Source organism: Paraferrimonas sp. SM1919 (assembly GCF_010993985.1).
Classification (GTDB): domain Bacteria; phylum Pseudomonadota; class Gammaproteobacteria; order Enterobacterales; family Shewanellaceae; genus SM1919.
In genome coordinates, this window is sequence record NZ_WINH01000019.1 from 1 (window position 1) to 90,347 (window position 90,347).

General features: G+C 42.6%; 75 protein-coding genes, 1 pseudogene and 1 riboswitch. Of the genes and pseudogenes, 41 read left to right on the forward strand and 35 right to left on the reverse strand.

The genetic code is table 11. The features are described 5' to 3' along the window. Positions 1 to 143 precede the first annotated feature (143 nt). The 4 genes from pyrF to GFB48_RS12260 form a co-directional block, all read right to left on the reverse strand. Positions 144 to 497 carry an orotidine-5'-phosphate decarboxylase gene (gene pyrF, locus GFB48_RS12245; protein WP_163936029.1) on the reverse strand — a complete coding sequence of 118 codons (354 nt, stop codon included), beginning with the start codon at positions 495 to 497 and terminating at the stop codon, positions 144 to 146. 54 nt (positions 498 to 551) lie between these two features. Continuing rightward, positions 552 to 854 carry a hypothetical protein gene (locus GFB48_RS12250; RefSeq protein ID WP_163936235.1) on the reverse strand — a complete coding sequence of 101 codons (303 nt, stop codon included), beginning with the start codon at positions 852 to 854 and terminating at the stop codon, positions 552 to 554. A 269-nt stretch (positions 855 to 1,123) separates the two neighbouring features. Continuing rightward, positions 1,124 to 1,984 (reverse strand): SDR family NAD(P)-dependent oxidoreductase, encoded by an 861-nt coding sequence (locus tag GFB48_RS12255; RefSeq protein WP_163936032.1) that lies wholly within the window; start codon positions 1,982 to 1,984, stop codon positions 1,124 to 1,126. A gap of 710 nt (positions 1,985 to 2,694) precedes the next feature. Beyond that, entirely contained in the window at positions 2,695 to 3,054 is a 360-nt protein-coding gene (locus GFB48_RS12260; RefSeq protein ID WP_163936034.1) for a glutathione S-transferase N-terminal domain-containing protein, read from the reverse strand. Positions 3,055 to 3,189: 135 nt separating this feature from the next. On the opposite strand from GFB48_RS12260, the gene GFB48_RS12265 reads away from it, so the two are divergent. From GFB48_RS12265 to GFB48_RS12310, 10 genes are all read left to right on the forward strand, one after another. Further along, positions 3,190 to 4,653, forward strand: a complete 1,464-nt coding sequence (locus GFB48_RS12265; RefSeq protein WP_163936036.1) for an MATE family efflux transporter — start codon at positions 3,190 to 3,192, stop codon at positions 4,651 to 4,653. Between the two features lie 106 nt (positions 4,654 to 4,759). Beyond that, positions 4,760 to 5,548, forward strand: a complete 789-nt coding sequence (locus GFB48_RS12270) for a putative hydro-lyase (protein WP_163936039.1) — start codon at positions 4,760 to 4,762, stop codon at positions 5,546 to 5,548. Position 5,549: 1 nt separating this feature from the next. Then, positions 5,550 to 6,272, forward strand: a complete 723-nt coding sequence (locus GFB48_RS12275; RefSeq protein ID WP_163936042.1) for a 5-oxoprolinase subunit PxpA — start codon at positions 5,550 to 5,552, stop codon at positions 6,270 to 6,272. Further along, positions 6,263 to 6,967 (forward strand): 5-oxoprolinase subunit PxpB, encoded by a 705-nt coding sequence (pxpB, locus tag GFB48_RS12280; RefSeq protein WP_163936045.1) that lies wholly within the window; start codon positions 6,263 to 6,265, stop codon positions 6,965 to 6,967. The genes GFB48_RS12275 and pxpB overlap by 10 nt, the downstream gene beginning before the upstream one ends. Beyond that, positions 6,957 to 7,895 (forward strand): biotin-dependent carboxyltransferase family protein, encoded by a 939-nt coding sequence (locus GFB48_RS12285; protein WP_163936048.1) that lies wholly within the window; start codon positions 6,957 to 6,959, stop codon positions 7,893 to 7,895. The genes pxpB and GFB48_RS12285 overlap by 11 nt, the downstream gene beginning before the upstream one ends. Next, on the forward strand, positions 7,896 to 8,744 hold the full coding sequence (locus GFB48_RS12290) for a DUF4392 domain-containing protein (RefSeq protein WP_163936051.1): 849 nt from the start codon (positions 7,896 to 7,898) through the stop codon (positions 8,742 to 8,744). It begins immediately after the preceding gene. A gap of 8 nt (positions 8,745 to 8,752) precedes the next feature. Further along, complete coding sequence (locus tag GFB48_RS12295) at positions 8,753 to 9,610, forward strand: D-amino acid aminotransferase (protein WP_163936054.1); 858 nt, start codon at positions 8,753 to 8,755, stop codon at positions 9,608 to 9,610. Positions 9,611 to 9,623: 13 nt separating this feature from the next. Continuing rightward, positions 9,624 to 10,139 (forward strand): NlpC/P60 family protein, encoded by a 516-nt coding sequence (locus GFB48_RS12300; protein WP_163936057.1) that lies wholly within the window; start codon positions 9,624 to 9,626, stop codon positions 10,137 to 10,139. 188 nt (positions 10,140 to 10,327) lie between these two features. Beyond that, positions 10,328 to 11,752 (forward strand): amidase, encoded by a 1,425-nt coding sequence (locus tag GFB48_RS12305; protein WP_163936060.1) that lies wholly within the window; start codon positions 10,328 to 10,330, stop codon positions 11,750 to 11,752. A gap of 8 nt (positions 11,753 to 11,760) precedes the next feature. Further along, on the forward strand, positions 11,761 to 12,372 hold the full coding sequence (locus GFB48_RS12310; RefSeq protein WP_163936063.1) for a C39 family peptidase: 612 nt from the start codon (positions 11,761 to 11,763) through the stop codon (positions 12,370 to 12,372). On the opposite strand, the gene GFB48_RS12315 is transcribed toward GFB48_RS12310, so the two are convergent. From GFB48_RS12315 to GFB48_RS12330, 4 genes are all read right to left on the reverse strand, one after another. Further along, positions 12,360 to 13,253, reverse strand: a complete 894-nt coding sequence (locus tag GFB48_RS12315; RefSeq protein WP_163936066.1) for a LysR family transcriptional regulator — start codon at positions 13,251 to 13,253, stop codon at positions 12,360 to 12,362. The two genes, GFB48_RS12310 and GFB48_RS12315, sit on opposite strands and share 13 nt — an antisense overlap. A gap of 96 nt (positions 13,254 to 13,349) precedes the next feature. Next, a complete protein-coding gene (gene aguA / locus GFB48_RS12320; protein ID WP_205597734.1) occupies positions 13,350 to 14,438 on the reverse strand; it encodes an agmatine deiminase in 1,089 nt (362 codons plus the stop codon). A 5-nt stretch (positions 14,439 to 14,443) separates the two neighbouring features. Next, positions 14,444 to 15,613, reverse strand: a complete 1,170-nt coding sequence (locus tag GFB48_RS12325; RefSeq protein WP_163936069.1) for an MFS transporter — start codon at positions 15,611 to 15,613, stop codon at positions 14,444 to 14,446. 94 nt (positions 15,614 to 15,707) lie between these two features. Further along, positions 15,708 to 18,146 (reverse strand): TonB-dependent receptor, encoded by a 2,439-nt coding sequence (locus GFB48_RS12330; RefSeq protein WP_163936073.1) that lies wholly within the window; start codon positions 18,144 to 18,146, stop codon positions 15,708 to 15,710. Positions 18,147 to 18,708: 562 nt separating this feature from the next. Here GFB48_RS12330 and GFB48_RS12335 point away from each other — a divergent pair. From GFB48_RS12335 to glnS, 3 genes are all read left to right on the forward strand, one after another. Further along, positions 18,709 to 18,936 (forward strand): FeoA family protein, encoded by a 228-nt coding sequence (locus tag GFB48_RS12335; protein ID WP_163936075.1) that lies wholly within the window; start codon positions 18,709 to 18,711, stop codon positions 18,934 to 18,936. After that, positions 18,936 to 21,137, forward strand: coding sequence for a ferrous iron transport protein B (gene feoB, locus GFB48_RS12340; RefSeq protein WP_163936078.1), 2,202 nt, complete (start codon positions 18,936 to 18,938; stop codon positions 21,135 to 21,137). Before GFB48_RS12335 ends, feoB begins: the two co-directional genes overlap by 1 nt. Before the next feature lie 195 nt (positions 21,138 to 21,332). Then, on the forward strand, positions 21,333 to 22,985 hold the full coding sequence (glnS, locus tag GFB48_RS12345; protein ID WP_163936081.1) for a glutamine--tRNA ligase: 1,653 nt from the start codon (positions 21,333 to 21,335) through the stop codon (positions 22,983 to 22,985). 117 nt (positions 22,986 to 23,102) lie between these two features. Here the strand turns inward: glnS and GFB48_RS12350 are convergent, their stop codons facing one another. Beyond that, entirely contained in the window at positions 23,103 to 24,668 is a 1,566-nt protein-coding gene (locus GFB48_RS12350; protein ID WP_163936083.1) for a Na+/H+ antiporter NhaC family protein, read from the reverse strand. 76 nt (positions 24,669 to 24,744) lie between these two features. Further along, a riboswitch (Lysine riboswitch) is annotated at positions 24,745 to 24,923 on the reverse strand. 205 nt (positions 24,924 to 25,128) lie between these two features. Between GFB48_RS12350 and GFB48_RS12355 the strand changes: the two genes are divergently transcribed. Next, positions 25,129 to 26,295: an MFS transporter gene (locus GFB48_RS12355; RefSeq protein WP_163936086.1), complete on the forward strand. Its 1,167-nt coding sequence runs from the start codon at positions 25,129 to 25,131 to the stop codon at positions 26,293 to 26,295. Here GFB48_RS12355 and GFB48_RS12360 read toward each other — a convergent pair. From GFB48_RS12360 to purM, 6 genes are all read right to left on the reverse strand, one after another. After that, on the reverse strand, positions 26,286 to 26,858 hold the full coding sequence (locus GFB48_RS12360) for an alpha-ketoglutarate-dependent dioxygenase AlkB (protein WP_163936089.1): 573 nt from the start codon (positions 26,856 to 26,858) through the stop codon (positions 26,286 to 26,288). The genes GFB48_RS12355 and GFB48_RS12360 overlap by 10 nt on opposite strands. Next, on the reverse strand, positions 26,858 to 27,388 hold the full coding sequence (locus GFB48_RS12365) for an outer membrane beta-barrel protein (protein WP_163936092.1): 531 nt from the start codon (positions 27,386 to 27,388) through the stop codon (positions 26,858 to 26,860). Before GFB48_RS12365 ends, GFB48_RS12360 begins: the two co-directional genes overlap by 1 nt. Before the next feature lie 103 nt (positions 27,389 to 27,491). Then, complete coding sequence (locus GFB48_RS12370; protein ID WP_240464870.1) at positions 27,492 to 28,697, reverse strand: cystathionine beta-lyase; 1,206 nt, start codon at positions 28,695 to 28,697, stop codon at positions 27,492 to 27,494. A 339-nt stretch (positions 28,698 to 29,036) separates the two neighbouring features. Beyond that, positions 29,037 to 30,701, reverse strand: a complete 1,665-nt coding sequence (asnB, locus tag GFB48_RS12375; protein WP_163936095.1) for an asparagine synthase B — start codon at positions 30,699 to 30,701, stop codon at positions 29,037 to 29,039. 191 nt (positions 30,702 to 30,892) lie between these two features. Beyond that, positions 30,893 to 31,534, reverse strand: a complete 642-nt coding sequence (gene purN, locus GFB48_RS12380; protein ID WP_163936098.1) for a phosphoribosylglycinamide formyltransferase — start codon at positions 31,532 to 31,534, stop codon at positions 30,893 to 30,895. A gap of 1 nt (position 31,535) precedes the next feature. Next, a complete protein-coding gene (gene purM, locus GFB48_RS12385) occupies positions 31,536 to 32,573 on the reverse strand; it encodes a phosphoribosylformylglycinamidine cyclo-ligase (RefSeq protein ID WP_163936100.1) in 1,038 nt (345 codons plus the stop codon). A 308-nt stretch (positions 32,574 to 32,881) separates the two neighbouring features. Between purM and upp the strand changes: the two genes are divergently transcribed. The 3 genes from upp to hda all read left to right on the forward strand — a co-directional run bounded on the left by upp (position 32,882) and on the right by hda (position 35,460). After that, positions 32,882 to 33,514, forward strand: a complete 633-nt coding sequence (gene upp / locus GFB48_RS12390) for a uracil phosphoribosyltransferase (RefSeq protein ID WP_163936103.1) — start codon at positions 32,882 to 32,884, stop codon at positions 33,512 to 33,514. Between the two features lie 158 nt (positions 33,515 to 33,672). Next, entirely contained in the window at positions 33,673 to 34,674 is a 1,002-nt protein-coding gene (locus GFB48_RS12395) for a DUF2066 domain-containing protein (RefSeq protein WP_163936106.1), read from the forward strand. Positions 34,675 to 34,752: 78 nt separating this feature from the next. Further along, complete coding sequence (gene hda / locus GFB48_RS12400; protein WP_163936108.1) at positions 34,753 to 35,460, forward strand: DnaA inactivator Hda; 708 nt, start codon at positions 34,753 to 34,755, stop codon at positions 35,458 to 35,460. On the opposite strand, the gene GFB48_RS12405 is transcribed toward hda, so the two are convergent. Then, positions 35,457 to 35,843: a VOC family protein gene (locus GFB48_RS12405; RefSeq protein ID WP_163936111.1), complete on the reverse strand. Its 387-nt coding sequence runs from the start codon at positions 35,841 to 35,843 to the stop codon at positions 35,457 to 35,459. The genes hda and GFB48_RS12405 overlap by 4 nt on opposite strands. 76 nt (positions 35,844 to 35,919) lie before the next feature. Here GFB48_RS12405 and GFB48_RS12410 point away from each other — a divergent pair, with 76 nt between their 5' ends. Then, positions 35,920 to 36,162, forward strand: coding sequence for a DUF1059 domain-containing protein (locus GFB48_RS12410; RefSeq protein ID WP_163936114.1), 243 nt, complete (start codon positions 35,920 to 35,922; stop codon positions 36,160 to 36,162). Here GFB48_RS12410 and bioA read toward each other — a convergent pair. After that, a complete protein-coding gene (bioA, locus tag GFB48_RS12415) occupies positions 36,159 to 37,427 on the reverse strand; it encodes an adenosylmethionine--8-amino-7-oxononanoate transaminase (protein WP_163936119.1) in 1,269 nt (422 codons plus the stop codon). The two genes, GFB48_RS12410 and bioA, sit on opposite strands and share 4 nt — an antisense overlap. 117 nt (positions 37,428 to 37,544) lie before the next feature. Here bioA and bioB point away from each other — a divergent pair. The 6 genes and pseudogenes from bioB to GFB48_RS12445 form a co-directional block, all read left to right on the forward strand. Further along, positions 37,545 to 38,483: pseudogene (gene bioB / locus GFB48_RS12420) on the forward strand (biotin synthase BioB); the annotation flags it as partial. A 96-nt stretch (positions 38,484 to 38,579) separates the two neighbouring features. Next, complete coding sequence (locus tag GFB48_RS12425; protein ID WP_163936124.1) at positions 38,580 to 39,695, forward strand: 8-amino-7-oxononanoate synthase; 1,116 nt, start codon at positions 38,580 to 38,582, stop codon at positions 39,693 to 39,695. Then, the gene (locus GFB48_RS12430; RefSeq protein WP_163936127.1) at positions 39,695 to 40,417 is read left to right on the forward strand and encodes a methyltransferase domain-containing protein; all 723 of its coding nucleotides are present in this window, start codon (positions 39,695 to 39,697) and stop codon (positions 40,415 to 40,417) included. The genes GFB48_RS12425 and GFB48_RS12430 overlap by 1 nt, the downstream gene beginning before the upstream one ends. Before the next feature lie 37 nt (positions 40,418 to 40,454). Then, positions 40,455 to 41,114, forward strand: a complete 660-nt coding sequence (gene bioD, locus GFB48_RS12435) for a dethiobiotin synthase (protein WP_163936244.1) — start codon at positions 40,455 to 40,457, stop codon at positions 41,112 to 41,114. A 143-nt stretch (positions 41,115 to 41,257) separates the two neighbouring features. Then, positions 41,258 to 42,391, forward strand: coding sequence for a hypothetical protein (locus tag GFB48_RS12440; RefSeq protein ID WP_163936130.1), 1,134 nt, complete (start codon positions 41,258 to 41,260; stop codon positions 42,389 to 42,391). 10 nt (positions 42,392 to 42,401) lie between these two features. Beyond that, on the forward strand, positions 42,402 to 42,629 hold the full coding sequence (locus GFB48_RS12445) for a DUF350 domain-containing protein (RefSeq protein WP_163936134.1): 228 nt from the start codon (positions 42,402 to 42,404) through the stop codon (positions 42,627 to 42,629). 34 nt (positions 42,630 to 42,663) lie between these two features. Here the strand turns inward: GFB48_RS12445 and GFB48_RS12450 are convergent, their stop codons facing one another. The 7 genes from GFB48_RS12450 to rnb form a co-directional block, all read right to left on the reverse strand. Beyond that, on the reverse strand, positions 42,664 to 43,389 hold the full coding sequence (locus GFB48_RS12450; protein ID WP_163936137.1) for a YdiY family protein: 726 nt from the start codon (positions 43,387 to 43,389) through the stop codon (positions 42,664 to 42,666). A gap of 49 nt (positions 43,390 to 43,438) precedes the next feature. Next, positions 43,439 to 44,677 carry a hypothetical protein gene (locus tag GFB48_RS12455; protein WP_163936140.1) on the reverse strand — a complete coding sequence of 413 codons (1,239 nt, stop codon included), beginning with the start codon at positions 44,675 to 44,677 and terminating at the stop codon, positions 43,439 to 43,441. Further along, positions 44,677 to 45,381 (reverse strand): ABC transporter ATP-binding protein, encoded by a 705-nt coding sequence (locus GFB48_RS12460; protein ID WP_163936143.1) that lies wholly within the window; start codon positions 45,379 to 45,381, stop codon positions 44,677 to 44,679. The genes GFB48_RS12455 and GFB48_RS12460 overlap by 1 nt, the downstream gene beginning before the upstream one ends. A 13-nt stretch (positions 45,382 to 45,394) precedes the next feature. Continuing rightward, entirely contained in the window at positions 45,395 to 46,621 is a 1,227-nt protein-coding gene (locus GFB48_RS12465) for an ABC transporter permease (protein WP_163936146.1), read from the reverse strand. Next, positions 46,621 to 47,856 carry an FtsX-like permease family protein gene (locus tag GFB48_RS12470; RefSeq protein ID WP_163936149.1) on the reverse strand — a complete coding sequence of 412 codons (1,236 nt, stop codon included), beginning with the start codon at positions 47,854 to 47,856 and terminating at the stop codon, positions 46,621 to 46,623. The genes GFB48_RS12465 and GFB48_RS12470 overlap by 1 nt, the downstream gene beginning before the upstream one ends. Then, complete coding sequence (locus tag GFB48_RS12475; protein ID WP_205597735.1) at positions 47,853 to 48,617, reverse strand: outer membrane lipoprotein-sorting protein; 765 nt, start codon at positions 48,615 to 48,617, stop codon at positions 47,853 to 47,855. Before GFB48_RS12475 ends, GFB48_RS12470 begins: the two co-directional genes overlap by 4 nt. A gap of 165 nt (positions 48,618 to 48,782) precedes the next feature. Further along, positions 48,783 to 50,750: an exoribonuclease II gene (gene rnb, locus GFB48_RS12480; protein WP_163936152.1), complete on the reverse strand. Its 1,968-nt coding sequence runs from the start codon at positions 50,748 to 50,750 to the stop codon at positions 48,783 to 48,785. A gap of 131 nt (positions 50,751 to 50,881) precedes the next feature. On the opposite strand from rnb, the gene GFB48_RS12485 reads away from it, so the two are divergent. The 6 genes from GFB48_RS12485 to GFB48_RS12510 all read left to right on the forward strand — a co-directional run bounded on the left by GFB48_RS12485 (position 50,882) and on the right by GFB48_RS12510 (position 59,365). Next, a complete protein-coding gene (locus tag GFB48_RS12485) occupies positions 50,882 to 51,907 on the forward strand; it encodes an isoaspartyl peptidase/L-asparaginase family protein (protein WP_163936155.1) in 1,026 nt (341 codons plus the stop codon). Positions 51,908 to 52,106: 199 nt separating this feature from the next. Further along, a complete protein-coding gene (locus GFB48_RS12490; RefSeq protein WP_163936158.1) occupies positions 52,107 to 53,930 on the forward strand; it encodes a DUF3413 domain-containing protein in 1,824 nt (607 codons plus the stop codon). A gap of 67 nt (positions 53,931 to 53,997) precedes the next feature. Then, the gene (locus GFB48_RS12495) at positions 53,998 to 54,606 is read left to right on the forward strand and encodes a DUF1080 domain-containing protein (protein WP_163936161.1); all 609 of its coding nucleotides are present in this window, start codon (positions 53,998 to 54,000) and stop codon (positions 54,604 to 54,606) included. 8 nt (positions 54,607 to 54,614) lie between these two features. Then, the gene (locus GFB48_RS12500) at positions 54,615 to 56,594 is read left to right on the forward strand and encodes an alkyl/aryl-sulfatase (protein WP_163936164.1); all 1,980 of its coding nucleotides are present in this window, start codon (positions 54,615 to 54,617) and stop codon (positions 56,592 to 56,594) included. Then, positions 56,594 to 57,409: an SDR family oxidoreductase gene (locus tag GFB48_RS12505; RefSeq protein ID WP_163936167.1), complete on the forward strand. Its 816-nt coding sequence runs from the start codon at positions 56,594 to 56,596 to the stop codon at positions 57,407 to 57,409. The genes GFB48_RS12500 and GFB48_RS12505 overlap by 1 nt, the downstream gene beginning before the upstream one ends. Before the next feature lie 282 nt (positions 57,410 to 57,691). Continuing rightward, positions 57,692 to 59,365 (forward strand): AMP-binding protein, encoded by a 1,674-nt coding sequence (locus GFB48_RS12510; protein WP_163936169.1) that lies wholly within the window; start codon positions 57,692 to 57,694, stop codon positions 59,363 to 59,365. 65 nt (positions 59,366 to 59,430) lie between these two features. Here the strand turns inward: GFB48_RS12510 and GFB48_RS12515 are convergent, their stop codons facing one another. The 6 genes from GFB48_RS12515 to GFB48_RS12540 all read right to left on the reverse strand — a co-directional run bounded on the left by GFB48_RS12515 (position 59,431) and on the right by GFB48_RS12540 (position 64,781). Further along, positions 59,431 to 59,682 (reverse strand): DUF1145 domain-containing protein, encoded by a 252-nt coding sequence (locus GFB48_RS12515; RefSeq protein WP_163936171.1) that lies wholly within the window; start codon positions 59,680 to 59,682, stop codon positions 59,431 to 59,433. Then, positions 59,679 to 60,980, reverse strand: coding sequence for a DsbA family protein (locus GFB48_RS12520; RefSeq protein WP_163936174.1), 1,302 nt, complete (start codon positions 60,978 to 60,980; stop codon positions 59,679 to 59,681). The genes GFB48_RS12515 and GFB48_RS12520 overlap by 4 nt, the downstream gene beginning before the upstream one ends. Positions 60,981 to 61,021: 41 nt before the next feature. Continuing rightward, positions 61,022 to 62,158: a glutathione S-transferase family protein gene (locus GFB48_RS12525; protein ID WP_163936177.1), complete on the reverse strand. Its 1,137-nt coding sequence runs from the start codon at positions 62,156 to 62,158 to the stop codon at positions 61,022 to 61,024. Positions 62,159 to 62,263: 105 nt separating this feature from the next. Then, positions 62,264 to 63,091 (reverse strand): SDR family oxidoreductase, encoded by an 828-nt coding sequence (locus GFB48_RS12530; protein ID WP_163936180.1) that lies wholly within the window; start codon positions 63,089 to 63,091, stop codon positions 62,264 to 62,266. A gap of 8 nt (positions 63,092 to 63,099) precedes the next feature. Further along, positions 63,100 to 64,161, reverse strand: coding sequence for an MBL fold metallo-hydrolase (locus tag GFB48_RS12535; RefSeq protein WP_163936183.1), 1,062 nt, complete (start codon positions 64,159 to 64,161; stop codon positions 63,100 to 63,102). Between the two features lie 11 nt (positions 64,162 to 64,172). After that, complete coding sequence (locus tag GFB48_RS12540) at positions 64,173 to 64,781, reverse strand: glutathione S-transferase family protein (RefSeq protein WP_163936186.1); 609 nt, start codon at positions 64,779 to 64,781, stop codon at positions 64,173 to 64,175. A gap of 173 nt (positions 64,782 to 64,954) precedes the next feature. On the opposite strand from GFB48_RS12540, the gene GFB48_RS12545 reads away from it, so the two are divergent. The 3 genes from GFB48_RS12545 to GFB48_RS12555 all read left to right on the forward strand — a co-directional run bounded on the left by GFB48_RS12545 (position 64,955) and on the right by GFB48_RS12555 (position 69,602). After that, complete coding sequence (locus GFB48_RS12545; protein ID WP_163936188.1) at positions 64,955 to 66,301, forward strand: glycosyltransferase family 2 protein; 1,347 nt, start codon at positions 64,955 to 64,957, stop codon at positions 66,299 to 66,301. 85 nt (positions 66,302 to 66,386) lie between these two features. Then, on the forward strand, positions 66,387 to 67,448 hold the full coding sequence (locus GFB48_RS12550; RefSeq protein WP_163936191.1) for a hypothetical protein: 1,062 nt from the start codon (positions 66,387 to 66,389) through the stop codon (positions 67,446 to 67,448). A 129-nt stretch (positions 67,449 to 67,577) separates the two neighbouring features. Beyond that, positions 67,578 to 69,602: a methyl-accepting chemotaxis protein gene (locus GFB48_RS12555; protein WP_163936194.1), complete on the forward strand. Its 2,025-nt coding sequence runs from the start codon at positions 67,578 to 67,580 to the stop codon at positions 69,600 to 69,602. A gap of 66 nt (positions 69,603 to 69,668) precedes the next feature. Here GFB48_RS12555 and GFB48_RS12560 read toward each other — a convergent pair whose 3' ends face one another. Continuing rightward, on the reverse strand, positions 69,669 to 70,985 hold the full coding sequence (locus GFB48_RS12560) for a DEAD/DEAH box helicase (RefSeq protein WP_163936197.1): 1,317 nt from the start codon (positions 70,983 to 70,985) through the stop codon (positions 69,669 to 69,671). A 258-nt stretch (positions 70,986 to 71,243) separates the two neighbouring features. Between GFB48_RS12560 and GFB48_RS12565 the strand changes: the two genes are divergently transcribed. The 3 genes from GFB48_RS12565 (at position 71,244) to GFB48_RS12575 (ending at position 76,057) form a co-directional block, all read left to right on the forward strand. Then, the gene (locus GFB48_RS12565) at positions 71,244 to 71,918 is read left to right on the forward strand and encodes a hypothetical protein (RefSeq protein WP_163936200.1); all 675 of its coding nucleotides are present in this window, start codon (positions 71,244 to 71,246) and stop codon (positions 71,916 to 71,918) included. A gap of 395 nt (positions 71,919 to 72,313) precedes the next feature. Beyond that, complete coding sequence (locus tag GFB48_RS12570; RefSeq protein WP_163936203.1) at positions 72,314 to 73,825, forward strand: sulfatase; 1,512 nt, start codon at positions 72,314 to 72,316, stop codon at positions 73,823 to 73,825. Between the two features lie 495 nt (positions 73,826 to 74,320). Continuing rightward, positions 74,321 to 76,057, forward strand: coding sequence for an aldehyde dehydrogenase family protein (locus GFB48_RS12575; protein WP_163936206.1), 1,737 nt, complete (start codon positions 74,321 to 74,323; stop codon positions 76,055 to 76,057). A 579-nt stretch (positions 76,058 to 76,636) separates the two neighbouring features. Here GFB48_RS12575 and GFB48_RS12580 read toward each other — a convergent pair. Then, positions 76,637 to 77,131: a hypothetical protein gene (locus GFB48_RS12580; RefSeq protein ID WP_163936209.1), complete on the reverse strand. Its 495-nt coding sequence runs from the start codon at positions 77,129 to 77,131 to the stop codon at positions 76,637 to 76,639. A gap of 259 nt (positions 77,132 to 77,390) precedes the next feature. Here GFB48_RS12580 and GFB48_RS12585 point away from each other — a divergent pair, with 259 nt between their 5' ends. Then, positions 77,391 to 77,873: a hypothetical protein gene (locus GFB48_RS12585; RefSeq protein WP_163936212.1), complete on the forward strand. Its 483-nt coding sequence runs from the start codon at positions 77,391 to 77,393 to the stop codon at positions 77,871 to 77,873. Between the two features lie 38 nt (positions 77,874 to 77,911). On the opposite strand, the gene GFB48_RS12590 is transcribed toward GFB48_RS12585, so the two are convergent. After that, positions 77,912 to 79,261: a DNA recombination protein RmuC gene (locus GFB48_RS12590; protein WP_163936215.1), complete on the reverse strand. Its 1,350-nt coding sequence runs from the start codon at positions 79,259 to 79,261 to the stop codon at positions 77,912 to 77,914. A gap of 172 nt (positions 79,262 to 79,433) precedes the next feature. On the opposite strand from GFB48_RS12590, the gene GFB48_RS12595 reads away from it, so the two are divergent. The 4 genes from GFB48_RS12595 (at position 79,434) to GFB48_RS12610 (ending at position 86,744) form a co-directional block, all read left to right on the forward strand. After that, positions 79,434 to 80,390 carry a dimethylarginine dimethylaminohydrolase family protein gene (locus GFB48_RS12595; RefSeq protein WP_163936218.1) on the forward strand — a complete coding sequence of 319 codons (957 nt, stop codon included), beginning with the start codon at positions 79,434 to 79,436 and terminating at the stop codon, positions 80,388 to 80,390. 2 nt (positions 80,391 to 80,392) lie between these two features. Further along, complete coding sequence (locus tag GFB48_RS12600; RefSeq protein WP_163936221.1) at positions 80,393 to 81,538, forward strand: MFS transporter; 1,146 nt, start codon at positions 80,393 to 80,395, stop codon at positions 81,536 to 81,538. Positions 81,539 to 81,661: 123 nt separating this feature from the next. Then, the gene (locus GFB48_RS12605; RefSeq protein WP_163936223.1) at positions 81,662 to 85,378 is read left to right on the forward strand and encodes an immunoglobulin-like domain-containing protein; all 3,717 of its coding nucleotides are present in this window, start codon (positions 81,662 to 81,664) and stop codon (positions 85,376 to 85,378) included. Positions 85,379 to 85,994: 616 nt separating this feature from the next. Further along, positions 85,995 to 86,744 (forward strand): Ig-like domain-containing protein, encoded by a 750-nt coding sequence (locus GFB48_RS12610; protein ID WP_163936226.1) that lies wholly within the window; start codon positions 85,995 to 85,997, stop codon positions 86,742 to 86,744. A gap of 134 nt (positions 86,745 to 86,878) precedes the next feature. Here the strand turns inward: GFB48_RS12610 and GFB48_RS12615 are convergent, their stop codons facing one another. Then, positions 86,879 to 89,689 (reverse strand): 3'-5' exonuclease, encoded by a 2,811-nt coding sequence (locus tag GFB48_RS12615; RefSeq protein ID WP_163936229.1) that lies wholly within the window; start codon positions 89,687 to 89,689, stop codon positions 86,879 to 86,881. A 16-nt stretch (positions 89,690 to 89,705) separates the two neighbouring features. Further along, a complete protein-coding gene (locus GFB48_RS12620) occupies positions 89,706 to 89,909 on the reverse strand; it encodes a hypothetical protein (RefSeq protein ID WP_163936233.1) in 204 nt (67 codons plus the stop codon). Between the last annotated feature and the right edge of the window lie 438 nt (positions 89,910 to 90,347).

Genomic DNA, 90,347 nt, shown 5'->3' on the forward strand with positions numbered 1-90,347 from the left:
GTGATAATAAGGAGTATCTTCAACTGAAATTAACGTACTACGGGGTCTAGGCATAACAACCTCCTACAACTCGCTATAAAACAAGTTTAGTAGGAGGCTGAAAAAACAACAATTAACTATGCCTGTCCATATGTATCATTCCATTAACTATGCCTGTCCATATGTATCAAAGCTAACACTTTCATGTGTGGAAATGCTGAAGCGGCCTTTACAGCAGCCTCCATCATTTTTTGGCCACCAGACGCATGCACAGTGACCATATCGACTCCATGCTTACCGGCAGATTTTATTGCTGAAGCAACGGAATTAGATATTTCATGTAGTTTTATATCAAGGAATACTATTTTTTTAAGGGATTTAAGATAAGCAATGATTTCTGGCCCTTCCGAGGTGAGTAATTGTAGACCCACCTTGTATGTATTAACCTCTGTCGAGGTTGACTCGACAATTGCTTTCGCTTCCTCAAGGGTAAAAACATCTAGTGCAACAATTAGCATTTCCGATAACTCTCCGATGAAAAAACCAATAGGGTCAGGGTTATTGATTTTGGTTTATTGGGCGAGGCGTTTTTGAGTGAGGCTTAGCCGTTTGTGTGAGCTGTATACGGGTTGCTTTTGACCATCTTTGATTAGGAAGGCATCCATTTCTACAGTTATTGCTTTGGATAATGGGTTAATCTCAAGAATGCCAGCTTCACCTAAATTAGCAGATAATAGTGGCTTGCTTTGCAGTGCAAGAAAGGTTCTGTCTGTGTCACGTAAATCGCCGTCGACATAGAGTTTGGCACCGGAAAACCATGAGTTGGTGATTTTGACGCTGTGGCCCTTCACGTTAAATTCAAAAGTTTTTCTCATCATAACCTCCATGTTCTAAGAAACTGTTGCCAAATCATTAAGTGAGAGTCGACAACATTTAGATAACAAAGAATACGCCACTTTAGCTAACGAAATAAAGCTCAAATTTTTATTGTTGAAAATCAATTGGGTCAGTCGCTGGCCCCATTGATTTTTTCCAGTATCAGCAAGATTATGGAGATACCAAATCCAATGCTTAGAGATGGTAAAAAGTGGGAAGTGCCAATATGCCTAAATTAACTATTGATCCGTAGTCTCTTGTTAGGCGATTACAGTCTGTCAGGGTATGAATACCCTGACAAAACTTCACACTCTTTCCAAAGCCATTCTGCCAATGACTTGTCATCAGCCAATGTACTTATTTTTTTAACCTTTTTATCTTTGAAATACTGCCCAGAAACCTTTTCATTAGAAAACATATTTGACAAGAAAACCCCCGTTTCAGCGCCTTTTTTAGGGCTGCGGGCAATAAACCTTCGAACAAATGGGTATAGAAATAGTAATTTTTTGGGAAAGCTTTGCTTCAGCATAGGAGTATCCACGATACCCGGATCAAAACAATTTACTGAAATCGTAGTACCTTCGAGTTTTTCTGAAAGCTCTTGGGTGAATAAGATAGAGAATAGCTTACTATTACAATATGCTAATTCCGCATTAAACTTATTTTTAAGCTCTATATCGTTTTTATCAATTTTTGCATCTGAATGTCGGAACGAAGAGGTATTAACAATTCTTGAGTTTTCTGATTTTAGCAATAAAGGAAGTAATTTCCCTGTTAGAAAATATGGCGCTAGCTGATTAACTGCAAATGTGACTTCAATAGAGTTTGGGGTTAATTGAAGTTCATCACCTGCCCACACGCCAGCATTGTTAACCAAAACACTTAAGGTAGATGTAAGAGAGGAAATCTTTTCTGCTGCTGCCTCAATTGACTCTAGAGAGCTAAAGTCACATTGAATGAAGTGAACTAGGTTTTTTAATGGCCGCTCATTAACTAAAGAATCAAATTTTTCCTTGTTTCTAGCCAATACGAAAAATTCTACTTGATCTTTTTTATCTAGTTCGTAAAGCCACTCTATACCAAAACCCGATGTTACACCTGATATTGCGATTTTTTCCATTTTTTCCATTTTTTCAGCCTTTCCTTGATTTTTTAACGGCTAAAAGCTTATTAATCAGAAGCTCGATAATCTTTCGCACAAAATTTAACTTACAAACAATATGCCACTTTCGCTAAAGAAATAAAGCTGTAATTTATAATTTGCACCTAAACATTGGAAATCATACTAGGCAGTAGCGTGCCTGTATCTATCCGACATAGGGGGTCTTTGGGTGAAAAATTTAATTAGGAAATTCCGCAATTGTTAACGTAGCGCTACTCAATTTCCCCTTCTGTCTGCGCTTAATTTGATTGAGTTAATAGAGCTCTAGGCATGGATGCCTAGTAAGAACTGTTTGAGGCAGGACGCCGAATCAGTTCGCGCTCGTGTATTAACGAATGAAAAATTAAGGTTAAGCAGACTGCGGGGGCTGCGGAGGGGATCCAAGGGGAGGGCGCAGCCCGCTTTCCCCTTGGGTGCTGTCGGTACCCCGACGAGAATAACGTGTGTAGATTCAAACAGCCAAGCGCAGCTTACAACGAGGCGAGTATCGGCACCCCGACAAGTCAGTGGATATACTAGAACAGCCAAGCGCAGCTTAAAGGAACAAGCAAACTTTGAGTATGGATAAAACTGGTTGATAGATTAAGTGTGGGGATTAAAGGGAATATTGAGGGAGAGAATAAAACCTACAAGGAGCGAAGCCCGTATTCGAACCTCGCTCCTCATATCATAATATTTTACGCGTAATTTTTCTCAAGGTACGCATTGATATCACTGGATTCTAGCATCCACTCGCTACTGCCGTCGGCTTTGTTGATGCGCAGGCATGGCACCATGGCTTTGCCAGCGTTGGCGATTAAGTCGCTTCTGTGTTGATCTTGTTTGGCATCAACTAGTTCAATGTTTAAGCCTAAGCGGCGTATTTGGCGGCGTACCTTTACGCAAAATGGGCAGGCGGCGTATTGATACAGCTGGTATTGGGCGGTTTTCGCGTCTAACTCAGCTTGTTGTTGTTCAGTACGCTTAGGCAAACTTGGGCGTGTTAAAAAGTCACCGACAAGAATAACTTTACCTAAAAACCAGCGAATCAATTTCATTTCTTATACTCCAATATTTATTTAGGGCATTGTACCACTGCAGTTGCGTGCTTTTCACTATGGAGACGAGAAAAACTAGGCTAAACTGAATGTTCCTCTTTATTTTAAGCTAATCATCTGATTTTAAGGCTATTCATGGCAGAAGCTAAGTTTGTTTCCGGATCAACAATGCGTCATATCGTTATTATGAGTGCGACTAGTGCGGTGGGCATTTCCGCGCTGTTTTTGGTTGATTTGTTAGATCTGTTTTTCCTAAGTTTATTAGGGGAAGAAGAGTTAGCCGCAGCGGTGGGTTATGCTGGCACCATTTCGTTTTTTACTACTTCTGTGGGCATTGGCTTATTAATTGCTGCAGGCGCTTTAGTATCTAGGGCCATTGGTGCCAAAGATGTGGAAGGTGCCAGGCGTTTGTTTGTTAACAATACCGTGCTGGCGATTGCTATTGCTATCGTGGTGGCTGCGCTAGTCTATTACTTTATTCCCGATTTACTGACCTTAATGGGGGCTAAAGGTCGCACCCATGAATTGGCCGTCAGTTACCTTGAAATCCTGATTCCTTCGTTACCCCTAATTTGTTTAGGCATGATGTTTGGTGGCGCATTAAGGGCGTTGGGAGATGCCAAAACCTCGATGAATTCCACCTTACTGGGTGGATTAGTGAATGCCGTATTTGACCCTATTTTTATTTTTGCTTTGTCTATGGGCATTGAAGGGGCGGCAGTCGCTTCGGTAATGGCGCGTTTTACAGTAATGGCCTACGCCTTACATGGCATCGTAATTAAACATAAGCTCTATACCAAGTTTAACTGGCCGCATTTTGTTGAAGACTTAAGACCCATTTTCGCCATAGCGGGCCCGGCTATTTTTACTAACATTGCTACCCCAGTAGGTAATGCCTTTGTGACTCGCGAAATGGCGCAATTCGGTGACGGTTATGTGGCTGGATGGGCGATTGTGGGGCGCTTGATTCCCGTAGCCTTTGGGATGATTTTTGCCTTAAGCGGTGCCATCGGCCCTATTATTGGCCAGAACTTTGGGGCGGAACGTTTTGATAGGGTCAGTAAAACCTTTAACGATGCTTTAAAATTCGCCCTTTATTATGTGATGGCTATGAGCTTAATTATTTACTTCTTAATTGATGCGATTATTTTAGGGTTTGATGCTAAGGGCGATTCTGCCTCGTTAATTCAGTTCTTTGGGCATTTTATTGCGGTGACCTTCTTTTTCAGCGGGGCTTTGTTTGTGGCCAACGCTTCGTTCAATAATTTGGGTAAACCTAAGTATTCCATGTTCTTTAATGTGGGTAAGGCCACCGTGGGTACGGTGCCATTTGTGATTGTTGGGGCGCAGTTATGGGGTGCCTATGGCGTGCTGATAGGGCAGGCTGTGGGAACCTTTGTGTTTGCTTTGTTTGCGGTTATTACGGCCAAACGCTTGGTGTTTAAGCTCGAAAGTCGCCATGCCGTGCAAACCAATTCGGAATCAGAGGTGATTTCTAGAAGTACCTCTTCCCAAGCAGGTTTTTCTTCGGCGCAGTCAATGATGGCCTGTCAAACCGAAGAAGAGGACTGTGAAGGGGCAACCCGCACCAATAAATAGCAGGGGAGCCTGTTGTTAGTCATATAGGTTTAACCGATAGTTTCTGATTTACACCTATCATTTAACAGGGGTAATCTGCAATTAACCTTCACAAGGGATGAGAATAATGGATAACCTTTCCCCTTATCAGTTAAGAAAACGAATTAAGACTGAGCAATTTACAGGGACAACTTCCGGCCTGGCCAATGGTTATGTGCAATGTAACCTAGTCATTTTACCCCAAGCTTTTGCAGATAGCTTTGAGCTGTTTTGCAGGCAAAATGCCCAAGCTTGCCCTTTGATAAGTAAAAGCCAAACCCCTGGTGAATTTCTGTTTCCTGATTTAGGTCATAAGCTCGATATTCGTACCGATATTCCTAAGTATCGTATTTATCAACACGGTCAGCTCATTAGTGAGACCGCCAACATTACTGATTATTGGCGAGAGGATTCCGTTGCTTTCCTGCTGGGCTGCTCTTTTTCCTTTGAAGAGGCTTTAATTGCCGCTGGGATTGAAATTCGGAATATTACTGAAAATAAAAACGTCCCCATGTATACCACCAATATCGCCAATAAAGCGGTAACACCTTTTGCGGGGAATATGGTGGTGAGTATGCGACCTATGAGCATGGAAGATGCACTTAAGGCTGTAGAGATATGCAGTCATTACCCTAGGGTGCATGGCGCACCCGTCCATATAGGCGACCCAGCCGCAATTGGCATTAACGATATCTCCAATCCCGATTTTGGTGATGCAGTGACCATTAATGAAGGCGAAGTCTGTGTGTTTTGGGCCTGTGGGGTAACCCCTCAAGTAGCCCTAATGCAGGCTAAGTTGCCAGAGGCTATCACCCATTCTCCTGGATATATGTTGGTGACCGACATTCTTAATACTAGTTTGCAGCAAGAGGCTTAAAATGAAACTTAATTGTGATTTAGGTGAAAGTTACGGTCCTTGGAAAATGGGCCAGGATGAGGCGGTAATGCCGTTAATTGATATGGCTAATATCGCTTGCGGTTTTCATGCTGGTGATCCCCATGTAATTAACCATACCCTTGAGCTTGCAAAAGCCGCTAAGGTTGAGATTGGCGCTCACCCAAGTTACCCAGATACTTTGGGGTTTGGCCGCCGTTCCATGAATTGCTCTTACGATGAAATTGTTGATCTTATTTTGTATCAGGTTGCAGCCATCGATGGTATGGCAACAACTAAAGGGATGTCATTAAGCTACGTTAAGCCCCATGGTGCCCTTTACAACGATATGATGGCCAATGAAGCGGTTTTTAAGGCGGTTGTTGATGCAATTAACAGTTACCACAAGCCATTAAAGCTGATGGTATTAGCTACCAATAGCCCAGCTTTACTTGATTATGCCGCCAGTCAATCAGTTGCCCTTATTTTTGAAGCCTTCGCCGACAGACGCTACACCCCGCAAGGTGAGTTGATGCCAAGACGAGAGCCAGGGGCGGTGCTCACTAAAGCTGAAGCGTTAGCCCAAGTAAAACAATTAATTACCGATTCAACTGTGCAAGCCAGTAATGGCCAAATGATCAATATTCAAGCAGATACGCTCTGTGTCCATGGTGATAATGAACAGGCATTAGCATTGGTAAAAGAGATCCGCGCGCTATGTCAGTAACCAAGGCTTTTCCCTATATTGAGATAGCAGCGGAGGACGCATTAATCGTTTACTTTGGTGATAACCTTGATGATGCAATTGGTTCTAAAATTGCTGCATTAAATCAGAGTATTAGGCACAAACTAGGACCTAATCTTATCGATACCATTCCATCTTATGTGTCGTTATTGGTGAGCTACGATCCCCAGCAAACCGACCACTTCTATGTTAAGCAGCTGATTAAAGCCTGTTTAGATGAAGTTGATACTGCCGCTCAATTCGCAGCAGCGGTGATTGAAATTCCCGTTTGGTACAGTGAACAGTCTGGTCCAGATCTTCAGCGTATTGCCCAGCACAATGGTCTTACTGGCGAACAAGTTATTGAACTGCATCAGCAGCAGGAGTATCAGGTTTACGCATTGGGCTTTGCTCCCGGCTTCGCTTTTTTAGGTGAGGTGGATAAACGTATTGCCATGCCAAGGTTAGCCACGCCTCGCACTAAAGTGCCTAAGGGTGCGGTTGCTATCGCCGATAGGCAAACTGCGGTTTATCCTGCCGAGTCCCCTGGTGGTTGGAATATTATTGGTCTGTGCCCACTTGATTTGTTTGACAGTAAACAAGCTCCCCATGTGCCTTTTAATGTTGGTGATACGGTGAAATTTACATCCATTAGTGAGCAAGAATATTACCGCTTAGGGGGGCAGTGTGAGTTTTAAAGTTAAAAATGCTGGTCCACTTGCGAGTATTCAGGATCTCGGTCGCACCAATCATGCCAATATCGGCTTAACGACTTCAGGTGCGGCCGATCCAGAAGCCTTTTATTGGGCCAATAAACTCCTTGGCAATGGGCCCAACAGCAGTGCGATTGAAGTGACCTTTGGGGGCTTAGCATTAATTGCCACTGCCGATTGTGCAATAGCCATTACTGGTGCTCAGGCGGAGATCAAGCTTAATAATACTTTGCTGCCAATGTGGCGCAGCGTTAACGTAAAAGCGGGCGACAGCATTGACATTAGCTACGCCAAGCATGGTTGTCGACTATACCTAGCCGTGGTCGGTGGTTTTCAACTACCAGCAGAATTTGGCAGTCAGTCGACCACCATTCGTGAGGGCGTGGGGCCATTTAATGGTAAAGCACTGCAAAAGAATGACGATTTACCAAGTCTCAATCGCACCGCCTTGCAGCATTTCCAATTACCAGTTGCAGCTGTACCAAGTTACTCAAATGAGCTCACCCTAAGGGTGATAACGGGTTATCAATTTAGTGATATTCCTAAATTAGAGCGACTGAAATTTTTTAATAGCCAATATCAAGTGTCTCCCCAGTGCGATCGCATGGGTTACCGCTTAAAAGGTGAAGCGATCAGCACTGGTATCAGTAATTTGTATTCTGAAGGGATCACTAAGGGGGCGATTCAAATCCCAGCAGATGGTCAACCCATTGTGTTGGCAAATGATAGGCAGACCATTGGTGGTTATCCCAAAATAGGCAGTGTGCTGTCATTAGACTTAGCGAAATTAATGCAAACCAGTGCTGGGGCTAAAATTCGATTTAGTGCGATAACGATTGAGCATGCCCACAATTTGTTACACCTAGAAAAAATAAAACGACAAGGCGTTAAACTGGTTAAGGCAGGCAACTAAATGGATTTTCAAAATTCACTATTAAAGTTGAGTAAACAAGTCGAAAACTTACTGGTAGAACGTAACCTAAGGGGCATGCGCGATGTCCAGCCCGCCTTAAATGAGGGCTATTACTTAAGGGCTGCCCAGCGATTATTTAGTGTTAAAGGGACGGTGCTCATAGGTACTGGATTTCCCGTTGCTGGCACATTTGAAACCGATGGTCCAGTTGGGGCTATTGCACTTTACCATTGTCTAAAGAAATTAAATAAAACGCCAGTTATTGTTTGTGGGGAGCCATTATACAGCGCCCTTTACAAAGACTTTGACTGCTATCCTCTGCCGTTAAACGACATTGAAAATGCACAATGTTTTGCCCAGCAATTATTATCAGAGTTAAAGCCCGAATTAGTCATATCGATTGAGAGACCGGGTTTAGCTGCTAATAATCGTTATCACAATATGCGTGGCGAAAATATTTCCCAATATTGTGGTTGTTTTGATGCGGTAATTGAATTGGCGGATTGCCCAACCATTGCTATTGGAGATGGTGGCAATGAAATAGGTATGGGGAACATCACTCATGCTCTTGCTAAGCTGGCGATTACGCCTGCTAAAACCTGTTGTGATGAACTATTAATTGCCGATGTGTCGAATTGGGGGGCGTATGGACTTATGGCTTTTTTATCTATATGGCAAAACCGTAATTTACTCGAAGAAATAGACCTAGAGGCAATTTTCAAGTATTTGTCTGGGTTAGGCAGTGTCGATGGGGTGACCCGCGAAAATAGTTTAACTGAAGACAGTTTATGTTTCAGCGAAGGCCTGCAATTACTGGGGCGCTTGCAACAATTATGTGGATTTAAATAGGCGAATTAATGAGTATTGTTTTTTTAAATGGAGATTTCTTAGCTGCAGAAGAAGCGAAAATCTCGCCAATGGATAGGGGCTTTTTATTTGGTGAAGGCATTTATGAGGTGCTCCCAAGTTACCAAGGAAAGTTTATTGGTTTAGCGCCGCACCTTAAACGTATGCAAAACGGCCTGAACGAACTTGATATTGCTAACCCCATGAATGACGGTCAATGGCAACAAGTTATTCTTGATTTAATTGCCAAGAATGAAGGGGATAATTTAGGGGTGTATCTGCAGGTAACCCGCGGAGCGAGTGAAGTTCGTCAGCACGGCTACCCACAACAATCACAGCCAACTGTGTTTGCTTTTACTTTTACAATTGACGCTGTTAAAGATGCCACTATCGAGTCAGCCAAGACCTATGAGGTATCAGCAACCCAGGATCTTCGCTGGCAACGCTGCCATATTAAATCGACGTCTTTATTGGGTAATGTGATGCATTACCAGCAGGCTAAGGTGCAGGGCTGCCAAGAAATGTTGCTTGTTAACGGCAAGGGTGAAGTCACCGAAGCCAGCTCAAGTAATGTGTTTATGGTTAAAGATGACGTGATTTATACGGCCCCGCTTGATAACCAGATTTTACCTGGGGTTACCCGCGCCATTGTGTTGGATATATTGCGCAGCCATGGCCAATATAAAGTGCTAGAAACGCCTTTTACCCTTGAGCAAGCTGCGGCGGCGGATGAATTATGGCTGACCAGTTCAACAAAAGAAATTGCACCAATTGTCATGCTTAATGGTAAGCCCATTGCCGATGGCAAAGCGGGGCCGGTTTGGTTACAGGCACAAACACTGTTTAATCAGTACAAGTTTTTATACTAAAGGAATAATAATAATGAAAAGAATAGTTATCGCCGCTATGGCGGCACTGTCTGTCAGTGCTTGTGGTCCGAGCCAAACCGCCACCGACAAAATTTTAGATGTGGCTTATAGTTGGAAAGATCAAGGCTTTGAAGTGGGTAAGGCTGAGCAATGTATGAATTGGACTAGGCAGGTGTTAGTGGCTGCCTGTGGTGATAAGTTTAAAGACATGCAAACCCTAGAGCCTTGGGATAAAGCCTTCTTAGGCGAAAATGACATGCTGCGTCCAGAGCATGCCGATTCCTTGGCCGGTGACATGTTTGGCAACAAAATTGAAACCCTAGAACAAGTTCAAAAAGGCGATCTTGTTTTTCTTAAAAACACCTATGGTAATTGGAACCCAGGGGTGATCACCCATGTGGGCATTGCCACCGGTGATGGCCAATATATCCACCGCATGACTTCTAATGAAGGCATAGTCAAAGTGCAAGATATTCCAGCCCATGAGTTTGCTAGTGCGCTAAGAATGGACAGCAGTTTGTGTGAATAATCACTGAGAAGCGAGAAGCGAGAAGCGAGAAGCGAGAAGCGAGAAGCTAGAAGCTAGAAGCTAAGAAATTCGATTTCGGGGCTGCATGGATGCAGCCCTTTTTCTATCGTTTCAGCCGATAGATGCCAATTGTTATTGAGTTGCTCAAATAGCCATACTGCAAATGTCTAAATTTGAGTGAAATTAACATGTCTGCACATAACTTTTCTGCCACCAAGCTTTTGTCATTATACCGCAACCAAAAGCTTTCCCCTGTTGAAGTGGCCCAAGACTATCAAAATCAATTTAATCGAATTAACTCGAAAGTGAATGCGTTTAGTTTTCCCTTTTTTGAGCGCGCCATCGAGCAAGCTAAAGTTGCCGAACAAAGGTATAGCGACGCAAGCTACAGAGCTTTAGAAGGTCTGCAAGTCGCTTTTAAAGATGAAACCTATATTGAAGGTGAGCCCATGACCAATGGCTCATGGGCCAATAGGAACACCATTGCCACCTCGACCGATCCCGTGCCTGAATTATTATTTGATCAAGGGGTGATTAATATTGGTCGCACCACCACTCCAGAATTCTCAGTCGCTTCGGTCACCTGGTCAAATTTATGGGGTATCAGCCGTAGTCCTTGGAATACGGCAATGACCTGTGGTGGCTCTTCGGGCGGTTCAGCGATCGCGGTGGCCACGGGTATGGCCAGCTTTGCTAATGGCACAGATATTGGTGGTTCTCTCCGCATTCCTGCGGCCATGTGTGGCGTTTATGGCTATAAGCCGCCCCATGGGCGCGTGGCGGAAATTGCGCCATATAACATTGATTTATATTGCCACCATGGTTTGATCACCCGTACTTTAGATGACATGTTATTAGCCTATCCGCACATTCGAGGCAGTAACTGGATAGATTCCCATTCCTTTGTGCCTGATAGCAATCCTAGTTTGGCGCCGACTAAGCCGCTGTCACAGTTAAAAGTGGCGGTATCAGTGGACTTAGGTTTTTATCAAGTGGATAAGGATATTCAGGATAACCTATTAAACACCGCCAAGGTGTTGGCTGCCACGGGGGCAGAGGTCGAGCTGGTAGAGTTAGATTGGGACAGTCAGGTGATTCAAACCGCTAAGGTGCATCAAAGGGCAATGATGGGGCAAAAGCTTAAAAAAGAACATTTAAATGCCCCTCACTTTGACAAGCTAACGCCCTATGTACAGCAATACCTACAAGCTGCAGCTAAGACCACATTAGATGATGTACTTGAGGCGAATATGCATCTTTGTAAAATGTGGGATGAGTTAGCTAAAGTCTTTAAAGATTATGACTTGTTATTGTGCCCAACGGTAGCGACCACTAATGTTGCTGCGGACTTTGATTATTCAAAAGATACTCTGCAGATAAATGGGGTAGAGGTTGACGCCAATAAAGGCTGGTTTATGACTTATCCTTTTAATACTTTTGGCCAGTGCCCAGTCCTCTCTATGCCAAATGGTTTTTGTGAAAATGGTATGCCAAGCTCGCTGCAGCTAGTGGGCAGACCCTACCAAGAAGAGCATATATTTGTGGCCGCCAAAGAAATCGAACGTCAACAACTCGAAGGTTGGTACAGTAAAATTTTACCGCAATTTAAGTAGGAAAAAGCATGCTCAACAAAGTAATAATGGCGCTAATGGTGACTATCTCGAGTATAAGTTTTGCTGCAGAGAAAGTGCCATTTTACAATCAAATGGATAATAAGCATGAAGGTTGGCGTGCTTGCAATATTACCTCACTGGCTATGGTCTTAGATTATTTTGGGGTGCAGCCCAAAAACCAGATTGAATTAAGAATGCCCGATCATATTTATCAGCGCTTTGGCATTAAGCAAGATCCTTTCGAGTTGCAAGCGGTGTTTAATATGATAGCTAGAGATGCTGGCTCACCGATGAGGGATGTGTTTTATGAGCGTGGCACCGTTAAGCAATTACAAGCCCTTGCACAAAAGGGTATTCCAACTATTGTCCATGGTTGGTTTACCAAAGATGGTCATATTGTGGTCGTCACCGGTTATGATGGTGACTATTACACAGTGAACGATCCCTATGGTAAATGGTTAGGTAAAAAGTGGCTGGATTCCAAGGTTAACTACGACACCAGTGTGTCAGGCTTCGGGGTACGCTATAAAGCCTCTGAATTTGAACATGCCATTAATGATAATGGCACGGGTGATGACCTTTGGTTGCATACCTTTGTAAATATAGATCAACTTGATTGAGCGCCCAATTGTGTCAGGCGTTTGATTAGCCATTGTAAACATTTGCCATTGGCGCTTTGTGAATGCCAAATGATGTCGACACAATGGGGATAAGTGACACTTTGATGGCAAGTCGGTAAGCGGACTAATTCACCACTTTTTAACTGTGTTTCGATTAAAGTTAATGGTAGGTCTGCCCAACCTAAGCCTGCCTGTACAGAATGTAATAGCATAGCGGCAGAGTTGCTATACCAAATTTTACTGGACAGTTGTGAATCGAATCGCCTGAAACCGGTATCACTATCGGTGACCCTGATATGGCGGTACTGGCTTAAATCAGTAGGTGACACACTGTTGAGTTTTGCCAATGGGTGATTTTTACTAACGACCGTGCAATAGTGGCTGTGGGCCACACCTTTAAAAGCAAATTCTTCCGGGTAATCATCTTTTGATAAGGATAAAGCGATATCGACTTTACCCTGTTTTAAAAGAGTACTGGCCTGATTATGACTGCTACATAATAGCAATAAAGAGGTGTTTTCAAACTCTTGGTCAAATTCTTCGAGCAACTTTAATAAATACGCTTCTGGCAGAGCAAACTCATCATATGCGAAGCTTATTTCAGTCTCTACATCCTCAATCATGTTATCAATGCGTCTGAGCAAGTTGTTGTGGCTTTTGGTGACACTTTTGATGTCATTAAGCAAGGCCAGACCTTCTTTGGTTAGGGTAGGAGAGCGTTTTGAGCGATCAAATAACTCAAAGCCAGTATCGATTTCTAAATTATTAATCAGGCCACTGACGGAAGATTGTGCTTTACCTAATTTACGGGCGGCAGCAGAGAAACTGCCTGTTTCAACCGCGGTAACAAAAGCTTCTAATTGTTCAAGAGATAACTGCATAAAGGATAAAAGATAGTTTTTAAAGCCGTTATACTTGGATTTACTCTTTAAGTAAATATCAAGCCAGTACAGAACTGGCTTGGATTGCAGAGCGAGTTAGCTTTTAGGAACTTGCTGGGTAATACAGTGGATGTTGCCGCCCCCAAGAACAATTTCGCGCGCTTCTACACCAGTAACAAGATAATCTGGATACAGGTTTTGTAATATTTCTTGAGCTTGGTCGTCATATTGGCTATCAAGTAATGGAAACACAATCTGCTTATTGGTGATCAAGTAATTGGCGTAGGAGGCCGCCAAGCGTTCCCCCGCTTCACGCTTCATGCCCTGTGATGGCGCAATACCGGCGGCTTCGGCTTCGGTTAAGTACAGTGGCCCAGGCATTGGCAGAGTGTGCACCTTGATACTGCGGCCTTTGGCGTCAGTTTGTGACTCTAGGAAAGCTTTTGCCTGTTTGGAGATCGGGTACTGTGGATCTTCAGGATCATTGCAATCTGTGATCACCACTTCAGCGGGTTTTACCACATGTAAAATATTATCGATATGGCCATTAGTTTCATCGTTATACAGGCCTTGGGGCAGCCAAATGACTTTCTCAGCCCCAAGGTATTGCTTTAGATAAGCTTCAATTTGGCTTTTAGATAAATCAGGATTGCGACTTGGGTGCAGCAAGCATTCTTCGGTGGTGTAGACCGTGCCTTCACCATCGACATGGATGGAACCACCTTCTAAGATAAAGGGCGCTTGATAATGGTCTTTATTATCAATTTGGCAGACTTTAGCGGCGATAGCGTCGTCATTATCCCATGGGCTGTATAGGCCATCAAGCTCTCCCCCCCAAGCGTTGAATTGCCAACTTATGCCTCGGCTTTGACCTTGTTGATTGATAACATAGCTTGGCCCCACATCTCGCATCCATGCATCATTATTGTCTATTCGCACCACGTCAATGTGCGCGGGCAGTTGCGCTCTAGCTTGTTCAAATTGCGCTTCAGATACCGCCATGGTAACAGGCGTAGTTTGGCTGATGGCCTCGGCGACTTTGGTAAATGCAAGCTGAGCAGGTTGGCTTTGATGGCGCCAGTTGTCAGGGCGCTCTGGCCATATCATCCATACCTTTTGCTGTGGTGCAGACTCTGCGGGCATAAAAAATCCGTCTTGTTTAGGAGTAGAATTTATTGGATTCATGATGGTTATTCCTTTGATTTAACCATGGTGTTAGCACCAATAGTCAGTAGACCAGAAATTAAAATAGCAATGCCACCAACCACGATTACATGGTTTAAGCTGTAATGCTCGACTAACATTCCAGCTATTGGTGTACCTAAAACTAAGCCGACTTTAAATGCGGCTACGCATAAAACAATTAATCGCCCAGATTTATCCACTTCATTAAAAATGGCCATCATGATAGGGATGATATAACTCCAAAAAATTTGATAAATAATGGTGGCAATGGCGTAAATTAGCCAAGCATTATCTTGATTCATCAGCAGCAGCGCTATCAAACATGGCATTTGAATGATTACCGTTAACCAAATGGCGCCAGCACGGCCGATAAATTGAGTCGACCAGCCCGATAACCAAGAGCCGATAGCACTAATGGCAAAACCAAGGCCAAGCAAATAACCCACCTCACTGCCCGTTAGCCCGGCATTCACACCAATGCGTTCTAAATAAGCCCAAATCGTACCTTGAGCGAAGTAGTAACTGACTACCCCTAAAAAAATCAAGGTGGTCGGCTTCCAAATCGGTTTGATATCAAAGCGCGATTGATTATGTTGTGTCTTGTGGTTACAAGGAAAAGAAACCAAGGCAAAGGCGAGGGCAATAACTAAGGCAACATTAAAAAAATGAAATATGCCAGCGTAGCCCCATTCATTAATCACCATCGGCAATAGGGCAAAGCCTATGGTGCCATAAATAACCTGTAGGGTGACCATGATGCTAAAGGCTTTGTCGGCATTATCGCGGTCTCCCAATGCCGCTAAGGCTATGGAATAACTCACGCCACAGGCAATACCTGCGATAAAGCGAATCAATACCAAGCTGTTGAAGTCGTTGATCAGGCCAGTAATCACATTGGCAGCAATAAATACGGCTAAAGAGGCGATAACCATTTTTTGCCAATGACAGCGTCTCACCCAGAAAAAGGCAGAGCTGCTGGTGATCAATATACCGGCAACATCGGCGGCGGTTAGCCAACCTATCTGTTGCGCGCTGAAATGGTTGGAATCAGTGAACGCCCCGACCATTAACGGCATTAAGGTGGTCACCGCAGCGCCCATCATGGCGGCGCTTAGCACAGCCCAAAAGCCTAGGGTTTGCTTGATATCCATGTTGTTTTTCATTGTTATTATCATGACTACTTCCTTTTGATAATAAAAAGGGCCATCACTGGCCCTTGTCTAAGGCCTTTGTAACAGACCCGTTTTCTTCGAACAACTGTGCTTTAAATTAATTCACAAAGTTGTAGCTGAAGTTTAAGCCAATGGTACGTGGCTGAGCATAAATGCTGGTGTAGCCAAATGGTGCGCCTTGGTCTTGGTAAGATACCTCAGCGGCTTCATTGGTTAGGTTATTAATCCAAAGCGATGCAGTCCAAGCGTCAATAGAGTAACTTACCTGAGCATTTAATAAAGTGTAAGCATCGTATTTGTATGGCTCATCAATACTGCCATCAGCATTGGCATCGGCACGGTCGCTTAGCATCTCACCCACGTATTTAGCGCGTATATTGGCATCTAATACACCATCGCCTAGCTCTTGGGTGTAGTTAAACGCTAGATTGTGACGCCAAGTTGGTGTACCGCCGAGCTCACCACCTTTGTACCAGGTACGACATTGGTTCCCTTCAGCCGCTTCGCCACCTTCAAAGATACACAGCGATTTGTTTTCAACAAACTCAGCTTTAGCAGTGGCGGTTTCCCACTTAACGCTAAAGTTATCAGTTAAGTTGTAACGTACTTGCGCTTCAATACCTTGGGATTTAGCTGCTGGACCATTATTGGTACCGTTTAGCGGGAAGATCTCAATGTACTGGGCGTTATAGGTTTGAGTATTATCCCAATCGATATGGAACGCGTTCAGCTGAACATACAAATCGTTATCTAGACTGGTGCCTTTATAACCAAACTCATAGTTAGTGGTGGTATCTGGATCGTAAATTTGGGCCTCTTTACTGACTTTTAGGTCACCCATGTCACGGTAGCTGTTGGTACCGCCACGACGGAAGCCTTGGGAAGCAGTAAAGTATAACAATTGACTGTCTGCAACATTGTAAGAGGTATTAAACTTGAAGATAGAATCGCCAGTGCCTTCTTGTACAGTTTCATTGGTTACAGTGCCAATATAGCCGGTGTAATCTTCAATAGAGCGCAGGTTGGTATCCTTCCAGTTGAAGAAACGGGCCCCAAGGGTTACATTCCAAGCATCGGTTACTTGGTAGCCAAGTTCACCATAGATAGCAAATTCTTGATACTTAGAATCAGCATCTTCAAAGTAGCCAGTATCGGCTTCAGGGCGTACATAATAATCATCAGGGTTATAGCCACCCCAATCATCGCTCATCGCTTTATCTAAGCCTTTAAACACTTCCCAGAATTTGAGCGTGCTTTGTCTGTCTGAATAGTAAAAGCCAGCAATCCAGCTTAACGGGCTATCAATGGTCGAGGTTAAGCGGGTTTCATGCTCAATACCTTGGTAGTCGTTATCGGTTTTTAATAGCGCCGACTCTTTAGTCTCGCTAAAGCCCATACCTGGGATCCAGCCATAATACTCATCACCGTAGTTTAGGTAGTCGGCTTGACCGGCACTGTCATCTTTATAACCAGAAGTTGAGCTCATTAGATTGGCAAAACCAAGATCCCAGTTAATTTCAACACTGCCCATTTCAAACAAGCGATCGGTAAATTCTTCATGCACACGTTGAATGGTATAACGGTCGTATTGGTATGGCGATTCTTGGGCTTCAAGGTTACAGTTTTGACCGGCATATAGGCTCTCACAAGCCGCGGTTTCGTCCCAGCGGCTGGCACCTGAGGTACCATGGGCTTTTTGCTTTTGGCGGGTATAAGCAAAGTTGATATCAAAAGTATCTGTCGGTGCCCACTTTAATTGTAAGCGAGCGCCTGTGCTGTCTTGCCAGTCGTCATCTTCAAATACTTCACCAGCAGGCGACCCAAGCTTATGGTTTGACTCATCCCACCATACGGCTTGCTTAACACGGTCGGTATAGCCGTTGTCATCTAGATGAGAAACATTAGCACGGAAAGCTAGCGTATCGGTTAATGGCAGGTTTAAGGTAACGTCAGTATCGTTACTGAGGCTGCCATTTTGTACATGGTAAATGCTGGTATTAACGTCAACCGTTAGCTCTTCAGTATCTGGTTTATTGGTAATGTAACGTATGGTACCGCCTAGGGAACCGCCACCGTATAGGGTACCTTGTGGACCTAGTAGAGTTTCTACCCTTGAAATATCTTTTAAACGATAAGTCATTCGTGGTAGAGCAGTGTTATCTAAGTAATAAGCAAGGGTGGTACGCTCAAATGACGCTAGGTTGTTGGCACTAGCGGCAGAGACGTTCAGGCCACGAACCGTGACTGATTCGCCTAAACGGGCCGAGTTAAGTGGTGCACTGATCACGACCGAATCAGCAATTAATGCCTTGGCATCGGTAATGTTTTTGCTACGCAGTTCGTCAGCGCCCATGGCGGTAACATTCATTGGCACTTCACTGGCTAGACCAAGGCGGCCGCTGGAAGTAATTTGTAGCACTTCAATGTCTTGTAAGTCTTGTTGTTCTGATGCTTCTTCAGCTAAAACATAACTTGAATTAAGCAATACAGCTGTAGCAATAAACTTAGCTATTTTGCTCGTTTTGAACCTTGGCATAGCGTTCCCTCTTGTTGTTTTTATTTGCTTTTATTGAGCTCAGAACAACATTCAATTCCTTGAATATCAGGCAGCAATAAAAATCACATAGGGTTAGCATTATTGACTATGGTGTAGAGACCAAGTTGATTTCTATAGGTTGAAGCTATGGGTTGAAGGTTGCAGCAAAAATTATCTGTCATGACAGGTTTTATATACCAGCAGGCGGATTTAACCTGATACTTTTCACTAATTTTGGCGCATAACGGCGAGCATTGTTTGTATGATATATGTTTGAATTAATTTAAATCATTAACACCAGTAAAAGACAATGCTCATCTGGCAGCAAAATACCTACCCCAAATAACCAAGTCGCATTGAGCAAACTGATGCATCTAAGTTGGCCAAATGGCAGAAGTGATCAAGCTAATACTGTCATGTTGATGGTTTAGTAGACAAATAAAAGGACTAAGTTAACTAATTTACAATTAATACTTTGCTATGCGCATTGGATTAGTTGATAATGGTTCTCATTTAGAAAGAATAGATAACGATAATTATTGTGCTCAAAGGAGAGCCTTGAATGAATATCAGCCAAATGACCATTGGCAGTGACGCCCAAGTGCTGAGCTTTAATGAACAAATAAGCCCTGTTAACAAGCGTAAGCTGTTAGCTATGGGAGTTACCCCGAACGCAACAATGACTTTGGTGCGTTTTGCACCGTTAGGTCACAGTGTTGAAATTGAAATTCGTGGTAGCCTTTTATGTCTTCGCAATGAATTAGCGCAGATGATTGAGGTGAGCCAATAATGACGACGAATAAGTGCTTCCACTTTGTCACGGTGGGTAATCCCAATGCCGGCAAATCCACCCTTTTTAATGGCCTAACTGGGCGCTCCCAACAAGTGGGTAACTGGTCAGGAGTTACCGTTGCGACCACTTCTGCAAAAATAGCGAATGTGGCATACGACGCTAAGCTTACAGATTTACCAGGTATTTACGACATAACGCCTGCGGTTAATCGCAGTGAATGCTCCCTTGATGAGCAATTAGCGCAAAACTTTTTGTTGGAAACTGAGCTCGATGGCATTGTAAATTTAATTGACGCTACCAATATTGAGCGCCATTTATATTTAACTGCCCAGTTACTTGAACTTGGTTTACCAATGTTAGTGGTCGTTAATAAAATCGATGCTGCCAAACGCCGTGGCATTAGTGTTGATTTGGATGCGCTGGCGCAGCATTTAGGCTGTGCAGTGATAGCGGTAAATGCTAAAAACAGTAAAGATCTAGCTAAAGTGAGCCAAGCCATAGCGGCTTTAGCTACGCAACCTGCACCTCAGGGAAGGGTGATTTACTCGCCTCAAATTGAAACCCTATTAAATGATCAAAGCAGTCGTTATCAGCAATTTAATCAGTTGGTAAAACAACCTAGTATTGATTGGATGACAGAGCTTGCCAGCAGTCGTTACCAATGGGCTGACGATGTGTATGAAGCAGCGATTAGTAAAACCTTGACGAAAACCCTGACTGATAAAATCGATCAATTGGTCTTACACCCAGTATTAGGGGTGCCGATTTTCCTATTTATGATGTACCTAATGTTTATGTTCTCAATCAATGTCGGCAGTGCCTTTATTGATTTTTTTGATATTTTAGCGGGTGCGATTTTTGTTGAGCAGGGTGAGTATTGGCTAACCCAAATTGGCTTACCAGAATGGATGGTGACTATTTTGGCGGGTGGTATTGGTTCTGGCATTCAAACCGTGGCCACCTTTATTCCTGTGATTGCCGCGCTTTATATCGCCTTATCGGTACTTGAAGCTTCAGGCTATCTATCCCGCGCAGCCTTTGTGGTTGATGGCTTCATGCGTAAAATAGGCCTGCCTGGTAAGGCTTTCGTGCCTATGATTGTTGGCTTTGGTTGCAGTGTACCGGCAATTATGGCGACCCGTACCTTAGGGGATGAACGTGAACGTGTGATCACCGGTATGATGGCACCGTTTATGTCCTGTGGTGCCCGTTTACCTGTGTACGCCTTATTTGCCGCGGCATTCTTTCCTGAGAGTGGTCAGAACTTAGTATTCCTATTGTACTTTATTGGTATTTTAGCAGCGGTAGGCACTGGCTTATTGCTTAAGCATACGGTACTGCCGGGGGAATCAACCTCAGGCATTATGGAGCTGCCAGCCTATGAAATGCCAAGTCTTGCCATGGTTGCCCAAAAGACCTACCGCCGTACCAAAAGCTTTGTGACAGGGGCTGGTGTTACCATTATCACTGTGGTGGCGATTTTACACTTTGTGAATTCTATTGGTACCGATGGTTCGTTTGGGCACCAAGACAAAGGTGATTCAGTATTGGCAAAAGTAAGTCAAACCGTCACGCCAGTATTTAACCCTATGGGCATTAGCAATGATAACTGGCCTGCCACGGTCGGCATTGTGACGGGTTTGTTTGCTAAAGAAGCGGTAGTGGGCACCCTAAACAATCTATACAGTCAAGCGGATGAAGACGAGGTTATGCAACCAATGGCAGTACGCTTTGATGAAGCGCTTGAATCTATTGGAGCTAACCTCGGCGATATTGCCCCTGAGGACCCATTATCTCTAAACTTGGGGAATATCGAAGATCGCTCCACTGCTGCCGAAGAGCAAGAGGTGGATACTTCGACCTTTGACAGCCTTGAAAATGGCTTTGGTTCCCGCGCAGCCGCCTTTGCTTTTTTATTATTTGTGCTGCTTTACACCCCTTGTGCGGCGGCTATGGGCGCATTGGTCAATGAGTTTGGCAAACAATGGGCATTGTTCAGCGCCGGTTGGACCTTCTTCTTAGCCTACGGCGTTGGCGTGACCTTTTACCAACTCAGTATTTTTGCAATAAACCCTATCGCTTCGGTAATGTGGATTGTCGCTTTTGTGGCAGGGCTTACAGGCTTGTACCTGTGGTTAAAGCAACAGGGCCTGAAGCGTGGCGATAGCGATAGGATTGATATTAAGTTAATCGGATAATCACTTACTGGATTGGGTCAATGGGAGGCTTTGCCTCCCATTTTTGTATGCTAATTGCACAAATAGACGGTGGAAATAAAAAACCTTGCAATTGGCAGTACAATAATCGGGCTTTGGGATTGTACTTAACTAGAATATATAGGATTATACGCGGCTATATGCTTTTAGAAATCTTTGTTTGAATAGAGGGGCTCCATGAGTGACCTAGAGAAAGAAGTACGCCCAAGTAACTTCATTCGTAATATCATCGATACCGATCTTGAGAGTGGCAAGCACACCCAAGTGCAAACTCGTTTCCCGCCTGAGCCAAATGGGTACTTACACATTGGCCACGCTAAATCTATCTGCCTTAATTTTGGTATCGCCCAGGATTATAAAGGCCTTTGTAACTTACGATTTGATGATACCAACCCTGAAAAAGAAGACATCGATTTCGTAAATTCAATTCAAGAAGACGTTAAATGGCTTGGTTTTGAGTGGGCTGGAGAGGTTCGCTACTCATCAAACTACTTTGACGCCCTTTATGGTTATGCGATTGAACTCATCAACAAAGGTTTAGCTTATGTTGATTTTTTAAGTCCAGACGAAATGCGTGAATACCGTGGCACTCTAACTGAGCCAGGTAAAGAGAGTCCATACCGAAATACTACGCCGGAAGAAAACTTAGCCCTGTTCGAAAAAATGAAGAACGGCGAGTTTAAAGAAGGCGAGTGTTGTTTACGTGCTAAAATCGACATGGCTTCTAGCTTTATGGTGATGCGCGACCCGGTCATTTACCGTGTTAAATTCGCTCACCATCACCAAACGGGTGACAAGTGGTGCATATACCCAATGTACGACTTTACCCATTGTATTTCGGATGCGATTGAGAACATCACCCACTCACTGTGTACCCTAGAGTTCCAAGACAACCGTCGTCTGTACGACTGGGTGCTGGATAACATCTCTATTGAAGCGCGTCCACATCAGTATGAATTTTCTCGTCTAAACCTTGAATACACCATGATGTCTAAGCGTAAGCTAAGCGCATTAGTGACTGAAGGTCATGTGGACGGTTGGGATGATCCTCGCATGCCAACGATTGCCGGTTTACGTCGTCGTGGTTATACCCCTGGCTCTATTGTTGAGTTCTGTAAGCGTATTGGCGTAACCAAGATGGAAAACATGGTAGAAATGCCAATGTTAGAAGCTTGTATTCGTGAAGACCTAAACGAAAATGCACCTCGTGCCATGGCCGTGCTTGATCCAATTAAACTGGTTATCGAAAACTTTGACGGTGATACAGAAATTCTTAATGTTAAGAATCACCCGAATAAGGAAGAAATGGGCACTCGCGAAATGCCATTTGGCCGCGAAATCCTAATCGATGCTGCCGACTTCCGTGAAGAAGGTAACAAGAAGTACAAGCGTTTAGTGCTGGGTAAAGAAGTTCGTCTACGTGGTGCTTACGTGATTAAAGCTGAGCGTTGTGACAAAGACGCCGATGGCAATGTGACCACTATCTACTGTACTTATGACAAAGAAACATTAGGTAAGAACCCAAGTGATGGCCGTAAGGTTAAAGGTGTAATCCACTGGGTTGCAGCAGAAACGGCGGTTGCGGCTGAGTTCCGTGTTTACAACAAGCTATTTAATGTGGCCAACCCCAACGGTCTAGAGCTTACAGAGGCCCTAAACCCAGAATCACTAGTGGTTAAGCATGGTGTGATTGAACCTTCATTGGTTAACGCTGAAGCGTCAAAAGCTTACCAGTTCGAGCGTGAAGGCTATTATTGTGCCGACAGCAAAGACTTCACTAAAGATAAACCCGTGTTTAACTTAACGGTGGCATTACGCGAGTCGTTTTAATTTATCAACTAAAAATAAGCTGATACTAAAAAGCCCTCAACAATAGTTGAGGGCTTTTTTATTGCAAGAACTTGATGGCAGCTAGCCATCATGGGCTAGGCTGCGGCGGTTAAACAGCTAACTGTACTTGCGTTTATTTAAAACAATAAAGATGACTGCTAGAAGTGCGCTACCTGTCGCAAGTGCAAAAAGCAATGATCCCGTAAAGCCAAGTACCAAATAACCGGCAATACTTGCAATAGCCGCAAGTAGCGCATAAGGAAGCTGGGTAGCAACATGGTCAATATGGTGACAGGCTGAACCCGTCGACGATAAAATAGTGGTATCTGAAATTGGCGAACAATGGTCGCCAAATACGCCTCCAGCTAATACCGCTGCCATACTGGCCATCATTAGACTTGGTTCCATGGCGCCAGCTAGGTTAGCGGCAATAGGCAACATGATTGCAAAAGTACCATAACTGGTGCCTGTGGCTAATGCGGTTAATGCACTCAATAAGAATACAAGCATAGGGATCATTGCTGCCGATAAATTACCTTGGGCAAGGGAGGCTAAAAATTTACCCGTTTGTAAGTCACTGATGACACCAGCGATCGTCCAAGCAAGCACCAAAATATAAACGGCTGGAAGCATGGATTTGATACCAGAAATGATACCTTGAGTGAGGTAGCTTGTAGGCTCACCTTTGACTTTTAACCAAATAATATTAACCGCGATGGTGATCATACCTGCGAAGCACATTGACTGTGAGCCTGCCGCATTTTCTAATGCACCAATTAAACTGAAACTTTGGCCATTTTGACTTAATACTGCAGCACCCGATTGCAGCATAAAAAACACCACCAATAGAATAAGCATCACCAGCGGCACGACTAAGTTGGCAACCGTGCCTTTCTCCGATTCTGGTAGGCCAATATCTTCACCTGCTGGGTTGCCTTTGGCGTGATCCCAAAGCTCCGCTTTTTTGGCGCGCATTTCAGCTTTTGCCATTGGCCCAATATTGATATCAAACAGCACCACACAAAGCAAAATAGCTAAGGCAAAAACCGCATAAAAATTCAAGGGGATCATTTGTACGAATACCGCCAGAGTACTGCTGTCGATACCATGTAAGACTAGAATACTGGCCAGTAGCGACATAATGTAAGCACCCCAAGTAGAAATGGGTGAAATCACACATACAGGCGCTGAAGTTGAGTCAATACAATAGGCAAGTTTCTCACGTGATATTTGATATCTATCCGTTACAGGGCGAGCGACGTTACCGACTAAGAGAGTATTAAAATAATCATCAATAAAAATAATGACCCCAAGAGCTAAGGTCATTAACTGGGAATCCTTGCCACTACGAACTTTAGATCTGGCCCAATTGCCAAATGCCGCAGTCCCACCGGATACTGAAATGATCGCCATCAGTGCTCCCATGCTAAGCAGAAAGCCTATGGTGTATAAATTCCAGCTGCTCCAGCTACCATCTTGCCAAACTAGCGCTATCGCTCGTGATATGGTTTCATCCGCAATAGCGGCAACTGAAAAGTCAGTCAGTAAAGCGATACCTGTTAAGATCCCAAGCCCTAATGAAAGTAAAACTTTACGGGTAATAATCGCCAAGCCAATCGCGATCACAGGGGGTAAAATTGAAAGTGCCGAATCGGCATAGTTAATATAATTATCTTGAACCATTGCGTACTACTTTTTTTGAATATAGTAACGGAGGCTTCTGAAAGGAATAATGTTGTGCCGTGAGGCAGTAAGACCTTTTTACAGTAGCGCTCCATAGTGTAAAAATTTACTATGGCAGTGCTGTACTTACTTCAGTACAGCCCCAGTTATTGGGGATGACGCCCCTTTAACTTCGGCATAGACTCCTTTCACTTAGGTTCATAGGTTGTCACCCTCAACTAAGCTACTGATAGCGTATGCGCCTCTACATTAATGCTTGTTTACAGATAATAATTATCTGTATTTAAGTCGAGCTAAAATGTTACCTTAAAGCACTTTATAAAAACAGCGTTACTACGATAACGAGGCCTAATTGTTAGGTTTTTGTGCTGAATTGGTTTGTATCAGCACTATGTCATTAACAATTTTGCAGCTTTTAAAGCCTTGCAGCTAACAGATGTAAGCGAATATAGGGATAAGTATGTCTAAAAATGTATGGCTATTGATGTTGAGCCAGGGAATGATCAGCGCTGGAGCACCGATCATGATGTTGTTTGGTGCTTTAGCAGGCTCTGAAATGGCACCCAATAGTATGTTTGCCACTTTACCGGTCGCACTCATGGTGATTGGTTTGTTTATTTCCGTTATGCCAGCCACTAAATTAATGGCGCGCTTTGGCCGTAAGCCTATTTTTATTTTGGCTATTTTATTAACCAGTAGCAGTGGTTTATTAGGATCGTTTGCCGTCTCTATAGGCCACTTCGAATTGTTGTGTTTAGCTAGTATCTTATTGGGTATGAGTGGTGCCATTAATGCCCAATACCGCTTTGCCGCTATGGAATCGGTTGCCCCTGAACTTGCCGCCAGTGCCGCCTCTAAAATATTGCTCGGTGGTCTGATTGCGGCCATCGTTGGCCCAGACTTGGCCTTGTATATGAATGGCTTATTCGAGGTGAACTATGTGGGAGCCTTCCTCGCCATGAGTGTGCTAGCCATTACCGGCTTAGTGTTTATCTCAGGCTATCAGCCTGTCGAAGTTAAAGACAATCAGCAAGTCCAAACTCTAAATATTCGTAAAAGACGTGAAGTGCTGGCCAATCCATTGATTTGGGTCGCTATATTAGGGGCAGCCGTTGCCTTTGCCATGATGAGCTTTATTATGACGGCCACGCCTTTGCACATGCACCACCACGAGCATTATTCACTCGCCGATACCAAATGGGTCATTCAAAGCCATATTATGGCGATGTATTTGCCTTCATTAGTCAGTGGTTGGTTATTTGCCAAGTTTGGTATTCGCAACATGATGTTAGCTGGTTTGTTCATATATGCGCTCACCTTAGTCATGGGCTTTTATTCAGAGGTATTTAGCCATTATTGGCTGACCCTAGTGCTATTGGGTATCGGCTGGAACTTTTTATTTGTGGGGGCGACGGCATTGCTGCCTAAATGCTATAACGAAGGGGAAGGTTTTAAGGTGCAGGGCATAAACGACACCCTAGTATTCGGCGTACAAGCCAGTGTTACCCTTGGGGCAGGTTGGGTGTTAGCCGTACTAGGCTGGCAAAGCTTGCTACTTAGCTGTATTCCATTACTTATTATTATGCTAATGGCCTTTGCTGTGGCTAGAAAAAGCAGTTATTCATAAAAGTTAGGGATTATCTCCCTAAAGGTCAGTGAAAACCTAGGCTCGAGCACTTTTAAACGTTTAGGAAGGGCATGCAAATAATCATTTTGCATGCCCTTTTTCATGTGTAAAAGAGAGCCAGATTTTAGCTGCAGTGACCATTTTTGCTGTGTTTGCCTGTGCTTGATATGTAAATCGCGGCTGGCTCCAAGTGATAAGATAAAGATGTCACTGTTAGGCACGATTTCAGGCTCGTTGTCTCGGTGCCACCCCATATGTTCTGTGCCATTACGGTAATGATTGACTAAACAGGCATTAAGCTGAGTGCTGAATGTTTCATTGAGTTTTAGACGGATGCCATCAATAGCTTTTGGGAAAGGGGTGGGGTCTAATAGTAGGCCCGAGTACTTATATTGGCAGCCAACAAGCGCTAACCATGCCTGTTGCCTAGGGATGAGGTGCTGCTTGCCGAATACGGTTACACTCGGTCTTGTCAATTCAAGCTGTTGTAGGGCCTGTAGCAGCAAATAAGATTGATCATCATTAAGCCAATGTTGGTCTATTTGCCATAAACAGTTTGCCATTAAAAGCGATAAACAACAGATAAGCTCAACAGTCTGAGCTGCTGTTTATTAAGGTCGGGGTAGACTTGATACTCTAATCTGGTAGAGACATCTGCGGTGATGATATAGGCGCCACCAAAGCCCCAAACATCCCCCCACCCCTTATCGTTGAGGTTAAATTCTGTGCCGTTAGATTGCCACTCATAGTGAATTTGACCTAGCCGGGCAAAGACATGGTGCTCATTAATATTAGGATAATGCAACATGGCGGCCATTTCGATACCACCAACCTTATAATTGCCCGCAGCGCCATCATTTAGCAGGGCTTTCGCCAACGAGTTATAGCCGCCTTCAAGACTCAACCAGTCTAGCAATTGGTACCCAGCAAAGACCCCATAGGCACCATTCGCATCGAAAATATCATGGGTATTGAGTGGAATTTGTTTTTGTAAGTCAGGTAATCGACTGTCACCCACTTTTACCCCTAAATAAATATCCTTCGCGACGGCTAATGATGGCAGCAATAAAAGCAATAAAATGACTGTACGCACTGTTTTTTCCTTTTCTTTGTAATCATTGTAAATATAGAAAAGAATTTTATAAGGTGCTGATAATTTGTAAAAAGCCCAAACTTAATTTGGGCTTTCGAGGGGATCAGTCTGCCAATGCTTGATTAAAGCGTTCAAAACCAGCTGCAAGGTCGGCAATCAAATCTTCTACATCTTCAAGGCCGATATGCAAACGTATGAGGGGACCATCGGCTTGCCAGTTTTTGATAGAACGAATGGCGTTGACATCATGGGTAGGCATGATCAGTGATTCAAATCCTCCCCAAGAGTAGCCCATTTTAAAATACTTCATACCATTGACCATGGCATTGACGGCGGCACGGTTACCACAGTTCAATACGAATGAAAACAAACCATTAGAACCATTAAAATCACGTTTAAAGAATTCATGACCAGGGTTGCTTGGAAAGGCGGGATGACGAAGATGATCGACCTCTGGGCGTGCTTCAATCCACTTCGCTATCTTTAATGCTGCCTGCTGGTGTTGCTTAAGACGAACTGACATAGTACGTAGGCCACGGGCGGCTAGATAAATGTCATCTGGTGAAACACAATAGCCCAGTAAGTAACTTTGTTCGCGTAGAGTCGGCCAAAGTGCTTCGGTGGTAGACGCGGTACCAAGCATCACATCGGAATGGCCAACCACATACTTGGTGGCGGCTTGCACGCAAACATCAATGCCAAAGCCTGAAGCATCAAAATTAACTGCGGTGCCCCAAGTGTTATCGAGCATGGTGATAATATTGTGTTTTTTAGCGACAGCGACAATGCTTGGAATATCTTGCACTTCCATAGTGATAGAGCCTGGGCTTTCGGTAAAGATCACCTTAGTGTTCTGTTGCACCAACTCTTCAATCCCAGCACCAATTAATGGATCGTAATAGGTGGTGGTTACCCCAAGGTTGGCCAGCATCTTGTCACAAAAATCACGGGTGGGTTCATACACAGTATCCACCATAAGTAAGTGGTCACCGGCTTTTAAAAATGACAATAAGGCACCGGTAATCGCGGCGGTACCACAGGGGTAAACGGCAGTACCCGCGTAGCCTTCAATCTCACTTATGGCTTCTTGAAAAGCAAAGGTGGTGTCTGTGCCGCGGCGGCCGTAAAACATAACTTTATCGCCACGATTTTGGGTGGCATGTTTTAATTCATCGGTATTGTGAAATACCACAGTTGAGGCGCGGGTAACACCTGGGTTTACGGTATTAGGGGCCCACTTTTTTGAGCGTCCTGCGCTAATGATCTGAGTATCTTTTTTCATTGTACTTAGGGTCTGTTGACCTTTCATGTTTACTTTATGTGCGAATTAAAGGGCAAGATAGCAAGGCACTCGAATTGAAGCATAGTTATTCTATGTAAAATGAGAGTAACACAGCTAGGCTGACCTTTAAACGCATCCTGCGGACAGCGTTTGTTAGCCATTTCAACTGCGTTGGCGCTCATTGGTGTGGAACAACCACACGTCAATCGCGCCGCCTTATTCCTTTTAAATAAAGAGCAAAGACTAACAAATTGCTGCAGAAACAAACAGCAAAGGTCAACAGACCCTAATTAGTATTTGTTTTAACAAAGAATAACATAACCAAAAGGAGCCGAAAGGCTCCTTTTAATAATTAACACTTATGGATTAGTAACTATCGTTATGAACCGCTTTCATTGCTCGTCCAGATGGATCGGCATTATTCATAAAGCTTTCATCCCAAGCCAATGCCTCAGGTGTAGAACACGCTACAGATTTACCACCTGGAACACATTGCGCGGCAGATTCCTGTGGGAACAGCTCAGTAAAGATAGAGCGGTACAGGTAGCCTTCTTTGGTATCCGGCGTATTGTGTGGGAACTTAAAGTGTGCGTTTTCCAACTCTTGGGCAGAAACTAGCTTTTCAGCTTGTTCTTTTAAGCCATCAATCCAAGAGTAACCTACGCCGTCACTGAATTGTTCTTTTTGACGCCATGCTACTGACTCTGGTAAATCGTCGGCAAAGGCTTCACGCAGGGCGTGCTTCTCAATGCGCTCACCAGTGATCATTTTCGCTTCTGGGTTAAAGTTCATGGCGATGTCAATGAACTCTTTATCTAAGAAAGGCACTCGAGCTTCAATCCCCCAAGCGGCCATGGCTTTATTCGCTCGGGCACAGTCAAACATATGCAGTTTGTCTAGTTTACGCACCGTTTCTTCGTGAAACTCTTTGGCGTTAGGGGCTTTGTGGAAGTATAAGTAGCCACCAAATAGCTCATCTGAACCTTCACCTGAAAGGACCATCTTAATACCCATGGCTTTAATTTTACGCGCCATTAGATACATTGGTGTTGAAGCACGAATCGTGGTCACATCATAAGTTTCAAGATGATAAATGACGTCTTTGAGGGCATCCAACCCTTCTTGGAAAGTAAAATTGATTTCGTGATGAATGGTTCCCAAATGGTCTGCTACTTTTTGTGCCGCAATAAGATCTGGAGCCCCTTTAAGACCGACAGCAAATGAGTGCAGTTGTGGCCACCAAGCATCAGACTGATCATTGTCTTCAATGCGTTTGTTGGCAAACTGTTTAGTAATGGCTGAAATCACCGATGAATCAAGACCACCAGATAGCAACACACCATAAGGCACGTCAGACATTAGCTGGCGTTTTACGGCATCTTGTAGACCCTTACGCAAGTCTTGAACATTTGCAGGGTTGTCTTTGACTTCATCAAAATTGCGCCATTGACGATGGTAGTACTGCGTTAGCTCACCGATTTGTGAATCTAAGAAGTGACGGGGTTGAAATTCTTCTATGGTGCGGCACACAGGGCTAAGGGCTTTCATTTCTGAGGCGACATAAAAGTTTCCTGATTCGTCAAAACCCGTGTATAGCGGGATAATGCCCATATGGTCACGACCAATTAGGTAGCGGTCATTTTTAATGTCATAGAGTACGAAGGCAAAAATACCATTGATCTTATCTAGAAAATCATTTCCGTATTCTTGGTAAAGAGCCAAAATAACTTCACAATCGGATTCAGTTTGGTAAGTGTATTTATCACCAAGTTCTGCTTTTAGTTCTTTGTGATTATAAATCTCACCATTGACTGCAAGCACAATCGATTTATCTTCGCTGTAAAGAGGTTGGGCACCACTGTTTACACCGACAATTGATAGACGTTCATGGGCAAGGATAGCCTTGTCTGAGGCATAAATACCTGACCAATCTGGGCCACGGTGGCGAAGCTTTTTAGACATTTCTAAAGCAACGCTGCGTAGCTTAGATGGATCAGATTTGATATCAAGGATGGAAAATACTGAACACATACTGCTAACTCCGGCAAAAATAAAGTTTACTTAACTGTAATGCACTCATAAGTACCATAGTGACAGCCGTTAGCACAGTGAAAAAATCTTAACTTTGTGTTGCAGTTGTTAACATCTGCTTGTTGAAATGTCGTGGCGCACAAAAAAACCGCATTTAATGCGGTTTTTTGTATGATAATCAAACGCAACGCTTATTCGCTGGCATAACCATTTTCAGGTAAAACTTGGCCATCCAGGATGGCTTTATCAGCTTGCATAATTAAACGACCATCAATAAACCATTGCACGACCATAGGATAGATGCGATGTTCTTGATCGTGAACACGCTCTTGCAAGGTGGCGATATCGTCATCGGCAAATACTGGCACCTTGCCCTGTAAAATCACTGGACCACCGTCAACTTCTGCAGTCACAAAATGCACCGAAGCCCCATGGGTGTCATCGTTATTTTCAATGGCACGGGCATGGGTATTTAACCCTGGGTATTTGGGTAGTAATGAAGGGTGGATGTTAATCATCTTGCCTTGGTACTTAGCCACGAACTCCGGGGTTAAAATACGCATAAAGCCAGCTAAGATAATTAAATCTGGATTTAACTTATCAATTTCAGCGGCTAAGCGTTTGTCGTAATCACTGCGGGTTTCATCGGCAATGGCTGGTAGACTAATGGCATCAATCTCATCAGATTTGGCACGCTCGAGGCCGTAAGCATCCGCTCGGTTGCTGATCACCCCGACAATACGTCCTGCTACGTCATCATTACAGCTAGAATCTATGATGGCCTGTAGGTTAGAGCCATTACCTGAAATTAAAACCACCAGTCGTTTGGTCATGTTAGCGGATCTCCACTTGTGCTTCTTCACCTTGGCGCGGTGCAATTTCACCAATTACCCAGGCGTTTTCTCCGTTAGCGGTCAGGATCTCAACGGCTTTGTCGGCGTTATCTTGATCAACCACTAAAATTAAGCCTACACCACAGTTAAAGGTGCGGTACATTTCTTCGGTGGCAATATTACCGTTTTCCTGCAACCAGTTAAATACGGTTGGCCACTGCCAGCTGTCTTTTTGGCAAATTGCCTTGGCACTTTGGGGTAATACCCTAGGAATATTTTCCCAGAAGCCACCGCCGGTAATATGGGAAATGGCATGCACTGGCATTTGCTCGATTAAGTTTAGCGTTGATTTCACATAAATCTTGGTTGGTTCTAATAAATGTTCAATCAGTGGCTTACCCTCTAGGTCTTGCTGAGGGTCAGCAGCAGAGACTTCTAGTACCTTACGGATCAAAGAATAACCATTGGAGTGAGGGCCTGATGACCCCAGTGCCACCAAGGCTTGACCAGGGGCCACGTTGCTACCATCAATTACGTTTTCTTTTTCAACTACACCAACACAAAAGCCTGCAAGATCGTAATCTTCACCTTCATACATACCTGGCATTTCAGCGGTTTCACCACCGATTAGAGCGCAACCGGATTGGCTACAACCTTCACCAATACCGCTGACAACATCAGTAGCGACATCAACATCCAATTTACCTGTTGCGTAATAATCTAAGAAAAACAGAGGTTCAGCACCTTGTACAATTAAATCATTAACACACATCGCAACAAGATCGATACCCACTGTATCGTGCTTTTTGTGATCGATAGCAAGGCGCAACTTAGTGCCAACACCATCGGTGCCAGATACCAAGACGGGATGCTTGTATTTTGTTGGAAGCTCACACAGGGCGCCAAAACCACCAATGTTACCCATAACTTCAGGTCTGTGGGTCTTTTTAACGACCGATTTAATGTTATCAACTAGTTTGTTACCGGCATCAATATCGACGCCAGCATCTTTATAGCTTAATTGTTGTTTTGCGCTCACAATAATTCCTTACAAGCTTTGGTCAGCCTAAATTTTAAGCTGTGGTGTAAATTGCGCAACATTCTAACAGGTTGCATAGCGGGTCTAAAGCAGCAGTTTGCTAACATTAATTTTATTGAAGTAGATGAAACTTATCATTGCTTTTTTAGGAAATTCGCTATCCCTCAATTTTTGCGGGTTTTGCGAACAGTTAAATACATCATTAAGCAAAACTTTGAAGGAGCTCAAAGGGATAAAAAATTCACTCTGTTATTCTAAAAAGGTTTACAATTACATTAGTTTAAAAATTGTTCAGCTAAGGAGCGCCCATGGCCGTTATTGAGTTATCTAACCCACTTGTTCAACATAAAGTATCTTTATTGCGCCGTGGCGATATTAGCTGTAAAGAGTTCAGGGAGTTAGTTGCGGAAATTTCTATTTTACTGACCTATGAAGCCTGTCGTGATTTACCCCTAGAAAATAGAAAAATTCAAGGTTGGGATGGCGAGATTGAGCAACCCATTTTAGCAGGCAAAAAACCTACGGTGGTACCGATTTTAAGAGCGGGAGTTGGGATGTTAGAAGGGGTATTACAAATGCTGCCTTCTGCCCGGGTGTCGGTAGTGGGAATGGAAAGAAATGAACAAACATTAGAGCCAGTATGGTATTTCCAAAAAATTGTTCAAGAAGTGGATCAACGCCCCGCGATCGTGATTGACCCTATGTTGGCAACCGGTGGTTCTATGATAGAAACCATCAACCTACTCAAGAGTAAGGGATGTAAGCAAATTAAGGCGCTGGTGTTGGTAGCCGCTCCTGAAGGAATAAAAGCAATGCAAAATGCTCACCCTGATGTCGTTATTTATGCGGGTAAGGTAGATTCACACTTAAATGAAAATGGCTATATTATCCCTGGCTTGGGAGATGCAGGGGATAAGATTTTTGGCACGATCATGAAATAAGTCGGCTAAAAAATAAGCGCTTGTTAAGCTCCTATCTGAATAGGAGCTTTTTTTTGTTTGATAATAAACTGTGAGTTTAAAAAGTTATGTTACACTCTTGAAAAAACAAACAGAAATTGTGAATTATGGTCAGATTTTTTACGGCTTTATTATTTCTAATGAGCTGCAACCTTTTCGCGGTTGAAGTCCAAAGGCTCAACCAAACTCAAATAGATGTCCCCGATCGTTCTCGTGCAGAATTAAATAAAGCAATCGAGCTCGGTATGCAGAACATTATTTTAAAAATTTCTACCGAGGAGTCCCTTGCGCACCCGTTGGTTCAAGCCAGAGTTAAAGTTGCAAATCAGTTTTTAAGAAAGTATTCCTACGAACAAGGTTCGGGATTAATACTTGAGCTTGAATATGATTTAGATGCGATTGAAAAAGTTTTAAGAACCGCGCAACTGCCAGTTTGGGGCAAGCAAAGACCAATGACCTTAGTTTGGTTAAATGACCAAACGACTGATTCGATTATCTCAGAATCCAACTTAACTCAGTCAGAATTACCATTGGCAAGCATTGCCGATAAATTGGGATTACCTGGCATTTTACCGACCATGGATCTAGATGATTTGTCACAGGTTAATGCAAATGATATCAAAGGTTGGTTTATCGCTAATATAGCGACTGCATCAAAGCGTTATCCTACGGATTTTTTTGTGGTTGCTAATTTGAGTCGTCGAGCAGGATTTTTTGAATTGGAGATGCAGTTGTTTAACAGTACAGTGCAAGAGGCCAGCTTTTATCAACCAATATTCAGTCGCAAATCCCAACTCGATGATAAAAATCAGTCGGCTAGCAAATTAGTGAATTGGCTGAAAGATTTTTATATCAACCGTTATGCTCGAGTGAGTACAGATGGGCAACAATCGCTGTTATTAACACTGAATAATATTGATGGTATTGAAGCATTAACTGCCGCAGAAAAGCACATAAGTTCAATGAGTCAAGTTAAGGCCATTCAAATTAATCAAGTCAATCACCATGGCGTTGAACTTATGGTTGAACTGTATACCACAGAAGCGGACTTTTTGAATGCCCTCAAGCTAGATCCTAAAATAGAGTCACTGTTACAAGAGCAACAGCAAACCTATGAACATCAGTATATTTGGCGCAATTAATAGTACGAATGGGGAGTTGATTTGTTTAAAGCTCGCTGAGTTTGTATAATCACTCCTTAATTTATAGAGACTTTACTGTTGAAACCGGTGTTTTCTTCCCAATTATCCTTACAAGTGCATTTACCTGACGATGAAACTTTTGAAAGTTACTATTCAGCGGGTAATGACCAACTTATCTCAAGCCTGCGCCTGAGCGCGAAAGGTCAAGGAGAGGCGTGCACTTATTTATGGGGAGCAGGACAATCAGGACGGACCCATCTGTTGCATGCTGCATGTGCTGAGGCAACAGAACAGGGAAGACAAACTTTCTACTTGCCTTTTAGTATTCAAGCCAGTATGTCACCGGCAATTCTAGAAGGATTAGAGAATCTGGATTTGATTTGCATTGATGATGTTGATCAAATAGCGGGCAACCCTATTTGGGAAGAAGCTTTATTCCATTTTTATAACCGCGTGTTAGAGACGGGTAAGGCTTCGTTGGTGTTAACCGCCACCGCGCCAGTAAAAGAAGCGGGTTTTTTATTACCGGATCTAAAATCTCGCTTACAATGGGGAGTGTCATATCAGTTACAACCCATAGCGGATGAGCAGAAGCTGCAAGCATTGCAGCATCGAGCCGAATTAAGGGGGTTGCAGCTCCCCGAAGATGCAGGCCGATTTTTGATAAACCGACTGACTCGTGATATGCGTACCCTTTATGATGTGCTTGATAGGTTAGATAAAGCCTCATTGGTGCATAAACGCCGTTTGACCATACCTTTTATTAAAGAAACCTTACACCTTTAGTTTTCATAAAGCTCTAGGGGTAAATCATCGGGATCGGCAAAAAAGGTAAAGCGCTTGCCGGTTAATTCATCCAGCCTAATTGGCTCCACTTCGATACCTTTACTTTTTAATTCTGCTGCACAGGCATCAATATCTTCCACGCTAAAAGCAAGGTGCCTTAAGCCTTGGGCTTCGGGTCTGCTTGGTCTTGTAGGAGGATTAGGAAACGAAAATAATTCAATTTGACTGCCGTCGGGCAGCGCTAAATCCAATTTATAAGAGTCTCTTTGCTGTCTATAGGTTTCTTTGATTATGGTTAACCCTAAAACGTCAGTATAAAAAGCCTTGGACTCGCGGTAGTCAGAACAAATAATGGCGAGGTGGTGGATTTTTTGTAAGTGCATAAGTTAATTTGTTTTTGGTATCGGTACTAGGCTAAATTAACACAGACTTAAACGAATAAGAAAGGAAGCGATGCCAATGAAAAAGATGACCTGTAAACAGCTTGGCGGTGCCTGTGATGTTGAATTTACTGCCGCCACCTTCGAAGAAATGGCCGAGCAAAGTAAGCAACATGGTATGTTAATGCATCAACAGCAAGATAAAGCCCACCTTGCAGCAATGCTGAAAATGGGCGAATTAATGCAAGACAAGCAGGCAATGCAGCAATGGTTCGAGTTTAAAAAACAAGAGTTTGATGCATTGCCGGATGTAAGTACTTAGCTCTCCCTTGCTACTGTAATTAGTGCATCAATTAAGGTATTAAGCTCTGCTTCATTGATGCAATAGGGGGGCATAATGTAAATCAACTTGCCGAATGGGCGTACCCATACTCCCAGTTCTATAAAGCGTTTTTGCAAACTGGCCATATCGACTGGCTTGACCATTTCTAATACCCCAATTGAGCCTAAGACTCGTACTTCGGCGACAGCATCAAACTCGGCTGCAGGGGCTAAGCCCAGCTTTAATTGGCTTTCAATGGCAGCCACTTGGTTTTGCCAGTGGCCTTCCATAATAAGCTCTAGGGACGCATTGGCGACACTGCAGGCCAACGGGTTGCCCATAAAAGTCGGGCCATGCATAAACACCCCGGCTGGGCTGTCGCTGATGCCTGAGGCAACTTCGCTGGTGGATAGGGTCGCGGCCAAGGTCATATAGCCGCCAGTAAGGGTTTTGCCCACACACATAATATCTGGGCAGATCCCGGCATGGTCGGCACCAAATAACTTACCTGTACGGCCAAAGCCGGTGGCAATTTCATCAAGAATAAGTAGCACATTGTGCTTATCACAAAGTTGACGAATAAGTGTCAGGTATTCAGGGCTATAAATGCGCATACCGCCAGCCCCTTGAACTACAGGTTCGATGATCATCGCCGCTAGCTCATTATGGTGCTCGTTAAAGGCCTGGGTAATATTGTCGATGTCCTGCTGGCATAATGGTTGATTGTAAGGGGTTATCGGCGCTGGGGCGAAAATTTGCTTATTAAGGCTACCTTCAAACATAGAATGCATGCCATTTTCAGGGTCACACACCGCCATCGCCCCAAAGGTATCACCATGGTAACCATTAAGTACCGTCAGGATTTTGGTTTTTTGTGGTTGCTGGCGCCCTTGCCAATATTGAATGGCCATTTTTAAGGCCACCTCAACGGCAACCGACCCTGAGTCCGCCAAGAAGACTTTATCCAGGCCCTTTGGACTTAAACTAACCAGCTTTTTACCCAGTTCGATGGCTGGCTCATGGGTGAGGCCGCCAAACATCACATGGCTGACCTTGTCCACCTGATCTTTAATGGCTTGATTGAGCCTAGGATGGTTATAACCATGCAGGACTGACCACCAAGAACTCATGCCATCAATTACTTGAAGACCATTCTCTAATTCAAGCTGAACGCCCTTTGCTGAAACCACGCCGTAGCAGGGCAGCGGGTTATTCATAGAGGTATAAGGGTGCCAGAGGTGATCTTTATCGAACTGAATATCCATAGCTTATTTTTTAACCATTAGTAACGCTAATTCTTGTTTGTATGTTGACAGTGTAATGCTGGCCAGTATCCTTGCCAATAACTAAAAATAATTAATTTTAAATGCTGGATTTTTCACATGGATTCCCTAACACCGCGTCACGACTGGACCAATGAACAGATCGAACAGTTATTTGCACTGCCAATGAATGACTTATTGTTTCGTGCTCATAGTGTGCATCGCCAAGTATTCAACCCAAATGAAGTACAGGTAAGCCGCCTACTTTCAATTAAAACCGGTGCTTGCCCAGAAGACTGTAAGTATTGCCCACAGTCTGCCCGATATAATACTGGCCTTGAAAAAGAGCGCTTGATGGAAGTTGAGCGTGTGTTAGAAGAAGCCAATAAAGCCAAACAATCGGGCGCGACTCGTTTTTGTATGGGTGCCGCTTGGCGTAACCCAAACGCCCGTGATATGCCTTATATCCTAGATATGATTAAAGGTGTTAAGGGCATGGGCATGGAAACCTGTATGACCCTGGGTATGCTCGATGGCGAGCAAGCGAAAGAGTTAGCCGAAGCGGGCTTAGATTATTACAACCACAACCTAGATACGGGGCCAGAATTTTATGGTGACATTATTACTACCCGTACCTATGGCGACCGCATGGATACCTTGCAAAACGTTCGTGATGCCGGCATGAAAGTGTGCTCTGGCGGTATTGTGGGTATGGGTGAGCAGCCTAAAGATCGCGTGGGCTTACTGCAAGCTCTCGCCAATATGGAGCGTCAGCCAGAATCCGTGCCAATTAACATGTTGGTTAAAGTAGCTGGTACGCCACTCGATAGTGTTGATGACTTAGACCCATTGGAGTTTGTGCGTACTATTGCTGTTGCTCGCATTGTGATGCCTCGTTCACGGGTACGTTTATCTGCTGGTCGTGAGGGCATGACCGATGAAATGCAAGCCATGTGTTTCTTTGCTGGTGCTAACTCTATTTTCTACGGTTGTAAGCTATTAACCACTGAAAACCCGGAAGAAAGTGATGATATGCAGCTGTTTAAACGTTTAGGGTTAACTCCGGCTGCGGGCGATCCTGTGCCCCTTGAGAATGTTGCCCGACAACTGGCCGATGCAACCCCTGATCCTCGTTTTTATAACGCTGGATAAATTATGTGGCAGGCCAAGCTTGATGCCCAGTTAAGCGCGCAGCAATCTAAGCAATTGTTGCGCTCTCGGGTGGGCATAAATAACCAAGCGAGTATGGGCATAGTACGTGCAGGAAAGTCTGTCATTAACTTTGCCAGTAATGATTACCTTGGCTTGGCCGCTCGTTCGCCAACAAGTTTTAGCGGGTGGGTAGGGTCGGGCGCCTCGCCACTGGTTAGCGGTTACACTATTGAACAGCAACGTCTAGAGCAAAGCCTATGTGAATTATTGGGTTTTGAATCGGCGCTGCTGTTTTGCTCTGGCTTTAGTGCCAATTACGCCTTGCTAAAAACCCTATCGGTTAATTTTGAGCAAGTAGTGGCAGATAAACTGATCCATGCTTCTATGGTCGATGGCATTGTTGCCAGTGGCGCTAAGTTAAGACGCTTTGGCCATAATGATCACAAGCGTGCCGAAGCGTTAATGGCGAAAGCGCAAGCATCGTTATTAGTGACCGAGAGTGTGTTTAGCATGGATGGCGATATCGCACCAATGACTCAGTTACAAGCATTGTGTAACAGTGACAGTGCCATGCTAATCGATGATGCCCACGGTTTTGGGGTTATTGGCCAGCATGGTTTAGGGGCGTGTGAATACGCTAAGCCAGACATTTTAGTGATCACCTTTGGTAAAGCCATGGGCTGCCAAGGGGCGGCGGTATTGGCCTCTAAAAGTGTGACTGATTATATGCAGAATTTTGCCAGACATTACGTGTATTCAACGGCCCTTAGCCCTGTGATGTGTAATATTGCCTTAGATGCGGTTGAGCAAATCAAAGCGGGCGAGCAAAAGCAAAAACTTGACAGTAATTTGGACTACTTTAACCAGCAAGCCCGCCATTATGGTGTCAATGCGGTGGCACAAACCCCGATTGTACCGGTCAATATGGCATCAAATGATTCACTGCTTGCTACCCAGCAGAGTTTGCTTGATGCAGGCTTTTTTGTCGGAGCCATGCGTACTCCTACGGTTGCCAGTCCAAGACTTAGGCTCACCATCACCAGTGAGCATTCAAAACTGCAAATACAAGGCCTCTGTCAAGCCTTGGCGGATGACGTTAGTAAAGAACAGGAGGGCTGATGAGTACTTTAAAAGCCCAGGTGGCGAAAAGTTTTGGTAATGCCGCTAAGCTCTATCATTCAAGGGCTAAGGTGCAAAGCTTAAGTGCTCAAGCGCTACTACAGGGCCATACCCTAAAAGGGCAGGTGCTTGATTTAGGCTGTGGCCCCGGTGGTTATTTATTTGAGGCTTTAGCCCCGCAGTCACAGTGTCAGTACTTTGGCTTAGATCTGAGCTTAGATATGCTTAAAACCCATCAGGGCGAGCGTAAAATTCAAGGGGATGCCGAGCAGCTTCCGTTACAGAATGCTGCAATAGATGCGATTGTCTCCAATATGGCGATGCAATGGTGCCAATTAGATGCTTTAGCACAGGAATGCTATCGGGTGCTAAAGCCCAAAGGCAGGCTCCTAAGTGCCATTGTTTGTCAGGGTTCGTTATCTGAGTTAAGCCGTATCGGCATGAGCGTCAATACCCTACCAAGCCGAGCCAAAGTGGAATCAGCCTTTACCCAAGCGGGTTTTCAGCTGAGCATTGAAATGCAAACCTTGACTGTCGAGTTTGATAGCCCTAAGGCATTATTTCAATCGATTAAGGGCATTGGTGCCAGCAGTACCCAGTCAAACTGTCAGGGCCTCAAAGGTAAACGTTGGTGGCAACAGAGCTGTGCAGCGCTTGAGCAACAGGGATTAACCCTGAGTTACCAAGTGGCACTGCTGTATGCTGAGAAGCTACCTCAGTAAGTTCTGAACATGACAATGATTAAGAAAAACTAACATGATTTATTTTGTGACCGGTACCGATACCGATGCCGGAAAAACCCTAGTTTCCAGTGGCTTATTACACTTAGCCAAACAGCAGGGCAGCACCCTTGGCATTAAGCCCATCGCCTCTGGTTGTGAGTGGATTGACAATAGACTGTCCAATGCCGATGCCCGCTCGTTAATCAACGAGTCGACCATTGCACTGGATTATCAGCAACATAACCCGTTTAGTTTCGAGCCTGCAATTGCGCCGCATATTGCTGCAATAGAAGCAGGGGTTGATTTAACTTTAGCGTCGATTGATGCTGCCCTACCCAAAGCAGCCATGGGCCAAGCGGATTTTTGTTTGGTTGAGGGCGCGGGGGGGTGGCAGCTGCCGATTAATGGGACTGAATATTTACCTACGCTGGTGCTTGATAATCAGTGGCCCATTATTTTAGTCGTCGGTATGAAACTGGGCTGTTTAAATCATGCTTTATTAACTCAGCAAGTCATTGAGGCCCAAGGGGGTAAAGTGGTGGGCTGGGTGGCGAATCGGGTTGATAAAAACATGAGCCGCTTTGAAGATAATCTCAAGCATTTACAACAAGCTATTAATGCGCCGTGTTTAGGTGTCGTACCCTATTTAGATGAGATCAGCACGGCTAGGGTTGCCAATTATTTAGCATTACCCTGATGTCCATTTAAAACAGACAAAAGCGACCTATTGGTCGCTTTTTTTTATGGCGTAATGGTGTTTGTAACTAGGATTAATGTTGCCTGAATGTTTTCGCTAAGGTAAAGTGCTAGCAACGGAGAACGTGATAATGGAATATAATTTTGTCTTCTTTCAACCAGATATTTATTGGGCTGTGTTTAATTGTTATTAGCCTAAGTCTCTTTCAAGATAAAAACGACCCTAAAACCATAAAACCAACCGTTCCAAAGGAATGTGTTGAGTGTATCGCTCAAATAGAGGCTGTAGTTGCAGGAGAACCAATACGTTTTAATCTTCTGAAATCTCTTATTTCTAAAAGCTATGATGAAGATAAAATCGAGAGATTAATTCTGTCTTTAATAAATATGCCTGAATTTAATCATAAGCAAAAAGGGGTGTTGATTAGTCAACTAGCGGATATTTATAAAAGTCGGTATCATTTTTATAAAGCAATGACACTGCTAAGTAAGTATGAAAGCAGTTATCCCGAATTTTCTTCAAAAATTAAGGGTATTAATTCTCAATTTGAGAGTTGGCAGTCTGAGAGAAATACTAATTTAGGATATAGGTCTGGCAGAGGCAATGGCACCACTGGCCATATGAAGGGTAAAGTAAACGTTGTTTATGTGCATATATCGGATAGAAAATCTAAAAATAAGCTCTGGAACACCCAATTAATTAACCGTAATAAGGGTAACCTTAGCAGTGTAAAAGATTGGCTATTACAACAGGCGCATCTTTATAATGTGTCTAATTTTGATATTAATTTTCACATCCATGCTGTCGCTTTACATAAGGGAATAACATCAAAATGGTTTAGAACTCAGGGTTTTGAATTCTATTTTAAGTCTGTTTTTGCTAAAGATATTGGCTTTGAAAATTCACAGCAAATGTTGAAGCATTATAGTAATAATGGCCGCAATGAAGTCGCTTTTGTTTTTCATTTAAATTATTCTGAGCGCTCATGGGCATATAGATGTGGAGCTGAAACTGGCTATTGTAATTTTCTAGAATTTGCGATGATTACTGAAAAACCAGAGGATAAATATACCCCACAAGTGATTGCCCATGAAATATTACACTTGTTTGGTTCCCCAGATTTATATCTGATCCCTTATGCTAAACACTTTGCAACGACAGATGTTATGAATTACTACAGTTCAGATTTGAAATGGTCGGCAATTTCACCCGTAACAGCATGGGTAATAGGTTGGTCAGAAGAACACGGAAAAGTTCCATTTAAAATAATAAGGTGAGGTAACTAAAATGCATGGAAATGTCTTTAATCAAAGCTTAGAGTTTATGTTGATTAATCTAGGTTATGCAGTGGTATGTTTATTTGTCAGTGTGATTGCTTTAATCGTTATCGATAAAGTTATCTTTAAAGAGATTGATTTTATAAAAGAAATAAAGAATGGTAATATCGCTGCTTCTTTATTTCAGTCGGTGTTATTATTTTTCATAGGTTATGTGGTCTCATCGTCATTAAATTAAAAGCCAACTGAGAAGCCGCTTTAAAGCGGCTTTATTAAAACTTATAAAGCAGGGTTGCAGTGGTTTCAGTATCAAGTGTTTTTAAGGTCGAATTTTGTTGGGAAGTGTATTTAGCGATTACCGCGAGTTTCATTGCTAAAGAACCAATAAGATTTGCTGATACTGAGGTTTCTGAGCGGCCATCAATTTGACTGCCCGCATCAATAATTAATTGTTGGGAGAAATCTGCGGTTTCACTGATGTTCCATTTATAGGTTAAGGCAGCATGAGCTAGAAATTGATGTTGATTGGCTTGGTTTTGCTCGAGGGTATATTGAGTATACTGATAACCTGGACCAATTTCTGCAAATAAACTGTGCCGTGATGCTTCGATCAATTCAGAGCCCCATCCAGCAGACACTAAAGTTTTCGATTCATATCCTGCAAAATCATCACTGCGATAAGTCAAATTAGCAAATAAATATTTTTGGTCATCTGTCAATTTACGGTTGGTTTGCAAAAGCGTTCGAAAGTTTCTTGCTTTAGTGACGCCAGCATCGCGGCTATATAAGCCTTCAATTAAGTATTCATTTTTCCAATCATCAAATTCTTGAAACAGGTTAAATTTGCCTTTAAAAGATGCCGTTTCAGTATTGCCTGTGGTCAGGGTTCCCCCTAGTTCCGCCTCACCGCTAAACTCAGGAATAATGCTAGTATCAAAAAGCTGGGCCCATAAAATTTGACTGTGAAATGTTAGTAATACAAAAACAATTATTCGCATGATGCTATTTCAATCCTTTTTTGAATTAGTATGAGTAACTGATTTTAGACTAAAAATACCAAGCGAGTTGTAATTGTATGGACGCTTCATATGATAAAAAAGGGCCATTAGTGGTAATGGGAATGCCACGATATTCACTGCCTTTAGAGCCAATCGGTGCGTTGCTGGCAAATAACAGCTGGCTGTTTTGAGTCAAACTGTAATGACTGGCAAATTGCAACAGGGCAGAACGGTCGTTAATGTTATAAAACAGGGCTGGAGTAATATTCCAAAGTGGACTGGCTTCAATCATTAATGAGCTGGCGAGATAGTTTTTACCCAGTGTAAATACTTCACCTGCTTGAATACGGCGTAATAAATCAGGGTTCAGCTGCAGCTGGGAGAAACTATAGCGACTACCGGATAAGCCAAAACCGTTATGGTAAAACTCCACACTGGCACTGATGTTTTTTGTCAGCATATTAAAGCTATAGAGCCAATTTAGCACGGCACTGACTGAATGGGTGCTGGCTTGGGTGTACACAACATCTGCTTTAACAACAGACTCGCCTAAAGCGGATATTAGACCGACACCAAAGACATTATCTTGGTAATGCTTAGCAGCCAGTAGGTCAAATTCAAAGTTGTTCCAGAAGCCATGGTATTTAATCGCCAAAGAGGCCACCTCAGCGGTTAATTTACCATTATCATCACGGCGAAAAACATACAGGCTCTGGATATCATCGCCATCATCATAAAGATATTGACCATATAAGAGGTCGTCACCGGTTTTATATTCTTTATCGACAGCGCTTGGGGAAAATGGGTTAAATAAGTCCATAGGGTTGAACATTAAACCGTTACCCCATGACACCACCTGACGACCGAATTTAACCACGGTATTATTACTGCGGTAACTGATGCTTGCTCTATCTAACCTGTGCTGTATGGAGTACCGCTGACCAGACATTAAGCTGGCGCTAAGGTCAAACAGTCGATGCTGATCACTAATGGGCGTTGCCGCAATGGTGTTGTTGGCGTTCTGATGTTGATAGCTGTCACCCACTTGAGTGATCAACTGATAAGCCCCCTCAAACCCAAAACTGCCCTGAAAGTGATCAATATTGACCCTAGAAACAGTATTAAAATCAAGGCTTTTACCCTGGTTAATAGGGTAATAGATACTGTCTTGGGCATAACTGCTGTATAGTCCCAATGCTTTAATGTGACCATTAATTTGGGCGGTTACTAAATGGGGACTCAGCAGTAAAATAACCAAGGCGACCAATTGACGATAATGACATTTCATCAGGCTATGTCACTTAGATTTTCAGTAGGTAAATCACTGACTATTTGGCCATCTTGCATATGTACTTGGCGTCTAGCAATATTCATGATCCTGTTATCATGAGTGGCTAATACGACAGTAATATTATGTTTTTGATTGAGTGTACTGATCAGCTTCATTAGGCTCAGTGCGCTGGCAGAATCAAGGTTTGCTGTCGGCTCATCGGCTAATATTAACGCTGGTTTCGATACAATAGCTCGGGCGACGGCCACGCGCTGTTGTTGACCACCCGAGAGTTCACTGGATAAGCGCTTTTCTAGCCCTTGTAAGCCGACTTCTTTGAGAATTTGCTGTGCTCTTTGGCTTCTCTCAACAGCATTAACGCCCTGTGCTTGCATAATAAATTCGACATTTTCTTGAGCGCTTAAAACGGGAATTAAATTATAAGACTGAAAAATAAAGCCAATATCGTGCAGTCTAATGTTCGCGAGTTGATCTTTGTTGAGCTTAATAATGTCTTTGCCATTGATTTCCAGTTTGCCTGAATCCGGAGTCAACAGCCCGCCAAGCGCATTGAGTAAGGTTGTTTTCCCCGAACCTGAAGGGCCACTTAAACAGAGAAACTCACCTTTTTTGATTTCAAGGTTGACCTTATCTAGGCCTTTTATTTTGACACCACCTTGCTCGAAGGTTTTGGTTAAGTTTTGGCAGCGGATGCTGGACATAAAGACTTCCTTGTTAATGTTTATTAAGTGCCACGATAGGGTCAAGTTTAGCAGCGCGAATAGCGGGCAATAGGGCAGCTAACATCCCCATAATAATGACAATGGCATTAGCTGTATTTTGATCAGACTGCTTAAGTGTAGGGATAATAGTAGTTTGTAGACCGGCCATTTCCATCCCTTCACTAAAGGCACTAAAGTCAATACCAGTGGCTAAATAGTCAAGGTGAGCCAGTCCAATTAAGTTGCCTAATGATAATCCTATAATCAGTAATAACAGTGATTCAATCAGCAGGATATGCCTGATAAAGGCTGATTTTAGTCCCAGTGCCTGAAGTAATCCGATTTCTCTGGTACGTTCAAATATTGCCATCACTAAGGTGTTGGCTAAACCAAATGAGAGGGCAATAAAGATTATGATGATCATGACTAAAACCATCCCATCCATCATCGCGAGCATAGAATAGAGGTACGCTTGTAAAGTCTGCCAAGATTGCACATCAGCTTCTAGGTTAAGACTGTTTACATAATTATGTAGAGTTTCGGTGTGGGCGATGCTATGGCCAGCAATCGCAATTTCAGTGACTTGCTGGGTTAACCCCAACATTTTTTGCAAGACTCGCTTATCCACATAAATAATGGCTTCTTCTTCAGCTTTAGGACTGGTTTGATAAATGCCGCTGATCTTAAAGCCTCGTTCGCTGATGTCATTATCAGTACTCTGGGTCATTAACACGACACGTTTGCCTAGTTTGGTTTCAAGTAGCTGGGCGAGTCTCTGGCCGATGATGATGCCATGGTAATTTTGCTCATCAAAATATTGCCCTTGAGTAATACTGTTAGGGTTGAAACCAATTAAGGGTTCGCGCTGGTGATCGATAGCAACGATCATCACCCCGCGATTATCTCGCTCACTAGCAATAATGCCATTGACTTCTATGCGAGTACTCCAGCTTTTAATCAAGGGATGACTTAACTTATTAATTAAGTCTAAGTCTGGTTCCATTATGGTGTGATTGATGACCGGATCCGCTAGGTATTGGCGATGATGAATTTGAACATGGCCAGGCAGTTTGTTGATCCCTTGAGTCAGCATAGAATCGACCATACCGCGCATGAAAGCGGTCATAAATAACATCGCCCATACACCGATTATGATGGCGCTGAGCATAATTAAGGTGCGCCGTTTATTTCGCCATAGGTTACGCCAGGCCATGGTTAAGGCAATGGTGAATGTTTTCATTATGATATCGCCTTCATTGCTTGTAACGGTTCAAGTTTTAAAATTTTCAGCGCAGGATAAAGGGTCGCCACTACTGTTCCCAAACAAACCAATATTGGACCAGTTAAAATTGAAATGATATTGAGTGTCGGGTAAATGGTGTCATCCATATGAAATTTTTGGGCCATTTCTTCCATTCCGCTAAATTGTAAACCATTGATCACGAAGTAGTAAGTTACAAGAGCGCCAATAGTAACGCTTATCACAAGACCAAGCAGTGCCATCAAGATGGATTCCAACATCACTAGCTTAGATAATCTTAATGGTTTAAAACCGAGTGCTATTACCGTGCCAAACTCTCGAGTACGCTCCAGCACCGACATAAGCTGAGTATTCATCACGGAAAAACATACCAAGATCACTAACACAAAATAGATCACCGCATTAGAGGCCAAATCGGCTTGAATGGATTGCTTAACTCCCGGTTGCAATTGATCCCAATTGAGGGCGACAACATCAGCATGTGGTACAACTCGTTGCTGCAGTTGCTGTTGAATGCGCTCGGCTTGGGAGGCATTGGCTCCGGTGACGACAATCGCATTGCTCAAGCTTTGTTGATTGAAAAACGTCTCCCTAAAATATTCCAGCGGCAGTTGCGCCAGATTACGATCGATGTCATTGACGTTGGTTTGAAAAATGCCAATAACGGTTGTTACACCGGCGGCAAAAGAACCATCATCAGCATTACCAAGTAGGGTGATTTCATCACCAATAGCGACGTTGAGATTATCGGCAAGTACCGATCCAAGAATGATTTCTGCTCGATCAGGAGCACTGAAATATCGACCACTATGTAAACTTTGTTTCAGACTTGATACGGCGCCATCATATTGAGGTTCGATGCCGATAATTTTAACGCCTAAGGAGCGTTGTTCACTGGAGACTAAAGCAAAAGTTTCTGCACGTTGGGAAATATTTAACTCGGGCAAGGCTTGTCTCAAGCGTTGACTTAAGCGTTCGCTATCAGTAATGGCATTTCTTAGTTTCGGCTGTTGTAGATAATCAGGGTGTTGCAATTGTACATGCCCCGTGAATAGCTTTAATGAGCCCTCTATCATCATTTGGTAACTGCCCAATTGTAATGACAGCATAAAAATCAACAGTACATTTGAAAATACCATCGCGCCTACTGTAAGCCACGTCCGTTTGCGGTGACGCCAAAGATTACGCCACGCCATGTTTAGTTCAATATTCATGGGCGAGGATTTCTTAGATTAGAGAGAGTAAAAAGATGACTGTGTAATTCTATATCAAACTCTATGTCGAGGGTCTCTATCTCTGTCCACTGTTGCGGGTTTTCTTGATCTGTCATTCGTATTTTGGTGGCAACGGGGCGGCCCTGAATGGTTTTGATTTCATAGGCCTTCATTTCCCTGACTAGGAGGTTGTCTTGATCCCAAAATTGTTGCGATAACATCACAAAATCATCGCGGATCTGAATGACTTCCTTGCCCCAAACCACAGGTGCATCATCAAAAGGCGTGGAGGTGATGGTATAAACTTTATGGCCATCTTGCTCACTGATCCCATCTAATTGATGTTGATATTGGTCAATGATGTCGGTGGACTTACTGATGTCTTTATTGGAAAAATCACTGCCCATCCAACTTTGATTCATCATTGATGAGGGCACTTTGATCACACGATTGGCTTTGGGACTAAATGACCACATATTTTTATCTTTAGTTAAACTGGCATTGCCAACGTCTTTGGCAGGTTGTATGACTCTGACTAAGGTGTGTTTATCTCCTTGAGTCCAGGCTTTCATGGTCATTGAACGCTGCCAGTCACTGCGATGAATCGTCATCTTCATGGTTGCAATAGAGCTATTGCCACGATACCTTTGCATCGCGTTTTCAATGATGCTCTTGGGCTCTATTACTTCGCTAAAACCAGCACTACTGAAGCCCAAGCTAAGTAAACAAACTATCCTTATTATTGCCATTAAACCATTCATTGGCATCCCTTAAAATAATTAACAAAATCAGATTGTTATTATATTAAAGCGTTACTACAAGAATGTCATTATTGGACTTTGGGTTGTGCTTTGATTGGGTGATTAATAGCCATCTGTAATAAAAAAAGCGCCCTTGTGGGCGCTTGGGTAAGCGATGTCATCCTGTTAACTACTGAACACTTCGGAGGGCTTAGCGACAATTGCGCGATTATCGTGATTGATCTCATGAAGTTTTACTTTTATCAGATCACCAAGTCGGTAGAGAGTTTCTCCATCGACATTAACGACCCCAAGTTCCCGCTCAGCCAGTAAACGCTCTTTATTATCTAGGATCAGTGAACATGGGATAAAGACACTGGCGCCATTTTCAATTAAACGGGCACGGACACCAGCACGGTTAATATCGAACACTTCAGCGGTAAATTCGGTTTCAGCTTCGACTTCAGGTGCTAAAGTGCGGGCATACAACCAATCACCAATGGTGCGTTCGGCCATGCGGTTGAACTTAAGTTGGGCATTTAAGTTCTCGGTAATGCTTTCACAGGGTTTCGCCATCTCTTTATGACCAGAAATAAACGCTTTAATGAGACGGTGGTTGACCATATCGCCATACTTACGAATCGGTGAGGTCCAAGTGGCATAGGTTTCTAGACCCATGGCAAAGTGTGGAAGCGGCTCATTACCAATCTTGCCAAAGCTTTGCATTTTTCGAATACGGTTATCAAGGTAGCTCGATTCTTGCTTCGCCAGAACTCGGCGTAACTCGGCAAAGCCAGCAACTGTAGCGACTTGTTCATCACTAAACTCTTGGCTTAATTCAGTATTTACCAGCTCTACCGCACCTTTAATTTTGTCTTCTTTTAGGCCCGGGTGAGAGTTAAATACCCCAAAACCAAACTCTTCACGTAATAGCTTGCCGGCACAAATATTGGCACTAACCATAGCTTCTTCTACTAGACGATTAGCACTGCGGCGCATTTCGGCATGAATCGCGATAACGTCGTTATCTTCACTTAATTCAAAACGATAATCCGGACGATCTGGAAAAATAACCGCATTATTTTGTCGCCAACTAGCACGCAGAGTGGCCATTTTAGCCAAGGCATCAACCACTTGTTTAATCTCACCTTGTGCTTGCCATTGTGGGGAGCTGCCATTTTCTAGGTAGTCAGAGACATGGTCATAAACTAATTGCGCCCTTGATTGGATATTGGCGGCAAAGAATTTGGCATCATCGCCAAGGCTGCCATCGGTTTTAACTGTCACTGTGCAGCAAATTGCGGGACGTAGCTCGTTTGGTTTTAGTGAGCATAGATCATCGGCCAGGTCCCTCGGTAGCATAGGCACATTTCGGCCAGGCAGATAAATAGTAAAGGCTCGCTCAGCAGCCACCTGATCCATCTCGTCATCTTGCTTGATATAAGCGGTTGGATCGGCAATGGCAATGGTTAGTTCAATGTCACCACTCTCTAGCACTCGAGCATGAAGGGCGTCATCCATGTCTTTGGTTGAGGCACCATCAATGGTGACAAATGGCATTTGCGTTAAGTCGACACGTTCGATGCCATCTTCATCATTAAGCTGCCAGTTTTCAATGCCCTGGGGTTCAGCGTTTGGTAAATCATTTTGCGCTAGGGTCACCCACCACGGCGCAATTTTATCATCATGCTTAGCTACTAGCTTGCTGATTTCACAGAAAAAGGCTTTGTCGTCTGTTAATGGATGACGGCTTAAGTGTGCCACCACCCAATCCCCCTCTTGCAAGTCATCACTTTTTAGACCCACTCGAGTTTTGGCTTTAATGTTTAGCTTTTTCATTTGCGGATGATCAGGGGTGACCGCGAGCTTGCCTTTTTGTAACTTTACTCGTCCAATAAAACGCGTAAGGGAAGACTCTATCAGGGTTTCAGGTTCGGCCTGCTTTTTATCGTTTTCTTCACGGATAATGGCGCTGACTTTATCGCCGTGCATGACCTTTTTCATAAAAGGCGGCGCAATAAAAATAGACGTTTTTGAATCGACTTCTAAAAAGCCGAAAGCTTTATCTGTGGCTTTTACCGTACCTTCCTTCTTAGGGAGGTTTTCTTGAATTTGCTGCTTTAATTGAGCCAGTAATGGATTGTCTTGAAACATGCTTGCTACTTATTACATCTAAACTGGCGATACTATACCCAATTGCAGACTTATTGCCTAGGACAACAAGTAGAAAACAAGAGCTTAGGCTGATATAAATAAAGTGATAAATTGCTATAAGGATGTATACAATGAATAAATCAAAATTGAGTTTAGCGTTATGGTTAAGTGCAGTATTGGTCACTTCAGCTGAAGCCAAAGCGACCCCATTTGCCATTGCAATTCATGGTGGCGCTGGCACCATTAATAAAAATGAGTTCCCCCCAGAAAAACAACAAGCTTACAAAGATACTTTACAAGCTGCGGTTAATGCCGGTTATCAGGTATTAGCCCAAGGTGGTAGCTCGCAACAAGCAGTCATTGATGCGGTTATGGTGTTAGAAAATAGTCCTTTTTTTAATGCCGGGGTGGGTGCTGTTTATACCCATGATGAGGAGCATGAACTGGATGCTTCTATTATGCTTGGCCATAATCGTCAAGCAGGCGCAATTACCGGAGTTAAACGCATTAAAAATCCCATACTGCTGGCGAATGAGGTGATGCAAAATTCAGTTCATGTGATGTTGTCAGGCCAAGGCGCTGAAAACTTTGCGATACAGCAAGGTTACCAGCTGGTGGATAATTCAGTGTTCGATACCGAACATAGGTACCAAGCATTGCAACGGGCAAAACAGAAAATGTTGGCCAAAGATCAAAAACAGTATCAGGCTAAGCATCTGAATTTGGATAGCAACTATAAAATGGGCACAGTTGGTGCAGTTGCTCTAGATAAACATGGCAATTTAGCGGCGGCAACGTCAACCGGCGGTATGACCAATAAACGTTTTAACAGAATTGGTGATGCGCCAATTATTGGCGCAGGCACTTTTGCTGAGAATGACTCTTGTGCGGTGTCTGCTACCGGTCATGGTGAGTATTTTATCCGTTACAATGTGGCTGCGGATATTTGTGCTCGAGTTAAATACCAGGGGTTAACTATCGATAATGCGGCTAATCAGGTAATTCATGATGTATTGCTACCAGTTGGCGGTACGGGTGGGGTAATCGTTGTCGATAGCCAAGGGAATATTGCCATGCCCTTTAATACTGCGGGTATGTATCGAGCCAGTAAAAGTAGCACGGGTGAGACGCAAATAAAGATATTTAAAGACGAGTAAGTGAACATCCTTAAACGGTTAGCGACCAGCAATTAGCGTGGTCGCTGCATATTTTAATGGCCGGCGAGTTCCAATAAGCGATTACAGGGGCATCCTGCCTTAGTGGCAAGTGATTCAATTATTCCATTAATTCATAGAGTTAATACTATAATCAAATGAGGCAAGCGACTGAGTGCTCAAACAGAGACTGACCTCAAGTATGAATAACTTAAGACAATACAGTGACTTTATCTTCATTAATGCTTTGATGGCGATGGTGTGGGCCACTCGCTATTTTTTATACTTTCCCGATACCCCCTATGAATGGATTCAATCAAGTTACACGGTTGCAGCTGTGATTGGTCACTTTGCACTTTTAACCATACTGCTGGCGTTACCATTGTTGCTATTTTTGGCGCTGCCTAAAAAAGTGTTTGGCGTGCTGTCGAGTATCTGGTTTATATTGGCTTGGTCATTATTAGTGATTGATAGTACGGTCTATGAGTTTTATCGCTTTCATATCAATATGGCTATCTTGCAAATGTTTGCTGCAGGTCAGGTAATCGAAATTCCCTTGGTAGCTTGGTTAGCACTAGTTTGTGTGCTGCTCGTCGGCGTGGGGCTGCAGTATACTTTGTGGGGCTTTATCGATAAGCATCGAGCGCGATTTAAACGCTTAACTAAATATGGCTGGGTCAGCATTTTTGTTTGTATTGTCTATTCACAGGGTATAAGCATATGGGCCAATGCTACAGGCTATCAAAAAGTCAAAGTCGTTGATCTGTACTTACCACTTTATCATCCCACCACCGCCAACAGTTTATTGAGTGATTGGGGCTGGATTGATTTACAGGCGTTGCAACAAAAGCAGGCACAAGCTCCGCAAATCAAAACTAAACTGGCTTATCCAGTAAGGCCACTTGTGGTTCAACCCCCCCAGCACAAAACCAATATTATTTTAATCTTAATTGACTCATGGAGAATCGATAGTCTTAGCCAAGAGGTCATGCCTAATCTTTATAAAGCGAGTCAACAAGGCATAAGTTTTGCTAATCATATCTCTAGTGGTAATGCGACTCGAATGGGTACCTTCGGGTTGTTTTATGGGCTACCAGGGCCATATTGGAAACCTATTTTAGCCAATAAAAAGCCAACATTACTGTTAGATTCTCTGCAACAACAGGGCTATCAATTGGGTATTTTTGCCTCTGCACAATTGGCCTATCCTGAATTTAGCCAAACCATTTTTGCCGGTGTGGAGAATTTAAGAATGGGCTCTAACGGAGCCACCCCAGCAATAAGAGACCAGCAAGTCTTGCAAGATTGGCAGCGCTGGTATAGCCAGCAGAATAACCGCCATCATTTTTCATTTTTGTTCTTTGATTCGCTCCATGGTTATGACTTTCCAGATGATTATCAACATAAGTTTGAACCAATGTCTGATGCAAATAGCCCGTTTAATCGAGGTCCAGATGTGGACTCCACCCCCCTAAAAAATCGCTATTACACTGCAGCTCATTATGTCGATAACTTAATTGCGCAGGTGTTCGATACTTTGCGCCAGCAGGATAAGTTTGCCGATTCGTTGATAATAGTAACCGGAGATCATGGTGAAGCATTTAACGATTATGGCAAAAACTATTGGGGGCATGGCAGTAATTTCACCCCTGTACAAACTCGGGTGCCATTTATCGTTCTTGGGAAGCATGCCCAACAGTTACAACAGACATCAAAACAGCTGACAAGCCACTATGATTTGGTGCCGAGTATTATGCAGCAGTTTTTAGGGGTGACCAATGATCCTAAAGATTATTCGATAGGGCAAAACCTATTTACAAAAGGCGATGACAGGCAGTGGAATTTTGTCACGGATTACAATAATTATGGGCTGGTTGATGATGAGGGCGCATTCAGTATTAATGTTTCTGGGTTGTATCGTCATTATGACAATCAACATCAACCTCAAAGCGACAAAAAATTAGATTCTAAAAAAATGGCTTATATCATGGAAGTCATGTCTCGATTCCAAGCTAAGGAAAAATAGTTCTTGTGCTTGTGGCAGTGTTTTCAATAACATGGGTTATTGGAACTATTGTCACAAGGAATGCAAAATGTTTTTAAGGATGATTTTGGGGTTGGCACTTACTATCGGTAGCGGCTTTGTTTACTCGCAACAGTCGATAGAGTTATTTAACGGTAAAGACTTATCTAACTGGGAAATTATCAATGGTGGTCAATTTAGTGTTAAGCAAGGCTTATTAACCGTAAATAAAGGCACGGGTTGGCTCCGCTCACAACATGGCTATAGCGATTTTATCCTTGATATTAAATTCCGCTTTGTAGAGCCAGGGGCAAATTCGGGCATTTTTGTTCGCACCCAGCGCACCAGTAATAACGATGAAAACGGTTGGCCTAATAACGGCTACCAAATCCAAACCATGGACGCCCTTGATGGCCGCGCTCCCTTAGCGACCATGATCCCCTATGGTGCACCAGATTTTATTCACCTATCTAATCCAGATGCCCTTAAAAAAGCTTATGTGCCCGCAGGGCAATGGCATCAGTATCAAATTATTGCTAAAGGTGAAACCTTACAGGTCAAGCTAAACGGGGAACTGGTTACCCTAGCGGCAGACATTAAGCACTCATCAGGGCATATAGGTATTCAGGCTGAGCATGGTATTTTAGAGTTTGCCAGCATTGTTGTTACGCCACTATAGGGGGGATAATGAAGTACCTTATACCAGTCATAGCGGCGGTACTTAGTGCTTGTCAGCCAGTTGTAGAAAATAACAAGCAAGCGAATAACGAAGTCGATGAACACGGTTTTACTGCACCTACCCAGGCGACCATTAGCTTGCAGCAGCGTTATCGACAGCAGTTAACCGAAGTGCCCCAAGATTGGCAAAATGCCACCCAAGGCTTAATTGCCATGGGGGCGGGTAAGGCCGCTGACATTTGGGAGATGCAGCAGTATCAGTTTATTGATGGCCAAGCCCCTAATTCGGTGCACCCAAGTCTGTGGCGTCAGGCCAAGCTCAATAATCAATTTGGTTTGTTTAAGGTCAGTGACAATATTTATCAAGTAAGAGGATATGATCTTGCCAGCATGACGCTGCTGCGTGGGCCACAGGGAGACATTCTCATCGATCCCCTTACCAGCCGCGAAACCGCCCAAGTGGGGTTAGATTTAATCACCAAAGAACTCGGCGATTTGAGCCTTAAGGCGGTGATTGTCAGTCACTCCCATGTGGATCATTTTGGTGGCATTGGTGCCATTATTGATAGCACTCGGTCCGAGCTAGAAATTATCGCGCCAGAGGGCTTTGTTGACGAGGCGGTGAGTGAAAACCTCACCGTTGGGCCTGCCATGTCACGCCGCGCCGAATACATGTATGGCCGCTGGTTGCCTAAATCTGCCCGCGGCCATATTGGTTCGGGACTGGGTAAAGAACCAGCCCTTGGTACCATTGAGTTTTATTTGCCCACTCGCATTATTGATAAATCACAAACACATCACATTGCAGGCTTAGAGCTGGATTTTCGTTTTGTGCCTGAGGCAGAAGCACCCGCCGAATTGGTGTTTTATATGCCAAAGCAAAAAGCATTATTTGGCGCAGAAATCCTATCTCACACCATGCATAACCTATACACCCTAAGGGGAGCAAAGGTGCGAGATGCCCTTAAATGGAGTGACTATATTGATGACATGGCCACAGAATTTAATGATGCTGAAATCTTTTTTTCCAGCCACCACTGGCCAATCTGGTCACAAGCGCAAATCCAATCTTTTCTAACTAAGCAATCTGATACCTATCGCTATATCCATAACCAAAGTGTGCATTTACTCAATCGTGGCTTTGATGGTGAAGAAATAGCCGAGCAAATCCAGTTACCAGATAGCCTCAATAACAGTTATCACAACCAAGGCTATTATGGTTCACTGAGTCATAATTCAAAGGCGGTATATCAGGCCTATATGGGCTGGTTTAATGCTAATCCCGCCCAATTGCAGCCATTACCTAAGATTGAGGCGGCCACACGCTATGTTTCGTTAATGGGTGGGGTGGATGCTATCGTCGACAAAGCCCAGTTAAGTTTTACAAACGTCGATACATTAGCACCAGCAAAGGTATTAAAAGAGTACCGCTGGTTGGCACAGTTGCTCAACCATTGTGTGCTGGCAGAGCCCGAACATAGTGGAGCTAAACAATTATTAGCCAAGGTGTATGATCAACTCGGCTATTTAGCCCAATCTGCCCCATGGCGCGATTTCTATTTATCTGGGGCCTATGAGCTTAGACACGGCAATCAGTCCCAAGGGGTTGACCCTGCGGATATTAAACATCTGTTAAATCATGCCAGTTATGAACAAATCCTTGGTATTTTAACGGTTAACTTTAATGGTCAACAATACGCCGATGATAGTCAAAGTATTGGTCTAGTGATTGATGGCATGAGTTATCAATTGAGTATCAATAACGGCGTAATGCGTTATCACAAGGTAGCCAAACTGGCTCCTGAGTTGGCCAGCATAACCCTATCCAAGGCCATGTTAATCAAGCTTATTACTAAAGAGGCAGGAGTAAAGCAGCTGTTATTTGCAGATGATTTAGAGTTTTCGGGATCATCACTGGACTTAATTGCCTTTTTCAGCAAGTTAAGCCCTGCCAATGGTGACTTTAATTTACTACAAGGGAATGAATAATGAGTGAGTACCGCAATCAGAAAAGGGCTTTTATTACTGGCGCAGGCAGTGGTTTAGGCAGAGAACTGGCAAAATGCTACGCTAATTTTGGCTATAAACTGGCCTTGGTAGACGTTAACGCTGAAGGCCTCGAACAAACGGCGCAAAGCTTACACGGTTGTGAGGTGCTGACTATGATTGCCGATGTTACTCGGCTCTCGGATCTTGAAAAAGCCAAAGATGAAATCGTTAAACAGTGGGGCGGGGTGGATGTCATTATTAATAATGCCGGTATTGGCGGTACCTTTGGTGGCATAGATAAGGTAAGCATTAAGGACTGGCAGCAGGTATTAGATATTAATTTATTGGGGGTGGTAAGGGGCTGTAAAGCATTCACGCCAGTGTTTAAAACCCAAGGTGGCGGTCATATTATTAATATTGCATCCTCTGCGGGGCAAATGACTCCCCCAAAAATGGCGGCTTATAACGTCGCCAAAGCTGGGGTGATTGCCCTGTCAGAAACCCTAAGATTTGAGTTGGATAGGGACAATATTGGCGTGACAGTGGTGTGCCCAGCATTTTTTACCACCAATCTCACCAGTTCGATAAAATCGGATTCGGCTGATGTGGTCAACAGAGTGGATAGGATCATGGCAAAGTCAGAAATCTCAGCAGCCGATATTGCCCAAATGATTTTTGAAGCTCAACAAACTCAAAAGTTTATGCTTTTACCCCATAAATTTGAGCGTAGACTGTGGCTTTATAAACGATTCATGCCTGAATCATTTGCCAAATCAATGCAAAAGCAGATGAAAAAACTATTTAAAAGGGGGTAACACCATACTTTAGAGTAAATGCTCTACGGTTTGATTTTTTTCAGCTTTAATTTGTCCGGTGTCAACGAAGTCTCGTTGTTAAATTTGTATGATGGCTGCTAATTACACTTAAAAAGCACTTTATAATGCTCTAAATTCAGTTATTTTCAGTAACAATCAAAAGTGAGATAAATTACTAGTTTTTCAGATTAAAGTGAATTAAGTTAATTTATTAATAGAGTGGCCAGCCATTCTAATGACAATAAAATAAACAATAAAAATAAAAAGGTTAAGGAGCAACCCATGAGTAAAGTTTGGCTTCAACAAAGTTACCCTGCGGGCATTCCCCATGAAATTGATGCTGATAAATACGCCTCAATTAACGAACTATTTAATAAATACTCCAAAGAGTATGCTGATAGAACCGCCTACATTAATATGGGGAAACGCATCAGCTTTGCCGAAGTTCACCAGCAGGCCAACGACTTTGCTGCCTACCTTCAACAACACTTAGGCTTAAAAAAGGGCGATAAAGTGGCGATAATGATGCCAAACCTGCTGCAATACCCGATTGCGTTGTTTGGTGCCCTTCGTGCAGGCATGACCGTGGTAAACGTCAATCCACTCTATACGGCCAGAGAGTTAGAGCATCAGCTCAAAGACTCTGGCGCTAAAGCCATAGTGATTGTGGCTAACTTTGCCCATACCTTAGAACAAGTCATAGCCAATACACCGGTTGAGCATGTGGTTGTTACTCAACTTGGAGACCGCCTTGGTGGCTTAAAGGGGATGTTAGTCAATGCTGTGGTTAAGCATGTGAAAAAAATGGTGCCAGCCTTTAAATTGCCTAACGCGATAGTTTTTAATAAAGCATTAAAAATTGGCGCGGCTAACACCTTTGAACCAGTGGCTGTGGCGGGGGAAGACTTAGCGTTTTTACAGTACACCGGAGGCACGACCGGCCCATCTAAGGGGGCAATGCTAAGCCATCGCAATATGGTGGCCAACCTCGAGCAAGCGAAAGCCTTTATTAAGCCGACTCTAGATGGCAGCCCAGAGTTAATTGTAACAGCGTTGCCGCTGTACCATATTTTTGCCTTAACAGCGAATTGCTTAACCTATTACACCCTAGGCGCTTCTAACCTGTTGATCACCAACCCGCGGGATATGCCAAATTTTGTGAAAGAACTTGGTCAGTATCCGTTTACCGCATTAACGGGGGTAAATACTTTATTTCAAGGCTTACTAAACACCCCAGGGTTTAGTGACTTAGATTTATCTAAGCTTAAGCTCACTTTAGGTGGTGGTACTGCCGTGCAAAAGCCTGTAGCAGAACATTGGAAGCAAGTGACTGGTTGTACCATGTTAGAAGGTTATGGCCTGACCGAGTGTTCACCTGTGGTATCGATGACGCCATTTAACCAAGCTGAGTTTAGTGGCACTATTGGTATCCCTATGCCATCTACAGATGTTCAAATTCGTGATGACGAGGGCAATGAGCTAGCAATCGGTGAACGCGGTGAATTGTGGGTAAAAGGGCCACAGGTTATGCAAGGTTATTACAACCGTGAAGATGCCACTGCAGAAACCATTAAGGATGGTTGGTTAGCCACGGGGGATGTCGCCATTATGGATGAAAAAGGCTATTTCACTATTGTGGATCGTAAAAAAGACATGATTTTGGTTTCGGGCTTTAATGTATACCCGTTTGAAATTGAAGAGGTGATTGCTACTCACCCGAGCGTGCTTGAAGCTGCTGCTGTTGGCATTAAGGATGATAAAACCGGCGAAGCAGTAAAAGCCTTTGTGGCCTTTAAACCTGGCCAAAGTGCTTCAGTGGAAGATCTTATTGAGCACTGCCGTGAAAATCTGACCAATTATAAAGTCCCCAAAGATATTGCGATTTTGGATGAGTTGCCTAAAACTAACGTTGGTAAAATCCTGCGCAAGGATTTAAGGGAAGTTGAGCCCGCGTAAATAGGCATGAGTCAGCAGTCCAAAAACCAGTGACGGTAACGTCACTGGTTTTTTTATATTGAAATTTATTGGGGAGCCCTAAGTTTAGGCTTGATGTGTAAAAAACCAAATAATAAAACTTGCATAAAGTCGGTGATAGAATGATGGCCATTTTGCTGAAGCTTTCGATAAAAAAGCACAAACTCAAGGGCATGAATAATGGCTAGGGTGATCCCAATGGGCAGTAAGTGTTGTTGTAAAGGCGTAAATAAATTAATGAAAAATGCCAACCAGAACAGGCCGACACTGAACTTGATCAATTTCCAAAAATATTTCATTGGGCTTCCTTTTTGCTTATTGAAGAATCGATAATTTGTTGTTCTATTCGGTACAGTTGGTCTTGGCCGAATAAGGTTTGACCTTGGTAGTTGATGCAGGGCACCCCCCATTGGTCGTGCTGGTATAGTTGCTCTAAATTGTCCTGAGCCCAGTTACGCCAGTCTTGATTATTTAGGATACGGGTTGCTTGATGCCAATCTAGACCCGCTCTTTTAACGATTATTTTTAAATGATTGTCTTTAGCGCAATCTAGGCCCTGGGACCAAGCGCCAGTGGCAGCACTCAGTAATAATTCGATGCCAAGATCATGGCTTTGAGCCCACTGGTACAGTGCGTATACTCGTTCAATACCGACACCAAGTGGATCAGCGACTTTACCAAACTCAATGCCCTGCCGCAGGGCTTCTCTTTGAGTATCTAAGGCAATATAAAATTTCTTATTTTTGGGGACCTGCATTCTGCGCATTACCATAGGTAATACAGGCTTAACAATGAGTTCAATACCATAATGTTGGGCCAGTTTATTGGCTTGTAAAAGCATTAGGTAAGAGTAGGGGCTGCGTAACGACCAAAATAAGGTTATGGATTCACCAGCGGCTATATTAGCCTCGGCAAATTGCAGCTGTTTATGGTTGTATCGAACTGGACTTTGTTTTTTTAAAATAATCCGATTAAGTCGATGCTCTAAATGACATAATCGATTTATGCTCCAAAACCAGTCACCTTGATAAAAGATATTACCCGTTAAATAATGCCCAAGCTGCTTTTGGTGGTGTTGATTATGGAGTAGATGATGTGAGTAGCACTCATAATTTCGTTTTACTGCTGGACTGATGTGGCGGTTTAATGCTGCCGCGTCAGCCAACCAAAAGCTGTCAAATAACGCCGATATTTGTGCAAAACTGTCACTTTTTAACTCATAGTGAAGCAACTGAGCAGTGGCCTGTTGGATTTGCAGCTTGCTGTGTGTCGGCGGGTGTTGTGGAAAATCGATTTGATAATGCTTAGCCAAGGCCTGAGCATCTTTAAAAGCATTACTGTCCCATAACTTTGGGGCTGGATACATATCTTGTTGTTTATCCAAGACCGTTCTTATATCCAGAGTGACCCCGTAGTGTTCGACAAAATAAGGAAGTTGTTTTAGCAGCAAGTAACTGTGAGGACAATTAACAGCGATAAATACTTGCAGAGTATGGGGCTGCTTTGCCTTTTTACGGCGTTTTTCTTGCAGATCTTCTCTTATTTTCTGCAGTTTAGGGCTTAATAATAGTTGGCTAATCAGTGGTTTTAGCGCCATAGTTGACCTCTTTAATAGCCTAAACTGCAGACTTTTAGTAATTATTGTTTACTTTTTCTTCGTTCTGGGTGCGGGCCCGCAAGTTTGGTTTGTAACTTATGCCTTTTTAATGGCGGACCAAGGTGGCTGTGCAATAAGCTTGGGTAGCCAAGTTCGATTAACCAAGAATGGATTTTTTGTCTTTCTTCCAATGGTTGTTGGAATACTCTGGCAAAACATTGTTGCACCATCCATAGGCTGTAAGGCAGGGCGCGTCTTTGGTAGGGCATCTCTGCCATTGGGAAACGGACAGTTCCTACCGTTCTGGGTAACACTTTGCCAATTTTGACGCCTTTGCTTTTGACATAATGATTGGTCTGATCGGCAATGGCTTGAACCATCGGCATAAATTCATTCATCAAACGAGCGATAATCGGCAGTAAAGTCGTTGGGATCTGATCATTATCTAAGTACTGGCCTTGCGGATTAGCACCTTCAGTCACTCGGTTTATCCAAGCTTTCAAATATGGTCGGGAAGGTATCAGTTCTTGTTTTGGGTAAGGATCCCGAGCTAAGTGCGGCCCTAAGGGACCAAGTAACGCAAAATCGGCAATGCAAGGACGAGAACCAAGCAAATATTTATGTTCTTTGAAATGGTTATCCAACTCGTCGAGGGCTTGTTTGCTCCATGATTCAAGAATAGGGATCTGCTCTGGAACCACGCCAACTACTGGTAAGTAATTTTTTAAGGTATTGGCAATTTTATTTACTAGAATATTTTTTATGTTTCTAGGAAACCAAGGGAGCAAAGAATCGCCAGCTTCCCGGTAGAAAGCATCATGATTTTGTGAAAATGACCAGCGATAATGCATCGCAATGGGTATCCACCATTCATCTGCCCAAGCTTCTAAAAGTTCGGCAACGAATTTTTGTTTCGGTGAAGATGGGTATATGGGATTTTTAGGATAACGACGCTCAAGATAGATGCCTAGCTCGGTGGTGTCTTGTAACCAAACTCCAACATCATTTTTAATGATAGGCATTACTTTTATGCCGGTCTTTTTGGGTAATGAATAAAAGAAATCCCATGCATTAATGTCTTTTTCTTTGTATGGAATTTCTTTGAATTTCAATAATGCTCTTGCTTTAGCGGAAAAATATGATAGTTTCCAAGCATAAAGTGTATATGGCTTAGCCATAAATTCTTCCTTAAATAATCGTTATATAGAATCCGTCAATAATAAAACGACCAACTGTCCTGAAGCTGAATAGTGTTAACTAAATGCTATCCGAAAGTAAAATAATTATTTCGAAAATTTTCGAGAGATTAATTTATAAAGCCAATATGGGTTAATTCTTTTGAGCCAATAGGCAAAATTTACTTGTTGCCCAACCACCACGACACTTTTGTTTTGTTGGATGGCTGTCAGCGTCTTGCTGGCAACTAATGTTGCTGGTAAGCCTTGTTTAATAAACATTTTTTGGATGCTGTTTGTTACTTTGGGGTTATCCATAGAGCCAAAAAGTTTTACTTTAGCTGCAATAGGGGTTTTTACAAAATCTGGACAAATCACCGAAACACCAATGTTAAAATAATCCAGCTCAGTACGCAGACATTCGCTTATGGCAATTAAAGCGGCCTTGGTGGAACTGTATGCAGACATCCCCATAAAGGGCAGCAAACCGGCAGCGCTGGCAATATTAACGATGTGCCTTGGTTGATTATCAATCTTATACTGTTGTTTCATGGCGCTGAGTTGAGGTTGCAGATTTGCTACCAGTGCGGTTATGTTTAAATGATACAAGCGCTGCCATTCATCCAAAGGTATTTCATCAAATAAGCCGGCACTGACGATACCAGCGTTGTTAATGATTAAGTCAGCACAAGGCTTGTGCTGATTAATGGCATCCTTAAGCCGTTTGGGGGAGTCAGGACTCGTCAGATCGACACTTAATGTCGTCACTTGGGTTTTATTGCTGAGCCGTCGGTAAGCTTCAGCAAGTTTATCTGGGTTACGTGCCACTAATAATAAGTGCCAATTGTGTTGAGCTAAGGTGTCGGCAATAGCGAGCCCTATACCACTTGAGCCACCGGTGATCACAGCCAACTTGTTGGTACCATCAATCCTCATCGCCGTTCCTATAATACATTGCTTACGGTTAATTCGCCGCTTTGTAAATCAATACTATAAATATCACCATCTTCACTTAGGTAGGCGTCACCAGAGTAATGCTCGGCAACGCCTTGCATAAAGCGTTTCTCCATATTGCTGGTAGGTAGACGCGGCACAATATGGTGAAGCACCAATGCTTTAGCGCCTGCTTGCTCGGCCAATTGTGCACTTTGGCTAGGACTGGTGTGATAATCCAAAATATCATGGGTAATTTTTTCAAGCCTAGGGCGCTTAGCTTTTTTCGCAAAGCCGTTAAGCCTTTGCACGAAGTTCATCGATAGCGCTTCGTGGAAAATGATATCGCTGTCTTTGGCGATATCCACCAGATGTGCTTGATAAACGGTATCACCGCTAAAGAGGACTGAACGACCTTTATATTCAATTTTATAGCCTATGGCCGCATCAATAGGATGGTGATCAACGTTAAACGCTGAAATGACTAAATCGCCATCGCGGAGAACTTCAATAGTTTGGGTATTTTGTACAACTAAAGTCGTGGCCTTAGCCAAACCGCCTTGTTCAGGCATGGTTTTTAGGCCGTGATGGGCAATCCGATAACCCCGATCAAGTTGATAAGCTTGATTAAAGCCTGCTACGACTTGCTCTACTCCAGTAGGGCCATATACATCAAGGGGTGCTTGCCGACCGGAATTGGCCCATGTTTGAGTCATTACAAAGCCTAAGCCATTAATATGGTCGGAGTGGAAGTGGGTGAGCAGCACCTTATTGATTAGGCCCATGCTTAAGCCCATATGGGCGATGTTATTGACGCCATTACCACTATCAATCAAGATAGCGTGGTCACCTGCTAATACCACGGCGCAGGAACTGTCACGCTTAGGATCAGGAATGGGGGAGCCAGCACCACACATAAATACCGTTAAGGTACCTTGATAGTCCTTAAGCGGATTACTGGTCATGGTTTTTACAGCCATGGTTTCTATGAGTTTATCGGTGATGGTATCTTGTAAGGCCCATAAACTGGCGCCAATCAGCGCTACTGTCGCAACAAGGATTTTTATTTTCATTGGGATTCCTGCTATACCGAGGCACTAGGACGCTGGCTGATTTGTTTGTACCAGTTTTGTAGATTAGGATGTTCTTCTGTTAAACGAACCTTAATCACACGGGCAAAATCTATGCTGCATAATAGCGTGATATCGGCGATACTAAATGTATCGCCAGCGGCATAATCATTATCAGTAAAATGTTTTTCTAACCTTTTTAGATAGCTATGGGCACTATTAATGCATTGCTCTCCCCAACTTGGATTTGGAGTCATGCGATCTTTAAAGTAACCAGTAGAATGTTGAAAGCCCATGCCCACCACATTCATAAAGTACAGCTCAATTTGCCGATGGTGCATTTCGATTAATGCCTGCTCTAGCGGGCTTTTACCAAATAAAGAATGATCACCAGCAACCGCAGCAAGGTAGCGACAAATGGCGACGGTTTCCCCAATACAGGTACCATCATCAAGCTCAAGAAAAGGGATTTTACTGCTTGGATTTTTAACCAAAAGTTCAGGTTTGAGGTTGTCGCCTCTGGCTAAATCAAGTTCGATTAAAGCTAACTCAACGCCAACTTCATGGGCAAACATACGAACTCTTCTTGGGTTAGGCGCCTGTTGCGTTTGATAGAGTTTCATAGCAGTCCTCGAGGTAAAATTTAGATTGTTGTTAATAATTTGTCACAAACAATGACAATAATCAACGTTAAAAACATATAAGTTAATCAATGGTTTAATTTAAGTCATTAAAGGGTGGTGATATTTTGGTCGCTTTTTTTGATGGTTCATTTTAAGCAATATTAAGGTAAAAAATGTTTAGCACATTGTCATCTAAACTAGGGTTGCTCACCTTAGGATATGGCTTAACTGCATGGATTATTTATTTAGCACTGTTTACCGTTCCTGTGGATAGCGGACAATTGGTTCTTTCTCGAACGTTAATTACGCTGCTATTGCTGCCAATCTTGATTAAGTATTTGATTCAGTTGTTAGCACTGCCTTGTTACGCCTGGATTGAAAGGCGTCGATTGAAGTATGGCAACTTAGCTACTGATACATTAGTTTCTGTGCTGCTGCCAGCCTATAACGAGGAAGTTGGCATTATTGCCACATTAGAGTCGATTTTAGCGTCAGATTATCAACATTTTGAAGTGATAGTGATCAATGATGGTTCGACGGATTCAACTCACTCTAAATTAATTAATTTTATTGGCTCCAGACAAATGTTTGGCATGAACGATAACATTAAATACCTAAGTATTGACAATGGCGGTAAGGCTAATGCTTTAAATCAAGGCCTTAAGTTAGCCAAGGGCGATATTATTATGACTATTGATGCTGACTGTTTGATGACAGCCACCACTATTAGCAACACTTTAAAACGCTTCACTAGCGCTAAAGTGGGCGCAGTCGCTGGTAATATCGTTATTGCTAATCAATACAAAGCTATTGAGTTTATTCAGCAGCTGGAATACTTATTTGGTTTTACCCTAAGACGCAGTGATTCGACTTTTAATGCTCTAATGGTGATCGGTGGGGCTGCAGCGAGTTATCGTAAGCAAGTATTAGAAGAAGTCGGTGCTTTTAATCAAGATATTGTTACTGAAGACATTGAGATGTCAACTCGAATACTAGCGGCTGGCTATAAAACACGTTTTGCTGCTGATGCTATTACTTATACAGAAGCCCCCTCTACTTGGCGCAGTTTCTGTGAACAGCGATTACGATGGAAGTATGGTCGACTGCAAACCTTTCAAAAATTTAAATCGCTATTTTTTAGCCGCCAAGGTCATCATAATAAATATTTAACTTGGTTGATTTTGCCGGTGGCTATTTATGCTGAGTTGGTGCTGCTATTTGAATTTTTAATAATCAGTCTAGCTATAGGTCATTGCAGCATTTATCAAGATTTTTGGCCAATGCTGTTACTGATTTCATTTCTAGCAGTGATTACCATGGTAAAAATATTTTTTATTTCAAATCAGAAACAACATAAAAAGTTGGTTTTGTTAGCGCCTCTAAGTTGGTTAATCTTTTATATAGTGGATGCGATTGAGTGGCAGGCACTGTATCGAAGTTTGAAACGATTAAGAAATAATAATCAATTAAAGTGGCAAAAATGGCACAGACAGGGTATACAAATTGAAGGCGACAGTTAATGTGAATTAACAAGCTGACATTATTAATTTAAATCGTTACTCTATAAAGGTTTTTTACGACCTTTCGTTGTAGTTGGAGGTTCTTTTGGAATTGTCGTCATTTTTTTGTACCAAGGGTAAAGATAACCCGATTCGTTTTATTACTATAGAGATCTTTGCAGTCATCGGTTTCGCATTGAGCTGGTTGGTTTTTGCCCATACACCATTATTATGGTTACTCGGTTTACTGATCATTGGGGTCATTACGTTGTCTGCTTATCGGCGGGTGCTGGATTCAAAAAAAGGCTTACTTGGGGTTATCCTTTGTGCACTTGCTAATAGTATTTTATTTGCAAATTTGGTTGTGCCATCAGGCTGGCTTGGTTTGAGTATGAGTCTATTGCTGGTGGCCTTAACGACTTTTTTTGTAGCCAAAGATAAAAGCCAAACTCGTGGTCAGTTTGTCCAGGGGTATTGTGGTCCCAAACAGGTTACTCCAAGAATACGTCCAGCCAGAATGCGTATCGAACCAACGTTAGGGGAGCAGCCTCCAAAGTTAGCTGAGCCTAAAGATCAAATTGCCCAACATCAGTATGATTCTGAGCCCCCACATCAAGATTTATTGCAACAAAGCTGGCAGCAGTTACTGCAGCAGTTACAAGCCTTGCCATTAAAGCCGATCACCATAGCTGCGAGCCTGTTGGTAAGCCTATTGGTGATCACCATTATGGTGACACACTTGATTAATGACGAGGGTGAATACCAAGATGAGTCGCCAGCGCAAGTGCAATCAGAACAGTTAAATAGCTCAGATGTTTCCCTAGATGATGGCTTAGATTTGCACTTAGTCGTTGCCAATAACCAATTTTATGTAAGCTGGTTTGGTGAAGCGAACAGCAGTGGCCGCCTATGGGATCTCGCCACTGCAACAGGTGATCTAAGTTGTAGTGAATTAAGTTTTAATAAAAATGATAAATTCAGGCCAATTCAAGTAGACGTGCTCGACACCGGTAAAACTCGCGCTCAGTTCAGTCCCCTTGATACTAAGGCAATTATAAATCAGCTAGCAAAAAGGAATCAGGCGAGTATTTGTGGCTATAAATTTAGTCTAAAAGGAAGCACCAATGCGATGAGTATTAATGATGATTTTTTTAATTTAATGGATTAATTAAAGTTTATCGTTAATGGCTGCTCAATGGGGCTGGATATTTTTTTAGCCCCTAAAACAATAATAATATTTTTTAAAACCGATCTCGCAGTTTGAGTTGTCGCGTGATCACAAAAGAAGGATGATTTTGTGAAGTTCACTGTAGCACAAAAAATTTCAGCAGGTTTTGGGGTGATCCTGCTGTTACTATTGACCCTAGGGATCATGTTCTATCAAGCCATATCCTCGGTAAAAGACCATTCCGTGGTGATCCAACAACAGGTTATTCCTATTTTGGATGGGAGCGTTAAGCTCAAGACTCAACTAGCAGAACAGCAAAGGATTTTTGTATCTGCTTTTCATGCTGATAGTGAGCAGGTGCTCAATGATTTATCCCAGCAAAGTCAATCGAATGTGGCAGGCTATCAACAACAGGTCGAGACATTAGCGCAGCGAGTAGCAAATAATGAGCAGCTCAAGTTAGAACTTGATAGCGCTAGAAGTGATAAATTAAAAATTGATGCTAGCTTACAGCAGTTGTTACAAATTCGTTCCAATGTGATCAAGCAACTGCTCGATTACAATCGTTTGATGGGAGAGTGGCAACAAAACCTCTCAAGCAGTAAAGCCACTTATAAATCGATCCAGTCGCAATTGGATTCTGAGCAACAACGAAGCACATGGACACCGATTTTATCTGAGCTTACGGTTCAATCTGACACGATATTATTGTTGATGTTTCGTTTGCAAGGTGCCGAAAATGAAAATGCTCAGGGATTAATGGCGACGGTGTTAGAACAACAAGCATGGCAACTGATAGAAAATATTGCAAAACTTGAAAATGCCGAGTTAAGCCTTAACGATAGCCAACGCCAATTGCTCTTGTCTTTAACTGAAAATTTAGAAGATGCGATTGCCGATTTAATCGATGCCAAAATGAATGCCCAGGAAGCCCTCGATAACGCCACCGCACTTAGCTCAAAGTTCCAACAAGATTATCAGAGTGTGCTGTTAGGATTAAATGCATTACTTGATTCCGTTCAAGACTATTCTGAGCAAGCCAATGGACAATTAACCAAAGAACTAGACAATCGCCAAATGCAAAGTGTGGTGTTTATGCTGGTGGCATTGCTTATTGCTGGTGTCAGTGCCTATGTGATCATTGCTCCTATTGTTTCTGGTATTAAAAAAATTAATCATTCCTTAGCGTTGATTGCTTCGGGAGACATGAGCCAGTCGTTAAAATTAGGCAGCCGCGATGAATTAGAAACGGTATCGGATAATATCAACATTTTAAGAAGCTCCTTAAGTCAGCTGATTAGCAATATTATTTCGAGTTCACAACAGTTGGCATCCGCCTCTGAGCAAACCTCGGCCGTTTCAACACAGAACTCGGCAGGTTTAACATCACAGCGACAGCAAATTGAATCAGTGTCAAGTTCTACTTTTGAACTCCATAGCAGCAGTGCAGAAGTGGCGAAACATGCGCAACTGGCTCAACAGCAAATTGAAAAAGCTCAGCAACGTGCCGAACAAATTAATTTGTTATCAAGCTTGACTAAAAACACCATTAATTCTTTGGCACAGGAAATGACCCAAGCATCAGCCGTGATCACCGATTTAAGTCAAAAAACCAAAGACATTGAAATGGTTGTAGAAGTGATTAATGCGATTGCCGAGCAAACCAATTTATTAGCGTTAAATGCGGCTATTGAAGCGGCCCGAGCAGGAGAGCAAGGCCGTGGATTTTCGGTCGTGGCGGATGAGGTTCGCAGTCTTGCCCAGCGTACTCAAAACTCAATTGGTGACATCCAACAAACGGTTTCTAAGCTACAGCAACAAGCTAATAATGCAGTGGCAGTGATCAAACAAGGAGGACTTCAGGCTGAAGCTTGTATCAAGCATGCTGAGGGCTCCAGTGATGAAGCTGAGAAAATCTATCAAGAAGTTAACCTAGCATTAAATTCAGGCATGGAAATAGCTTCGGCCACAGAACAGCAGAATCAGGTTAGTGCCTCATTATCTGAAAGCCTTGAAGAAATTGCCGCATTTTCAGAGCAATCAGCTTCAGGAGCGGTGCAATTGGAACGCTCCAGCAACGAGTTAGCTGCTTTAGCCGAGCGTCTGCATGGTAGCGTGACACAGTTTAAGTTGGACAGTAACGTCAGCAATTAACGGTAGCTGCAACAACATTGGCGCCCTTGGCTTGAGTCCGTTAATTAGGGCGCCAATTTGCTAGGCTTATTTCCTGTGTTTAGCCCAAGGGTCGTTATCCCCTCGGTTGCCCAGCTTGGCCGTTTGTTGTGCTCTTTGAGCAGATGTTGGCTTGATTTTGACGGGCTTTTTCAAGTTTTGTTTATCTGCTGCAGCAGGTCTTTGTTTGGCGACAAAATTTAAGTCAGACTTTGGCAATGGCTTCCTAGGCTCAAATCCTTCGACTTGATTACGTTCGATAATCATATTTAATCGCTTTTCGATTGCACAGAGATTTTTAAAGTCATCTTTTGATACAAAAGTAATGGCTTCCCCGAGTTTGCCTGCGCGGCCAGTTCGGCCAACCCTATGAATATAATCATCGGGCTCGAAAGGCAGATCATAATTGATGACACAATCTAGGCCTTCAATGTCGATACCACGAGCGGCGACTCCGGTAGCAACTAAGTAGTTCACTTGGCCTTTTGCAAACTGTTGTAGCACTTGAGTGCGAATAGCTTGGGAACGGCCAGAATGGAATGATTCAGCAATGATCCCGCGTTTTTCAAGTTGACTCACTAATTTAGCAGCACCGGCCTTGGTTTGAATGAATATTAACGCTCTTGGATATTCGCCAGACAGTAATAATTGGCTGATTAGAGTTGATTTTTTCTCTTTATCTACAGGGGTCAGCCATTGTTTTACCGTTTCGGCGGTGCGGTTTTTAGGTAACGCTTTAATGATAACCGGATCATTAAAGGTGTTTTTAGCGAGCCTCTGTAATGTGGGCGCCATGGTGGCTGAAAACAATAAATTTTGGCGATGTTTAGGTAACTGCTCAATGATCCGTTCAATGTCATCATAAAAGCCCATATCCAGCATTTTATCCGCTTCATCTAAGACTAAATAGTTAACTTCATCTAGATAAAGCGCCCTCTGAGTAAGTAAGTCCCTTAACCTACCTGGGGTGGCAATAAAAATATCCACCCCTTTTATTAATGCCTGCTTCTGTGCTTCATAGGGAACACCACCGTAGGCGGCGAAAGTGGTCAAAGGAGAAACATCAATATAGTTGGCAATGTTTTTGGTTAATTGCTGAGCTAATTCTCTGGTTGGGCATAAAATGAGGGCACGAATACGTTTACCACGACATTTATGACCATTGTCTAGCTGTTGTATTAAAGGCAAGGTGAAGGCTGCTGTTTTACCGCTTCCGGTGGCGGCCATTGCGATTAAATCTTTACCAGCTAATGCCTGTGGGATGGCCTGTTGTTGAATTTCCGTTGCGGCGGTGTAGTTCAGTTTATCAAGCATTGCTAATAGATTTTCAGCAAGCCCTAATTGTTCAAATGATTTGCAAGACATGGAAGACGTCAATGAAGGTAAAATTGCCCTGATTATAGCATTTTGATTCCAATAACATGGGATAATTTACGTTGGTCAGAGCATTAATTGGTCAAATTGAAACTTTGCTAGCTAAATGTCCTTACTGAAGTTGTTAAGCAAGGATTAAGTGGCTACTCATTAATATGTTGGTGAGGTAATCGACTACCTTGTGTTTTATTCGTTTAAAGATAAAAATAAGCCGCTACAGGATGCTAGCGTGATGTTAAGGATAATTAGATGTACCTTCCGCTTTTATTAAATGATGGCCGTATGTATCTTAATATTGAAGGTCAGTTATGGTTAATCGATACGGGGTCTGCGGTCAGCTTTAGTAATAATAGAAAACTGGTTTTAGCAGGTGAATCTTTCGAGTTAGAGGAGCACTACCTTGGCTTTGACATTGAAATTCTCAATGGACAGCTGTCGCTCGCTTGTGAAGGTTTGCTTGGCACAGACATAATCAATCGCTTCGATTGGATATTTGATTTGAAAAATCAACAAGCTAGATTCTCAAGAAGTGAATTGCCTCTGCTACAAAATCAAATTAAAGCAGATTTTAGTTTTCAATGTCCTATTATCAATATTGAGATGTTAGGGCAGTCACAGCCTATGTTTTTTGATACCGGCTCCCAATTCAGTTACCACCTTGAACGAGATATTACCCAATGCCAACAAAATGGAAAGTTGCATGATTACAGTCCAGCAGTGGGTTATTTTAACAGTGATAGCTTTATTGTCGATGTCGATGTGTTGGGAATAAAAAGAGGCGAGATCATGGGGTTTTTACCCGAAACATCACCGCTATGTTCCAATCTTAAGCCTTTTAAAGTCAAAGGTATCTTAGGAAATAAAACCATAACAGAACATACTTTAGGTTATCATCCAAGTAGACAGATAATTTCATTGGCTTAATACGACCTAAATGACAGCATCGCCGCTTGGCTTGGTCATTATTTGAGAGACAAGGACCGTTGCTTTACTGAGCGGCAGCCCTTGCTCGAACTTCTTCGGTGATTTGCGACAGTAAACCAGCTACTGATCCTTGCAAGCGCAGTATTGCAATCTCATCATACTCCCATCAACACATGACTTGCGCTTGTTTGTTATTACCATTGACCGTATCTGGATAAACTTGCAATTAGGATCTGTAAAGTATTGTAAAGTTGAGTAATATCGTTTTATTTTTAAAGTGCTGTGAGGGTAAAGTAAGTTTTACTTCCATAAAAAAATTTATGGCAAGTTAGACAAACCTAGCAGCAAAAATGGATTTCTATACTTGCTGTAAAATAATACGAAAGAGCATTACTATGAAAAAAATTGCCCTCATTACTTTTATCTCTTCAGTTGGCCTTTGGGGTTGCAATGAAGCTGTTAAGGAAGAAAATGTTTCCGCCCAGGTTAAACGCCCAAATATTTTAATTTTAATGTCGGATAATCACTCAGATATCCACCTTGGCACTTATGGTGATAAGGTCGTGAAAACGCCGAATATTGATAAAATCGCGGCTCAAGGTATTAAATTTAACAATGCCTTTGGTGAGCAACCTTCTTGTTCACCTGCGCGAGCCGCAATGCTAACGGGACAAAACTCTTGGCGTTTAGGGGATGCCGCTAACTTATGGGGAAGTTTCCCGAAAGTCCCAGTTTACCCTGAATTACTTAAGCAGGCAGGTTATCATGTCGGCATTGAAGGCAAAGGTTGGGGCCCAGGCAAAGCCGAAGTAACAGGCTGGGAACATAACCCCGGTGGTGAACGATACGGCTCTTTCGAAGAGTTTTACAATGAAATTGATAAAGGTGCACCTTGGATGTACTGGTATTCAAGTCGCGATCCACATCGTCCATTTAAACGTGAAGGTTGGAAGAAAGCTAATGTCGATTTAGCGGCCATCGAAGTGCCTTCTTATTTGCCTGACACTGAGGATGTTCGTAAAGACATTGGCGATTACTATTACGAAATTCAGTCTTTTGACCGCGAAGTAGAGTCATACTTATCCTTAGTGGGTGAAATGGGACAGTTGGACAATACCATTGTGATTATTACCAGTGATAATGGTTGGCAGTTCCCAAGGGGATTAGCAAACTTATATGATGCGGGTACTAAGGTGCCTTTAATTGTGTATTATCCTAAAGGGTATAAAGGTGGTCGAGTTATTGATGATTTTGTGACTTTAAATGATCTCGCCCCCACTTTTCTTGAGTTAGCAGGTATTGAAATTCCGCAACAGATGACGGCTAAATCCTTGGTTAATATTTTGCAATCAGATGCCTCGGGTCAAATCGAGCCAGAGCGTGATTTTGCGGTAACCGCTCGTGAGCGCCACGCTTATGTTCGTCAAGATGGCAAAGGTTATCCAGGTCGAGCGATCCGCACCAAAGATTACCTATTAATTAAAAACTACACCCCAGAAGCTTGGCCGGCAGGTCAACCACCATTGTTTGGTGATGTTGATGCACATATGTTGCAGTACCCATCTCCGACAAAAATGGAAATGTTAGTTAACCGTGAAGACCCAGCCATCAAACCATTGTTTGAACTGTCATTTGGCAAGCGCCCAATGTATGAGCTTTATGATGTTAAAAACGATCCTGATCAAATTAACAACCTAGCGGCTGATCCAGCCTTTGCCAACGTTAAACAAGAACTGGAAGCTAAGCTGGTGGCTTATTTACAGCAAACCGGTGACCCAAGAGAAACCGAGGCGGTCTTTGATTGGGATGCTTCAGCCTATTACATGGAGAAGGACAAACGCCCCCGTCCGAGTCAAGAGGCAATTGAAGCGCTAGGTCTCGAGGAAGAATACAGTTACGTTGACTAAATAATACCAGTGTTTGGTATAAGCGCTAGCGGTATGCCGTTAGCGCTTTTTTTTTGTGAGGTATTTTGCTGATGTTTTTAATTCACCGTTTTACTGGCGCAGAACCTAGTGACAAGATGGTGTTAAGGACGACCAATATTATGACAGCTGGCGTGGCTATTAAGGCCCCCAAGACCTGTTAAACCGCCTAATATTTATGTTAATTATTTGAAAAATTGTAGAAAAATGATAGTGTGAATCCTCTGCTCGCTTTGGTTAATATTTTGCGTTTGAGGGGGTAATTACCCCCCCCAATTACATGATTTATAACCCTTATTAGCGGCAGCAAGATTAATCATGATTAACGTGAATAGTCTCAACGTTAGCGAGTTAACGTTATTATCATAAGCAAGCGATGACCACACCCTGTCAATATAGAACAATAATAGGTGTCGTTCATATTGCTTGCCGATAAATAAAAAAATCAGTTAGTTAAAATAATAAGAAGGTAAAAACATGGAAACAGCTGAGCAAACAAAATTAACTCTGCCAGTGGTGGATAAAGCATTGAATGTGCTGCAAGCAAATAAAACCGCTTGGGCTGAAAAGCCGGTAAAGGAGCGTATTGAACTGTTGCAGCAAATTAAAAAGCGTACTCTTGATGTTGCTGCGGCATGGGTTGATAAGGCCTGTGCGATGAAAAACATTCCCCATGGTTCGCCTTTAGCTGGAGAAGAGTGGCTATCAGGCCCTTATACTTTAATTGCTGCTTGTAATGGTTTAATCAATACCCTAAGCCAGCTCGAAGGAAAAAAATTCGTAGATTCCTTAAACAAGAAAAAACTTGCTAATGGGCAGTTAGCGGTAGAGTTAATGCCTCATTCAATATGGGATCATTTACTGTTCAGTGGTATTAAAGCTGAGTTGTGGATGCAGCCAGGCGTTAACGTTGACAACCTTAAGGCGAATACCGCTTCAGCATACGATATTGCCGAGAATGAGCGTCAAGCAGGCGTTGCCTTGGTGCTAGGGGCTGGTAATATTGCCGCGATTACACCGTTAGACTGTTTTCATAAGTTGTTTTTAGAGCATCAAGTGGTGCTGTTGAAAATGAATCCAGTAAATGATTATCTGGGGGCGTTTTTTGAACAAGCATTATCCCCCTTAATTGACCAAGGTTATCTGCAAGTTGTTAAAGGTGGTGGCGATGTCGGGGCTTATCTTTGTGAGCATGAAACTATAGTAAGTATTCATATTACTGGCTCAAAAGAAACCCATGATTTGATTGTCTGGGGCAGCAAAGAAGTGGCACTCGCGAATAAGCAGGCTAACACTCCAGTCAATACCAAGCCAATCACTTCTGAGTTAGGGGCAGTTTGTCCAACCATTATCGTTCCAAGTAACTGGACCAAAGCCGATTTACGTTTCCAAGCCCATCATGTTGCCACTCAAAAATTGCATAATTCAGGTTGTAACTGTGTCGCCAGTCAGGTTTTGATATTGTCTAAGCAATGGCCTCAATTAGAGGCGTTTTTGCTGCAGTTACAACAAGCCTTAGCCTCGGCCCCTGAGCGTGATGCCTATTACCCAGGCTTTAATGAACGATTAGATAAGTTAGCGGCAAAATATGGTGTGGAGAATTTCTCAAATTTTGATATTAAGCGCTTGTTAGTTAATCTTGATGAAGCAGAAAACCCACAACACTTCTATCAAAATGAAATTTTTGCTCAGGCTTTAGGCATTAAGTTAATTGATGAGATCGACTCTAAAGAGTTCTTAACTAAGGCCATTGAGTTTTCCAACTCCGAGCTGTTTGGTACTCTGGGGGCCAACATTATCATTGAACCTAAGGTCTATAAAAAATTGGGCCAAGAATGGCAGTTACTATTAACCGATTTAAAATATGGCACCATCGCCATTAATGCTTGGACAGGTTTAGGCTTTTTAACACCAATTTGTGGCTGGGGTGGCTATCCAGGGCATACCTTAGAGGATGCCGGTTCTGGTATTGGCATGGTACACAACACCTTTATGTTCGATAAATTGCAGCGCACTATTGTCGAGGCGCCATTTAGGCCATTTCCGAGAAACCTATTGCATGGCGGCATGACATTATTGCCCAATCCACCTTGGTATGTGCATAACACTAGGGGCGCAATTCTGGGTAAATTATTGACAGCGTTTCAGTTTAAGCCGAGCTTTTTGAAGCTGCCGAGAATCTTTTTCCATGCCTTAACAGCAAGATTAAAATAGTTCCTAAAAGCGCCAAATTATGGCGCTTTTTTGGTAGCTGACTTATGCCTATTGCTGGTCGTGCTGATGGTGTAGCGTTTACCGTGAGTCGTTGCAGACGATCCACCGCTGGGTGAGCTGTGTAAAAGGCGCTTACTTCCCTGTAGCGCCCAGTACTCTCGATTGAAGATGAATGCCTTAAGGTTAATTGGCCTTGAGGCAAGTAAAGCGTGCCACATTTCTAGTTATTATCAGTTGTGGCGAACTTTATTTTTGACGTCAGTTTGACTGATCTTATTGTTGGTGATTGACATCACTCTTGTTGTTGATCGCTTTATTGTTATTGTAGGGCGATTTTTATAGGCAACAGGGGCGTGCTTGCGACCCCTCTGGCTACGGCACTATTTGTACTGGATCACAGTTTCGATTAAAAGTGTTAACTGCATAAAAGTGCCGACTTTTACTTGGGCTTAACAAGGTTGGAACAGCTTGGTCACGGCTTGGGTACTGGGCTAAAACAATTGGCGCAATTGCTGTGATTAACAGCAAAGTTTGCCAGCAAAGAAAAAGGCACCACAATAGGTGCCTTTAACAGGAAGATTAATATGTCAGCAACGCTGGCTTCATTTGCAGTCGCCGTAGCATATCAAGCAAGATAAAGGTTAGGGTGTAAATAAGTGGAATTAACAGCAATCCATCTCCCCAGCCAGCACCGCCAATACCATCTAAGAAACGGTGGTAGTTATTAGGGGCCGCAAGTATATCGGTAAGCAATGAGCTGAAAAAGGTGAAGTAAAAAACTTTATAGACCGACAATGCTGTGGCGTTGTACCAAGCATAAGCCGCTAAAGTAAAAATAGCGAAAGAAGTGAAAGATAATGATACCAATCCAGAATCATTTTCTAAGTGCACAGTTAAGCTATTAATCAAAACCGTTACAACGAATAATATGATGATATTAAGATGATTGTGTATTTTATTTTTGTCAAAACTCAAAAATAGAAGGGAAAGGCAAAATGGCAACCCAAGACCGATAAGTGATTGCTGATCATTAATCACATGCAGGATATTGTTACTGAGGGCTTCAAAGAACATATCTAAACCTATCTAGCTGAGTGTAAGCTTTGCATCATTACAAGTAATAGAAACAGGGTCGCTAGTATGACTAACATCCGCCATATCCGTTAATATATCGAGCATATTATGTGAAAATTTGCGGGTAGCTTCTCATTCTTAAATAAGAAAGGTTTGTAACGAATTAAAGATTACTTCACAGAGACTTGTCTTTAGATATTATGCATTTGTCATCATTACAGCCTATAGTAAATACATGAGCTACTAATTTGGGTATTGTATGTTTACTAAAACGATTCAGAAATCATTAATCGCCAACGATTGTGTCGCAGCAGAGTTAGAGAATATTTTAGCGTTGATAGAAGATGATTTACTGAAAGAGCAGGTATGTGCGGTAATGCATATCTGTCAGTTTTATGGACACAGATTGCAAATTTGGACAGAAATACAAACCAATACCATACTCATTGGTAAATTTTCTGAAGCTCAACCCCAAGTATGGATGTCGATTGAAATGATGACATCCTCACCTAAATATGTGCTAGCTACTTTTTTTCAGCCTTTACTTGATGAACTCGCTGTAGAGGGGGGAATCGAACATAAGCAACAAGATCTGGCCACATACTACGGATTTCATAATCCCTTAACTTTGCCCAATAGCAGCTTGCCAAGTTATCAGTTAAATGGTGAGTTCGTTGAAAATGTGTTTGAAATCGCTAAACGCAAAGAGTTTTTTGCGCAAATCATAATGCAAGCATCTTAAGGAGCAAACGTGTTTGCTCCTGCTGGTTAGGTTGCAAATTATTGGTCGAGCTCTAACTGTGCTTTAGCCACAATCTCTTTAGGTAATTCTTTGTTTACCGACACCCCAAGCTGCTTGAATTCAGACGCCTGTTTAATTAGGTTACCCCTGCCATTGATAAGTTGCCCCATGGCCAGTTCATAGTTATCTTTAGCTTTATCAAGCTGATCACCCACGGTTTTCATACTACTAAGAAAGGTATTAAGCTTGTTGTAAAACTTTTCAGCACGATTGGCTAATTCGGCAGAATGCTTGGATTGTTGTTCAAAGCGCCATAACTGTCTAATAATATTTAAACTGGTCAGAAGGGTAGTTGGCGTGGCCACCAGAATGTTTTTTTCAAGGGCAGCTTGGAAAATCCCTTCATCATGTTTAATCGCTTCCACATAGGCGGATTCAATCGGCACAAACATGACCACAACCTCAGGGGCATTGATGCCAATTAATTTGCCGTAGTTTTTATCGGCTAGGGTATTAATATGGTTTTTGATGGCGCTAATGTGGTCAGCTAAAGCTAAATTACGCTCAGTCTCATGCTCACTATTAACAAAGCGAGTATAGGCATTAAGAGACGTTTTGGCGTCGATCACCATATGTTTATCTTGTGGAAGGTTTACGACAACGTCAGGACGCATGTCAGCTCGAGTGAGCCCATCCTCAGAGCGTAACGCAACTTCCCTTTGGTAATCCTCGCCTAAACGTAAGCCGGATTTATCGAGGATATTTTCCAGCATTAGCTCGCCCCAATTACCCTGTGTCTTTTTTTCACCTTGCAATGCACTCGTCAGTCTTTGGGCTTCTTGGGTAATGTTTTGGTTGAGCTTTTGTAGGTTCTCTAATTCATTTTTTAAGGCACTGCGTTGCGCGGTTTCTTTGTTATGGATATCTTCAACTTTTTGTTTAAAGCCTTTTAACTCATTGTGAATTGGATTGAGAATACTCGACACACTTTGGCTGTTTAGCTCGGTAAAGGTTTTAGACTTTTTCTCTAAGATCTCGTTAGCTAAATTTTCAAACTCCTGTTTTAATTGTTTTTTTGAGTCTTGAAGTAATTGCAACTGTTGTTGGTGATGCTGTTGTTTCTCATGCTGAGAGGTTTGTAACTGGACATATTGTTGTTGCAGCTGCTGTTGTTGGGCTTGGGCTTGTTGCAGTTCAGCGCTCAGCTGTTGGTGCTGCTGCTTTAATTCAAGATTGGATTGCTCAGTATAAACAAGACGCGTACGCAGCTCTGTATGAGCTAACACGAGCTTGGTGTGTTTGCTGGATTGTACGCGCCAATAAATCATCAACAAAATTAGCCAGATCATACTTGAAATAGCGGCGGTAATAATCAGATTTGTATCCATGTTAAATCCATCAAAAATAAAAGATCCTATTATTGATTGTTCATCTGTCGAATTTCAATCAAAGATTCATAAATCCTGTTGGTCATGACTCTGACATGAATATAATTGTATACACTCTAGTTTGATGATTGGTTAAGCTACACACATAACAATAATAAAATGGATGTATGTTATGGTTAATGTCAATTATGAATGGGATAAGCTAAATGAGGTAATCATCGGTCGTGGTGATAGCTACCGAGTGATGCAATGGACCCCAGAATATGAATTTGCCCCTCAAGAAGAACAAGACTTTGTAAAAGCATATGCAGGCCAACTGCTATCAAAATGCGATCCAGAGTTCTCTGAAACTTTAGTTAAACAACTCAACACTTTGGCCGCTACCCTAGAGCAAATGGGAGTTAAAGTTCATCGCCCTAGACCTTTTACTGATGATGAGGTCGATTATTTAAGTCACATACGCCTAGGTGCACAACAAATGTTTTGCCGTGATCCAATTATTGTGATTGGTAATAAAGTGATTGAATCGGGCATGCGCGACCCAGCTGAACGTAACGCTAAATGGCCGATACGCCAAATTTTTAATCAACTTAATGTGCCCCATCAATATGTCGGCGTGCCAGAACCCGAGCCAGTAAATAATAATCATGGCTTTGGCCCAGGACCTTTTATTGAAGGTGGCGATACCCTGCTTATGGGGAGGGATATTTTGGTCGGTTTGTCCGGTCATGCTTCTAATCAGGCAGGCGTTGACTGGCTGCAAAATTACTTAGGTGCTGACTATAAAGTACACCCAGTTGAACTCACCGGAGGCGTATTGCATCTTGATTGCGCTTTAGCATTGATCAAGCCGGGCTTAGCCATTGTCTGCCCTGAGGCCTTTGAAGGTGGGCTGCCTGAACAAATTAAGGATTGGCAGCACATTGAAGTGACCCTCGAACAAGCCAGTTATTTGGCGTGCAATGTGATGGTGTTAGAGCCTGGCAAGGTCATCGCTGGTAAAGAGCATCCTCAGGTGGTTGCCCAATTGCGAGAGCATGGAGTGGACGTGGTCGAATTAGAGTTTGATGCGGTTTCCCGTGTGGGTGGCGCCTTCCGCTGTGCCCATCATCCAATTCATAGGGGGTAATTATGTGGCAACAATTAAGAGCAACATTAAGTCTGCAATTAATCGCTTTGGCTTGTCTGAGTGGTTATTTTGCTTTGCCGTTATTCTTAGGTGAAGTGGTTGCAGCTTTAGGTTTATCGGAGCTACAAGCAGGCTTATTAGCGGCGGCCGATCTGCTGGGCATTGGCTTAATGTCAATGGTGCTGCCATTTACGATTAAGTGTTTAATTAACTGGCGCAATGTGGTCTACAGCCTGTGGGTGGCTATGGTTGCCAGTTTACTCAGTATGCTGGCCAATAGTTTCGAATTGTTGTTAGTGTGTCGTTTATTGGCTGGAATGGCCGCAGGGTTTAGCTATGCCAGTGCGTTAGTGGTATTGGCAAGGCAAGCGCAACCCACTTTGCACCTAGGAGCCTATAATATTCTCGCTACAGGTTTGATCACTGTGTTTATGTTTGGGTTACCGAGTTTGTTAGAGCTAGGCAGTTATCAGTATGCGTTGGCGTTAATGGCACTGATCCAATTGGTGTGTATGTTAGTGGTGACGCAGTTGCCTAAACTAGAGTTTGATTTCGATGGATCAGTGAGCAGCGTTAACCATGGTTCTAGCCAGATCTATCTAGGATCTCTAATGTTATTGGTTTGTGGTTTGTTTTATTTGAACATAGGCACGATTTGGGCATTTATTGAATTGATCGCTGATGAATCAGGGTTTACTACCGCAGAAATCGGCATGGCCTTGGGGATCAGCAATGTTGTGAGCATCGGCGGTGGCTTTTTGTCCGCGTGGCTAGGTGAAAGAATAGGCAAAGTGTTGCCTTTGATGGTTGGGCTGTTTATTCAAGGTTGTGTACTGCTGGTGTTGTGGCAATTTGGCACGGCGATTAGTTTGACCATATTGGTTATTTCATTATCGACTTATTTCTTGCTGTGGAATTTTATTGATGTCTATAGCATTAGTTTGACGGAGTCTTTTGATCATTCAGGCAAATTAATCACCGTTGTGCCGGCGGTACAAGGCTTTGGTAGTGCGCTTGCCCCTGTTTTGTTTACCAGTTTGTGGATGCAAAACCAATACAGTGAAGGTATTCCATTTGCCTTGGTGGCCATAGGCATGGCAATTTTAGTGGTGCAATTGGTGGCCAACTTAAAAGGTAAACAGCAATAGCGATTTCAAGGCAGATTTTAAAATCTGCCTTTTTCATATTTGAAAGTAAAAGCAGTTAATAAACTTTTGTAGATAGATTTACATTAAGCTGTGGCAAATACCATTGAAGTATAGGCTTTCAGGATGAAACACTGTGTTTATGTTTTATTTAGTTTGTTGGTTGTCGCTTGCGGTGGCAGTAGCCCCATAACCGCAACGCCCCCCCCTAACAATAATGCTCCGAAGATTATGGGCATAACCAATATCAATGTCATTCAAGGACAAAATATTGATTTATTCAAAGGCATTACTGCACAGGACAATGAAGATGGAGATTTAACCCTTTCAATTGTTGTATTAGAGCAATTTGATAATACTTCGCTAGGCCAGCAATCGTTAACCTATCAAGTCAGTGACAGCGGCGGCATCATGGTTGAAGCTCAAAGAGTGATAACCGTGTTGGCTAATTTAGCCCCAGTGCTGACCTTAAATGGAAGTGAATCAATCTCATTAGACTTTAAACAAAGCTATCAAGAACTCGGTGCTACAGCAGAAGATGATCTTGATGGTGATGTGACCAGCAGCATTAACATTAGTGGTCAGGTTGACAGCTTGACTCCTGGGCAATACCTAATGCGTTACAGTGTTACTGATTCATTTGGAAATACCAGCGAGCTAACCCGAAGCGTTAATGTCAATCACAATCAGCCACCGCAGTTCGATGTGATTGGCGAACAGCAAATCGAAGTAATTATAAATCAAGATTATGTAGAGCCTGGCATTACCGCCAGTGATGTTGAAGATGGCGATTTAACTTCACAAATTATTTCTTCATCAGATCTAGATGTGAAAACCCTAGGAAGTTACCAAATTAGCTATCAGGTAACTGATTTAGATGGCTTATCAGTTAAATATATACGAACCATCAAGGTCGTACCTGAGCCTAGCCCTAGTGAGCTTAACCCCCACTTACTTACCACCCAATACTTTGATATTGCAATTGATAGTCAGCAAGGTGATGAGGTTGTCGGACGAATTAACTATGCCAATAACTATCAGCTTAGCGTGAGTTCGCAAATGCAGGGATATCGTTTCGAACTTTATCCAAGCAGCCCATTGGATCCCTTTATGGTTATGACTGAAGTTGATTCATCTGGGAAATTGTTTGGCCGAATATCACTGGAAAACCCTAATGAGTTAGCACTTGGCTCAGTACAATATTGGGCAAGACTTAAAGACGCCGCAGGTGAAATGGTTGCTTCCAAATTAATTAATATTGAGGTAACGACTACCACCCAGTGGCAAGCCTTTTATCAACAGGCAAAAGATTTTATCGCCACGGAAAGCCGGCTGTATGGCAGAACCAATCTAACGAGCTCAGAAGTCAGTGCTTATGTTGATATGTTAAATAACAATCAAGGTCAGTTTACCGACTTATCCTTATATTCAGGTTCTAGCCTTTCTACCAGTAGTCGTAATGATCAGCTAATTAAAGCTGCGAAAAGAATAGGGGGCTTAGGTTGGGCATTAAAAAATTACTCGGGCAATGAAAGAACAGACTTAGTGAATGCGATTTATTTGGCGATTAGCGCCTATGTGGATATTTTCCCGCTAACCAATTTTGCTAATGATACGACCAAACTTTCATTTAATGCTCGCACCCACCAATGGGAATATACCGATCCTATTTCAGGCGCGGCCGTGTTAGCCTTTGTCGATATGCAGGCCGATATCAAGGCAGGTAATGCCACTGCCATAAAAGCCTATGAGGATCTGCATAAATTATTGGTTATAGGTTTTGATTTGCCAGAGGCTTGGCGTCAGCCGGATCACCTTCGCTATTACCTGGAGGAACAACTGCCCCAATCCACCGGTGCCTGGGCAGATGCTAACCGCCATCATAGAATGCGTACTTGGGTAATGCAGGTTGCTTTAATCAAAGACTACAACCAACCAATGACCTACTTGCCATGGTGGTATAGCGATTACGAGCCGTTTGCCTCATTAGGTATGACCATATTGCCTGAGTGGCAACCCAGTGGCAGTTTTGCTGATTTAAATACTTGGTTAGAAACCAACACTCAATACATCCATAAATGGGGCCAGTCTGGCATCATGCCTGATGGCACCATTAGTCATCATATGGATTATCGCCAAGATATGGCATTCTGGGCCTATGGTTTAGAGTGGATGTCGAAAACTAATTTTCATGCGGCGGCAATGTTTAATAATAGCCCTTGGCAACTGAGTAATAAGCCATTAAATGAATCGGCGGAGTTTTTAGTATTTAACTATCCAAAGCTGATCTATAACGATGTACTGGATTTTCAAGTGGCTGGTCGCAGTCATGCCAGCAGTGATATGGATATTTTTGGCTCTAAACATATGATCCGTGCAATAAATGCCATTGATGATGCTAAATCGACCGATTCCGTGATTGCTAAACAACAGCAGTTAGATACTTTACGCAGCCAAATGAATGCTAAAACCCATGATTATGCAGGGAACTATGCCTACTGGTTAAGTGACTTTATGCTGCACCGTCGTGATTCAAGTACTCAACCATTCTATATGTCGGTAAAAATGAATTCAGGCCGGACTATGGGCGCTGAAAACTTTGAAGCAGAGACGGGTTTTCATAATGGTGCAGGGGTATTCCAAATCAAAGTAGATGGTGACGAATACACTAACATTATTAACCGCTGGGATTGGCATGCCTTACCCGGTACTACCGAAGAGTTGCGTGTAGACCAGACTCCGCAAAAAAACGATCAACGTAAATTTAACCCTAATTACTTTGCCGGCACTGTGTCAGACGGGACTAATGGCGCGGCGGCATTTAGCTATCAATCAAGCAACACCTATACCTCGGCAAAGGCCGATAAAGCTTACTTCTTTGTTGATAACTTAGGCATAGCCGTTGGCAATAGCATTGCACGGCTGCGTAATGCTTCGATTGATACGGGGGGCAATATTCTAACCACAATCGACCAAACTAATTGGAAAGGCACATTAAGCTATCAAATTAATGGTAGTGGACTTGAAACCATCGCCAATAGCCAATCGCCAAACTTGAGTTTTGATATCAGTGCGCCGTCTTGGCTGCATCAAAACAAGGTGGGGTATTTAATTATTCCAACCACTAATACCAAGTTGCTCATTAAAGGTGGCAGCAGCGTCACTGATTCGACCCCAAGCTCATCAAGTTCAGCCAAGGTGGTGCATATTGCATTGGATCACGGTCACTCACCAACCAATGCTGATTACCATTATGTTGCGGTGGCGAATGTTACGGCATCCGAAATGCCAAGTGTTTTGCAAAGCTACCTTGATACCTATACCGTGACCAATAGTTCCCATAGTTATAGCCTTAGCTACTTAAAAGATGGCTTAAAACAAGCACAGGTGGCAGTAAAAGGGGCAGTGAATGACTTTGAATTAGCCTTTAACGATGGCCAGTCGTTAACCTTAAGCACAGATAAAGGTGCAATGCTAATGCTCAGTGAATCGACAAACGATTGGCAGGTAACCGTACAAGACCCTTATCATAATTTAGATAGCAGTTTATCTAAGCCTGAAAATAAGTACCTGACCTTAGTTGAAAAGCAAGGGCCAAGCAGTATTAACCTTACTTTGGATACACTTTTACAAAGCGGTGATTATTTCTACCCAAGGCTAGGGATCCATGCTGAGCAGGTAAATGCTGAAATAGAGCAAATTCAAAAAGCGGTAGTAGTAAACTCAGCAGGCAGCTCTAGCATTACAGTAGATTTCGCCGACCGCGATGACATGCTGATTTATGATTATCGACAGGCGCTATACAGTGGTATGCCAGCAAGGCTAAGCATACCTAAACAATAAGCCTAATAAGTTATGAACAAGCGCCCGCAACGGTATAAGTTAGCGGGCGTTTTTTTAGGTGAGACAGAAGTATTAGGAACATATCGCAACTGCGTTAGCAGGCCCGTAGGGTTAAAGGCAGGACGCCTTTAATTACAAACCAGCACTTGGCTGATTAATAAGAAATTGGTTGCGGGGGCCAGATTTAAACTGATACCTTCGCTTATTTTTTGAAAAGTTGAGCCCGAATTTTTTACATATTTTAGGATCTTTTAGTTTTACCTAAATCGACCTTAATTGAAAAAATCTAACAAAAACAGTGCGCTGTTGATTCTTGAGCGTGACACCTAAAAAATGATTTTTGTAAATTTTTCAATCCAATTTGTCACGGTTTCAAAATTATAGATATGCAGTAATTCAGGCTACACCTACCTAAATTTGACCTTAACACATCTAAATTGAGTTTTAGCACAGCTTACCTTTGTTTGAAAGTTCCTATTTCTGACTCCTGCTTATCGAAACAAAAATATCATAAATTTTTCGTCGGGAAGTGTACTTCCTGTTGCAAAAGTAGTCGATTTGTTAATGTGGAAGGGAATGTTGTGTGTTGTACAGGTGTCGTTAAGAAAGCACCGGTTTGAAAATTAAAATGTTAAAAAAACTGTCTTTAGCTTCAATATTATTGGTGTTTTTGCAAGCCTGTGGTCAATCAGACTCGAATGATGATACAGAGCAACCTATTAAGGTTGGGGAAAATACTCCACCCGTAGCAGGATTAGAGGTCGAAGTTATAGGGGATGAAGATAATACTTTATACGGACAGTTATTAGGTGAGGATGTTGACGGGGATCAATTAAGCTACTCTATAGCTGAGGCACCTAGTCATGGTACCGTTTCAGTAAATAGTGAAGATGGCAGCTTTGAATACATACCAAATCCTAATTATTTTGGTGTAGATTATTTTTTGTACAGCGTTTCTGATCAAAGCAGTTCTTCAATAAGCAAGGTAAGCATCACAATTAATTCTGTCAATGATGCACCAGTTATTGCAGAGCAATTATTTGAATTTAAAAAATACAACATTTTAATCGACAATATTAAAGCAACAGATGTTGATAACTCAGCAGAAGAGTTATCATACGAAATTGCAGAGCTACCTCAATATGGCAGTTTGACCTTAACAAATACTGGCCAGTTCTCATACCAACCCACAGCATTTATTGAAAGACTGGATTCTTTTGCGGTTTCTGTTTCTGATGGTGAAGCAGAACCTCAAACGGCAATCATTAATCTTCAATTTACAAAACCACAAGTCGGGCTCTTGACCAATGATCTAGAAGTTGATGTTTTAGGTGAGAGCTTCCAGCTAAATTACATTGGTATTTGAACCGAAACAGAAAAGTTAAACCGCAAGCACTGGTAATGATATGAAAAGAGCAGAATTGGCTCTGCTCTTTTCAATCTTGTTACTTGATAAGTAAAGGCGCTTACTGCCAAACCTCTAGGCAAGTGCGAGTAAGATTATTTAGAAATTACGTTATGTGTTTGGAATCTATCTAACAAAGGAGCAATGTAAGTACTTGGGTATTTAGGATATCCCCACTTATTCCTGGCGTAAGTTCCAATTACCAATTGTTTCTTTGCTCGAGTCATCGCAACGTAAAGCAGCCTTTTTTGCTCTTCTAGTGCTGCTTGCTTCTTGGGGCTATCGGGCATCACAACAACGGGGTAGCAAGGGAATGCATGATCTGTAACATCAGGGAGGAGAACATGGTCAAACTCAAGGCCTTTAGACCTATGAATCGTACTAACGATGACCTTGTCAGCCTCTGTAATTAAATCAACCTCTTTAATGCTTAAAAATTTATCAGCAAGTAAAGGTACTAATTGCTCCGGTTTACCAATTAATTTTTCTGCTTTTAACCAACGACTCAGCTTTCTTTCAAACTCAGACATGGTTTTTACATAGTCTGCTTCATTGTTATTTAGCATAGTTCGCCTAGAGGTCGAAACAAACTCTAGGAAAGAAGCAATCAAAGCTTGAACTGTCAAATCAGGGCTTTGAATGGTTGGCTGAATAAACTGAAACAATGTGGCTAAGTTTCTATGGAAATTATCTAACAAGCTTTCATGTTTATCGATGTAGTTATCTGCATCATCAATAATTGTATTGGTATGTTTAATAATGAATTCCATTAAACTTACGCCAGCTCTAACGTCATCAATAGCGTTATGTGAGTTCACGCCTTCTAGGTTGAACTCTTCCAATAAATTACCAAGTTTATGGCTTCTGAGATCTGGGAATAGTCTTCTTGAGTACTTTAATGAACAAAGTGATTCCAAAGTATCTAGTGCTTTTAGGCTATTAGGAATAACCTTGGTAACAGCAGCCTTTAACATTTTTTGGTCAAATGCAAGATTGTGCGCAACCACAGGAAGATCTTCTACGAAATCTAAAAACTTGGTCAATTGTTCTGCTAAAGGTTTTCCTTCCTCTTGTAATTTCTGATCAGAAATTTTATGAATTTTTTCTGATTCACCTACCGGCTTGTCAGACTGGCAATAGAGGTCTAGTTCATCTTTGGTACCATCGGGATTAACCTTAACTGCCGCAATTTGAATAATTTGATCATTGGTTGCACTTAGACCTGTTGTTTCAGTATCAAAATAAACATAGCCTGTTTGCTGCAGGGATTGCAGTTTTCTTAAACCATGATCATATACATTTTCGGCTTTTATAAAGTCTGATAAGTAAATGAATTTACTATTTAAACCTGCCGCAACATCTAGAGCGAGTAATTGTGGAGGCAGGTGACTTTCAGAAGTCGCTGTGCTTGTGGTCAATGCCAAATTCCAAAGCATTCTTCCCCACGCTGAGAAATCTCTATGATTACTAATAGCTCTTATCAGAGAAGTAAAATCTAAAACTGGCTTCTTAGTAAATAAATCGAGCTGAGAAACCATAAAATGTTGAATACCTTTATCATTCAATTGGGCTGAATAGTTGGAAACTACTTGGTTAGAGGGACATAATATTGCGACATTTCTGTCCTGCTCGCTGAGGTTCTTAGTATGCCTAATTAAGTATGGTTCAAGTGTGGTCTCTTTGTCCCCGCACAAGTGGACTAGACAATTATTATTATTTTCAATGTTACTTTGAACGGTGAACTGATCGTTTTTAGGGAAGTTTAACCGCATATAATTTGAAAATAAGTCAACCATTCCTTGGGGGCTTCTATAATTCACTGGTAACTCATGAAGTGAGTTACTGACAGAACTCCTTGTAAAATTAATATCAGCGCCCAAAAAATCATAAATTGATTGGTTAATGTCACCGAAATATACTTGGTGCGCACCTGATGCTGAGTGGTGCTCCAAAATTAACCACTGTAATGCTGATAAGTCCTGTACTTCATCTACTTGAATCCATTGATATCCCTGAGAGGGGATGTCAAGCAAACCCAGTAGAAGGTCGTCAAAGTCAATAATTTGTAAGCTTTTCTTTAGCTTGGAATACTCTTTTCCTACCTCTGTAGCCAGTAAACATAAACTATTGAATGATAAGCAGCTGCTATAAACCTGTGCTGAGGCGTTATGTTCTAAGGCAGCCATGGCTTGATGAGAGAACTTTTCTACAGCTTTTTTATCTAGGAAAGAACTCTCATGGCTACTTAAAATTGAAGTGACCTTGGAGTGCAGGGGTTTAATTCTGTTATTAAGCTGCTCATTGGCTTTATTTGAGCTTGCCAGTTCAGTAAACAGTTCCCTTACTGTAGGAATTTCAACATTAAATAACTCAAACAGTTTGGCTAATTCCAAGCATTCATTACTATTAAATATGGTGCTAGCTGGAAGAGTTAATGGGTCCGCCTTTTCAAATGCCAGGTTATTTGCTGTAGATGGGATTAAAGGAGTATCAGCAAGATCATTAGCTTCTTTGAGGCTTGTCCAGTGATCACGTATTTTGTTAATAACATTATTAAATGATAGCTTCCATATATCGTTGATTATGTCTTCAGTGGTTAAACTTGCTGAGGCAGGGATACGTTTATATTTATTACTGAGGTTAATCCCCAGAGTATGAGTGTTACCAATGAAAACGTCTTCTACTTTATTACCTATCGCTGACTGCGCACGCTGTTTCATATTTAACGCTGCACGGTTAGTGAAGGTCAAACACAGCATCTTTTCTGGGTCTACACCATTTTGGAGTGCTAGCTCTATTCTTCTCGTTAAAACCTCGGTCTTACCACTGCCTGCAGATGAGAAAACAGTATGCCTTCCTTTGGTGAGATTAATGACTTTTTGCTGATGCTCATCTAGCTTAAACATAAATTATCCTTTTAAATTATGGTGTAGCGATGAAGTAGTTATCACCAATTTTATGAAGAAGAATTGGATAGGTTTTCTTTTTGATTTTTTCGAACTTAGCGGAAGCTTGTTCGTTATTAAGTGGTCCAGATAAAAAAGGTGAACCAATGAGGTGTGCATATTTGCTATAAAGCTCATCCTGGCTGAGTTTGGTACAGCAATAATTGTCTATATTTAGCATGTTTTATTCTTATTATTCTGGTGTTCTTGGGTACTATAATCAGTTAACTTGAAGTCGGATTCAAGTCTCCCAAAACCAACTCAATATTTATATCACCCATTAAGGTCAACAAAGTGTTTGCAGTTTGGCTTATAAAAAAGTTAAAGGCCAGTTGTTCATTAACCCATAAAAATATTTCTTATATGGTTGATTAGTCCACTTTTTTCTATTAATTGTTGCAATAAATACAGTTAGTTAGTGTGCTCTATATGCTTCTTGTATTATATTTCCTGTTGCTTGTTGGTCGATTAATGTATTTTTCTGGTGGTTTTGTCCACTTCCCCATTAGTGAGTCACATCTAAAGTAGAGGTTTCTCCTATAAAGCTCTGGTGATATTCCGATGGTGGAATATTGCCAATGCTTTCATGTGGACGTTCATTGTTGTAATCGAGCATCCA

Excerpts from the sequence above, each read along its gene's own strand:
- pyrF (WP_163936029.1), bottom strand. The coding sequence starts at position 497 with ATGCTAATTGTTGCACTAGATGTTTTTACCCTTGAGGAAGCGAAAGCA.
- GFB48_RS12250 (WP_163936235.1), bottom strand. The coding sequence starts at position 854 with ATGAGAAAAACTTTTGAATTTAACGTGAAGGGCCACAGCGTCAAAATC.
- GFB48_RS12255 (WP_163936032.1), bottom strand. The coding sequence starts at position 1,984 with ATGGAAAAAATGGAAAAAATCGCAATATCAGGTGTAACATCGGGTTTT.
- GFB48_RS12260 (WP_163936034.1), bottom strand. The coding sequence starts at position 3,054 with ATGAAATTGATTCGCTGGTTTTTAGGTAAAGTTATTCTTGTCGGTGAC.
- GFB48_RS12265 (WP_163936036.1), top strand. The coding sequence starts at position 3,190 with ATGGCAGAAGCTAAGTTTGTTTCCGGATCAACAATGCGTCATATCGTT.
- GFB48_RS12270 (WP_163936039.1), top strand. The coding sequence starts at position 4,760 with ATGGATAACCTTTCCCCTTATCAGTTAAGAAAACGAATTAAGACTGAG.
- GFB48_RS12275 (WP_163936042.1), top strand. The coding sequence starts at position 5,550 with ATGAAACTTAATTGTGATTTAGGTGAAAGTTACGGTCCTTGGAAAATG.
- pxpB (WP_163936045.1), top strand. The coding sequence starts at position 6,263 with ATGTCAGTAACCAAGGCTTTTCCCTATATTGAGATAGCAGCGGAGGAC.
- GFB48_RS12290 (WP_163936051.1), top strand. The coding sequence starts at position 7,896 with ATGGATTTTCAAAATTCACTATTAAAGTTGAGTAAACAAGTCGAAAAC.
- GFB48_RS12295 (WP_163936054.1), top strand. The coding sequence starts at position 8,753 with ATGAGTATTGTTTTTTTAAATGGAGATTTCTTAGCTGCAGAAGAAGCG.
- GFB48_RS12300 (WP_163936057.1), top strand. The coding sequence starts at position 9,624 with ATGAAAAGAATAGTTATCGCCGCTATGGCGGCACTGTCTGTCAGTGCT.
- GFB48_RS12305 (WP_163936060.1), top strand. The coding sequence starts at position 10,328 with ATGTCTGCACATAACTTTTCTGCCACCAAGCTTTTGTCATTATACCGC.
- GFB48_RS12310 (WP_163936063.1), top strand. The coding sequence starts at position 11,761 with ATGCTCAACAAAGTAATAATGGCGCTAATGGTGACTATCTCGAGTATA.
- GFB48_RS12315 (WP_163936066.1), bottom strand. The coding sequence starts at position 13,253 with ATGCAGTTATCTCTTGAACAATTAGAAGCTTTTGTTACCGCGGTTGAA.
- aguA (WP_205597734.1), bottom strand. The coding sequence starts at position 14,438 with ATGAATCCAATAAATTCTACTCCTAAACAAGACGGATTTTTTATGCCC.
- GFB48_RS12325 (WP_163936069.1), bottom strand. The coding sequence starts at position 15,613 with ATGATAATAACAATGAAAAACAACATGGATATCAAGCAAACCCTAGGC.
- GFB48_RS12330 (WP_163936073.1), bottom strand. The coding sequence starts at position 18,146 with ATGCCAAGGTTCAAAACGAGCAAAATAGCTAAGTTTATTGCTACAGCT.
- GFB48_RS12335 (WP_163936075.1), top strand. The coding sequence starts at position 18,709 with ATGAATATCAGCCAAATGACCATTGGCAGTGACGCCCAAGTGCTGAGC.
- feoB (WP_163936078.1), top strand. The coding sequence starts at position 18,936 with ATGACGACGAATAAGTGCTTCCACTTTGTCACGGTGGGTAATCCCAAT.
- glnS (WP_163936081.1), top strand. The coding sequence starts at position 21,333 with ATGAGTGACCTAGAGAAAGAAGTACGCCCAAGTAACTTCATTCGTAAT.
- GFB48_RS12350 (WP_163936083.1), bottom strand. The coding sequence starts at position 24,668 with ATGGTTCAAGATAATTATATTAACTATGCCGATTCGGCACTTTCAATT.
- GFB48_RS12355 (WP_163936086.1), top strand. The coding sequence starts at position 25,129 with ATGTCTAAAAATGTATGGCTATTGATGTTGAGCCAGGGAATGATCAGC.
- GFB48_RS12360 (WP_163936089.1), bottom strand. The coding sequence starts at position 26,858 with ATGGCAAACTGTTTATGGCAAATAGACCAACATTGGCTTAATGATGAT.
- GFB48_RS12370 (WP_240464870.1), bottom strand. The coding sequence starts at position 28,697 with ATGAAAGGTCAACAGACCCTAAGTACAATGAAAAAAGATACTCAGATC.
- asnB (WP_163936095.1), bottom strand. The coding sequence starts at position 30,701 with ATGTGTTCAGTATTTTCCATCCTTGATATCAAATCTGATCCATCTAAG.
- purN (WP_163936098.1), bottom strand. The coding sequence starts at position 31,534 with ATGACCAAACGACTGGTGGTTTTAATTTCAGGTAATGGCTCTAACCTA.
- upp (WP_163936103.1), top strand. The coding sequence starts at position 32,882 with ATGGCCGTTATTGAGTTATCTAACCCACTTGTTCAACATAAAGTATCT.
- GFB48_RS12395 (WP_163936106.1), top strand. The coding sequence starts at position 33,673 with ATGAGCTGCAACCTTTTCGCGGTTGAAGTCCAAAGGCTCAACCAAACT.
- GFB48_RS12405 (WP_163936111.1), bottom strand. The coding sequence starts at position 35,843 with ATGCACTTACAAAAAATCCACCACCTCGCCATTATTTGTTCTGACTAC.
- GFB48_RS12410 (WP_163936114.1), top strand. The coding sequence starts at position 35,920 with ATGAAAAAGATGACCTGTAAACAGCTTGGCGGTGCCTGTGATGTTGAA.
- bioA (WP_163936119.1), bottom strand. The coding sequence starts at position 37,427 with ATGGATATTCAGTTCGATAAAGATCACCTCTGGCACCCTTATACCTCT.
- GFB48_RS12425 (WP_163936124.1), top strand. The coding sequence starts at position 38,580 with ATGTGGCAGGCCAAGCTTGATGCCCAGTTAAGCGCGCAGCAATCTAAG.
- GFB48_RS12430 (WP_163936127.1), top strand. The coding sequence starts at position 39,695 with ATGAGTACTTTAAAAGCCCAGGTGGCGAAAAGTTTTGGTAATGCCGCT.
- GFB48_RS12445 (WP_163936134.1), top strand. The coding sequence starts at position 42,402 with ATGCATGGAAATGTCTTTAATCAAAGCTTAGAGTTTATGTTGATTAAT.
- GFB48_RS12450 (WP_163936137.1), bottom strand. The coding sequence starts at position 43,389 with ATGCGAATAATTGTTTTTGTATTACTAACATTTCACAGTCAAATTTTA.
- GFB48_RS12455 (WP_163936140.1), bottom strand. The coding sequence starts at position 44,677 with ATGAAATGTCATTATCGTCAATTGGTCGCCTTGGTTATTTTACTGCTG.
- GFB48_RS12460 (WP_163936143.1), bottom strand. The coding sequence starts at position 45,381 with ATGTCCAGCATCCGCTGCCAAAACTTAACCAAAACCTTCGAGCAAGGT.
- GFB48_RS12465 (WP_163936146.1), bottom strand. The coding sequence starts at position 46,621 with ATGAAAACATTCACCATTGCCTTAACCATGGCCTGGCGTAACCTATGG.
- GFB48_RS12470 (WP_163936149.1), bottom strand. The coding sequence starts at position 47,856 with ATGAATATTGAACTAAACATGGCGTGGCGTAATCTTTGGCGTCACCGC.
- GFB48_RS12475 (WP_205597735.1), bottom strand. The coding sequence starts at position 48,617 with ATGAATGGTTTAATGGCAATAATAAGGATAGTTTGTTTACTTAGCTTG.
- rnb (WP_163936152.1), bottom strand. The coding sequence starts at position 50,750 with ATGTTTCAAGACAATCCATTACTGGCTCAATTAAAGCAGCAAATTCAA.
- GFB48_RS12485 (WP_163936155.1), top strand. The coding sequence starts at position 50,882 with ATGAATAAATCAAAATTGAGTTTAGCGTTATGGTTAAGTGCAGTATTG.
- GFB48_RS12490 (WP_163936158.1), top strand. The coding sequence starts at position 52,107 with ATGAATAACTTAAGACAATACAGTGACTTTATCTTCATTAATGCTTTG.
- GFB48_RS12495 (WP_163936161.1), top strand. The coding sequence starts at position 53,998 with ATGTTTTTAAGGATGATTTTGGGGTTGGCACTTACTATCGGTAGCGGC.
- GFB48_RS12500 (WP_163936164.1), top strand. The coding sequence starts at position 54,615 with ATGAAGTACCTTATACCAGTCATAGCGGCGGTACTTAGTGCTTGTCAG.
- GFB48_RS12505 (WP_163936167.1), top strand. The coding sequence starts at position 56,594 with ATGAGTGAGTACCGCAATCAGAAAAGGGCTTTTATTACTGGCGCAGGC.
- GFB48_RS12510 (WP_163936169.1), top strand. The coding sequence starts at position 57,692 with ATGAGTAAAGTTTGGCTTCAACAAAGTTACCCTGCGGGCATTCCCCAT.
- GFB48_RS12515 (WP_163936171.1), bottom strand. The coding sequence starts at position 59,682 with ATGAAATATTTTTGGAAATTGATCAAGTTCAGTGTCGGCCTGTTCTGG.
- GFB48_RS12520 (WP_163936174.1), bottom strand. The coding sequence starts at position 60,980 with ATGGCGCTAAAACCACTGATTAGCCAACTATTATTAAGCCCTAAACTG.
- GFB48_RS12525 (WP_163936177.1), bottom strand. The coding sequence starts at position 62,158 with ATGGCTAAGCCATATACACTTTATGCTTGGAAACTATCATATTTTTCC.
- GFB48_RS12530 (WP_163936180.1), bottom strand. The coding sequence starts at position 63,091 with ATGAGGATTGATGGTACCAACAAGTTGGCTGTGATCACCGGTGGCTCA.
- GFB48_RS12535 (WP_163936183.1), bottom strand. The coding sequence starts at position 64,161 with ATGAAAATAAAAATCCTTGTTGCGACAGTAGCGCTGATTGGCGCCAGT.
- GFB48_RS12540 (WP_163936186.1), bottom strand. The coding sequence starts at position 64,781 with ATGAAACTCTATCAAACGCAACAGGCGCCTAACCCAAGAAGAGTTCGT.
- GFB48_RS12545 (WP_163936188.1), top strand. The coding sequence starts at position 64,955 with ATGTTTAGCACATTGTCATCTAAACTAGGGTTGCTCACCTTAGGATAT.
- GFB48_RS12560 (WP_163936197.1), bottom strand. The coding sequence starts at position 70,985 with ATGTCTTGCAAATCATTTGAACAATTAGGGCTTGCTGAAAATCTATTA.
- GFB48_RS12565 (WP_163936200.1), top strand. The coding sequence starts at position 71,244 with ATGTACCTTCCGCTTTTATTAAATGATGGCCGTATGTATCTTAATATT.
- GFB48_RS12570 (WP_163936203.1), top strand. The coding sequence starts at position 72,314 with ATGAAAAAAATTGCCCTCATTACTTTTATCTCTTCAGTTGGCCTTTGG.
- GFB48_RS12575 (WP_163936206.1), top strand. The coding sequence starts at position 74,321 with ATGGAAACAGCTGAGCAAACAAAATTAACTCTGCCAGTGGTGGATAAA.
- GFB48_RS12580 (WP_163936209.1), bottom strand. The coding sequence starts at position 77,131 with ATGTTCTTTGAAGCCCTCAGTAACAATATCCTGCATGTGATTAATGAT.
- GFB48_RS12585 (WP_163936212.1), top strand. The coding sequence starts at position 77,391 with ATGTTTACTAAAACGATTCAGAAATCATTAATCGCCAACGATTGTGTC.
- GFB48_RS12590 (WP_163936215.1), bottom strand. The coding sequence starts at position 79,261 with ATGGATACAAATCTGATTATTACCGCCGCTATTTCAAGTATGATCTGG.
- GFB48_RS12595 (WP_163936218.1), top strand. The coding sequence starts at position 79,434 with ATGGTTAATGTCAATTATGAATGGGATAAGCTAAATGAGGTAATCATC.
- GFB48_RS12600 (WP_163936221.1), top strand. The coding sequence starts at position 80,393 with ATGTGGCAACAATTAAGAGCAACATTAAGTCTGCAATTAATCGCTTTG.
- GFB48_RS12605 (WP_163936223.1), top strand. The coding sequence starts at position 81,662 with ATGAAACACTGTGTTTATGTTTTATTTAGTTTGTTGGTTGTCGCTTGC.
- GFB48_RS12615 (WP_163936229.1), bottom strand. The coding sequence starts at position 89,689 with ATGTTTAAGCTAGATGAGCATCAGCAAAAAGTCATTAATCTCACCAAA.
- GFB48_RS12620 (WP_163936233.1), bottom strand. The coding sequence starts at position 89,909 with ATGCTAAATATAGACAATTATTGCTGTACCAAACTCAGCCAGGATGAG.